At 36.9% G+C, this 115,343-nt stretch carries 120 protein-coding genes and 1 other annotated feature (1 of these 121 cut by a window edge); of the genes, 5 read left to right on the top strand and 115 right to left on the bottom strand.

The genetic code is table 11. The annotated features are described in order from the left end of the window. Positions 1-42 precede the first annotated feature (42 nt). The 30 genes from JOC73_RS01480 to JOC73_RS01335 form a co-directional block, all read right to left on the bottom strand. Positions 43-1,026, bottom strand: a complete 984-nt coding sequence (locus tag JOC73_RS01480; RefSeq protein ID WP_204400056.1) for a phosphotransferase enzyme family protein — start codon at positions 1,024-1,026, stop codon at positions 43-45. A 177-nt stretch (positions 1,027-1,203) separates the two neighbouring features. Continuing rightward, positions 1,204-1,449 carry a hypothetical protein gene (locus tag JOC73_RS01475; protein WP_204400055.1) on the bottom strand — a complete coding sequence of 82 codons (246 nt, stop codon included), beginning with the start codon at positions 1,447-1,449 and terminating at the stop codon, positions 1,204-1,206. Positions 1,450-1,526: 77 nt separating this feature from the next. Then, positions 1,527-2,342 (bottom strand): phosphotransferase family protein, encoded by an 816-nt coding sequence (locus tag JOC73_RS01470; RefSeq protein ID WP_204400054.1) that lies wholly within the window; start codon positions 2,340-2,342, stop codon positions 1,527-1,529. A gap of 47 nt (positions 2,343-2,389) precedes the next feature. After that, on the bottom strand, positions 2,390-3,289 hold the full coding sequence (locus tag JOC73_RS01465; RefSeq protein ID WP_204400053.1) for a phosphotransferase family protein: 900 nt from the start codon (positions 3,287-3,289) through the stop codon (positions 2,390-2,392). Positions 3,290-3,356: 67 nt separating this feature from the next. Further along, on the bottom strand, positions 3,357-3,923 hold the full coding sequence (locus JOC73_RS01460) for a class I SAM-dependent methyltransferase (RefSeq protein ID WP_204400052.1): 567 nt from the start codon (positions 3,921-3,923) through the stop codon (positions 3,357-3,359). Between the two features lie 63 nt (positions 3,924-3,986). Next, on the bottom strand, positions 3,987-4,499 hold the full coding sequence (locus JOC73_RS01455) for a GNAT family N-acetyltransferase (RefSeq protein WP_204400051.1): 513 nt from the start codon (positions 4,497-4,499) through the stop codon (positions 3,987-3,989). Position 4,500: 1 nt separating this feature from the next. Next, the gene (locus JOC73_RS01450; protein ID WP_204400050.1) at positions 4,501-4,905 is read right to left on the bottom strand and encodes an NAD-dependent epimerase/dehydratase family protein; all 405 of its coding nucleotides are present in this window, start codon (positions 4,903-4,905) and stop codon (positions 4,501-4,503) included. A gap of 14 nt (positions 4,906-4,919) precedes the next feature. Further along, entirely contained in the window at positions 4,920-5,444 is a 525-nt protein-coding gene (locus JOC73_RS01445; RefSeq protein ID WP_204400049.1) for an NAD-dependent epimerase/dehydratase family protein, read from the bottom strand. A gap of 108 nt (positions 5,445-5,552) precedes the next feature. Further along, entirely contained in the window at positions 5,553-6,590 is a 1,038-nt protein-coding gene (locus JOC73_RS01440; RefSeq protein WP_204400048.1) for a S66 family peptidase, read from the bottom strand. A gap of 221 nt (positions 6,591-6,811) precedes the next feature. Further along, positions 6,812-7,090 (bottom strand): hypothetical protein, encoded by a 279-nt coding sequence (locus JOC73_RS01435; protein WP_204400047.1) that lies wholly within the window; start codon positions 7,088-7,090, stop codon positions 6,812-6,814. A gap of 311 nt (positions 7,091-7,401) precedes the next feature. Next, entirely contained in the window at positions 7,402-8,796 is a 1,395-nt protein-coding gene (gene asnS / locus JOC73_RS01430; protein WP_204400046.1) for an asparagine--tRNA ligase, read from the bottom strand. A 51-nt stretch (positions 8,797-8,847) separates the two neighbouring features. After that, positions 8,848-9,114 (bottom strand) — a binding site (T-box leader). 202 nt (positions 9,115-9,316) lie between these two features. Further along, the gene (locus JOC73_RS01425; RefSeq protein WP_243427821.1) at positions 9,317-10,357 is read right to left on the bottom strand and encodes a DMT family transporter; all 1,041 of its coding nucleotides are present in this window, start codon (positions 10,355-10,357) and stop codon (positions 9,317-9,319) included. A 22-nt stretch (positions 10,358-10,379) separates the two neighbouring features. Further along, on the bottom strand, positions 10,380-11,180 hold the full coding sequence (gene proC, locus JOC73_RS01420) for a pyrroline-5-carboxylate reductase (protein ID WP_204400045.1): 801 nt from the start codon (positions 11,178-11,180) through the stop codon (positions 10,380-10,382). Positions 11,181-11,386: 206 nt separating this feature from the next. Continuing rightward, positions 11,387-12,715: an FAD-dependent oxidoreductase gene (locus tag JOC73_RS01415; RefSeq protein ID WP_204400044.1), complete on the bottom strand. Its 1,329-nt coding sequence runs from the start codon at positions 12,713-12,715 to the stop codon at positions 11,387-11,389. A gap of 269 nt (positions 12,716-12,984) precedes the next feature. Continuing rightward, positions 12,985-13,692 carry a flavodoxin family protein gene (locus JOC73_RS01410; protein WP_204400043.1) on the bottom strand — a complete coding sequence of 236 codons (708 nt, stop codon included), beginning with the start codon at positions 13,690-13,692 and terminating at the stop codon, positions 12,985-12,987. A 30-nt stretch (positions 13,693-13,722) separates the two neighbouring features. Next, complete coding sequence (locus JOC73_RS01405) at positions 13,723-14,178, bottom strand: hypothetical protein (protein ID WP_204400042.1); 456 nt, start codon at positions 14,176-14,178, stop codon at positions 13,723-13,725. A gap of 29 nt (positions 14,179-14,207) precedes the next feature. Next, positions 14,208-14,735 carry a GNAT family N-acetyltransferase gene (locus JOC73_RS01400; protein WP_204400041.1) on the bottom strand — a complete coding sequence of 176 codons (528 nt, stop codon included), beginning with the start codon at positions 14,733-14,735 and terminating at the stop codon, positions 14,208-14,210. Between the two features lie 362 nt (positions 14,736-15,097). Next, on the bottom strand, positions 15,098-16,495 hold the full coding sequence (locus tag JOC73_RS01395; RefSeq protein WP_204400040.1) for a sigma-54 interaction domain-containing protein: 1,398 nt from the start codon (positions 16,493-16,495) through the stop codon (positions 15,098-15,100). A 12-nt stretch (positions 16,496-16,507) separates the two neighbouring features. Then, positions 16,508-16,870 (bottom strand): DUF1667 domain-containing protein, encoded by a 363-nt coding sequence (locus JOC73_RS01390; protein WP_204400039.1) that lies wholly within the window; start codon positions 16,868-16,870, stop codon positions 16,508-16,510. A gap of 2 nt (positions 16,871-16,872) precedes the next feature. Further along, a complete protein-coding gene (locus tag JOC73_RS01385) occupies positions 16,873-18,138 on the bottom strand; it encodes an NAD(P)/FAD-dependent oxidoreductase (protein ID WP_330613049.1) in 1,266 nt (421 codons plus the stop codon). Positions 18,139-18,151: 13 nt separating this feature from the next. After that, complete coding sequence (locus JOC73_RS01380) at positions 18,152-19,636, bottom strand: NAD(P)/FAD-dependent oxidoreductase (protein ID WP_204400038.1); 1,485 nt, start codon at positions 19,634-19,636, stop codon at positions 18,152-18,154. Positions 19,637-19,796: 160 nt separating this feature from the next. After that, on the bottom strand, positions 19,797-21,296 hold the full coding sequence (gene glpK / locus JOC73_RS01375; RefSeq protein ID WP_204400037.1) for a glycerol kinase GlpK: 1,500 nt from the start codon (positions 21,294-21,296) through the stop codon (positions 19,797-19,799). A gap of 105 nt (positions 21,297-21,401) precedes the next feature. Continuing rightward, positions 21,402-21,737, bottom strand: a complete 336-nt coding sequence (locus JOC73_RS01370; protein ID WP_204400036.1) for a Lin0368 family putative glycerol transporter subunit — start codon at positions 21,735-21,737, stop codon at positions 21,402-21,404. A gap of 33 nt (positions 21,738-21,770) precedes the next feature. Next, the gene (locus JOC73_RS01365) at positions 21,771-22,145 is read right to left on the bottom strand and encodes a Lin0368 family putative glycerol transporter subunit (RefSeq protein WP_204400035.1); all 375 of its coding nucleotides are present in this window, start codon (positions 22,143-22,145) and stop codon (positions 21,771-21,773) included. A gap of 126 nt (positions 22,146-22,271) precedes the next feature. Beyond that, entirely contained in the window at positions 22,272-22,838 is a 567-nt protein-coding gene (locus JOC73_RS01360) for a glycerol-3-phosphate responsive antiterminator (protein ID WP_204400034.1), read from the bottom strand. 525 nt (positions 22,839-23,363) lie between these two features. Then, positions 23,364-23,717, bottom strand: coding sequence for a YbaN family protein (locus tag JOC73_RS15465; protein WP_204400033.1), 354 nt, complete (start codon positions 23,715-23,717; stop codon positions 23,364-23,366). Between the two features lie 15 nt (positions 23,718-23,732). Then, the gene (locus JOC73_RS01350) at positions 23,733-25,544 is read right to left on the bottom strand and encodes a PAS domain-containing protein (protein ID WP_204400032.1); all 1,812 of its coding nucleotides are present in this window, start codon (positions 25,542-25,544) and stop codon (positions 23,733-23,735) included. Positions 25,545-25,831: 287 nt separating this feature from the next. After that, the gene (locus tag JOC73_RS01345) at positions 25,832-26,716 is read right to left on the bottom strand and encodes a GNAT family N-acetyltransferase (protein ID WP_204400031.1); all 885 of its coding nucleotides are present in this window, start codon (positions 26,714-26,716) and stop codon (positions 25,832-25,834) included. A 167-nt stretch (positions 26,717-26,883) separates the two neighbouring features. Continuing rightward, a complete protein-coding gene (locus tag JOC73_RS01340; protein WP_330613053.1) occupies positions 26,884-27,090 on the bottom strand; it encodes a GNAT family N-acetyltransferase in 207 nt (68 codons plus the stop codon). 394 nt (positions 27,091-27,484) lie between these two features. Further along, positions 27,485-28,765 carry an alkaline phosphatase family protein gene (locus JOC73_RS01335; protein WP_204400029.1) on the bottom strand — a complete coding sequence of 427 codons (1,281 nt, stop codon included), beginning with the start codon at positions 28,763-28,765 and terminating at the stop codon, positions 27,485-27,487. Positions 28,766-29,217: 452 nt separating this feature from the next. Here JOC73_RS01335 and JOC73_RS01330 point away from each other — a divergent pair, with 452 nt between their 5' ends. The 4 genes from JOC73_RS01330 to JOC73_RS01315 all read left to right on the top strand — a co-directional run bounded on the left by JOC73_RS01330 (position 29,218) and on the right by JOC73_RS01315 (position 31,958). Then, entirely contained in the window at positions 29,218-30,348 is a 1,131-nt protein-coding gene (locus JOC73_RS01330) for a sodium ion-translocating decarboxylase subunit beta (RefSeq protein WP_330613046.1), read from the top strand. A gap of 18 nt (positions 30,349-30,366) precedes the next feature. Then, positions 30,367-30,516, top strand: coding sequence for an OadG-related small transporter subunit (locus JOC73_RS01325; protein WP_204400028.1), 150 nt, complete (start codon positions 30,367-30,369; stop codon positions 30,514-30,516). A 138-nt stretch (positions 30,517-30,654) separates the two neighbouring features. After that, the gene (locus tag JOC73_RS01320) at positions 30,655-31,785 is read left to right on the top strand and encodes a sodium ion-translocating decarboxylase subunit beta (protein ID WP_330613044.1); all 1,131 of its coding nucleotides are present in this window, start codon (positions 30,655-30,657) and stop codon (positions 31,783-31,785) included. 14 nt (positions 31,786-31,799) lie between these two features. Beyond that, entirely contained in the window at positions 31,800-31,958 is a 159-nt protein-coding gene (locus tag JOC73_RS01315) for a hypothetical protein (RefSeq protein ID WP_204400140.1), read from the top strand. 64 nt (positions 31,959-32,022) lie between these two features. Here the strand turns inward: JOC73_RS01315 and JOC73_RS01310 are convergent, their stop codons facing one another. After that, entirely contained in the window at positions 32,023-32,490 is a 468-nt protein-coding gene (locus JOC73_RS01310; RefSeq protein ID WP_204400027.1) for a staygreen family protein, read from the bottom strand. Between the two features lie 135 nt (positions 32,491-32,625). Here JOC73_RS01310 and JOC73_RS01305 point away from each other — a divergent pair, with 135 nt between their 5' ends. After that, the gene (locus JOC73_RS01305; protein WP_243427820.1) at positions 32,626-33,375 is read left to right on the top strand and encodes an FG-GAP repeat domain-containing protein; all 750 of its coding nucleotides are present in this window, start codon (positions 32,626-32,628) and stop codon (positions 33,373-33,375) included. A gap of 81 nt (positions 33,376-33,456) precedes the next feature. Here JOC73_RS01305 and JOC73_RS01300 read toward each other — a convergent pair whose 3' ends face one another. The 84 genes from JOC73_RS01300 to fliY form a co-directional block, all read right to left on the bottom strand. Next, positions 33,457-33,618, bottom strand: a complete 162-nt coding sequence (locus JOC73_RS01300) for a hypothetical protein (RefSeq protein WP_204400026.1) — start codon at positions 33,616-33,618, stop codon at positions 33,457-33,459. Between the two features lie 226 nt (positions 33,619-33,844). Continuing rightward, positions 33,845-33,997, bottom strand: coding sequence for a nucleoside-triphosphatase (locus JOC73_RS15485; protein ID WP_204400025.1), 153 nt, complete (start codon positions 33,995-33,997; stop codon positions 33,845-33,847). 56 nt (positions 33,998-34,053) lie between these two features. Next, complete coding sequence (locus JOC73_RS01290) at positions 34,054-34,746, bottom strand: 5'-methylthioadenosine/adenosylhomocysteine nucleosidase (protein WP_204400024.1); 693 nt, start codon at positions 34,744-34,746, stop codon at positions 34,054-34,056. A 38-nt stretch (positions 34,747-34,784) separates the two neighbouring features. Continuing rightward, positions 34,785-36,038 (bottom strand): S41 family peptidase, encoded by a 1,254-nt coding sequence (locus JOC73_RS01285; protein WP_204400023.1) that lies wholly within the window; start codon positions 36,036-36,038, stop codon positions 34,785-34,787. 316 nt (positions 36,039-36,354) lie between these two features. Then, the gene (locus JOC73_RS01280; protein WP_204400022.1) at positions 36,355-37,512 is read right to left on the bottom strand and encodes a DUF362 domain-containing protein; all 1,158 of its coding nucleotides are present in this window, start codon (positions 37,510-37,512) and stop codon (positions 36,355-36,357) included. 206 nt (positions 37,513-37,718) lie between these two features. Next, positions 37,719-37,913, bottom strand: coding sequence for a sulfur carrier protein ThiS (gene thiS, locus JOC73_RS01275; RefSeq protein WP_204400021.1), 195 nt, complete (start codon positions 37,911-37,913; stop codon positions 37,719-37,721). Positions 37,914-38,000: 87 nt separating this feature from the next. Next, the gene (locus JOC73_RS01270; RefSeq protein ID WP_204400020.1) at positions 38,001-39,152 is read right to left on the bottom strand and encodes an NAD(P)/FAD-dependent oxidoreductase; all 1,152 of its coding nucleotides are present in this window, start codon (positions 39,150-39,152) and stop codon (positions 38,001-38,003) included. After that, on the bottom strand, positions 39,145-39,441 hold the full coding sequence (locus JOC73_RS01265; protein ID WP_204400019.1) for a (2Fe-2S)-binding protein: 297 nt from the start codon (positions 39,439-39,441) through the stop codon (positions 39,145-39,147). The genes JOC73_RS01270 and JOC73_RS01265 overlap by 8 nt, the downstream gene beginning before the upstream one ends. A gap of 4 nt (positions 39,442-39,445) precedes the next feature. Continuing rightward, the gene (locus JOC73_RS01260) at positions 39,446-39,934 is read right to left on the bottom strand and encodes a 4Fe-4S binding protein (protein ID WP_204400018.1); all 489 of its coding nucleotides are present in this window, start codon (positions 39,932-39,934) and stop codon (positions 39,446-39,448) included. A 20-nt stretch (positions 39,935-39,954) separates the two neighbouring features. Then, on the bottom strand, positions 39,955-41,061 hold the full coding sequence (locus JOC73_RS01255) for an NAD(P)/FAD-dependent oxidoreductase (protein ID WP_204400017.1): 1,107 nt from the start codon (positions 41,059-41,061) through the stop codon (positions 39,955-39,957). Then, a complete protein-coding gene (locus tag JOC73_RS01250) occupies positions 41,058-41,363 on the bottom strand; it encodes a (2Fe-2S)-binding protein (protein WP_204400016.1) in 306 nt (101 codons plus the stop codon). The genes JOC73_RS01255 and JOC73_RS01250 overlap by 4 nt, the downstream gene beginning before the upstream one ends. Positions 41,364-41,544: 181 nt before the next feature. Then, positions 41,545-41,760 (bottom strand): hypothetical protein, encoded by a 216-nt coding sequence (locus JOC73_RS01245; RefSeq protein WP_204400015.1) that lies wholly within the window; start codon positions 41,758-41,760, stop codon positions 41,545-41,547. A gap of 454 nt (positions 41,761-42,214) precedes the next feature. Next, positions 42,215-43,648, bottom strand: a complete 1,434-nt coding sequence (gene purB / locus JOC73_RS01240; RefSeq protein ID WP_204400014.1) for an adenylosuccinate lyase — start codon at positions 43,646-43,648, stop codon at positions 42,215-42,217. Between the two features lie 141 nt (positions 43,649-43,789). Then, positions 43,790-44,983, bottom strand: a complete 1,194-nt coding sequence (locus JOC73_RS01235; RefSeq protein WP_207755025.1) for a pyridoxal phosphate-dependent aminotransferase — start codon at positions 44,981-44,983, stop codon at positions 43,790-43,792. 143 nt (positions 44,984-45,126) lie between these two features. Continuing rightward, the gene (locus JOC73_RS01230) at positions 45,127-45,954 is read right to left on the bottom strand and encodes a PHP domain-containing protein (protein WP_204400013.1); all 828 of its coding nucleotides are present in this window, start codon (positions 45,952-45,954) and stop codon (positions 45,127-45,129) included. A gap of 148 nt (positions 45,955-46,102) precedes the next feature. After that, complete coding sequence (gene spoVS, locus JOC73_RS01225) at positions 46,103-46,363, bottom strand: stage V sporulation protein S (protein WP_204400012.1); 261 nt, start codon at positions 46,361-46,363, stop codon at positions 46,103-46,105. A gap of 202 nt (positions 46,364-46,565) precedes the next feature. Continuing rightward, complete coding sequence (locus JOC73_RS01220) at positions 46,566-47,342, bottom strand: shikimate kinase (RefSeq protein ID WP_204400011.1); 777 nt, start codon at positions 47,340-47,342, stop codon at positions 46,566-46,568. 28 nt (positions 47,343-47,370) lie between these two features. After that, on the bottom strand, positions 47,371-48,216 hold the full coding sequence (aroE, locus tag JOC73_RS01215; protein WP_204400010.1) for a shikimate dehydrogenase: 846 nt from the start codon (positions 48,214-48,216) through the stop codon (positions 47,371-47,373). 90 nt (positions 48,217-48,306) lie between these two features. Continuing rightward, complete coding sequence (gene aroB, locus JOC73_RS01210) at positions 48,307-49,362, bottom strand: 3-dehydroquinate synthase (protein WP_204400009.1); 1,056 nt, start codon at positions 49,360-49,362, stop codon at positions 48,307-48,309. Further along, positions 49,344-50,510 carry a chorismate synthase gene (aroC, locus tag JOC73_RS01205; RefSeq protein WP_204400008.1) on the bottom strand — a complete coding sequence of 389 codons (1,167 nt, stop codon included), beginning with the start codon at positions 50,508-50,510 and terminating at the stop codon, positions 49,344-49,346. Before aroC ends, aroB begins: the two co-directional genes overlap by 19 nt. A gap of 70 nt (positions 50,511-50,580) precedes the next feature. Continuing rightward, on the bottom strand, positions 50,581-51,855 hold the full coding sequence (gene aroA / locus JOC73_RS01200) for a 3-phosphoshikimate 1-carboxyvinyltransferase (protein WP_279381017.1): 1,275 nt from the start codon (positions 51,853-51,855) through the stop codon (positions 50,581-50,583). A 202-nt stretch (positions 51,856-52,057) separates the two neighbouring features. After that, positions 52,058-53,599, bottom strand: coding sequence for a ribonuclease Y (rny, locus tag JOC73_RS01195; protein ID WP_204400131.1), 1,542 nt, complete (start codon positions 53,597-53,599; stop codon positions 52,058-52,060). A 487-nt stretch (positions 53,600-54,086) separates the two neighbouring features. Beyond that, positions 54,087-55,127 carry a recombinase RecA gene (recA, locus tag JOC73_RS01190; RefSeq protein WP_334297434.1) on the bottom strand — a complete coding sequence of 347 codons (1,041 nt, stop codon included), beginning with the start codon at positions 55,125-55,127 and terminating at the stop codon, positions 54,087-54,089. Positions 55,128-55,245: 118 nt separating this feature from the next. Further along, complete coding sequence (locus JOC73_RS01185; protein ID WP_204400007.1) at positions 55,246-56,493, bottom strand: competence/damage-inducible protein A; 1,248 nt, start codon at positions 56,491-56,493, stop codon at positions 55,246-55,248. Positions 56,494-56,522: 29 nt separating this feature from the next. Then, positions 56,523-57,059 carry a CDP-diacylglycerol--glycerol-3-phosphate 3-phosphatidyltransferase gene (gene pgsA / locus JOC73_RS01180; RefSeq protein WP_204400006.1) on the bottom strand — a complete coding sequence of 179 codons (537 nt, stop codon included), beginning with the start codon at positions 57,057-57,059 and terminating at the stop codon, positions 56,523-56,525. Then, positions 57,043-58,383, bottom strand: coding sequence for a 30S ribosomal protein S12 methylthiotransferase RimO (rimO, locus tag JOC73_RS01175; RefSeq protein ID WP_204400005.1), 1,341 nt, complete (start codon positions 58,381-58,383; stop codon positions 57,043-57,045). Before rimO ends, pgsA begins: the two co-directional genes overlap by 17 nt. Beyond that, positions 58,384-59,433: a tRNA 2-selenouridine(34) synthase MnmH gene (gene mnmH, locus JOC73_RS01170; RefSeq protein ID WP_204400004.1), complete on the bottom strand. Its 1,050-nt coding sequence runs from the start codon at positions 59,431-59,433 to the stop codon at positions 58,384-58,386. 56 nt (positions 59,434-59,489) lie between these two features. After that, on the bottom strand, positions 59,490-61,829 hold the full coding sequence (locus JOC73_RS01165) for an FtsK/SpoIIIE family DNA translocase (protein WP_204400129.1): 2,340 nt from the start codon (positions 61,827-61,829) through the stop codon (positions 59,490-59,492). Between the two features lie 183 nt (positions 61,830-62,012). Next, a complete protein-coding gene (locus JOC73_RS01160; protein WP_330613038.1) occupies positions 62,013-62,792 on the bottom strand; it encodes a ClpP family protease in 780 nt (259 codons plus the stop codon). A gap of 189 nt (positions 62,793-62,981) precedes the next feature. After that, positions 62,982-63,830 carry an undecaprenyl-diphosphate phosphatase gene (locus JOC73_RS01155; RefSeq protein ID WP_204400003.1) on the bottom strand — a complete coding sequence of 283 codons (849 nt, stop codon included), beginning with the start codon at positions 63,828-63,830 and terminating at the stop codon, positions 62,982-62,984. A 253-nt stretch (positions 63,831-64,083) separates the two neighbouring features. Further along, positions 64,084-65,283 carry a chromate efflux transporter gene (gene chrA / locus JOC73_RS01150; RefSeq protein WP_204400002.1) on the bottom strand — a complete coding sequence of 400 codons (1,200 nt, stop codon included), beginning with the start codon at positions 65,281-65,283 and terminating at the stop codon, positions 64,084-64,086. Between the two features lie 148 nt (positions 65,284-65,431). Beyond that, complete coding sequence (locus JOC73_RS01145; protein ID WP_204400001.1) at positions 65,432-65,695, bottom strand: YlmC/YmxH family sporulation protein; 264 nt, start codon at positions 65,693-65,695, stop codon at positions 65,432-65,434. A 198-nt stretch (positions 65,696-65,893) separates the two neighbouring features. Further along, the gene (locus JOC73_RS01140) at positions 65,894-67,156 is read right to left on the bottom strand and encodes a M16 family metallopeptidase (RefSeq protein ID WP_204400000.1); all 1,263 of its coding nucleotides are present in this window, start codon (positions 67,154-67,156) and stop codon (positions 65,894-65,896) included. Positions 67,157-67,257: 101 nt separating this feature from the next. After that, entirely contained in the window at positions 67,258-67,986 is a 729-nt protein-coding gene (locus JOC73_RS01135) for a polysaccharide deacetylase family protein (protein WP_204399999.1), read from the bottom strand. Positions 67,987-68,221: 235 nt separating this feature from the next. Then, the gene (locus tag JOC73_RS01130) at positions 68,222-68,803 is read right to left on the bottom strand and encodes a DJ-1/PfpI family protein (RefSeq protein ID WP_204399998.1); all 582 of its coding nucleotides are present in this window, start codon (positions 68,801-68,803) and stop codon (positions 68,222-68,224) included. A gap of 271 nt (positions 68,804-69,074) precedes the next feature. After that, the gene (locus JOC73_RS01125; protein WP_204399997.1) at positions 69,075-69,470 is read right to left on the bottom strand and encodes a GNAT family N-acetyltransferase; all 396 of its coding nucleotides are present in this window, start codon (positions 69,468-69,470) and stop codon (positions 69,075-69,077) included. A 10-nt stretch (positions 69,471-69,480) separates the two neighbouring features. Then, a complete protein-coding gene (locus JOC73_RS01120; RefSeq protein WP_204399996.1) occupies positions 69,481-70,893 on the bottom strand; it encodes an aminotransferase class I/II-fold pyridoxal phosphate-dependent enzyme in 1,413 nt (470 codons plus the stop codon). A 179-nt stretch (positions 70,894-71,072) separates the two neighbouring features. After that, complete coding sequence (locus tag JOC73_RS01115) at positions 71,073-71,657, bottom strand: hypothetical protein (protein ID WP_204399995.1); 585 nt, start codon at positions 71,655-71,657, stop codon at positions 71,073-71,075. A gap of 12 nt (positions 71,658-71,669) precedes the next feature. Next, positions 71,670-72,266 carry a hypothetical protein gene (locus JOC73_RS01110; protein WP_204399994.1) on the bottom strand — a complete coding sequence of 199 codons (597 nt, stop codon included), beginning with the start codon at positions 72,264-72,266 and terminating at the stop codon, positions 71,670-71,672. Positions 72,267-72,414: 148 nt separating this feature from the next. After that, a complete protein-coding gene (locus JOC73_RS01105; protein ID WP_204399993.1) occupies positions 72,415-74,529 on the bottom strand; it encodes a polyribonucleotide nucleotidyltransferase in 2,115 nt (704 codons plus the stop codon). A 186-nt stretch (positions 74,530-74,715) separates the two neighbouring features. Continuing rightward, a complete protein-coding gene (rpsO, locus tag JOC73_RS01100) occupies positions 74,716-74,970 on the bottom strand; it encodes a 30S ribosomal protein S15 (RefSeq protein ID WP_204399992.1) in 255 nt (84 codons plus the stop codon). 86 nt (positions 74,971-75,056) lie between these two features. After that, positions 75,057-75,998, bottom strand: coding sequence for a bifunctional riboflavin kinase/FAD synthetase (locus tag JOC73_RS01095; RefSeq protein WP_204399991.1), 942 nt, complete (start codon positions 75,996-75,998; stop codon positions 75,057-75,059). A 12-nt stretch (positions 75,999-76,010) separates the two neighbouring features. After that, positions 76,011-76,904: a tRNA pseudouridine(55) synthase TruB gene (truB, locus tag JOC73_RS01090; RefSeq protein ID WP_204399990.1), complete on the bottom strand. Its 894-nt coding sequence runs from the start codon at positions 76,902-76,904 to the stop codon at positions 76,011-76,013. A gap of 12 nt (positions 76,905-76,916) precedes the next feature. Next, a complete protein-coding gene (locus JOC73_RS01085; RefSeq protein ID WP_204399989.1) occupies positions 76,917-77,867 on the bottom strand; it encodes a DHH family phosphoesterase in 951 nt (316 codons plus the stop codon). After that, entirely contained in the window at positions 77,860-78,243 is a 384-nt protein-coding gene (gene rbfA, locus JOC73_RS01080) for a 30S ribosome-binding factor RbfA (RefSeq protein ID WP_334297431.1), read from the bottom strand. Before rbfA ends, JOC73_RS01085 begins: the two co-directional genes overlap by 8 nt. An 11-nt stretch (positions 78,244-78,254) precedes the next feature. Continuing rightward, positions 78,255-80,399: a translation initiation factor IF-2 gene (gene infB / locus JOC73_RS01075; RefSeq protein ID WP_204399987.1), complete on the bottom strand. Its 2,145-nt coding sequence runs from the start codon at positions 80,397-80,399 to the stop codon at positions 78,255-78,257. A gap of 14 nt (positions 80,400-80,413) precedes the next feature. Beyond that, complete coding sequence (locus tag JOC73_RS01070) at positions 80,414-80,734, bottom strand: L7Ae/L30e/S12e/Gadd45 family ribosomal protein (protein ID WP_204399986.1); 321 nt, start codon at positions 80,732-80,734, stop codon at positions 80,414-80,416. Next, a complete protein-coding gene (rnpM, locus tag JOC73_RS01065; protein ID WP_204399985.1) occupies positions 80,718-80,996 on the bottom strand; it encodes an RNase P modulator RnpM in 279 nt (92 codons plus the stop codon). The genes JOC73_RS01070 and rnpM overlap by 17 nt, the downstream gene beginning before the upstream one ends. A 12-nt stretch (positions 80,997-81,008) precedes the next feature. Next, positions 81,009-82,049 (bottom strand): transcription termination factor NusA, encoded by a 1,041-nt coding sequence (gene nusA, locus JOC73_RS01060; protein ID WP_204399984.1) that lies wholly within the window; start codon positions 82,047-82,049, stop codon positions 81,009-81,011. Positions 82,050-82,064: 15 nt separating this feature from the next. Beyond that, the gene (gene rimP / locus JOC73_RS01055; RefSeq protein ID WP_204399983.1) at positions 82,065-82,529 is read right to left on the bottom strand and encodes a ribosome maturation factor RimP; all 465 of its coding nucleotides are present in this window, start codon (positions 82,527-82,529) and stop codon (positions 82,065-82,067) included. 190 nt (positions 82,530-82,719) lie between these two features. After that, a complete protein-coding gene (locus JOC73_RS01050; RefSeq protein ID WP_204399982.1) occupies positions 82,720-87,012 on the bottom strand; it encodes a PolC-type DNA polymerase III in 4,293 nt (1,430 codons plus the stop codon). A 12-nt stretch (positions 87,013-87,024) separates the two neighbouring features. Continuing rightward, the gene (locus tag JOC73_RS01045; RefSeq protein WP_204399981.1) at positions 87,025-87,651 is read right to left on the bottom strand and encodes a glycosyltransferase family 2 protein; all 627 of its coding nucleotides are present in this window, start codon (positions 87,649-87,651) and stop codon (positions 87,025-87,027) included. Positions 87,652-87,666: 15 nt separating this feature from the next. Next, positions 87,667-88,728, bottom strand: coding sequence for a flavodoxin-dependent (E)-4-hydroxy-3-methylbut-2-enyl-diphosphate synthase (ispG, locus tag JOC73_RS01040; protein WP_204400127.1), 1,062 nt, complete (start codon positions 88,726-88,728; stop codon positions 87,667-87,669). A 225-nt stretch (positions 88,729-88,953) separates the two neighbouring features. Beyond that, positions 88,954-89,451 (bottom strand): dihydrofolate reductase, encoded by a 498-nt coding sequence (locus tag JOC73_RS01035; protein ID WP_204399980.1) that lies wholly within the window; start codon positions 89,449-89,451, stop codon positions 88,954-88,956. A gap of 320 nt (positions 89,452-89,771) precedes the next feature. Further along, positions 89,772-90,779: an RIP metalloprotease RseP gene (gene rseP, locus JOC73_RS01030; protein ID WP_204399979.1), complete on the bottom strand. Its 1,008-nt coding sequence runs from the start codon at positions 90,777-90,779 to the stop codon at positions 89,772-89,774. A 17-nt stretch (positions 90,780-90,796) separates the two neighbouring features. Beyond that, positions 90,797-91,942 carry a 1-deoxy-D-xylulose-5-phosphate reductoisomerase gene (locus tag JOC73_RS01025; RefSeq protein ID WP_204399978.1) on the bottom strand — a complete coding sequence of 382 codons (1,146 nt, stop codon included), beginning with the start codon at positions 91,940-91,942 and terminating at the stop codon, positions 90,797-90,799. A gap of 64 nt (positions 91,943-92,006) precedes the next feature. Further along, on the bottom strand, positions 92,007-92,795 hold the full coding sequence (locus tag JOC73_RS01020; protein WP_204399977.1) for a phosphatidate cytidylyltransferase: 789 nt from the start codon (positions 92,793-92,795) through the stop codon (positions 92,007-92,009). A 12-nt stretch (positions 92,796-92,807) separates the two neighbouring features. Further along, a complete protein-coding gene (locus JOC73_RS01015; RefSeq protein ID WP_243427818.1) occupies positions 92,808-93,596 on the bottom strand; it encodes an isoprenyl transferase in 789 nt (262 codons plus the stop codon). Positions 93,597-93,618: 22 nt separating this feature from the next. After that, the gene (locus tag JOC73_RS01010) at positions 93,619-93,807 is read right to left on the bottom strand and encodes a PASTA domain-containing protein (RefSeq protein ID WP_204399976.1); all 189 of its coding nucleotides are present in this window, start codon (positions 93,805-93,807) and stop codon (positions 93,619-93,621) included. A 2-nt stretch (positions 93,808-93,809) separates the two neighbouring features. Then, entirely contained in the window at positions 93,810-94,367 is a 558-nt protein-coding gene (frr, locus tag JOC73_RS01005; RefSeq protein WP_204399975.1) for a ribosome recycling factor, read from the bottom strand. 18 nt (positions 94,368-94,385) lie between these two features. Beyond that, complete coding sequence (gene pyrH / locus JOC73_RS01000) at positions 94,386-95,096, bottom strand: UMP kinase (protein ID WP_204400125.1); 711 nt, start codon at positions 95,094-95,096, stop codon at positions 94,386-94,388. A gap of 154 nt (positions 95,097-95,250) precedes the next feature. Continuing rightward, a complete protein-coding gene (gene tsf / locus JOC73_RS00995; RefSeq protein WP_204399974.1) occupies positions 95,251-95,901 on the bottom strand; it encodes a translation elongation factor Ts in 651 nt (216 codons plus the stop codon). 78 nt (positions 95,902-95,979) lie between these two features. Continuing rightward, on the bottom strand, positions 95,980-96,678 hold the full coding sequence (rpsB, locus tag JOC73_RS00990; RefSeq protein WP_204399973.1) for a 30S ribosomal protein S2: 699 nt from the start codon (positions 96,676-96,678) through the stop codon (positions 95,980-95,982). A 150-nt stretch (positions 96,679-96,828) separates the two neighbouring features. Further along, entirely contained in the window at positions 96,829-97,407 is a 579-nt protein-coding gene (locus JOC73_RS00985) for a hypothetical protein (protein WP_204399972.1), read from the bottom strand. 32 nt (positions 97,408-97,439) lie between these two features. Next, positions 97,440-97,898 (bottom strand): helix-turn-helix transcriptional regulator, encoded by a 459-nt coding sequence (locus tag JOC73_RS00980; protein WP_204399971.1) that lies wholly within the window; start codon positions 97,896-97,898, stop codon positions 97,440-97,442. An 11-nt stretch (positions 97,899-97,909) separates the two neighbouring features. After that, the gene (locus JOC73_RS00975) at positions 97,910-98,245 is read right to left on the bottom strand and encodes a hypothetical protein (RefSeq protein ID WP_204399970.1); all 336 of its coding nucleotides are present in this window, start codon (positions 98,243-98,245) and stop codon (positions 97,910-97,912) included. Between the two features lie 11 nt (positions 98,246-98,256). Beyond that, the gene (locus JOC73_RS00970) at positions 98,257-100,101 is read right to left on the bottom strand and encodes a FapA family protein (RefSeq protein ID WP_204399969.1); all 1,845 of its coding nucleotides are present in this window, start codon (positions 100,099-100,101) and stop codon (positions 98,257-98,259) included. A 41-nt stretch (positions 100,102-100,142) separates the two neighbouring features. Beyond that, positions 100,143-100,868, bottom strand: coding sequence for a FliA/WhiG family RNA polymerase sigma factor (locus tag JOC73_RS00965; RefSeq protein WP_204399968.1), 726 nt, complete (start codon positions 100,866-100,868; stop codon positions 100,143-100,145). Between the two features lie 31 nt (positions 100,869-100,899). Then, positions 100,900-101,388 (bottom strand): chemotaxis protein CheD, encoded by a 489-nt coding sequence (locus JOC73_RS00960; protein WP_204399967.1) that lies wholly within the window; start codon positions 101,386-101,388, stop codon positions 100,900-100,902. Further along, positions 101,388-102,005 carry a chemotaxis protein CheC gene (locus JOC73_RS00955; RefSeq protein WP_204399966.1) on the bottom strand — a complete coding sequence of 206 codons (618 nt, stop codon included), beginning with the start codon at positions 102,003-102,005 and terminating at the stop codon, positions 101,388-101,390. The genes JOC73_RS00960 and JOC73_RS00955 overlap by 1 nt, the downstream gene beginning before the upstream one ends. Before the next feature lie 19 nt (positions 102,006-102,024). Beyond that, entirely contained in the window at positions 102,025-102,474 is a 450-nt protein-coding gene (locus JOC73_RS00950) for a chemotaxis protein CheW (protein ID WP_207755024.1), read from the bottom strand. 12 nt (positions 102,475-102,486) lie between these two features. Next, positions 102,487-104,577 (bottom strand): chemotaxis protein CheA, encoded by a 2,091-nt coding sequence (locus JOC73_RS00945; protein WP_204399965.1) that lies wholly within the window; start codon positions 104,575-104,577, stop codon positions 102,487-102,489. 1 nt (position 104,578) lies between these two features. Then, entirely contained in the window at positions 104,579-105,661 is a 1,083-nt protein-coding gene (locus JOC73_RS00940) for a protein-glutamate methylesterase/protein-glutamine glutaminase (protein WP_204399964.1), read from the bottom strand. A 1-nt stretch (position 105,662) separates the two neighbouring features. Beyond that, positions 105,663-106,307, bottom strand: coding sequence for a flagellar brake protein (locus JOC73_RS00935; RefSeq protein WP_204399963.1), 645 nt, complete (start codon positions 106,305-106,307; stop codon positions 105,663-105,665). A gap of 10 nt (positions 106,308-106,317) precedes the next feature. Further along, the gene (locus tag JOC73_RS00930) at positions 106,318-107,220 is read right to left on the bottom strand and encodes a MinD/ParA family protein (protein ID WP_204399962.1); all 903 of its coding nucleotides are present in this window, start codon (positions 107,218-107,220) and stop codon (positions 106,318-106,320) included. Between the two features lie 4 nt (positions 107,221-107,224). Further along, positions 107,225-108,448, bottom strand: coding sequence for a flagellar biosynthesis protein FlhF (gene flhF / locus JOC73_RS00925; RefSeq protein ID WP_204399961.1), 1,224 nt, complete (start codon positions 108,446-108,448; stop codon positions 107,225-107,227). A gap of 1 nt (position 108,449) precedes the next feature. Further along, complete coding sequence (gene flhA / locus JOC73_RS00920; protein WP_204399960.1) at positions 108,450-110,474, bottom strand: flagellar biosynthesis protein FlhA; 2,025 nt, start codon at positions 110,472-110,474, stop codon at positions 108,450-108,452. A 12-nt stretch (positions 110,475-110,486) separates the two neighbouring features. Continuing rightward, entirely contained in the window at positions 110,487-111,572 is a 1,086-nt protein-coding gene (flhB, locus tag JOC73_RS00915) for a flagellar biosynthesis protein FlhB (protein ID WP_204399959.1), read from the bottom strand. 7 nt (positions 111,573-111,579) lie between these two features. Next, a complete protein-coding gene (gene fliR / locus JOC73_RS00910; protein WP_204399958.1) occupies positions 111,580-112,371 on the bottom strand; it encodes a flagellar biosynthetic protein FliR in 792 nt (263 codons plus the stop codon). A 12-nt stretch (positions 112,372-112,383) separates the two neighbouring features. After that, positions 112,384-112,653, bottom strand: coding sequence for a flagellar biosynthesis protein FliQ (fliQ, locus tag JOC73_RS00905; protein ID WP_204399957.1), 270 nt, complete (start codon positions 112,651-112,653; stop codon positions 112,384-112,386). A 10-nt stretch (positions 112,654-112,663) separates the two neighbouring features. Then, positions 112,664-113,458 (bottom strand): flagellar type III secretion system pore protein FliP, encoded by a 795-nt coding sequence (gene fliP, locus JOC73_RS00900; protein WP_204399956.1) that lies wholly within the window; start codon positions 113,456-113,458, stop codon positions 112,664-112,666. After that, the gene (locus JOC73_RS00895; protein ID WP_204399955.1) at positions 113,445-113,858 is read right to left on the bottom strand and encodes a flagellar biosynthetic protein FliO; all 414 of its coding nucleotides are present in this window, start codon (positions 113,856-113,858) and stop codon (positions 113,445-113,447) included. Before JOC73_RS00895 ends, fliP begins: the two co-directional genes overlap by 14 nt. A gap of 12 nt (positions 113,859-113,870) precedes the next feature. Next, positions 113,871-114,233, bottom strand: coding sequence for a response regulator (locus tag JOC73_RS00890; protein ID WP_204399954.1), 363 nt, complete (start codon positions 114,231-114,233; stop codon positions 113,871-113,873). Positions 114,234-114,393: 160 nt separating this feature from the next. Next, on the bottom strand, positions 114,394-115,343 hold the 3' portion of the coding sequence (gene fliY, locus JOC73_RS00885) for a flagellar motor switch phosphatase FliY (protein WP_204399953.1). 220 nt of this gene lie beyond the right edge of the window; only the last 950 of its 1,170 coding nucleotides appear in the window; its start codon lies off the right edge, out of view — the gene reads right to left on this strand; its stop codon occupies positions 114,394-114,396.

Here is a 115,343-nt window from a genome sequence, read left to right as displayed (position 1 = left end):
GCTGGCTTTTACAATAATTTAAAGGATAAGATTTTTAACGATTTACTTTATTAACGGCATACTGAACTGCTCACTTCTTCTTTCCAATACACCCTCTAATTTCCCTCTTAAGTTTACCATCCACTCTGGTTCATTCTCCCATTTCTCATTTATAGACCGTAAAACCCTTGTATAACCATATAAATTGCCAAATCTTTGAAATACATGGAGTTGGTCTAGAGTCTCTTCAGAAAGAGGTTTTACCGACTGATAGCCCTCTAAAAAGCTCTTTATGGCTTCCTCTACCTTGTCTGGTTCTAATTCATCTTTAATACTATTAATTGCCCGCTCTAGATCCATACCGTACCAATGATACATTGAATCGTCGAAATCAATTGGTGTGATTTCCTTTGTCTCTTTGTCAAAGAAAACATTATCTAGTTCAAAGTCATAGTGGATTAATCCATAATTGTCATTCGTTATAGGAAGATTCTTAAAATATGTTTCTAAAATCTGGACTTCCTCTAGCGGCTTTTCTTGGTTTGGAAACTCCGATAAAACATTTTTGATCCATTCTAAATGGTCTTCCCAGCTCCTACGTTTTCCTCCTGTAGGATTATAACCACTACTTAACAAGTGTAAATTTCCTAAGGCTTTCCCCCAAAGAGTTATCATTTTTTCGGTTAGCTCAACCCTACCTAAGCAGTCCCCCTTCACCCTATTAAATACACTGGCATAATATTGCCCCCAAGGGGTGTCAACGACTTCTATTAATCTACCTTGCTTAGAAGTCTTAGGTTGGATTGCAGAATAGCCTTGATTTTGTAGATATAAAAGAAATTCTAGCTCTGCTTCAATATTATCCTTATGTTTTTCATCGTTTGGGGCAAAACGAAGGAAGTACATTTCTTCTTTATTTTTAAAGGGATATATAGCATTGGAGGAAATATTCCAATACTGTAATGGTTCTAAATCATCATATTCCCAGTTGGATACAATCATCGTCGCTAAATCTATATTTGAAAATAAATGTTTAAGTTTTAACATCGACCGACCTCTCTTTTTAATTATTTTTATTTACACAATCTGTTTTACTAATAAGTCTCTATAGTAGCTTGTATTCAGCTATACATCTTGTTGAAAAAAATTCACACAAAAGAAGACCTTCAACTTTAGACTTAATCTGACTAAAATTCTGTGCCACTATTGGAAGGGTCTTTATATCTACTCTAGAATAAGGGTATCTATGCCTTCAATTTCCCCAATGGGTTGACCATCAATCTCCACCACCTGTAGGTCGCAGGTATTAAACCATTTAATGGTTCCTTGATTGTCGCATACGGCGGCGGCTTCAATTTGTCCCTCCCGCTCTGAGAAAAATCTGAAGTTGTCCGATTGAAAAGCCCCATACCCTGTGCCTAAAAGAATATATCTATGACCTGATTCTATATGTTTAACGATGGTTGCCATGTTAAATTCCTCCTTTGTGATGTGATTTCTAATTTTTTAACTCCTTGGGATATTGATTTTTAACCATATGACGTTCCTCACCTTTCCAATCTCAACCGCTTCAGTTCCTTGTCAATCATATTTAAAAGCCACTTTTTCTCATTAGGTACCTCTTCCGTCAGCCTAGCTGCAGCCACAGGCAGTATCCATTGTTGAAAATCCTCAGACGTTTTATGAGTCAATTGAAGGTACTCCTTTAAATAGATGGTGGAGAGTATATGTTTTATAAGTTTTGAAAATATGACAACAAATTTCCCAGTACCTTTTGGCATAAAGGGACTTCTGATCATGAGATAGGTTCTAGCTACATCGCTTAGGGGATTTCCAATATAGACATTAGTCCAATCTATTGTCCTCCAGTCCCCTTGGTTCTCTAAAATATTATCAGGGTGAAAGTCCCCATGACAGACCTTTACATCCTCTGGTAATCCCTTTAGATAATCCAGGATGATTTGTTGCTTTTTCCCCAGTATATGACTAGTTTCTTCTATGGCAGAAACCACCTTTTCCTTTAGGAGGGGTAGTTTGTCAGTTGATTGACTATGAATTTGACTATGTAATCTTGCCATTACTTTTGCATAATAAACCAGCCTAAAGGGATTTAGTTCAATAAGCCATAGCATTGACTTTCCGACAACCCTTTGAAATATAATGCCTCTACGACCATCAATTTCAACCATTCCGTAAACAGCAGGGGCGGCGATGCCAGCCTTCACAACTTCTGTACCTATTTTGGCCTCCGTCTGAATTGCATTTTCAGATACATCATCATAGAATAGTTTCAGTACCTTATCAACTCCGTATTCATAGACTTCCGCCGTCAAACCTTTACCTAGTAAAGAACCTTTTTTCATATTTATCTCCTTTTGAAGTAGTAAGCTTCATTCTCCATCTGATTTACCTATTCAACAAACCTATTCAACAAACTTAGTAGGTATTGGTCTAATCGTTCAATCAGCAATTGATTGGTCAAATCACTTTTATTTAACTCAGTCCAACCCCTATAGACTTCTGGAGGTCCAGGTAAGCACTCTATCAAAGAAAGGATCTCCCAGTAAGGGTGATAACTAAAATGATCCTTCGTTAATAGTAAATATTCATCTAAAAAAGCATCCGCCGTATCTACCCCATGTAATTGGGCAAGATTGAGTCTACAATGACCAACATCTACACCACGGGGACCTATGCAGGCATTCACCCAATCTACTACACCTGAAACCTCGTTATTTTTCCAAAGTACATTGGCGGGATGATAGTCCCTGTGGATAAAACCTATTTCTGTATGGGGTCTATCATTCTTAACGATTTGAATAGCCTTTAACCATTGGTCCGGGACACTAGACCATGATAAGTCCCCCGTTTCAAAAGAACGATTATACGTATAGTAGTTCCAAGGCATATTTACATCAACCGTATGAATGGTTGCAAGGGTTTGGGCTAATCCCCTAAGCCATTCTTTTCTATTATCTGGATCAAGAATCACTTCACCCTCCAGTACCGACATTAAAACGGTGGGATGCTCCGTTTCAAATCCCTTTTCATCAAAAGCAATAATCTTTGGTGAAGGAACTCCAGTCTTTGCAGCACACTCTAGACTCTTTGCTTCATGGAGGGCTAAGTCTGGGCAATTGCCAAGCCATTCTTTGTTGGTGAATTGCCTTAGTACCACCTCTTGATCATCAGAAGTTTTAATACGATATATTGGAGAAGAGATTCCTCCCTTCATTTGAGTCATCTCTTTAATATGAATGTCTTTACCCAATACCTTTTCCAGCCACTGATGTATTAGTTTTTTGTTCATGGTTATCCCCCCTCATCTGTTTAATCCGATCCCTATCATATTATTCAAAACCTCTTGATAAATACATTTATTTCCTCCTATAGAGGTATGTGATAATAAACCCTCTTTCATCATCAGATACAATCTCTTTTATCTGTTGAAAACTGTTCTTTAAGGATTCCAAATCAGAAGGTTGAATTAAATCTTCTTTTTTAATTCTGTCATCCACCCTATGTTTGTGTCCAAAGCCACAAATGAAAAGAACGCCATCCTTTGATATATGTTTAGCTAAATCTCCTAAAAGATTTGGACTAAATCGATAGTGATTTATAACTATATTATCAAATACACCTAAATCCTTTAGAAAATCAGCAGAATTCAAGTCCGCCTGCAATGTATTAACAGAGTAATTTGCCTGTTTTGCGAAATCCTTTAGTCTTGTCAAAGCTTCTTCACTAAAATCAACACCTGTTACTTTAAAGCCTTCTTGCAGCAAAAACAAATCATTTCTACCATCCCCGCAGGCTAAATCAAGAACAGATCCTTTTTTAAAATAGGTAATATTACCTACTAAAGAAGATTCTGGATTTAATAGAACATTTCCTCTTTTAATAAATTTCTTGTTCCAAAACTCCTTATTTCCCATGTATTCCATAGTGGCCCCCCATAGATATAATTTGCATAGATTTATAATTAGATTTAGAGTTAGCGTTGTCTTCTAGATCTTTTCTATTTCATTCTCCAAAATGGACATCATGATGATGGACTCGTATTTTCCATTGTAAAGGACACAGTCCCTTAAAATACCTTCATCCTTAAAGCCTTCACTTTTGTATAAGTTATGGGCTCTGTCGTTGCTACATCTAACATCTAGCCATAATCTATGGCCATCTAGTTCTTGAAAAGCTAACCTCTTCATTAATCTTAAGACCTCTCTCCCAAAGCCTTTGCCCGGTGTGGTGATAACTAGTCTTTTAAGCTCTATACTATGGTGGGGATTTTGTAATCCTGCTACAATCATATATCCAACCTTGTTGTTATTGGTTCTGTCTTCTATAATGAGGTGTAAAATATCCTTGTCTGTTAGTGACTTGCTATGCTTATCGATCCCCCATTGGTCTACATAGGCGGCATTTGCAGGGTCCCTTTCGGAGGTTACTACAAAATCCAAATCTTCTTCCTTCGTATTTCTGATTCTTATTTGACTGGTCTCTACAAAGATTTTTCTCATTCTACACACCCCTTAGTACTTCATCCATTTTATCCATTCTTACGTCTTGAACCAGTGGCTTAACTCCCCTATACCATTTGTATGTACGGGTTAATCCATCTTCTAAATCTATCTGGGGGACATGTAGTCCATCCCGCTCCAATTTCTTAATGTCTAGCATATAGGTGACATTTCTGAAGGGGAAGTACTGCCGTTCGTGAACTTGCGCATTTTGGCTATCAATTTGCACGACCTTTACCTCTTTTTTTACTACATCCATAGCAATATTCAACAACTGTTGCCATCCTACAATACGAGGATGGGTAACGTTACATGCCTGACCAATGGTCTTGTCAGTATGAACTACACTTTCAAAAATTCTTGCAAGGTCGTCAATATGAATGAACTGTGTTGTGACATTCCCCATAGGTATAGGGAAATCTAACCCCGCTGAAATACGGTCAAATAAATAGGCTTCCCTGTACAAGTTGTTTCCTTCTCCATATAGGTTGGACGCAACATGGTTACAGGGAAATTCTCCTTTTCATATAATTCAAATAGATAATCCTCTGCTTCTTTTTTATCTAAGCCATATTTTCCCCAGTTGATATTTTCACCTCTAGTAAAATCTTCTGATTCTACTTCGTTTGAAGGAATGTATACCCCACCAGTACTACATAGGACGTATCTCTTCAAGGACTCCCTATTCATGACCCCTGTCAGCTTTTCTACATCTTCCTTTGTGTAGGCAGAGATATCAAAAACATAATCATAAGTCTCGTTGGAGATATTTGCTCTTAAATCCTCCAACGATTTTCGATCTCCTTTTAAATGTTTTCTTACACCTTCATATTTAATCGGTTTATTACCCCTTGTAAATATATCTACTGTGTAGCCCTTTGATATTAAAAATTGAGCAATTGAACTACTGACAAATTCGGTTCCACCCATAACTAAAGTCTTCATAATATTCCCCCTTACAATTTCTAGTCTTAGATTGTAAACACTTTAATTAAAGCAACATTTAAAACAAAATGAAAATCTATAGTCATTCTATAAAAAATCAAATGATATTTAAACTACCCCGGATTCTACAATACTAAAGGTGGCATCACCACAATTGATTTCTGCCGCTGCTCCATAGGGTAATATCGCCAATGGTGCAGTATGGCCAAAGCTCACGTTATATAAAATAGGTAAGTCTACTAATTTTAATTCCTTGCTTACTACTTTATCTATTACTTGCTTGTATTCCTCATAATATTGGTTGTCATAGGGTTTAGCAAAAATAATCCCCTTCAGTCTCTGAAGAATTCCTTGGGAACCATAATTTCTTAGCCAATAGGTAACAAATTCTGGAGTTGGTAAATCTTCAGAAGTCTCTAGAAATAAGATTGCATTCTCCCATTCATCCAAAGTGGGCCAAATTTCAGTCCCTTTCATCATTTCCAATACCTCTATACATCCACCTAACAAATGCCCCCTAACAATCCCTTGTCCCTGTAAAATTTCATAACCAGTGTTTTCGTACACTTTTCGTTTGATGTTTTTATTTCTTTCTTCCCAAGGTATATACTCACTTGTCCAAAAGTGAGGCGCTGGTATATTTCCAATAGGAGAGTCATCAAACAAGACTTTTTGCACCCAAAGCTTTGTATAGTCAAACATCTCAACATTTTCAGCAAGCTCAGCCATTATAGAAGGGCCAGAAAAGCTAGAAAGCCCAGCCTTATAGCAAATAAAGTGGCTAATGGTCGTATCAGAATAACCAATAAATACTTTAGGATTTTTTCTAATAACATCAAAATCTATATAGGGCAAAATTCTAATGCTTTCGTCGCCCCCTATACAGGTGAATATTCCTTTTATGGAGGGGTCTTTAAAGGCATTCATTAGATCTTCTGCTCTTTTTTCTGGATGTTCATAGATGTATTGAGAGCCCTTTAAGGTATTCTCCATCTCCACTACCTCCAGTTGAAACTCTTCCTTTAGTCGCCTTTTACCAAGATTGTATCTCCAAATGAATTCTTCGTCGCCAGCACCACCCCAAGATAAACTGACAGTTGCTACCTTATCTCCTGGGTTGAGCTTTACAGGTTTGACTAGTCCCATTAAATATTCCTCCTTAGTACAGTTAAGTAGCTGGATGACTATTATATATATATACTATAATGTTACACTATACTACAGCCCTCCACCATCTCCATAATTTGATCAAGACCTCGAATCCATATTAACAGATAATTTAAAAAATAAGCTACCCTGTGTATATTCCACAAGATAGCTTTATTTCCTTCTATTTGGAATTGAATTAATACTCCATTGTTGGATATTTACTTACTAACCGCAACCATTATCTGCGAAATACCTGCAAAAATATTTAAAATCCCTCCAAGTAATCCTACATAAAACATAAATCTCCAATACTGCCTACTGATTTTACCTTCACTATATTGGTGTTTTGATGAGTAGACTAGACCGAACATTACAATCGCTAAAGATAAAGGACCTAATCCAGGAATCATTATTTTTTTGTATAAATAGGACAGAGATGAAATGATGGTAATTATGGCGGCCAGCAACGTGGCGCCCCTGATCATTTTATATTTCACTCCCATCAGCCTCCTTTTATTTTAGACATAGTCACCATAATATAATTATGACAACTAACTTTCCTTTTATATCATTTCTTTACAGAATACTACCTTGAGCTGCCTCGAGACTCGATTAACTAATTGTTATATGTATCTACTCAATGATTTATTCTACATCACAATCTATTTTCCCTGCATTGTTAATAATTATTAATAGATTCTCCATGTAAGTTTCTTCAGCTGAGATTTTATGTGCAATTTTTTGCTACTATAATGTTCATAAAAATACCCCAAAATTAGATTTTGATCTAACTTTGGGGTTCACATCATTAAAACTCAGCAGACTTAACTGTTCTTGGGAATGGAATTACGTCTCTAATGTTTGACATACCCGTCAGGTACATTACAGCCCTCTCAAATCCTAATCCGTATCCAGCATGTTTAACTCCACCATATTTTCTAAGCTCAAGGTACCACCATAAGCTTTCTTTTTCGATGCCTATGTCTTCCATTCTCTTTTCTAATATATCTAATCGCTCTTCCCTTTGGCTTCCACCGATGATCTCACCAACACCTGGTACAAGTAAATCCATTGCAGCAACTGTTTTTCCATCATCATTTAGACGCATATAGAAGGCCTTAATATCCTTTGGATAATCAGTAACAAATACAGGCTTTTTAAATACCTCTTCTGCTAAGTATCTTTCATGCTCTGTTTGAAGATCTGATCCCCACTCTACAGGGTATTCAAAGTTTTTATCTGCATTTTTCAAGATTTCTATTGCTTCAGTATAGGTTACACGTCCAAAATCAGAGCTCACGATGTTTTGAAGTCTTTCTAACAGACCCTTATCAATAAAGCTATTGAAGAAGTTCATTTCTTCTGGAGCATGTTCTAGTACATATCTAATAATATATTTCATCATATCTTCTGCTAAATCCATGTTGTCATTTAAATCAGCAAAAGCAATCTCTGGCTCCATCATCCAAAACTCTGCAGCATGTCTAGTAGTATTGGAGTTTTCAGCTCTAAAGGTAGGTCCAAAGTTATACACATTTCTAAAAGCAAGGGCATATGCTTCAGCCTCTAGCTGACCACTCACTGTAAGGTTTGTTTCTTTACCAAAGAAGTCTTTTGAAAAATCAAGTTTTCCATACTCATCCTTTGGAAGCTTTTCTAAATCCAAAGTTGTAACTCTAAACATCTCCCCCGCACCTTCAGCATCACTGGCAGTTACGATAGGTGTGTTGACATATACGAAGTTTCTCTCTTGGAAAAACTTGTGGATGGCGAATGATAATAGGGAGCGAACTCTAAATACTGCTGAAAAAGTATTACTTCTTGGCCTTAAATGGGCGATTGTTCTTAAGTACTCAAAACTATGCTTCTTCTTTTGAAGTGGATACTCTGACTCTGAGTCTGCTTCTAATTTTATACTGGTTGCTTGAATCTCAAAAGGTTGCTTAGAGTTTGGCGTTTCTACTAATTTACCAACAACTTCTATAGCAGAGCTGATTACAAGCTTAGATAATTCTTTAAAGTTTTCATGGGAATCGTCGAATACGATTTGTAGGTTTTTGAAAAAGCTTCCATCATTCATTTCAATAAACCCAAAGTTTTTAGATGCTCTTACAGTTCTTACCCATCCAGAAACTTTTACTTCTTTTCCTAAATACTGACTACTGTCTTCTTTGTACATTTGTCTGATTAATGTAGTTTCCATTTTAACTGCCTCCTTTATAATTTTATACAAAAATAAAGTCTTCCATCCCATAAAAGGGACGAAAGACTATCTCTCGCGGTACCACCCTGATTGTCAATAAAGACCACCTTAAACCAGTACTAACATACTGTCCAATGCTAACGGTTCGGTTCCGTCTAAGTCTACTCTCTAAAAATACTCTATTATGTAAGTTCGCATAATTAGATTTCGGTTAGAAACTCCGAGATGTTCTTCAATATAGCTCTCGTATCGATCTCCCACTATCACCGACTCGCTAAAACTACCTTCTATATCTACTCTTCTCATCACAGTTTTTAATTTATTATGGAATATTATATTATTTAATTTATTATTTGTCAATTATTTAATAATTATTCTAAAAAAAGTTATTAGAAAAAAAGTTTTTAAGTATTAATCATCGTATATAAACTATTTATATAGATGTATGAGATGATAAAAACAAACCCATCAAAGAATCAATTTTCAATGGGTCATACATAGTTAATACCCTTAAATTATTTCAATACTTGAATCTCACTTTTTGCCAATTGCTTTTCAAGTGCGTTATGCTAGTATTCTTGTCATAGTTTACAGCTATAATACCTATAGATACCAGCCCAAGAGCCCCCAGCATATATGGGGTTAATCTCTCGCCGGGTATAAAAATAACCGAAAGCAATGCCCCAGATACAGGAACCATGAATTTATACAGACTAATCTCCCCAGCTTTGTTATGTCTCAATAGGGCATACCAAAGAGAAAAGGCAGTTGCTGATAAAAAGGCTGAATATAGCAATAGACCTAAAGCTACAGGGGTAAACTTCAGCCCCTCTCCCCCTAGACCAGTTAAACCCCATACAATCAATAGGATAGATCCCATTAACATCTGCCATGCTGTCACCAAGAATGGATTAACATGTTTGGTAAGGCTCTTAGCGATAATCATTCCCGTAGCATTCATCAAGCTGGCAAGAATCACATACCCCTCTCCCTTAAATACAAAGGATGTATCTAGTCCCTCTTTGCCACCATTCATAAGGATGATTCCAGCAAAACCAGCGATTAAACCAATGGTCTTTTTGCTATTAATCTTGTCATTATCATAAATAAAATGGGCAAAAATTACGACGAAAAAAGAACCCATAGAGGTTAATACCGAGCCCTTGATCCCTGTTGTGTTTCCTAGTCCGTTATAGAAGAAGAAATATTGTAAGGTCGTCTGTAAAATTCCTAAGACAATCAATTCTTTATAGAGCTTTTTCTCTACCTTTAGATTCTTCCTTAAGCCAAATGCAACTAAACCGAATAATAGCATAGAAGCTAAAAAGAATCGAAATCCTGCCAACAGGATTTTAGCACTAATATCCTCTGGACCAATCCCCAGTTCTAAATAACTGACCTTTAATACAGGAAATGCGCTTCCCCACAATAGTGAACATAAGAGGGCTAAGCCAACAATACTCCATCGGTTGGTTAATATTTTATGACTATCAAATCCTTCATTTTTGTTACTTTGATCGCTCATTTTATATTTTTTGATCTTTGTGTTTTTATTTTCCATGATGCGCTCCCTCTATAAGGACTTATATTTTCCCAATCATTCTACCGCAGGCCTCCATAGCTTCGATTACTGTTCCCCGAAGTCCCTTCTTCTCTAGAGCTGCCACACCTTGAATAGTGACACCACCTGGGGAGGTTACTGAATCCTTTAGTATCCCTGGGTGCATTTGCATTTCCAGTAACATTTTGCCTGTTCCGATTAAGGCTTGAGCTGCGTATTGATATGCTTTGTCCCTTGGAACCCCTTGTAGGACTGCTCCGTCGGCTAAAGCTTCTGCAAATAGAGCAATGAAGGCTGGACTACAACCGCTTATTGTTGTAACCATATCAACCATTGCTTCATTTATTACATCTACTTTACCAATACTACTTAGTAGATCCACCACTTGATTCAACTCATCTTCAGACACTTCTTTACTTCCGGTAGCCATCGTTAGCCCCTCACCTACTGCAACTGCCACATTTGGCATTATTCTAACGATTTTCTTTGGAGTTGAAAAATAGTGATTAATGTCAGCTATTGAAACACCGGCTGCCATCGAAACTAATATATGATGCTCCTCAACGAAATCCTTTATTTCATTAAGTACCTCCTGATAATTATCTGGCTTGACACTTAAGAAAACAATATCACAGTTCTTAACTAGCTCAACATTGTTTTCCCATATATTAACTTGCTTTTCATCAGCGAAAGCCTCCGCCTTACTTAGTGTTCTATTACTGATATAGATGTTTTCATTCATCCCAACAAAGTTAGCCACCAATCCAGTAACGATTGTTTGAGCCATTTTACCCACACCAATAAATCCAATTTTCTTTTCCATGCTGTCACCTCTTATATGAAATTTTATTCTCCCCACTGTTTTATGGGATTTTCCGTTATCACACGGTTTCCATTATATCTTATTCCCCTTATATATTCAAATTAATGAGTTGCATTTTTATGATACTTAATGAAATAGAATTACTACAGACTAAAGCAGACTGCCATTTAACAGTCTGCTTTATACTTATCTTATTTTATGCTTGATTACTCTGCCTGTAGTCCTGCTTGATTCAATAGATTCCATGGCTTATTGTAATGGGGTTGGAAGAAGAAATCCACAAATGCCAATTCATCCATTGTCATGTTGTTTTGAATACATACAGACACCGTATTAATACACTGGGTTAAGTCAGTCCTGGAGATAATTTGAGCACCTAATATTTTACGTGTACCTCTTTCGTAAACTACTTTTAATTTCGCTTGGTCATAGGTAGGCATGAACTCTGGTCTGTAATTATCTGTCACAGTTACCGTTTGAATGTCTAATCCTAGTTCCTTTGCCGAATGCTCAGTTAATCCTGTAGATGCAATGTTTTCTTCATATATTTTAATACCAGACGTTCCTTGGGTGCCCATGTATTTTGTAGTTGGTTTAACAAGGTTTCTAGCCACAAGCGTTCCCATACGTACTGCATTTGTAGCCAATGGAATATATGAAGATTCACCAGTAGGGTTGTAGATCACCGCACAACTATCACCAGCAGCGAAAATATCTTCTTTACTTGTTCTCATGTATTCGTCAATGATGATGGCACCATTACCTAGCATTTCTAATTGTCCTTTGAATAGTTCTGTATTTGGCCTGAATCCAATGCAAAGGATTACAAGGTCAGCATCGTATTCTCCATTACCAGTGATGACTTTAGTTACTTTACCATCTTTTCCTTCAAAACGACTCACCGTTTCACCTAATGCCAGCTTCACACCACGATCGGCAAATGCCTTTTCTGCAATATCTGTGAATTCTTTATCTAAATATCTGTTCAGAATACGTTCTTGACTGTCAATAAGGGTCACTTGCTTATCATTCATTTCAAATGCTTCCACCAACTCTACACCGATATATCCAGCCCCAACAACAACAATATTTTTTGCTTCTTTAGCTTTTTCAATAATTGTATTTGAATGGACATAGTTCTTTGATAATAGAATATTGTCAAGCTTGATTCCATCAATAGGTGGTACAATCGGCCAAGAACCTGTTGTGATAATTAATTTATCAAAATTGTCTTCGAAAGTTTCATTTGTTTCTAAATTATTAACAGTTAACGTCTTAGCATCTACGTCTACTGACACAACATCATGACGCATTTTAGTTTTCACTCCTAATGATGTTAATTCTTCTGGTGAAGAATAGAATAATCCTTTAGGGTCTTGTATAACGCCACCGACATATAACGCGATCCCACATGATAAAAATGAGATATTATCATTTCGTTCATATACTGTAACTTCTGCATCTGGATAAAGCTTTACTGTATTTAAAATTGCAGCAGTACCTGCATGTGTACATCCAATAACGGCTATTTTCATTGTTAATTGCCCTCCTAAAAAATATGATTTAATCCTAATATGTAGTTACCCTGACTGTGTAGAATTAATCACAGAGTTGATATTTATTCTCATTTTTATTGTCTTCATTATTTTCCTATAACTCGCTCAATCATTTTGCCTCTTTAAATAATTTCCCCCGTCTCTTGCCTTATATACCTCTTTATAGGTTAATTTAATGGCAAAAAAACAGACTATAGATCGTATAGTCTGAGGGAATGATTTTTACAATAATAGCCAAGATATAGACGCTAGAATGGATTCGTCTTTCTCCATCCTTTTTCTTGCCAATATTTTTTGTCCAGGTTCCCTTCTGGGTATCCTTGAATCACACGTTTCATCATACCGAAGATCATACGGGTGAAAATATGGGGAAGAAGTTGATCTCTCCCTTTAACCCTTTTATAAAACCTCCGAGCATTCCTAATGATTCGTTTTTCAAACTTCAACTGCTTTTTCAGACTCATTTCTTCCCAATCCTTAGCAAATAGTGTAAATCCAGCTTTATAGATTCTTTTAACTCCCCAATAGCGGAGATTTCTTTCAATGGGATTCATGGCTTTTCCAGTACCTGCTCCTGCTGTCGTGGAAATAATCTGTGCCACCTTTGAAAACATTTCCTCCATTGGTCTATGGGGGATAAACATATGGGCTAAATGATCTAGCAATGCTTTCATCTGAGCAGATTCAGCCAATACATACACTGGTGTTGTTAATATTAGTCCATCAGCCTCTTTCATGGCTTCTTTGATAGGCTGAACAAAAGAAGCATGGGGGCACTGATCCTCACCTTTTTCAAAACAGACAAAACAACCGCAACAATAATGGGGCATATCCCTATGAAGGAAAAACTCTGTAAATTCTACCTCTCCAAGTCTTTTCATTTCTTCTTTAAAACATTCTGTGACTTTATATGTATTACCTTTTCGAGGGCTACCATGTAGTATACAGATTTTCATCTTTTAACACCTCCAAAGTTTTAGGAGTTTTTAAAAACCTAATACCGTCAATATAATCACCGCGGGGATTAATAGAACTCCCGCAACCCACCAGTATCCAAATTTAACTACTTCATCAGGGGTCATTTCCTTAGCACTCTTTGATTTAATTACCCCAGTTAATGTTAATAGAGATATTAAAACAACTGCACCTTGTATAAAAGCAGTGGTACGCAGTAAACTTCCCTCTTTTAGGTAAAGTACCCACAGTCTTGAAATACCTGAGATGCCAAGAGCAATCATTTGGGGGTTTTCATTTGTCACTGGTTTCACTTTTTTAAACCCATTAAATATAGTCATCAAAGCAAAGGCTAGTGTAATATCACCAATAATATTTAGCATTATTACTAAGTCAAAACCATTTCCTTCAGCAACAATCATGAAGTTCCATAAAACATTTAAAATAGCAAAGATTCCAAAACCTATATACCTTCTCTTGATACTCAAGGAACATCCCTCCCTCAGAAATAATTAATTTATTTTACTTCATTAAGTCTTTTTAACAACTCATCTAAATCCCACACAAATATGTCCACCAGTGCCTTCTGTCCTTTAAGAGATTGGAGCATTTGTTTTTTCACTGTACCACCAAGGTATCTATAAAACTTATTTGAAGGTACATCATACCAATTATAAACAATACATTCCATAAACCCATACCCAATAAATTCTTCTACCACAGTTTTCATTAGTTTAATACTGATTCCCTTCCCCCTGTAGGCTTCATTTACAAACAAATAGTTGATTTCTACACCTTTAGAACTATCCTCTTCCTCTGCAATACTAGCTCCTATGTATCCTACAAATTGATCTCCATGAAAGGCACCATACATTCGTCTAATATCATCAGTTTCGTCATTAATCCATATTAATATGTTTTCCAATGTCTCCTCTTTATTAAATACATCAGGAGGAACCACTCCAGCATAATCCTTATTCCAACACTGAATGTTTAATTCAACAGCCATTTCTATTTCTTTATTTGATAATTTTCTTATAATCATTACCCGCCACCCCTTCTAACTCAATAAGAATTTTGAATCGTTACTTAACAGTTATCCGATGGATTGTATTTATTGCTTATGATTAAATATCCATATAAATCCATTATACATTAATAAGAGTATAATGCCTATAGGATTGATGAATTAATTGATCTATTACAGAATCTATCAATAAAGGATCACCCATCAGATGAAGCAAGTGCATTGTTTAAAAATGAAGAAATGCTTATATCATTGATTTTAGTTTAAAAGAAAAACTTGTTGTATGGCTATTATGTATTCTTATTGACAAATTGCATTTCATGATTCAATCAATATTTAAAAAAACAGCAGCTCAAATGAGCTGCTTTAATAACAGTTAATCAATCTATAATATTGTATTTTCTAGCTTTAAAAGCTACTGTTTTATGAGTAATTCCTAAGGCTTTCGCTGCCTTATTGAAGCTTCCAAACTGATCTAATGCCTTTTGAATTATAGCCTTTTCATAATCTTCTAGCGTTGCCATTTGGCCATTACAATCTACATTAATTAATGAATGATCTGCCCGCTTCTCAAAGTGTGTTCCATAAATATGGGATATGAATGGAGGAATATCATTTAATGTGATTGTATCTCCTTCGACTAGTACCATTAATCTCTCCATTAGATTTTCTAGTTCTCTAATATTTCCTGGCCACTGATACTGATGAAAAGCATCAATCACCTCTTGGTCGATTGTTTTTGCAGGAATACCTGTTTTACCTTCAATTTTCTTCATAAAACCATCGCAAAGGCCTAAAATGTCCTCTTTTCTTTCTTTTAATGAAGGCAAATGTACGGGTACTACATTTAATCGATAGTATAAATCTTCTCGGAATCTCCCTTCCTTAATGAGCTCCTCTAGATTACGATGGGTTGCAGCAATTATACGAAGATTACACTGAATCGTCTCATTACCGCCGACTCGTTCAAATTCCCTTTCCTGTAGCACTCTCAATAACTTCACCTGCATTTCTAAAGGCATATCACCAATTTCATCTAGAAATATTGATCCTCCATTTGCCTGTTCAAATTTTCCGATCTTTCTCTTGACAGCCCCAGTAAAGGCCCCCTGTTCATGACCAAATAATTCTGACTCTAATAGTGTAGCTGGTATCGCTCCGCAATTTATCTTTATATAGGGCTTGTGGGCATGTTGACCAGCCTCATGTATTGCCTTTGCCACCAACTCCTTGCCAGTACCACTTTCTCCAATGATTAAAACCGTAGAAAGGGTTTTTGCTGCTCTAGATGCTATTTCTAGAGATTCCCTTAGTAATGTACTTTTCCCAGTAATACTTTCAAATGCTTCATCTATGGCTTGCTTTTGCTGTGTATTAGAATAAATCTCTATCGTATCAACCTCTCCTAGGGCTTCCTCTCTGTAAATTGAAATGATTCCATTATATTGATTATCAACCATTAATGGAGATGCTGAAGCACTGATTTTCTTGTGATAAATAGGAAGACTCAAAAAACCTTGTATTTTTTTGGTGTTTTTAATAGAAGACAGAACGATGTCATCATTGGGTACATGGAAAATGCTTTTACCGATTAAGGCAAAGTTACTGACACCAAACATTCTTTCATAGGAAGGATTAACATACTCAACTCTTCCTGTAGAATTTATGATCAATATTCCGTCCAATAAATTATGAAACAGATCTCTATATGAAAATCCTTCTATTTCTTGGGATACGCTTTTATTGTAGTTTAAGTGGGTAACATTTGCTCTCTTCATTATTTTCCCCCTTTACATACTTCTTGTAGCAATAATGTCTACCTCTAGCCCCAGTAGATTCTTAATAATGATATCACCAACTTTAATTGGTCCATCAACTTCTACCTCTTCAAGGCGTTTCATACACTCAAAAATTTTATCTTTAGGGATTGCATCACTGGTTCTAACAGGTAAACGATTCAAGTGGGCCTTCTTTACTTTCACTGTAGAAGTAACCATTCTTGTTGGATTGGTCATTTCTTTAATACCATATTTTTCTCCCCTTGGACATTTGTTCCCTGTTACAACATACTTAGTCACCCCATTGGTAATTGTCTCTATTTCCATTTTGCATCCCATGGGGCATGCAATACATATCATAGCTGTTTTACACATACTTATACCTCCTCTACTTGAAGGGCCACTGTTATCTCTTTGCCCGTAATGCCTTCTAAGTCTTTAGCTGATAAAGTAATTGATTCCATCTCACCTGGAGCTAAATGAGATTTCTTGATACTTTTGATCAATCTATCATTCTCTGCGATAATCAGTTTTGCACCGTGGTATACATTATCTACTCTAAGCATTAAATCAAGCTTACCTTCTACATTTTTTATTCTTATTTGCTGAGGTACAATATACCTCACACCTTTCCCGGCTATTGTTACAATTGGCTCTACTTTACTAACTAGTTGATTTCGTACATATTTTGCTGCATTTTTCCCAGCTCTTCTACTTTCCTCCGTCACCCAATCTACTAAATCATGGACATGAACGACATTTCCACAGGCAAATATTCCTTCGATAGATGTTTCCATAGATTCATTGACTACTGGGCCTCCAGTTATTGGGTCTAATTCAATACCCGCACTTTTTGAAAGCTCATTTTCTGGAATTAACCCAACAGATAACAGTAACGTGTCACACTTAAATCTTTCTTCTGTTCCAGGTATCGGTCTACGTTTTTCATCCACTTGGGCAATTTCAATTTCCTCTACCCGATCTTTACCTATAATATTGGTTACAGTATGACTCAATAATAGTGGGATTTCAAAATCATCAAGGCATTGGACAATATTTCTTGTTAATCCGCCTGAAAAAGGTAGCAACTCTACAACTGCATGAACCTTTGCACCTTCTAGAGTCATCCTTCTAGCCATAATTAGTCCTATGTCTCCAGACCCTAAAATAACTACATCCTTACCCACCATATAGCCTTCCATATTAGCAAATCTTTGAGCTGTACCCGCTGTAAAAATTCCCGACGCCCTTGTGCCTGGAATATTAATGGCTCCCCTCGTTCTCTCTCTACAACCCATGGCTAGTATAACTGCTTTAGCTTCAACCTTTAAAAAACCATCAAGGGTATTAATCATGCTTACTTGCCTATCCTCTGTAATATCTAATACCATCGTATCAAGTTTGTATTCAATCCCTTGCTTCTTCAGTTCATCTATAAAACGCTCTGCATATTCAGGTCCAGTTAGTTCTTCCTTAAACACATGAAGTCCAAAACCATTATGAATACACTGCTGTAAGATACCACCTAATTCTCTATCTCTTTCTATAACAAGAATATTGTTAACACCATTGTTTTTAGCCTCTATTGCAGCGGCTAATCCAGCTGGTCCTCCTCCTATAATAACCACTTCATAACTTATCACTTTTGTACCCCCTTTAATTGTCCAGCGAAACTGCAACCAGTTGACTAGAATGCTCTTGATTTTTATTTGATTTTGTTGGTCCAGTTAAAATGTAGGATTCCTTACTATCCTTTACGATAGAGGTAATATCAACATTCAATTCACGAGCTAAAATTTCCATTACCCTAGGTCCACAAAAGCCTCCCTGACATCGCCCTGCTCCTGCTCTAGCTCTTCTTTTTATCGCATCAAGGTTTGTTGCTCCTGCCTTACGGTTAATGATATCTACAATTTCTCCCTCGGTAACGCTTTCACATCGACAAATAACTCTTCCGTAACGAGGATCTCTTTGAATAAGTTCAGCCTTTTCTTCATCAGATAACACCATAAAATTGATATTTGGTCTTCTAGTTGGATTGAAGGATAGATTTAAATCAAATCCTCCAGCAATACCAAATAGCAACTTAGTAACCATTTCCCCAATGGCAGGTGCGGCAGATAATCCTGGGGAATCAATAGCGGCAACATTGATAAATCCCTTAGACTCCTTTGATTCTTCAATAAAAAAATCATTCGTCGCTACTTTTGCCCTTAATCCTGCGAAGGAAGTAATTACTGTATGGAATGGAAAATTAGGTACAACGCTGTTGGTCTTTTCTTTTAAAGATTGTAGCCCTTCTTTAGTAGTTTCTGTTGCTTCTGGGTCATCAATAAAATCAGAAGTCGGCCCGATCAGTAAATTCCCATGGACTGTTGGCAGTACCAATACCCCTTTGCCATGCTTTGTTGGTGTTTGAAAAATCACTCGCTTGACATAGTCACCAACACTTTTATCAAACAAATTATATTCTCCTCTATGGGGGAGTATTTTAAAACTCGGTGTATTCACCATGTTATTAATTTCATCAGCAAATAGTCCAGCACAATTTATGATGTACTTTGTTTTTAGCCTTTGATCACCAGCAGTTACTAAAAATCCTTCTTCATTTTTTTCAATTGCGGTTACAGATGTATTTAAAAGAATCTCAACACCATTTTCAGCTGCATTTTCAGCTAGGGCAATAGCCAACTCCCAAGGTCCAACTATCCCTGCCGATGGAGCATACAATGCCCCCATAATTTCGTCACTTAAATTTGGTTCCATTTCTTTAACTTGTTTCTTGTTTAGGATTTTCAAGTTAGGTACCCCATTATCTACTCCCTCCTGATATAGCTCATTTAGTGTAGACATATCTTCTTCATTAAAACCTACTACAAATGATCCAATTCTTCTAAATGGTACTCCTAGCTCATTGCATAAATCTTCATACATGGCATTCCCTGCCACATTTGTTTCAGCTTTTAACGTTCCCCTTTTTGCATCATAGCCAGCATGGACGATTGCACTATTTGCCTTTGTAGTACCATTGGCGATATCGTTTTCCTTATCTACAATAATTGTTTTAATTTGATATTTAGAAAGTTCCCTTGCTATGGCTGTTCCAATAATACCTGCACCTATAATAATTACATCATACATGTCATCCACTCCTCCGATATTTAATATTTCGAACACAAAAAAGCCACACAAAACTCACCCATCGTTAAACAGGTTCTTTTGTGTGGCTCTCAAAGTCTCAGCCAATATTATTTACTTAGTTCTATTATATCATTAATGCTAGAAATTGTAAATATATATTCTATTCTTCCTCTTCCCAATTCATTGACCGTTCAACAGCTCGCTTCCAGCCCTTATATAACTTAGCACGCTTATTTTCTTCCATTGTAGATGTAAAGCTTCTGTCCACACTCCATTTATTAGCAATTTCTGATTTATCTGACCAGAAACCTACTGCTAGACCTGCTAGGTAAGCTGCTCCTAAAGCTGTAGTTTCTGTGATCATTGGACGATCCACATCTACATTAAGAATGTCAGATTGGAACTGCATTAAGAAGTTATTTGCTACAGCACCACCGTCAACCTTCAATGCCTGTAGATTAATACCAGAATCATCTTGCATTGCCTCTAAAACATCTCTTGTTTGATAAGCGATAGATTCGAGAGTTGCTCTAACTAGATGCTCAGCCTTTGCCCCTCTAGTTAAACCAACAATCGTACCCCTTGCATACATATCCCAGTAAGGTGCTCCCATACCAACAAATGCAGGTACTACATAAACACCATTAGAATCTTGAACCTTAGTTGCAAGATATTCAGTTTCACCAGCATCACGAATGATCTTCAACTCATCTCTTAACCATTGAACAGATGCACCGGCTACGAAGATACTACCCTCCAATGCATACTCAACTTTTCCATCAACTCCCCAAGCTAATGTAGTTAGAAGACCGTTTTTGGATGGCACAAATTTGTCGCCAGTATTCATTAACATAAAACATCCTGTACCATAGGTATTTTTAGCCATTCCTGGCTCAAAGCATGCCTGACCAAATAATGCTGCTTGCTGGTCACCAGCAGCTCCTGAGATTGGGATATCAGCTCCACCAAAGGTTTCATGATCTGTATGTCCGTAAACATAGCTCGATGGCTTAACTTCTGGTAGCATTGAAGTAGGAATATCTAACTCTTTAAGAATTTTTTCATCCCATTTTAACTCTTTAATATTAAAGAGCATAGTTCTAGAAGCATTAGAATAATCAGTAACGTGTACCTTTCCTCTTGTTAGGTTCCAGATTAACCAAGTATCGATATTACCAAATAATAATTCACCCTTTTCTGCCTTTTCCCTTGCCCCTTCAACATTATCAAGTATCCACTTAACCTTTGTTCCAGAAAAATATGCATCTACTACTAATCCAGTATTGTTTCTAATATACTCCTCTAGACCTCTTCTTTTTAAATCATCACAAATATTAGCTGTTCTTCTACATTGCCAAACGATTGCATTGTATACTGGTTTACCAGTACTTTTTTCCCAAACTACAGTTGTCTCTCTTTGATTTGTGATACCAATCCCTGCAATTTCAGAGGGTTTGATACCTTTTTTCTCTAGAACTTCTCTTGCAACTCCACTCTGAGTTCCCCAAATCTCCATTGGATCATGCTCTACCCATCCAGCCTTTGGATAAATCTGCGTAAATTCCTTTTGTGAAGTTGCAACAACGTTACCATCATGATCGAAAATAATTGATCTTGAGCTTGTAGTTCCTTGGTCTAGGGCCATAATATATTTTTTCACAATGATTCCCCCTTATATTCTTATCAAAGTATTCATTACTATCAAAACTTTTTTAACAAAGTCAGCCTAGAATTTAAGGTTGACTCTGTTAATATGATTTATTAATTATGCCATAAAAGAAAGAATTAGTCCTCCGATACTTCCTCCGATTAAAGCATAAAATAAGTTTACTAAACCCTTTGATACATTATCTCCCGAAAGAGCAGAAGCTACAAATAGACCTGCACCAGCGGCAAATGCCATATCTACCCAAGCTGCACCTGATTGAAACATCAAGCCTACTCCATGGTTTAAAGTCCAAGCTGTACCTACAATAAAGCCAGCAGCCATATATCCTCCTGCGGCTCCCCACAAGTCACACATCTTACCCCATAATAACCTAATTAAAAACGGAAAAATAAATCCACCTGCTACTGTTGCAATTGCTAATTGTATTGTCATAATTTTTTCCTCCCCTCTAAATTTAAACTCCCCTTAAGCGGCTTCCTTTGCTACTTCCTTATCTCTTTCTGCCCAGTATTTCTCCACCTTAAATGCTGCAAAACCACCTAATGCTCCTCCCAAGATCACTAAGCCCAGTGTTGGTAGTGAGTCAATGCCAACTTGTATCCCGTTTTCAAAAACCCCCCTCATAAATCCAGCCATACCTATACCACAGGCCATGTCAACAAATGCTCCGTCATTATTGATTAGTCCAAGATAATGATTCATTAACCACATTGTTCCAATAATAATTAATCCTGCAAACCATCCCCCGATGATACCACCCTGCTCAACAAATGCTCCCCATACTGACATGACAAACATTCCAGCAATTGCTGTACCAATCATTGTACTTACATGTTTCATAAAATAATTACCTCCCCACATATTATTTTTTTGTTATTTATAATACAAGGCTGATTATGCCTTGATTATTACGTTTTGTAAACGTTTGCAAGTAACTCATTTTTTAACCAAGCGTTTAAAAAGAAACTACAGTTCCCAAACTCCTTCATTACTGGATGAAACTCCAATAGCGCCTGCTTTCAATATATCAATTACATCATCCTTGTCTATAATTAAACCACCAGCAATAACAGGAATACGTGTTTCCTCTATAATTCTTTTTACTACTTTAGGCATCACCCCAGGCAATATTTCTATTGCATCTGGTTTTGTTGACTGGATATTTTTGATTGCTGTATCAAGAGATAGTGAATCTAGGATGAAGACCCTTTGAATGGCAAAAATATGCATATCCTTCGCTAATTTGATCAAATTACTTTTTGTCGTAATGATACCATCTGGGCTAATTTGGTCATTAATATATTTTAATGCAATCGCATCTTTAGAAAACCCATCCATTAAATCTAGATGAATATAAATATCCATCCCATTTTCCTTTACTCTCTTAACAATCTCTTTTAGGTTAAGAATGTTTCCAGTTAGTAAAAAAATCATCTCACTGGGGGATTGAATAGCCGACTCAAACTTTGATAAATCATTTACAGCTGCAATAATGGGGTTATTTTGTATCCTAGAATAAAATTGATTTGCCAAATATATCTCCTCCCTACTATTTTTAGTATGCAACTATCGTGCCAATTTTCAGAATTATCCAGCTATTGAATTTTCCTTAGTGGACTACTTCAGGGGTTGTACATTTTTACCAAGCAAGCAGTGTTTTAGATAATTACTTTGGTAAATAGGTACAACCCAAGACAAATTATCCATTAATTCTTACCACATATGCATTAGGAAAAGAGCTTATCCATAATTAGAGTTTAGTTATATATATTAATGTACTTGTAGTTTAACTACTAATTTTTAAAAAATATCAGAAAATTAGAAATATTGCACCCTGTTATATACTTTACTCTATTATAAACCCTTTGCTATCTGACTACAATAGAACGAATTATCCCCCTGCACAAGAATATAGTCAATTGCTTTTTTGGTATGTAAAAAGGAATGATGATGGGAGCAATACTTATCCACAATCATTCCTTCTCTAAACAACTTTGTTTTTAGTAATATTTTCAACATATTTTTAAAAACTTTATAGTACTTCACAATTAATTTCATTTAGGGCCTTGTCCATATATATATGGATACAGTACAAGCAATGGCAAAAAGCATCAGCTTTAGAAAAGTTTTATCAATAACGAATAATGCTGTACATCCTATAGATACCCATAATAAAAAGATTGCTCTCTTTTTTACCTTTAGCGGAATCTTTTTACTGGAGAGATAGTCGTTTACATAGGGACTTAAGTACCTATTAGAGAGCACATAATCATAGAAACTTTTACTGCTCTTCATAAAGCATGAAAGGGATAGTAAAAGGAAGGGTGTGGTAGGGACAATTGGTAATAAGATTCCGATCACTCCCAAAATTAGACTAATCACCCCTATAATTATTAATAAAATTCTTTTCATGTTATCGACAACCTTTTACTTTTTAGTATCAATTTCCTTTACAATTTTACCAATAAGGTCTTGAACTTCAAATCCGCCTCGTTCACTAATCATCTCCAATGTTGCAACAAAAGACATTGTCTTAAAGATGATTGGATTCTTTAGTTTGCTAAATTTAGGTGATAATTCAAATAGAAAATCTTTAATAAAAGGATATTTCTTTACTACATCCCCAATAATCGTTTCTTTTGTAATGTTGTACTCGTTTTTCACTTCTATAATTTCTAATTTATCTTTACTATCTTTGTCTACTTTACTTTCATTTTTATCTTTCTTATCTTCTAACGCTTCCTCTTTTTTGTTACTCCAAGATAAAAGCCGTTGACTACCCTCTAGGCTCCTGATACGGGTAACGTCCTGCATCATTTCTAGTACACCTCTAAAGTTTCCACCCTCATCACGAACAGCATTGTAAATAATATAGATGAATTTCCCACCAATCTCCAACCAGAACTCAGCTTCATCCTGCTCTCCATTTCGAAATGCACGGATGATTTCCTCGACAGTACCAACACTTTCCCTTGGGTGGCAGTTTTGTACCTTTCGTCCTATTACACCAGCACTTCTTGGGAATACCCGATGCTTGGTATCACTATAAAATTTGACGATTTCATTTTCATCCACATATGATAAATCCACCTGTAGATGTTTGAAGATTAGATTGATCTGTTCTAGTGTTAGCTTTCCTTGACTAACATCTAATACTTCATCATTTGATGTTGAATTAAGAACTCCGTGTTTTTCAAGCACAAGCGCTAAATCCTTTAACAATTCTTTATCTGAAGAGTCTGTGGGTATTTTGTCAATATTATTTCCATAGGATTGTGGTTGTTCTATGAGACAATAACCGATTTCGTCGTCCCCTTTTCTCATTTCTACAAAATCCTCATCAGTTAGAAGATCCATAGAAGTAGGATAAAGGATCTCCTCCTCTTTTACCATCATATCCTCTACCATTTCAATGACTTCACCTTGAATACTTAAAAATTGCTGGTCTTCATCCGCCTCCATGTAACCCTTCGCTTGTTTGATAATATTTCTAATATTATTCTCCAGTGTCCACATCACCTTTGAAGGCTTATCAAATCCCTTAGCCTCTAAAGCAGGGTACAATTGATTTTGTTTCCTAGCAAAATGAATATTGATGTTTTCTAGTTTATCATAGAGTTCAGCCCATTGATTTTTAATAAGCTTCTTTTCTTTAAGAACTTTCATTTCACTAAGAACTTTTCTAATGGCAACTACTTCATCAAGATATGTTCTAATAGGATGTCCTTCTGGTAGCTCTAATTTGTTACTTACTAAAATTCCATCAAAAATTTCTAATATCTCTTCCATTCTTTCTGCTAATTCATCATCTGATATACCGTACTGTTGAAGATATTGTTCGCAGATGGCAAACTCCTGAGGGGTTACTTCATTAAAAGATTCCCTCATTTCTTTTTTAGCATTTTCTAAAGAAATTTTTCCCTTTAGATAATTAAGCTTAATCCACATAATTTTCTCGATTTTTTTATTATCTAAATTTAAGTACTCTCCCATCTTTATCTTACCCAATTCTTCCCTTGGAGTAAAGTAGACATGGTATTCTTCTTCGTTAGTTTTTTCTACATATCTGTCAAATCCCTTTGATTCCATCATTTTATACATTGGGAAAGGCTCGAAATCTTTGATAACGTGTATTCCTTCATTTGGTTTTAAACCCGCAACTGCCTTAGTAATGCAATCCCTAAAGGATTCATGCTCTTCTCTACCATCAATCGTAATGTAGGTTATTTCTTTTTTCATATTAAATCACCCTTTCTAATAAAATTAAATTTATATGATTAGTCTTAATTATGATATACCTGGTTTTTCTGATAATATATTTCCTAAACAGGAAATCAAACGAATGATAATGTTTCTCATATATAATTTATACCACTTATCAATGTCTTACTCTGTGATTGAGGTCACTTAATCGGCTAATTCCCAAAATTTTTTAAATCAAAAAAGTTGGTTAAGAACATTTTAAATTTCTTAACCAACTATAGCTTTGTGAATATATTTTATTTTTAGGTTGATTCAATAGTTAATTACTTAAATCTAGTGTAATAAATTAACTCATGCTTTTTATTAAATCCAATTTTTTCATAAAGGTTGATTGCCTTTTCTTCACGGCTATTTACGCAAAGAATGATTTCTTCGATACTTTCAAAAGAAAATAACCATTGCACCGCCATTGTTATGAGTTTAAAACCTATCCCTTTCCCCCTATTTTCTTCCTCTACAGCAAAAAATTCTATACTACCCTCGCCAAATTCTGGCATTGCTTCCACGTGAATATAGCCTATAAATTGACCTTCTTCAACATAGATAAATACTTTTTTATGAGGGCTAATTCTATCAACAATTTGTTGCCCATTATAGTATGTATTAGGAAATACCCTATCATGAAGTATTTTCATATCATTTTGATATTTTGGTGTCAACTCCTCTATAGAAGTTACCTGCTGTTTTATAACATCCTTTTTATGATATTTGAGGATATTTAATTCAGAATTTTTTTTAAATCCCTTTGAAATTGCAAAATCAATACATCTTATATTTTTCTTATTTAGGAACATACTGATGGTTTCAATCTCAGGTGGGATTCTTTCTAATATTTTAGTCCATAGATTTTCTACGATATCCCATTTTGATTCTAATGTAAAAGGTCCCCACATTTCTACGTTAGTATTTTCAATGTCAACATCGATACCTACTACTCCTACAATTACACCATTTTCTACAGCTATTACAAAACTATCTTCAAAAGCCAGATCAGTTAGGTCTTCTTTAATCGAATATGCTATTTCTTCAGTAACATCACCACAATAACCAATATGATTTTCTACTTGACTATTGAGTACCGCAATAAACTCACTTATTTTGTTAATTTCTTCAGATATTGGTTTACGATATACTATACTGATCTCCATTCCCTATCTCCCTCTTTCTTTTGCTGCATTTTTAGTTTTTCTATGTTCTCTTCGCCATCCATGCTTCAATTTCATCTGCTCTTTGTATAATTGTATCCCCCTAATACGATTCTATGTTATGGTTCAAACACTATTAATTTGTACTCTATCTGGCTATTAAATAGAGGTTAGGCTAATATTTTCCCTATATAATACTCATCTACAGATACTCCATCAATTAAGCAAGATTTCTCTTTTGTTCTCTCAATCTTAAAACCCATTTTCTTATAAAGATTTATTGCATTTTCATTGCTAGACAAAACAGTTAATCCAAGCCTACTAATCTCATGATCGATTGCCCATTGATTCAGTTCTTCAAGCAATCTTCTACCAATTCCCTGACCCGATAAATATCTAGTAAACCTATTACAACAGTCGCACTATGTCTATTAACGATTACATTTCCTTCTTAAACTCTATTATTGATCCATTATAGTAGACCAATTTAAAAAACCTTGAGAGTTCCCATTACTATTTAATAATATATAAATTTCCTTATCTATTGGCAAATCCCTTCATTTTTTTCCTTTTTATTTCAATAAAAATCTTCAACTTATATAACTTCTATTATCTTTTTTGACCTACTTTCCTAGGAAACATAAGCACCTAATCCTAATACGATTAAAGAAGAAACTGCAGTTGCTATACGTTTGTTTCGTTACAATTAAAAAGAACCTAGTTGTAATCAACCAGGTCAATAAGATTAAATCCAATTGAAAGATTAAGTATCTATTTTTTTTGAAAAACCCGTTCCAAAACTTCCCCATCACACTGATAAAAATCTAGCCCTAGTATCTTCGCCATCGTAGGCGCAATATCCACCATCTCCATTGGGCCAAGATGATATCCCTTCTTGATATCCCTTCCAGCCACAATAAAATTGCATTTGTAGTTTGGCTTTTCTGGTGAATATCCATGGGTGGCGTACTTGATTCCTGCTTCTAGAAAATTTTCCACTGTAGGCAGTTTAAGAGCATCATCAAAGGCATAGCCGACCTTGGCCTCAACAACGTACTTGATGTCCTTATGTCCACGTAAGGTCTCCAATACTGAGGAACCATAGATTTCATCTATACCATATTTCTCTGTCTCCATAGCATCATTTAAGATATCGATGGCGATCCGTTCCGCTTCTGTATCCCCATCTTTGATATGAAGATATGCATTTCCACCAGTACTCTGAAGGTATGCTCGCCATTCCATCCTTCCCTTTTCTTCATAGATTAGTCCTTTATCCTTTAGTAGATTATTTAGATGCACCATGCAATCTACGTTGAAATGTCCATGATCCCCCAAAACCATAATTACCGTTTCATCTTGAATCTTAGCCTTTTCAACAGCTTTGATGATATCCCCAACCCTTTTATCCAGCCGAGCTAGGGCAACCTTTACCTCTTTCCCATCTATTCTATGATGATGCTTAGCGTTGTCCAACTCAATAAGATGCACCATCAATAAATTGGGTTTTCTTCTTTTAATGGTGTCTGTCGTCAATAGGGTAATGTAATCATCCAATTGGTGTTGTTTAAATCCCGCTCTATATCTCCCAAGTCTGAGTTCAAGATCAAGGCAGTAAAGGAGATTTCCAGTCTTCAAAAGTTTGAGGACTTGATTTTCTTTTTTAATGGCTTTTACTTCTGGTAAATTATATTTAATGGTAGACTTACCCGTAACAGGCCACAGGAGTCCTGCTGTCGTCAGCTTATTTGCCTTTGCTAGGTCATATATCGTTGGGACTTGAACATCCTTTTGATACCAATACCAGTTCCGCTCCTTCTCTGGTACAAAGGGTTGAAAAGGATGATTGTGGATAATGCCATGTTTGTTAGGATAGACCCCCGTTACCATTGTTGTATGAACTGTATATGTGAGGGTTGGGAAAACACTCTTTAGCTCTCTACTAGAGCTGCCGTTGTTAATTAAGTAGGATAAGTTCGGTAACTTTTTTGCCTCTTCCCAATGATCCTCTGAAAAGGCATCTATAGAGATTACTATTAGATGCTTCGCCATTTTATCCTCCTCCTCTACTTTGTTGTTTCCATTTATTTATAACTCATTTGCTATATTCTATTATATAGCATTCTACATTTATTAATATACATATAAACATAAAGTCTTAAAATGGTAATAGACTACTTTAACGAGAAAGCTGTTGTATTGGATATTAAGTTATTAAGTAAGAATAGATATTTACTAAACAGGATTAGGTATTAATTTTTTTTATTGTTTTTTAGGTTTGTTGTTTCCAAATCATCTTGATTCATGAAAAATTTTCTGCTATACTGAGGTTGTAAATAGGGAGTAGCTACGGTCCACACCGTGTGAATATCGTCATCACGACTGATTCAGTCCGGTATTCACAGTAAATAGCGAGACTTTTACCAAAATATTGGTTTAAGGCTTGCTTTTTTTGTTCAAAAAAACAAGCCCGTGCCTACAAATTTAAAAGGAGTGGTTAAACAATGTATCTGGATTTTTTGACTCAAGGTATAATGGCCTTTACTTGGCAACAAGCGGTCATGTGGCTGATTGGTGCAACCCTTATTTACCTGGCTATTAAAAAAGATTACGAACCAGCTTTATTATTACCAATTGGTTTTGGTGCAATTATCGTTAATATTCCATTTTCCAATGCCATTACACAAGTTATTCCTGGCTATGGTGAGATTGAAGGAATTATAGACTATTTATTTAAAGTGGGTATTGCATCAGAGGTCTTCCCTCTATTGTTATTTATCGGGATTGGTGCTATGATTGACTTTGGACCCCTTTTATCTAATCCGAAAATGATTTTCTTCGGAGCTGCGGCTCAGTTTGGTATATTTGGAACCCTATTACTGGCAGTTATGTTGGGGTTTGGTATAAAGGATGCAGCCTCTATTGGGATCATAGGTGCAGCCGATGGTCCAACATCCATTTTCGTAGCAAATTACTTTAAAAGTCAATACTTAGGAGCCATCACGGTGGCGGCCTATTCCTATATGGCACTGGTTCCCATTATTCAACCCTTTGCCATTAAACTGGTAACTACAAAGGCTGAAAGACAAATCCGTATGCCTTATCATGCAAAGGAAGTATCTAAGACTGCTAAGATATTATTCCCTATAGGAGTGACTATAGTGGCAGGCTTTATAGCGCCAACCTCTATTTCTCTAATTGGTATGCTGATGTTTGGTAATCTTATGAGGGAAAGTGGCGTGTTGAATTCCCTATCTAAGACAGCTCAAAATGAGCTTGTTAACCTCATTACCATTCTACTGGGAATCACTATTGCATCTAAGATGAAGGCAGTTGATTTTGTAACACTTGAAACCTTTATCATCATCGCTCTTGGATTAGTTGCCTTTATCTTTGATACTGTTTTTGGAGTTCTATTTGTTAAGTTCTTAAACCTATTTACCTCCAACAAAATTAACCCTATGGTGGGGGCTGCAGGGATTTCTGCCTTCCCTATGTCGGCTAGGGTAATTCATAAAATGGCATTGCAGGAGGATAAACAAAACTTTATCTTGATGCATACTGTTGGTGCCAACGTTGCAGGACAAATTGCATCTGTTATTGCTGGTGGATTAATTATTTATCTTGTACGATAGGATAGGAGGTCTATAATTATGAATATGGAAGAAGTTTATATATCGTTGAAGGTTATGGGGGCTGGTATGACAGGAATTTTTGCAACCCTATCAATCCTATATGTATTTATCATTTTACTGGTTAAGACATTTCCGTTGAAGAAGTCTCAAAGCCCTACTGAAGAATAATATCATAACAAAGTTAAACCCAAAGGAGAATTTCCCCCTCTCTTTTGGGCTTTTTTATTTTAAACGCAATTTATTAAGATATCTAGTATAAAAATTTACCTTGATGTAAATACCAATATCAGAAGGAGAGGATAAGTTATGTATCTGGATTTCTTGACTACTGGTATTTTAGCATTTACATGGCAACAGGGAGTAATGTGGTTAATAGGCGCTATACTGATTTACTTAGCTATAAAAAAGGATTACGAACCTGCGCTACTACTACCCATTGGTTTTGGAGCAATTATCGTCAATATCCCCTTTTCCACTGCCATCACTCAAAACATCCCTGGATATGGTGAGATCGAGGGAATTATAGATGTATTATTTCGAATAGGAATCTCGTCTGAATTATTTCCCTTGTTGTTATTCATAGGAATCGGTGCTATGATTGATTTTGGTCCCCTGCTTTCAAATCCTAAAATGATTTTTTTTGGTGCTGCGGCGCAATTTGGCATATTTGGAACCCTTTTATTGGCAGTAATATTAGGGTTTAGCTTAAGGGATGCTGCCTCCATTGGAATTATAGGAGCTGCAGATGGACCTACCTCCATTTTCGTTGCGAATTTCTTTGAAAGTAAGTATTTAGGGACTATCACAGTTGCCGCCTACTCCTATATGGCTTTGGTTCCCATCATACAACCCTTTGCCATTAGATTGGTCACGACCACTGAAGAACGGAAAATACGTATGCCCTATCATGCAAAGGAAGTATCCAAGACGGCAAAGATTCTATTTCCTATTGGCGTAACAATGGTTGCAGGCTTCCTAGCCCCCACTTCCATATCTCTAATCGGTATGCTGATGTTTGGAAATCTCATAAGGGAAAGTGGAGTATTGAATTCACTATCTAAAACAGCCCAAAATGAGTTGGTAAATTTGATCACCATACTACTGGGGATTACTATTGCTGCAAAGATGCAGGCTGCAAGTTTTGTAACTACTGAGACTTTTATAATCATTGGGCTTGGTCTGGTGGCCTTTATCTTTGATACTGTTTTCGGGGTTTTCTTCGTCAAGTTTTTAAATCTGTTTACAAAAAACAAAATCAACCCGATGGTGGGGGCAGCGGGTATATCAGCTTTTCCTATGTCGGCGAGGGTAATACATAAAATGGCACTACAGGAAGACAAGCAAAATTTTATCTTGATGCACACAGTAGGAGCAAATGTTGCTGGACAAATTGCTTCTGTGATTGCAGGTGGTTTAATCATTTATCTTATCCCATAGATCGGAGGTTTTAGATGATGAATATGAATCATGTTTATATAGCTTTAAGGGTGATGGGGGCAGGTATGACAGGAATTTTTGTGACTCTATCTATTCTTTATGGATTCATTATTTTTCTGACTAAAATATACCCCATGAAGGCGAATAAGCAAGATGTTCCTAAGGAACGGTAATGATATATAGAATCTAAAAAAAGCCCAAAGAGTTTATCACTCATTTGGGCTTTTTAAAATTCTATTATAAAGATCCTTTGGGTTGAGGAGAAAGATAATCCGAAGGGGTTCCCCAATACTCATAACGATTGTAGGAGGGGTCCGATGAATCAAAATAAATATATATTGGAGCATTTAGTAGTTGGGGATACACAGTATAAAACTGACGATCACCATAGACAATTGCCTCCAGTGCTAAGGGAAGCTCTCGTCTAAAAATGTTATTCCGTATTGCGTTGATGCCTGGTCCATAGTTTCCTACGAAGACATATACGTAAAGGAAGTAAAATCCGTTATTGGGTCGCCACTCCGCCAACACTTCGTCCCTCATCTCATTAATTTTTTCATACGCATACTGAGGCCCAATGGTGAGGAATAATTCTGCAGTGATATCTGAATGAGTTAGGGTGTATCGCCTTGGCACGATTGGCTCTGTTGCAGTAACTGGGGGGCGGAATTCTACACTGAGTTTTTCTGGATTGAGTCTACTCATATTAAAGCACCTCTCTCTTAGCTCTATGTTCTTGAAGTTTGTTAATGTATTATATGTTTTTTATGTCATAGGTGGGCATCCTCTCCCTAACAAACATATAATAAACTAAAAAATATTAGCTTGGAGGTAAAAACTATGTACTATAACAACCCATATAATCCTATTTCTTTAAACCTTAACCCTTCTATGAATTCTATGATTATTTCCGTACAAAGAGGAGATGTCACTGGTGACGGAGTTCCAGATGTAGTTTATCTTACGGGTATAAAAACTCCTGATAGTCCTTTAGTACAGAACATTACCCTTGTGATCCAGGATGGCAGAACAGGCTATGTAAATTATATTCCTCTTAAAAGTAATATTGGATATAATCCAACTTTATTTCTGGGGGATTTTACTGGCGATGGAGTCAAAGATATCTTTATAAGTATTTTCTCAGGTGGCAGTGGTGGCATGATGTTTTATTACATTTATTCTTACGTGGGAAATGTGCCTAGGTTGCTATTTGACTACAATATTTTTAATAATGCTTATGATTATCAAGTAATCTACCAGAATTACTACAAAGTTGAAGTAGTCAATCTCACCAAAGGATTAAAATATCTGATTGATATTTCCTATAACAGAGACTCTGATTATCTTAATGAAATATATGATGAAAATGGAATACTTAAAGAACCAATAGATGGATTTGTTAGCCCTATAAGCGGACTTTATCCAATAGATTTTGATACTAATGGGGTATATGAATTACAGGCAAATCAGAGGATTTCTGGCAGGTATTCTGCCGACGTATTGGGGTATCTTCTAACCACATTAAAATGGGATGGTAGAAGGTTTGCTTTTAATAATCAGTATGTTGCTATTTTGGGGGCAGAGATTTAAATAAAGAAGACAGTCACCCTATGGAATTTGTATATTCGTTTAGGGTGGCTGTCATCTATAAAACTACACTTCAAAATAAAACTATTCTTTAACTAGCTTTAATTTTAATTCACTACACATTTCCTTTGCTTCTAGGTCAAAATGCTCCATTTCCAATTCTTCCTCTGGTGAGAATTCGCTCCAGTATGCTGGGACCTGATATGTGAATCCGCACAGTGGACATTTATAGTTTGTCATTTCCATGTCTCTTTCCTCCTGTTGTTTCTAAAGATCAGCAATCCTTATTAATGATTTAAAAAATCAAAATTAAATCCTTAAGTTGCTATTACATAATAGCGTAGATTAGTAAGTGTTTCAACCAAAGGATCATATCATTATGTTTCTGTAGTACCATTCTTTTGTCTAATCAATGTTTCTCCAACTATACTCCAGTTGTAGTTACCTTTTACCTGGATGACTTTTTCTTCATTCATTTGCTTAAAAATTCATTCATTTGCTTAAAACAATGAAGCCAGATATATTTTACATTATTATTTTTTAATTGATTGCTGATTCGCTGAGTAGTTGTCGATTTCCCTGCTCCACTCATGCCAGCTATAAATATTAAACGTGTATTTTTCATAAGGCACTTTCCTTTCGTTAGCATAATTAAATGCCAATATCTACACTCATCATTACTTAAGGTTTGTTGACTCTTTTAATGATCTCCTCTACTAGGATTATTGAATTGAGTGCTGCTACCTCCATATTCTTCTCAAATGAATCAGAACCATCTTCATTTGCAAGATCAGAAATTGAACGAATCACAAGAAATGGGATGCTGTTTGCATAGCATACATGGGCAAAACTGGCACTCTCCATATCTACACACAAGGGCTCGAACGCTTCAATCAATAAATCCCGCTCCTTTTCAGTAATAAATGCCTCACCAGTGATGATTCTTCCTATATGGCATCTATCCTTAAACTGGTCTGACTTAGATAAATCCTCAGCCCAGTGCATCAATGTTGTATCTGGTTTAAAATAAATATCCTCCATCCAAGGATGATACTCCGTCAAGATCCCTTTAGCAACATCGTGATAAGCTATCTCAGAACCTATAACGATATCCCCTATTTGTAGACTGTCACATAATGCCCCCGCCACCCCTGTTAATATCAGCTGTGTAACATCAAACTTATCTATCATAATCTGTGTAGCAATGGCAGCATTAACCTTACAAACCCCTGAAAAAGCAGCTACCACTTCGATATTCTCAAAGTTACCAACGTAAAAATTGATCATTGCATGGCTATGTAGTTGCTTATCATCAAGTTTATTGATAAAAGGCATTATTTCTCTCTCAGTAGGTCCAATGATCCCTAATCTCATGTTTTATCCCCCTTTTTTCGATCTAAATGGAAATCTATCTAATTTAGACTATCTAAAATCTTCAAAGCTTCTTCTAAGTCTACATCCCTTTCAATGTGTTCTGGAGTCCATGGAATATAGATATCAGGCTCAATACCATTGTATGTAAAACGATTTTCAACCACATTTCCCAACTTTGATGTGGGATACATCAGATGAAATACTTCATCAATTTTGATTGAAGTTAAATTACTATAGTCTAGAATGCCAGCAGTTGGTCTACCAATCACCGTGACCTTATTTGCCTGTTTTACATCATATATAAATTGATCTCCAGAACTACCACAATATATATCTGTTATAACAACAACATGTTTAGGATTTACTGACGTTTCATCAAATGATCGCATTACGGAGTCAAAGGAATCAATCTTTACAAATCCTTTTCCACGATTAGTTTTCATTATTCTGATATACTCTTGAATTCCCTCCTTAGCATCCAGGTTTTTACTGTACTCCTCTAGGAACGCAACACGTGTATCACAATTCCTTTCAGTCATTAAAAAATAAATATCATCAGATTTTCTTGTTTCTCCCTTTGAAAATATATATGGTAATAGTGGGTAATAAGCAGAATCTGAACCACCACCATTTTTTCTTACATCAATAATCCAATAAGGGGTCTGCTCCATTAGAGATTTATTTTGTGACACAAGTTTCAAAATAGCATCAGGGTTGGCGAAATCTTCAAAGCACATATGTAGTATTTTGTCATTAAACATTTTCATCTCATATTTTGGCTCTCTTCTTTTAAATGAATAGTTTTGTACATTATAATTTAGTCTTTCTCCGTTATTTAACTGAAAAGTAATTGTATTGGCATTGGAAATCACGCAAAACCATTTTTCTCTTTCTAGGATTTCACTTTTTAGTTTTCTTCTATTGTCATTAGCAAAGACCTCAATATCAATACCATCTACTTCAACAATTTGCCAGCCTTTTTTTACAATTGTTTGATCTAATGATACATCTACTACATAAAGTTTATTATCATACCGTCTAACGAGAAAACCGCAATTTTTCATAGCCCCTCCATTTGCAATCCAAATTAAGTGACCATCTTTAAAACCTGAAAGGTAATCATCTACTAAGTAGTAGAAATCTTCATCATTAAGTTGATTAGAATCCATAAGTTCAATTATTCGACTACGGAATAGTTCCGGCTTATCCCAACCAACTTTTTCATCCTTTCCAGCATAGTCATTATGCATAAGTTCTACAATTTCATTAAATATGTTAAAATAATCTCTCATATTGTTCCTCCTCAATATTTTTTTTAAATCTCTATCTAGCCTTGCCCCACTGGAACCCCCTGTTATATGATGGAGGCTATAAAAAAATTTTGATTACTCAAATAGTCATTTTGATTGATCCTTTCTTTAAAGGAATGAAATTCAAACCCTCAAATATTCAATATCACTCTTTATGAGAGAAATGGCTTAACTTTTCCTGTGTCGCTAATAGTTCGACATCGATTGCCTGAATCCTTTTAATATTCTTTAAAAACTTAGCAGTATATAAAAAAGCTGTAGACAGACATCATCCATCTACAGCTCAATATACTTTATCTTAAAACTTTGTCATCTGCCTCAACATCCACGGTCTATGAACCTCCACAGCCTTCTTAGGACACAGCTCTTGACAACAGAAACATCTGATGCAATCATCTAATCTCACAATTGGTCTATGATCCTTCATGGCGATGACCTTTGGAGGACAGGCTTCCTCACAATCTCGACAACCAATACAATCCTTATGGTTAAAGACAGGTCTAGGTCTAGTTAAATTATCAATAGCACTCTTTACAAAGGGAGGCATCCAATCCTTTACTAGCTTTATTGTCCTAGTTTCTGGGATCACAAAATCCTTTATCAAGAACTTGTTTATTTCTTCTCCTATAATCTCAATGTCCTCAACCTTTCCAGAGCAAATCCCCCTCTCCATACACCTCTTAATAGTGGGTACATCGCTAGGTTTTAGGTTGATGATGGAGGTTGCCACAACATCTAAATGATAGGGACTAGTTGAGGCGATGACTGCCCCCACCTCCCTTGGGTCCCCTGCCGACGGTCCATGTCCCTCCATCCCAACAATTCCATCCATAAAGGACAGAGTGGGTTTTCCACACAAACAAATATCCACAAGGGCATCTGAGAACTCTTCTATTTCAGGCATGGTTAAATGATACTCCGCCTTTATGAGACCTGGTACAATTCCGAACATATTCTTCACCGCTCCAGTAAATACAGCAAGCCCATGGGTTTTTAGTTTTGAAACAGAGATTACTTTATCCACCTCTTGAATCATCTCTGTTACAGTTAATGACTTTAGATATTTAGCATCTGGGTTTGATACGACAACGCCATTGGTATTGTAGTTCAGTATCGCCCCAGTCTCCTCAGCTATTTTGTTTATTCCACACACTCGATAAACCCCTTTGAGCATTCTTTCAGTAAAGGGCCCCCCAGGGCTATCTCCAATGATCACTGTAGCCCCGTACTGGATTAAGACCTCAGCCAATGCCTTTGTAAAGATAGGATGGGTGGTAGCCGCCTCTTCTGGTTTCTTCTTCATTAAAAGGTTGAGTTTTAAAAGAACTTTATCTCCTTTATCTATGTACTTTTCAATTCCTCCAAGATGTTCAAAACTCTGTAGGATAGATTCCTTAACAACATTATAATCATAGGTTCTACATTGTATTAAAGATACTTTTTCTTTTTTCGTCATAATATCTTGTCTACTCCCCTTCCCTTCAAAATGATAATTATATTTATATTTAAACTTTTCTATTTATTCTACACTAAACCCATTAGTCCTTCTGAATATGAATATCTTTTGTCTTTAACAACCTCATTACATGAATATTTGATTCATGTTTTTTTCTTAAATCATGCTCTCTTAGATTTGAGTATAGTACTCTGTGGCATACTGATTTATCCGCCAACAATCGGATGTACAATCTTCACATCGTCTTCTTTCTCCAATATGTGGGATGCATAGTCCCCACTTGAAATAACCATATCATTTACAGATAGAATGAGTCCAGTATGGGAATAATCTAACTTTTTTAGTAATTCCTGTACTGTTAATCCTTCTTCCCAAGCAAATATCTTACCATTAACCTTCATATAAAAACCTCCAATTTAGTCTATAGCATATAGTATTGACTATATCCATATTTTCATAATTGGAGGTCTTTCTATAGGATTGAATTTTTACACCACCGATGGTTCGAAGATTAACTTGCCTTGTTCAAAGCGATTAACATGAAGCATATCAATCGGCAAAGTAGTATCTTCCCCAAGAATAAGTTCAGCCATTAAAACCCCAGTAGCAGGAGCCAACATAAATCCATGACCACTGAAACCAGCTGCCACGTAGAAGCCCTCAACTTCATCCACTGCACCATAAATCGGCTGACGATCTGGCGACATATTATATAGTCCAGCCCATTGACGGAGGAAACGCAGATCCCTCAATGGAGGCAGTACTTTCGTAATTGTCTTTGCCATTTCCTCTAAAAAATGCCATCCAGATGTAACTCTTAAATCCCTTGGTTCACCTTCATCACTTCTACCCATAAGAAATGCACCATGGGGAGCCTGTTGACAGTAAAGATTTAAAGAGAAGGACATCACCATTGGACCTAAGATTGGTTCGATTTGCTCTGTTACAAGGATTTGATGTCTTTCTGAGAATAACGGAAGCTCAACCCCCACCATTTTAGCAATATTTTGAGCATAACCTCCAGCTGCATTTATTACGATATTTGTAGCGATATCTCCTCTAGTTGTCTTAACACCCTTAATCTTTCCATTTTCAGCGATAATTCCCGTCACCTTGGTAAAGGTGTAGATTTTTACTCCCAATCGTTTAGCTGCATCTGCATAGGCCTGGGTAGTATGGAAGGGATTTAAGTGTCCATCCTTTTCGCAGTAGGTTGCACTTACTAGTCCATCTGTATCTAAAAAGGGAACGATTTCCTTTGCCTCATCCAAAGTCAAAAGCTTTGAAGGAATTCCTAAACTGTTTTGTAGCTGTACATTTTTCTTAAATTGTTCATGCTCATTTTCAGTACTGGAAAGGATTAAGTAACCCCCTTGCTTAAATTCGATATTTCCATCATATTGTAACTCTTCCGTTGCGTTTTCAAAGAAATCACAGGAGAATTTTGCCATGAGACAGTTCATTTCAGTCCCCCATTGCTGACGGACTCCTGCTCCACAGCGGCCTGTTGCTCCACTGGTTAAGTATTCCCTTTCTATTACAACGATGTCTTTAACACCTTTCTTAGCTAAATTGTAGGCGATTGCAACTCCGGAAATTCCACCACCTATGATGACTACTTCGGCAGTTTGTTTAAACATGATTTACTTCGCCTCCCTCTTCTAATGTGTGGTCGGCTATAGCCCCCAACTTTATTGACTTGATTGGTGGTCTAAAGGTACCAGGACAGAGTTCTGAAATTGGTTTTCCAGTGGCAATAGATAGTTCTCTTAAAACTAATGGCAAACAGGTTCTTCCTTGACATGGTCCCATTCCCACTCTGCTGATTCGTTTCAACTCGTCAAAAGTATTATAACCCTTATTGATCAAATCCCTGATATCTTGAAGGGTCAGATCTGAGCATCTACAAATAAAAGTAATATTCTCCATCACCCTATTCCCCCAATCTTATATTTCTCACTATTTTGACGTATTCTTTATCAACTGCCAGTGAAATAATGGGAGTTTTATCCAGAGACTTTCCCCTAAGCACCTTAACCACCTTAACTTCACAGACTACTTTACCTTCTCTATCCAGCCCCTTTACGGTTTCTCCTATCTCTGGTAGCGGTAAGAACTCATAGGGTATTTTTATAAGGGCCTCCTCCTCCGAATAAGTCATATCCACCACCATTATGGATAAACCGGGGCAGTTACTGATACATAAGCCACATCCGTTACATAGGGATTGATCTACTGTCGGTAGATCGTTAATATCTTCAAATTCCTTAATTGCACCAGTCTTACAGGCTGTATAGCATGGATTACATGGTATATTTTGAAAACACTCCATTACCACCACTGGTCCTATTTTTAATCTTTCTTTAGATGGAAAAACTTTTTCTATATCTTCCACTGTTGGTATTCCAGTAACTTCTAACATTTTGCACCCCCCTTTGATCTTTAAGCATCTACCGAAGCCGCTGCCTCATGTTCAATCTGCAATTCAGCTATGCCCTTGCGAATTTTTTCTCCCATCTGACCATGACGCAACGAATCCAGCTGGTTCAGTAAATTTTCCTTTACTTCATTCATATTATATAGCTTATATCCTAAATATGATGCCGCTGACATTCCTGCTAAATATCCCTCCACCATCGCACTACTGGCCTCTTCAACTCCAGATACGTCTCCAGCCACAAATAGACCCTTTACAGAGGTCTGAAGGTTTTCGTCCCTTGTTGGTACGTATCCTCCTAAAGATTCAATGAACTTCATTTGACAACCTGCTTGCCATAAAAGCTCTGATAAAGGAGCTAGCCCTACAGCTATACACATAACATCTACTCCAAATTCTATTTCTGTACCTGGTATTCCATTCCATTGATCATCTAATTGCCACAAAGTAACTTTTTCAAGGACTTCTTTACCGTGGGCAGACTTAATTGTATGTCTAGTAAGGATAGGAACCCCCATTCGTCGAACCTTTGAAGCATGAACTAAATATCCTCCTATTTTGGGGCCTCCTTCAACTATTGCTGCAACTTCAACCCCTGCCTGCATCAATTGATAACTTACGATCAGTCCAATATTTCCTGCTCCCACCATCACTACTCGATTACCAGGTTTGATTCCATATTCATTCATTAATGTTTGAACTGCACCAGCTCCATAAATCCCAGGTAAGTCATTATTGGGAAAAGCTAGGGTTTTCTCGCTGGCTCCAGTAGCAACAATAGTGGCTTTGGGAAGTACTTTTATGTACTCACCCTTATGCTCTAAAGTAACAACACCATCTTCATAAATCCCCATGACAGTTGTACTCTGCATCAAAGTAATTTTTTCAAGGGATGCGATCTTGTCCAACAAAATATTTGATATATCAAATCCTCTTTTTGAAGCGTATTGCTTCTCAGAGCCAAAGAACATATGGGTTTGCTTAATTAACTGCCCACCTAAATGTTGACTTCTTTCTACTAATATAACACTACTTCCCATTTCAGCAGCCTGGATGGCAGCACACAGGCCTGCTGGACCACCGCCAACGACTAAGAGCTCAACTGTCCTCATTTTAGCTCCCCCTTTCCCGATTGTGTATTGACCACCATACCATCAATTAGAGGTTCTACACAAATCCTTACATTGGGTTCTCCATTGACTTCCATGATGCAAGAAGCACAATTTCCAATAGCACAATATAGACCTCTAGGTCGATGTAGATGAATACTGTGGCTTAATGACTTTACCCCAGCCGCATGTAATGCTGCTGCAATCGTTTCTCCCTCATAGCCCTTCATTTGTTTTCCATCAAAGGTAAAGGTTATTTTTTTTCCTCTTTTGAAATCTAAAATTGGATGTTGCTCGATTCTCAAGTAAAACACCTCCTGTTGATATTAAGGGATTTTCCCCTTTATCAGGAGAGAATCCTAGAGCTACATAGATCAAGTCAAGTACACAGATGAAATTATTACACTCTAAGTTATTCGTTAATGTTTTGATAAGCGACACTATTAAGTTTGTTTTAAGCATGTTTCTAAACAAAACAATAATAGATTATAATTTAATAAAAGAAGATCTTGTTTTACCTGTCTCAATATAGTTTCTAAGAATACTCCCACAGTCCATACAGATATCAGCGTAGGTTTGATGACTGGCAAAGTGATCGGTTTTTAGAGTAACCATGCTATTAAAGGGTACGCCATCTCTTATGTTAGTTGAGCTACAAAATATACAGCGTTCTAATACATTTAAGATTGTTGCAGAACTCATCTTCAACCCCTCCTTTTTTATTAAAGAATAAAGCCTTAACAATTAATCATTGGGTCGTCTTAGGATTATGACTTATTAAATATTTAATATTCTGAATATTAAATGTTGAATTCTTCATATTTCATATGCAAAAATATAATTTTCCCAAAATAAATAAAAATTTCCTATATTTATAATATACTATTCCCTCATTAAAGACAATATTCACCAGTAAAATTTCCTTGTTAAAAGTTTATAAAATTTACCAAATTATTCGACATATGAAGGTTAAACTTTTAATATTATTATTTTTATAATTTTCTGTATGTTTAATATATACAAATACTCTGCTAAATGATACACCTTGGATCTATGTAATTCATTTATTACTTTTCGTCTGATGATCCTTTACTTTACCATGTTGTTATCCAAAAAGAAAAAAAGTAGCCCGTAGGCTACTTGGGATTATTGAAATTTAAACCTTTAAATCAACTTCTATTCCGATCAAGTCTCTATTAGCATTTACTATAGGATATATATATTCTTTAAGAAAATCCACAACCTGTTCTGGCGCTCTACCAACAAAATTTCTTGCATCCATCAGCTCGTCTAATTGTTCTTTAGTTAAGTTAAAATCAGCATCCTCTTGAATCCTTTGAATCAAGTCATTTGACTTCCCTTCAATCTTAACTTGTTTTGCTGCCTCCATAGAATGAACTCTTATTTTTTCATGAAGTTCTTGACGATCTCCCCCCTGCTTTACTGCCTCCATTAGGATGTTCTCAGTAGCCATGAAGGGAAGTTCATTGCTGATATGTTGTTGAATCATCTTTTCGTATACCACTAGTCCGTTGCTCACATTGATGGCAATATCTAAAATTGCGTCTGTCGCCATAAAAGCTTCTGGGAGAACAATTCTTCTATTGGCAGAATCATCAAGGGTTCTTTCAAACCATTGGGTAGATACAGTCATTGCTGTATTTTGAGTGGAGGCCATAACATATCTTGCTAAGGAGGCGATTCTCTCACTTCTCATTGGATTTCGCTTATATGCCATTGCAGAAGACCCGATTTGATTTTTCTCAAATGGCTCTTCGATTTCCTTTAGGCTTTGGAGAATTCTTAAATCATTCGTCATCTTATGCAAGCTTTGAGCGATTCCGCTTAATATTGCTAAAACCTCGTTGTCAAGTTTTCTAGAGTAGGTTTGTCCAGTAACAGGGAAGGTCTTATTGAAACCCATTTTATTGGCTACTCGCCCTTCTAGTTCTTTAACTTTTTCATGGTTATTGTTGAATAAATTGTAGAAGCTTGCTTGTGTACCGGTCGTACCTTTAACACCCCTTAGCTTCATTCGGTCCAGTTGATACTCTAGGTTTTCAAAATCCATTAGTAGATCATGCAACCATAGAGTAGCCCGCTTTCCTACTGTTGTCAGCTGTGCAGGTTGAAAATGAGTAAATCCAAGTGTCGGTAAATCCTTGTATTCATCACAGAAATTAGCTAAAACATTGAATAGGTTGACCATTTTTACTTTGATAAGCTTTAGGGCATCCCTCATAACAATTACATCCGTATTATCTCCAACAAACGCACTGGTGGCTCCTAAATGGATAATCCCCTTTGCTTTAGGACATTGTTGTCCATAGGCGAAAACATGGGACATAACATCATGTCTTGTTTCCTTCTCTCTTTGAATGGCTACGTCATAATTGATATGATCTCGGTTTGCCTTCAGTTCCTCAATTTGCTCATCAGTAATATTCAGCCCCATCTCTTTTTGAGATTCCGCTAAAGCGATCCATAATTTTCTCCAAGTAATAAATTTGTTATCTGGTGAAAAAATGTAAGTCATTTCTTTACTAGAATATCTCTCTATTAATGGATTTTGATAGGTTGGTCTACTCATTTTTTCATACTCCTTTCATTATCTACTTTTAGGACTAATCTTCGCCTACTGGCATGTCATTCAAAAAAGAACGAAAGAAAATCAGCATTACCCGATTTCCTTAGGTTCTTTTTATTATCTCAAGAGAAGTAATACCATTATCTAAGCCTTTATAATTGCTTCAATACGGTTCAATCCTTCTTTGATGTTCTCGATTGAGTTAGCATAAGAAAGACGAACAAATCCTTCTATTCCAAAAGCAACTCCTGGAACTAAAGCGACATTTCCTTCCTCTAATATTAAAGAAGCAAAGTCCATTGATCCATTAATCTTTCTACCTTTGATTTCTTTACCCATTAATTGAGTAATGTTCATCATTACATAGAAAGCACCTTTTGGAGTAATACAGGAAATATTGTCTATACTATTGATTCTTTCTACCATGAATTTTCTTCTCTCATCAAATGCCTGTCTCATATCCTCAACAGGTGTCTGATCCCCTAATAACGCTTCAATACTGGCATATTGAGCAATTGTATTTGGATGAGAAGTAGCGTGGCTTTGGTAGTTACCCATGATTTTTGCGATTTGGGAGTTGGACGCTGTGTATCCAATTCTCCATCCTGTCATGGCATATGCCTTAGACATCCCATTAATAATGATGGTTAAGTCTTTAATCTTTTCATTTAAACTGGCAATACTAATATGTTCAGCCCCGTCATAGGCTAATTTTTCATAAATCTCATCTGCTATAATAATAATATTCTTTTCAACTGCCACCTCTGCAATCGCTTCTAACTCTTCTCTAGTATATAGAGAGCCTGTTGGATTTGATGGACTATTTAATAATAGAGCTTTTGTTTTCGGTGTAATAGCAGCTAAAAGATCTTCTTTACGGATTTTGAATTCTGTTGCTTCAGTAGATTCTACAAATACTGGCACCGCATCTGCCATTTTCACCAACTCTACATAGCTTACCCAATATGGAACAGGAACTATAACTTCGTCCCCTGGATTACAAATTGCTTGTAGAGAATTAAACAATGATTGCTTAGCTCCATTTGATACAACAATTTGATCTGGAGTGTACTCTACACCGTTATCTTCCTTAAGCTTTGTACAAATAGCTTCTCTAAATTTTGGTAGACCAGAAGCCGCTGTATATCTAGTGATCCCTTTATCCATAGCTTCGATAGCCGCCTTTTTAATATGATCAGGTGTATTGAAATCTGGCTCACCAACACCAAAACTGATTACATTAATGCCTTCCGCCTGCATTTGCTTAGCCTTTGAATCAATGGCTAATGTTACTGATGCAGCAATTTTTTGATTTTTTTCCGAGAGTTTAATATTCATTTTTTTCCCTCCATGGCATAGTCAATAGTTTTTTTCTAAGTAATATAATTCATTCATTCATATTTTAACAAATTTTTCTTTGTTTTTCTAGGACTCAAGCAAATTAAAATTATTATATTTTCTTTATATTATTCTCGATTATTTTATTTTTGTTCGTGTAACATCACTTCAATATAGTCGGTGGGGACTCTAACACACCCCAAGTCCCCATGATGGGTTTCCCTAGCTGGAGGGTGATGAAAATCTGAACCTCCTGTAATAAACAACCCGTTCTTCTCTGCTAAGCCCATATAATAGTCATATTTTGTATCACTATTATCAGGATGAAAGACTTCAATACCATCTATCCCAGCCTCGATGATTTGTTGTAATGTATGATTGTATCTAATTAGACCAGGATGGGCTACAACTGCATAGCCTCCAACTCGTTTAATTTCCTTTATTGCTTCTGCTGGAGTAATTTTATATCTGGGCACAAAGGCTGGTCCATCCTTATTCAAGTATTTTTCAAAGGCGAGTTTTACATTAGATACATAACCTTTTTCAATCATGACCTTTGCTATATGAGGCCTACCGATATTTCCATCCTCCGTCAGTTTCTTTACTTCTTCAAATGTCATCGTAAAACCTAGGGCATTTAACTTCTTAATAATTTTTATTGCCCTTTCCCTGCGTTCGTTCTTCAACAGATTTAGAAGGTTTAAAAAGTCTTTATCTTTATAATCTATCATGTACCCTAAAATATGAATTTCTTCTCCTTCATGATCGGTGCTCAATTCAATTCCAGGAATTACAAGAAAATCCTCTTTGGAATCTCCATAAGCAATAGCTTCTGCTATACCTGCTACCGTATCATGATCCGTTATAGCTATTCCCTGTAGCTCCTTTTCGATGGCATAGTCAATAATTTCTTTGGGAGACAGTACTCCATCGGAGGCTGTGGTATGGGTGTGCATATCAATATATCTCATACATAATCTCCTTTAAAGGTTAAATAGTATACTTTTTTATTATCCCCAAGCTCCTATGAATCTATAAGAAACTTCCAACTAATTACTTTACTGCCTTTTACAGAAAAAAGTCTGCTATCCTCTAGCAGACTTTGTATCAGTAACTTAATTATCTTGGTTCTACAATTAGCTTAATGGCAGTTCTTTCTTCACCATCAATGATAATATCCGTAAAAGCAGGGACACAGATCAAATCTAATCCACTTGGAGCTACGAAACCTCGTGCGATTGCCACTGCTTTAACTGCTTGATTTAGAGCACCTGCTCCAATAGCTTGGATTTCGGCTGCGCCACGTTCCCTAAGAACTCCAGCTAGTGCTCCTGCTACAGAATTTGGGTTTGATTTTGCTGATACTTTTAATACTTCCATTGTAATGTTGCCCCCTTTTCATGAACTAGCTTAATATATTTTGGATGCACTGTATATTATTCTATGAAAAATCCCAAATACCTTCAATTTTTCAAAAATTCTTTCTAAAATCTATTTTTTTCTAAAAAATACTTTTTTGTTTAAATTTAGCTTTTAGTATCATGCATGTATTGACAAATTAATCAGACTTTTATTCCATCAATTAGTGATTAAGAAGTCTTTTAATTACTTCATCTACAATATCTTGTGGTTTTTTACCATCAGTATCAAAAACATAGTCAGCGGATTTAATATATAGACTTCCCCGTGCATCTAATAAATCTTTAATCTTGACAACAAGGTCTTGAGCTTTTAAGAGGGGGCGAGTATCATCTTCTTTTAGTCGTTCAAGAACTGTCTCTACCTTCGCTTGTAGTAGCAGGAGCTTGCCATTCTTTTTTAGATTCGCAATATTTTCTTGATCCAACACCACTCCTCCCCCACAGGAGATGACGATATTTGCACGAGAACTTACTTCCTCTACGATGGCCTTCTCCACCTTTCGAAAAGCAGCTTCACCTTCTTTTTCAAAGTACTGGGAAATCTTCATGCCCAATCGTTCTTCGATCAATGTATCTAAATCTACAAACTCCATATCTAAACCCTTGGATAAAAGCTTCCCTATTGTAGTTTTTCCCGTCCCCATAAAACCTATTAAGACGATATTAAAGGGGAAGAGGGTTTTAGATTGGATTTTTTTGCTGATGGCAATGATTTGTCGAAATAAGGTTTCTGTTTCTTGTTTAAATTCAGGTTTGTTTAATTTCCCTAATATTCGTTTTATGACTTTTTCTTCCCTACTTCTATCATAAATAGGTAGTCCTGCTTTTCGTTTATATTCCAGAATCTCCATCACTGTTTCTAAACGACCTTCAAAGGCTTTTACCAGTTGTTGATCCCAATGGTCTATTTGGTTTCTTAGTTTGTCTAGTTCTGTCACTCCATAACCACCTCTTAATCATTCCCTATTATTTATTCTTTGTCATAACCGTCAGTACCTTTGATGCAAGAAGATCAGAAATTGAATTCCCCAACCAAATCTCCTCTGCCTTCACAGCCTGATAAAACAACATAGTAAGCCCATTTATCACCCGACAGTTATATTGTTTTGCCACCTTCAGTAGCTTCGTTGGGTTTGGGTTATAAATTAAATCATACACTATCTCTGCCTTTTTTATAATATCCTCTGTTATTGGCATTTGGTCTGCTGTGGCTGACATGCCTACAGGTGTGGTATTTACTATAATTTGGTATGCTCCAGCAATATTCCCCAGGCTTACTACTTTTGACTCTTTACCAGTAGCCTCCATCAGATTTCCCTTTAGGTTTTTGGCTTTTTCCAAGTTTCGATTGGCAATAGTGACATCACAGCCTTTGACCAATAATTCATAGGCAATCACTCTAGCAGCACCACCAGCCCCCAATACCATCACACTTTTATCCTCTAGGGGAATCTTTAAATCCTCTAGGCTCTTCACAAATCCATAGCCATCTGTGTTATATCCCTTGAGCTTTCCATCCTCTATCTTTACAGTATTAACAGCTCCGTAGATTTTAGCCCTTTCATCCAGCTCATCCAAGAGGGGAATGATGGCCTCCTTATGGGGGATGGTGACATTGAAGCCTTTAAAGTTATTTCTAAGCAGACCCATCGATTCCCTTAATTCATTTGATGGGATTCTTAAGGAAATATAGTTGCCGTCTATATCTAATTCTTTAAAAATACGATTATGTATTTCTGGTGATATGCTATGGGAAATAGGATCTCCAATGACTGCATAAAGCTTTGTCTTTCCTGTTATTAGCCGATCCATCTTAAAACCCCCTATTATTTTGTATTCTGATTATCTGAATATCTGAACATCCGAATATGTCTATTTCTAAGCTCCTAAATTCCAAACTCCCTAAATTTCCAATAGTCCCCTTACTTCCTCTTCAGAAAGCAAAACTTCTTTTACCTCTTGTGGATTGGTGGGAAATATAAAGGAGATCCTCTGATTTAGATTCTTTTTATCCCCCTTCATGGCATGTATTAGTTCATCTAGGCGTATATTGATTAATTCCTTCTGAAACCCTTGAAGAAAATCTCGAATTTGGCGGTAATATTCATCGTTAAGTAGCCCCAATTTTTTTGCCATTTTAGCTTCATAATACATCCCTATAAGGACCGCTTCCCCATGGGTATATTCCCCATACTGGGTGATGGCCTCGAGGGCATGTCCAAAGGTATGACCAAAGTTCAAGATCTTCCGAAGTCCCTTCTCCTTCTCATCCTTTGAAACGATTTCGGCTTTAATCTGACAGCACCGATAAATAATATACTTAAGGGTATCATGGTCTAGTGCCAAAAGTTGATTGTCGTTTTTTCTTACATAATTGAAAAAGTTATAATCGTAGATTATTCCATACTTTATGACCTCCCCTACTCCACTAAGGATTTCTTTTGGAGATAAGGTCTTTAAAGTTTCAGTATCAATAATCACTTTCTGGGGTTGATAAAAACTTCCCACAAGATTTTTCCCTTGGGGCATATTAACCCCTGTTTTACCCCCTACACTGCTGTCCACCTGAGCCAGTAGGGTGGTGGGAACTTGAAGAAAATCAATACCCCTCATGTAGATGGAGGCACAAAATCCTGCTATATCCCCCACTACACCCCCTCCTAAAGCGATAATCTTAGAATGCCTAGTGAATTGATGGTCCAACATAAAATTGATAATATGAGTAACCGTATCAATATTTTTACTTCCTTCTCCCGAAGGAAAGACATATTTGTGGATGCTAAAATCTTTTTTTAGTATCTGGTGGATTTTTACTCCATATAGTTCGTCCACTACATCATCGGTAATAATAAGCCACTGATCTGCCTCCCCCATAGCATCCTTCAAGTCACCAAGGAGTCCTTCTCCGATTTCAATCCAATAACTATTTTTGCCTAAATCTATATATAGTCTTTCCATCGCTTCATAATCTCCTCTAAAGAATCTCCACCGAACTTTCGCATGAATTCCTCTCCGATGACGGATATTGCCACCATTTCTCCAACAATAGAAGCAGCAGGAACAGCACAGGTATCACTTCTTTCCACCGTCGCCATTTCTACTTCCTTAGTATGGATATTCACAGTACGCAAAGGTTTATATAGGGTAGGTATCGGCTTCATTCCACAACGAAGGATAATAGTCTCTCCATTGGACATTCCTCCCTCAATGCCACCTGCAAAGTTGGTTTTTCTGTGATAACCCTGTCCTTCTTGGTGGTAAATCTCATCATGGACCTGGGAACCTGGTTTTGTAGTGTTGGTAAATCCTTCACCAATCTCCACCCCTTTGATTCCCTGTATACTCATCAAGGCATAGGATAATTTGGCATCTAGTTTTCGGTCCCACTGGACATAACTCCCCAGCCCAACTGGTACGCCAGTGATATGAACTTCAAAGACCCCGCCTAGGGAATCTCCATCTGCCTTTGCTTCATCAATAGCTTGAATCATGGCTGCTTCTGTTTCTTGGTCTATACACCTCACTGGGGACTCATCAGCTTTTTTAATTAATTTTACTAGGTCATCTGAATTTTGGGTATCGAAAAACATGTTAGAATTCTTATTTAGTTGCACATCCCCTATAGAGACAACATGACTATAGACTTCTATATTAAAACACTTCAAAAATTGCTTAACGATACTCCCCGCCGCAGTTCTAACGGCAGTTTCTCTGGCACTACTCCGCTCCAATACATTTCTAATATCATCAAAATTGTATTTCATCTGACCAGTCAAATCTGCATGTCCAGGTCTAGGTCTTGTCACCCGTCGTTCTTCTTTATTTTCTTGAAAGGGGTCCATATGCTCCCGCCAATTATCGTAGTCTCTGTTGTTAATGACAAAGGATATGGGGCTACCTAAAGTCTTCCCACCCCTAATTCCCGACATCACCTCTATTTGGTCCTTTTCAATCTTCATTCGTCCACCACGTCCATATCCCTGTTGACGTCTTCTAAGGTCTTGATTTATCAATTCTAGCTTTAGGGGGACATTTGATGGGAGTCCTTCTATAACTCCTACCAATCCTCTTCCGTGGGATTCTCCTGCTGTCAGTATCCGTAGCATCTTTTTGCCTCCTTTGTTGCTATTTTAATTTTCAATCCTTCTCACATTATTAATGAGCTTGATATGTTGCTTAAAATATTATTTTCCTAAGTGTCTCTTCAAAATTAGGAAAGGATACTGCTATACATTCACTATTTTCAATCTTAACAGGTCCCTCTGAAAATAATCCACAAATAGCCAATGCCATGGCAATACGGTGATCTCCATAACTATTGACGGTTCCACCTTTGATGATATTAGGACCATGAATCATCATACCATCGGAAAGTTCTTCTATTTTTATTCCTAGCTTTGTAAGTTCCTCCACTACAGTTAAGATCCGATTGGATTCCTTATGCTTCAATTCCTCTGCCCCTGTAATCAAGGTTGTACCCTCAGCCAAAGCCGCTGCCACAACGATTATTGGAATTTCATCAATTAACCTTGGGATGATTTCTCCACCTATGGTAGCTCCCTTGAGTTTTCCACCTTTTATAATAATATCGCCTATTTCCTCACCACCACTGGTGTTCAGGTTCTCCAATTTTATGTCAGCCCCCATCTCCTTCAATACATCTATGATTCCTGTTCTAGTAGGGTTTAGTCCAACATTTTTAATTCTTAGATGGGAATTTTCTTTTGCAGCTGCCGCCACCATAAAGAAGGCAGCAGAGGATATGTCCCCAGGGACTCGTACTGTCTGTCCATAAAGCTCTTGCTTTTCAACAGTTATTTTATTTCCTTCCCTTTTGATATTTCCCCCAAAGGCTTTAACCATTCTTTCGGTATGATCCCTAGAGGGGACAGGCTCTTCTATAGTTGTCGTTCCATCTGCATAGAGGCCTGCCAGAATGACAGCTGACTTTACTTGGGCACTGGCAACGGGAAGTCGATATTCTATACCCTTTAGATTTCCTCCCCGTATCACTAGAGGTGCCGATTTCCCATTACATCTTCCATCTATTTTTGCCCCCATTTCCTTAAGGGGTGATGCTATACGGGCCATAGGCCTACTTCTTAAGGAATCATCCCCCGTCATAATACTGAGGAAATCTTGCCCTGCCAAGATGCCTGACATCAACCTCATGGTGGTACCTGAGTTTCCTGCATTTAGTATATCTTTAGGCTCCTGTAAGCCATTAATCCCTTTTCCCTCCACGATGATTTCATCCCCATTGTCGGTTATTTGGACTCCTAATCCTCGAAAACATTCGATGGTACTAAGACAGTCCTCTCCCCTAAGAAAGCCAGTGATAACACTTTTCCCTTGGCTAATACTAGCCAACATAATGGATCTATGGGATATTGATTTATCTCCAGGCACAGTCATGTTCCCTTGTAGGCAATGTACTTTCCTTGTAATCAAAATATTTCACTCCTTTGTTTTAAACTGCTAATAACCAAATTATGAAGATAGTATGTTGTTTTATAAGCTATCTATTTTTCCTGTTAGTATTATTATTGGAATAAAAGCTATTTCTTATCGTTATTATTTCTATACTTACCATAAAACCCCTCTATTTATATGTTTTTTTACAAAAATAAAAAACTGCTTCCGCAGTTTTTCATTATTTAGCATATTCGATTGCTCTTGTTTCTCTAATTACATTTACTTTGATCTGACCTGGGTATTCCAAGTCAGCTTCTATTGTCTTTGTAATGTTTCTTGCTAATAGGATGATTTCATCATCTGTGTAAACCTCAGGTTTAACTAAGATTCGAATCTCTCTACCAGCTTGAATAGCAAAGGATTTTTCAACACCTTCAAAATTGTTGGCGATATCTTCTAATTTTTCTAGGCGTTTAATGTATGATTCTAATGTCTCTCTTCTTGCGCCTGGTCTAGCTGCTGATATTGCGTCAGCGGCAGTTACCAACACTGCTTCAATTGTCTGTGGTTCATAATCTCCATGATGGGTAGACATTGCATGGATTACTTCCTTAGACTCTTTGTACTTTCTAAGTAGCTCCATACCGATTTCCACATGGGTTCCCTCTACTTCATGGTCCACGGCTTTTCCTAGGTCATGTAGTAATCCTGCTCGCTTTGCAATCTTGACATCAACACCAAGCTCTGCTGCCATAATTCCAGCTAAATAGGATACTTCAATAGAGTGCTTCAATACATTTTGTCCATAACTTGTACGATATTTTAATCTTCCAAGTAGTTTTATGATTTCTGGATGCAAACCATGTACTCCAGCATCGAAGGTAGCTTGTTCTCCCTCTTCTTTGATAATGTTTTCAACTTCTTTTTTGGCCTTTTCAACCATTTCTTCGATTCTAGCAGGGTGAATTCTTCCATCTAAAATTAGCTTTTCTAAAGCTATTCTAGCAATTTCTCTTCGGATAGGATCAAATCCTGATAAAATTACTGCTTCAGGTGTATCGTCGATAATTAGGTCAATTCCTGTTAAGGTTTCTAAGGTTCTAATGTTTCTTCCTTCTCTACCTATAATTCTACCTTTCATTTCATCATTGGGCAGTGAAACCACTGTAACTGTTGTTTCAGCGACGTGATCAGCAGCACACTTTTGAATAGCGTAAGTAATAATCTCCCTAGCCCTTTTTTCAGCTTCATCTTTAGCTTTAGATTCAATATCTTTAATTAACATTGCGGTTTCATACTTGACTTCCTTCTCAATATCACTTAACAGAAGTTGTCTAGCTTCCTCTGATGTTAAACCAGATAATTCTTCTAGCTTCTGGACTTCTTGGTCATAAAGTTGTTGAATTTCTTGACGCTTGTCTTCAACATCTTTGATTTTTTTGTTTAACTTATCATCCTTTTGCTCTAAGCTATCAGCTTTCTTATCTAAAACTTCTTCTTTTTGAATTAATCTTCTTTCAATCTTCTGTAGCTCATTTCGCCTTTCTCTGCTCTCTCTTTCAAATTCATTACGAAGCTTGTGGACTTCCTCTTTTGCTTCTAATAAAACTTCTTTTTTTGTAGTTTCAACATCTTTTTCTGCATCATCTACGATTTTTTTCGCAAGTTCCTCAGCACCACCAATTTTCTTCTCCGCAATATTTTTACGAACTAAATAGCCGATAAGGCATCCTACTACAGCCGCAACTAAAATGAGTAATATACTAGTAATGTTATTGATACGTGGACACCTCCTTTATTAAGTTTTCAGTTCTTCAGTTAAAGCAATTACTATCAACATACAAAAGGTAGAAATGTATGTAACTATAGTAATAGTTAATGGTCAAATAAAATGACACACCTTGATTTGTATTAATTGTATATCTTTTTTTATTTCATGTCAAGTTGCATTAGATCCACCAGTTTACTACCTGAAACCTATTTTAATTTTTGACACATATTGATAGATTATACCCCTTCTGAAATTTGTTGCAATTAGTAGATTTTAGGAATTTATTTTTAAAACATTTGTATTTTTATGCATATATTTTTATAAAAATTCTTTATATGTATTTTAATCTTTAAGAAATAGGGGTTATTTTTGTTTATCCCTATAGCGATAAATAAAAATAACCTAAAGATTTTGGAACAACCTAAATACCCTATAGGATATCTCCCATAGGGTATTAGATCTATTTAAGGATTCTTAAGACTTTTAATTTTTATTATTATTCTGAATCCGCAGCTGTTTCCTCTTGAGCTACTATAATATTGCTTCCTTTAGCTGCTTCAAGTCCAAAATGCCCTCTGATTTGATTTTCCACCTCTAGATAGATATCTGGATTATCCTTTAGGAATTGCTTAGCATTTTCTCTACCTTGACCTAAACGATGATCTCCGTAGCTATACCAAGCTCCTGATTTCTTAACGATATCAAGATTCGCTGCGCAATCCAATACATCACCAGTTTTGGAAATTCCTTCTCCATACATAATATCAAACTCTGCTTGCTTGAAGGGTGGTGCTACTTTATTTTTAACGACTTTTACTCTTGTACGGTTCCCGATAATATCATTTCCTTGCTTAATCACATCAATCTTTCTAACATCAAGTCGAACAGATGCATAGAACTTAAGGGCCTTACCACCAGTGGTTACTTCAGGATTTCCAAACATAACCCCAACCTTTTCCCTCAACTGATTAATGAAAATAGCAGTTGTATTGGATTTATTAACGGCCCCTGCTAATTTTCTTAGGGCCTGAGACATTAATCTTGCTTGAAGACCTACGTGGGAATCACCCATTTCACCTTCGATTTCTGCCTTTGGTACTAATGCTGCCACCGAGTCAACTACAATTACATCAATTGCTCCACTACGAACTAATGCTTCGGCTATTTCTAATGCCTGTTCCCCTGTATCCGGTTGAGAAACAATTAGGTCTTCAATATTTACCCCTAGCTTTTTGGCATAAGAAGGGTCTAAGGCATGTTCTGCATCGATAAAGGCAGCAGTTCCGCCATTACGCTGAGCCTCAGCAATAATATGTAGTGTAACTGTTGTCTTACCAGAAGATTCGGGTCCATAGATTTCAACAATTCTTCCTCTAGGTACTCCGCCAATTCCTAATGCTATATCTAACTCAATTGAACCAGTTGAAATTGATTCTAAGTTTAACTTAGCATCTGCCCCCAGTTTCATAATTGAACCTTTTCCAAATTGCTTTTCTATTTGACCTAAGGCCATCTCCAACGCTTTCTTCTTCTCCATCATCTCTTCCCACCAGACTTTGTCTGGTTTCACCTACCTTTCATCGTCTCACGAACAAGTGTTCTATAAATATTATAACCTACATTTTCATGTAGGTCAAATAGTAATTTAAAATTTTTTATAGATTTCGGGCATCTGCTTTTAATGCCTTCCGAAGCAGATTCATTGCCGTTAGTACAGCAAGGTTTTGTACTCTTCCACGGTTACCTGTAAAATTAAATTGATGTACTTCATAATCTTCTAATACATTGACTCCGATATATACTAGTCCCACTGGCTTTTGCTCTGTCGCTCCTCCTGGCCCTGCAATTCCTGTAATTGATATACAGCAATCAGTTTCCAGTTTCTCCTTTAAGCCCTTAATCATGGCTAAGGCTGTCTCTTCACTGACTGCTCCATAGGTCTTGAGGGTTTCTTCTGGTACCCCTAAGACCTTTACTTTAGATTCATTGCTATAGGTTACAAAGCCCCCTTCAAAAACTGAGGAAATCCCCGGTAAAGCCGTTAGTTTTGATGCCAACTGACCTCCTGTGCAGGACTCTGCCACGCTTAGGGTCATTTGCTTCTCCAGTAGTTGTTTTTGAAGAATTTCTTCTAATGTGATCTTATCTTCACTAAAGATATATTGACCTACTTTTTCCTCAATCTCTTTTAATACAGGAGCTAATCGTTCCTGGCACTCTTCTTCTGTTGCCCCACTGGAGGTTACAACAAGGGAAACACTTCCATATCCTGCATAGGTGGCTAGTGTAGGATTATCCTGCTTCGTCATTAACTCCCCTAAAGTATCCTCTAGGGAGGATTCGCCAATCCCAACAAAGTTTAGCTGTCTTTTCACAAACACCAGTGGACTCATTTCTTGGATTATTGGCATCACTTGTTCTTGAAACATAGGTTTCATTTCTCTAGGGGGTCCTGGCAGAACAACAATCATCTTATCATTGACCGTGGTGATAAAACCTGAGGCTGTTCCATTGTTATTCTTAAGCACTTTAGAACCCTTTGGAAAATAAACCTGGCGATAGTTATTCTTAGTAAAATTTCGATTAAAACTTGACATTAGTTGGACCAAATGTTCTTTAGCCTCTTCATTAATCTCCAATGGCAATCCTGTTAGTTCCGCCACTGCTTCACGGGTAATGTCGTCAAGAGTAGGCCCTAGCCCTCCTGTCACCACAACGATATCGGAGGCTTTTAGGGCAATTTCCATCAATGGAACCATTTGTTTTAGGTTATCCTCCACAATCAGCTTATGATGGGTATAAATTCCGTATTGTCTCATTTCATCTGCAAGAAAATAAGAATTTGATTCCGTTGTCTTTCCGATTAAAAGCTCTGTCCCAACACATACAATCGAAGCCTTCATGCTTATTCTCCTTTATCAATAAAAATCAATTAGTGCTTTAAAATATGTTGATTGATTCTTACATAGTCTAATCCTGATAAGACAGTAAAAATAACAGCTAAATAAACCATAATTGTTGCAAATGGGAAATTGATATAGCTGAAGGGAAAATTATTTAATAATATCGCAATAATTGCGATAATCTGAGTAATTGTCTTTGCTTTACCCCACCAACTAGCGGCAATAACGATTCCCTCTGAAGCAGCGATGGCTCTTAAAATACTAATGGTATACTCCCTTGCAATAATAATAAATACAACCCAAGCCGACAACCGATCCATTTGTACTAAAGAAATCAGGGCAGCAGAAACCAATAATTTATCTGCCAAAGGATCCATAAACTTACCAAAGTTAGTGATTTGATTATTTTTTCTAGCAATATAGCCGTCTAGAGAATCAGTAATCGCAGCAAAGGTAAAAATCCCAGCGGCAATATACACACCATAGTCAATTTTATTTAATAAAAATATCATAAAAACAGGAACCAACATTATTCTTAGTATCGTTAATTTATTTGCTAAATTCATCGACTTTCTCCCCCATCAAATCATATTCTAAGGCACCAGTAATTCTAACCGTGATTAAATCCCCTTCTTTTAGGGTAGTATTTGATTGGACATATACCAACCCATCAATCTCTGGTGCATCCCCTTCTGTTCTTCCCATGTATTCTCGGTCTTGATCTAGGTCTTCTTCTATTAAGACCTTCACAACGCCACCAATTTTCTCTTGATTTTTTCCTAATGAGATTTGCTGTTGTAGCTCCATGATTTCATTACGCCTTTCAACTTTTATAGATTCCTCAATTTGATCTGCTAGTTTTGCTGCTGGAGTTCCTTCTTCTACAGAGTACTCAAATACCCCTAGTTTGTCAAATTTCATATCTTCCACAAACTTCTTTAATTCTTGAAAGTTTTCTTCTGTCTCTCCAGGAAATCCAACGATCAGAGATGTTCTCAATGAGATGTCTGGCATATTATTCCTTAACTTATTAATAAGTGTCTCCAACGCGTCCTTTGTTGTTCTTCTGTTCATTCGTTTTAGTACTTCATTACTACAGTGTTGAATTGGCATATCTAAATAATGACAGACTTTTTCTAAAGTAGCCATGGTCTGTATTAATTCATCGGAGATCATTTCTGGGTAAGCATATAGCAATCTAATCCATTCTAGTCCCTCTACTGCATTCAGTTCCTTTAATAGCTGAGGCAGCATGTACTGGTCATAAAGATCAATTCCGTATCTCGCAGTATCTTGGGCAATCAGAATAACTTCCTTTACACCTCTTGAAGCCAACTCTTTTGCTTCCTTTACAATACTCTCCATTTTTCTGCTTCTGTATTTTCCTCTAAGCTTTGGAATAATACAATAGGTACAGAAGTTATCGCATCCATCGGATATCTTTATATAACTAGTATAGGAAGGTGTTGTTTGGAATCTTGGAAGGTCTTCATTAAAAGCTTTATCTATGTTTCCAACTTGTACAACCCTATTTCCCTGTAGTGCTTCATGGATTACATCTAAAATAGCATCATATCCACCTGTTCCTACAACAGCATCTACTTCTGGTAATTCTTCTATAAGCTCTTTATGATATCTTTCTCCTAGACAACCAGAAACGATTAAGACCTTTAATCGGTCCTGCTTTAAAAGTCCGATCTCGATAATTTTATTGATAGATTCTTCCTTTGCAGACTCTATAAATCCACAGGTATTTACGATAATGGCATCTGCATTCTTTTTATTGCTAGTTAACTTGTAGCCATACTTATTCAAAATACCCAACATGATTTCTGCATCTATGAGATTTTTAGAACACCCTAGTGATTCTACGTATACTGTCAAATTCATTTAATTTGTCTTCCCTTCCATTTCTTGATAATATGAGTGTATTTTATCTACCGCCTCTTCAATTCTACCATAATTTATCTTTAAGTTATACTGATATTTTTCAACTGAATGTTGATAGAGGGGGTCGTAATATTCCAAAACCAATTCCTCCGCAATGAGATTATATTTTTTTTCTGCAATCCATTGATGATATTGCTGTACTTTCTTACTCCCGATTCTCTTCTTTAGATGACCAATCGACTTAATTAAAAGTTCATCGGGGTTTTCTATATTTTCAACATAGTCCACCACTAACCGCTTAACCCGTTCTTCTACAGAAGCTTCTAGAAGAATATGTTTTCCATTGGTCATTGCATCAAAGACCTCATTAGGAATTATGATTCGCCCTAATCGTTTACTTTCACTTTCTACAACAATATACCGCTCTTTAATATCTACTAGTTGTTTGAGGAGAGCACTTTCAAAGCTTTTTTGGGTTAGGCGGTGACTATCCTCTATTGTGGCACCAAACACTGAGCCTTTATTGCTGGCTAAATCCTCTAGATTCACTACAGCAACCCCTCTTTCCTCCAGCAACTTCAATACCTCTGTCTTACCTACTCCAGTAAATCCATGGAGAACAATAAATTGATGGTGCTTATGGATGTCTCTTAAATAATTTAAAAGATAATTTCTATATGCTTTAAATCCACCATCTAACTGGTATAGTTCTAGTCCTAATACTTTGAAAAAACTTACAAAGGTGGCGCTTCGCAAACCACCTTTAGCACAAAATATGATTAATTTACAATCCTTCCTGCTGAGTTCCAATAACTGTTTATAGATACTCGGCAGCTTCGGAGAGACAATCTCCAACCCCCGAACCTTTGCAACTTGGGGCCCCTGTTGTTTGTATAATGTTCCGATTTCAGCCCGTTCATCATTGTTTAGTAAAGGGATGTTGATGGCTCCTTCTATTGTACCTTCTTCATACTCAAGGGGAGACCTGACATCTATAATCATCTTAGTATCTAATTTCATGACTTCGGCTATATCCAATTTACCTAACATTTTTTCACCTTCGTTTATGTTCTATTTAAGCTTCACATGTATTTTGAGTTTGCATATTAATTTGCTTCATTATGCTCCTCAAGGTGTGCTTCAGTGATTAAGACCTGTCTAGGCTTACTGCCCTCATGACAACCGATAATCCCCTTAGCTTCCATTTCATCAATGAGGCGGGCAGCTCGATTGTATCCTATCCGTAGCCTTCTTTGTAGCATCGATATGGATGCCTGTTGGTTCTCTACCACCATTTCTACGGCTGTGTTGAACAAATCATCAGATCCATTCATATCTAAGCTTTCACCTTGGTCAATACGGTTGATGATTTCTGATTCATAGTTTGGTTTATCGATTTGATTTTTAATAAAGGTAACAACCCGTTCAACTTCCTTCTCCGATACAAATGCCCCCTGTACCCTCACTGGCTTGTTGGCTCCTATCGGATAGAATAACATATCTCCTTTACCTAAAAGCTTTTCTGCTCCCCCCATATCAATAATCGTTCGAGAGTCGGTTTGAGATGCCACTGAAAAGGCAATTCTCGAAGGGATATTTGCTTTAATCACCCCTGTGATGACATCAACTGAAGGTCTTTGGGTAGCTATAATTAAATGAAGCCCTGCAGCTCTTGCCATTTGTGCTAAGCGGCAGATGGCATCCTCCACATCATTTGCCGCCACCAACATTAAGTCCGCCAACTCGTCAATAATAATCACGACATAAGGTAGCTTTTCCTCTGGGAACTTTTGGTTGTAGCTACCAATATCCTTAACACCATTATCAGCAAACAGTTGATATCTTCTAGTCATTTCTTGCACTGCCCAATTCAACGCGCCTGTAGCTTTCTTAGGATCAGTAACAACAGGGATCAGAAGGTGGGGTATTCCGTTATAATGATTTAACTCCACCACTTTCGGGTCAATCATTAGTAGCTTAACCTCGTCGGGATTGGAACTATACAACACACTTAATATTAATGTATTAATACAAACACTCTTTCCAGAACCAGTAGCTCCCGCCACCAATAAGTGGGGCATCTTACTGATATCTGTTATGATTGGATTCCCTGAGATATCTTTTCCTAAAGCAAAAGGAATCTTTGCCTCGGAGGACTGATATTGGGAACTATCTATAACTTCTCTTAAGGTTACCATAGATACATCTTCATTTGGGATCTCAATACCAATAGCTGCCTTACCAGGTATCGGTGCTTCAATACGAATCGCTGGTGCTGCCATATTTAAAGCAATGTCATCACTTAGGTTTACGATTTTACTTACCTTTACCCCTACACTTGGTTGTAGCTCATATCGGGTAATCACAGGACCTTTACTGACCTGTATTACTTTAGCCTCTACTCCAAAGTTCTTTAAGGTATCCTCTAATACCTTAGCCTTTTTTAATATTTTTCTTTTATCCTCTTTATTTGGCAAACTGTCCACTTGGCTCAACAACTCTATGTCAGGTATTTGGTATACAAAGTCTGGGTCATTGCTAAAGCCTGTGATGGTAATATCCGATGAATCTCCCTGTTCATTTTGGTTCTTTAATGCCTTATTAGTTTTTTCCTTATTAATATCTCCCTTAATGGTTTCCTCCTTCAGAGGATTCCCCCCTTGGTCAACCCCTTCATTTGTAAAATCTGGGTTTACATCTTCCACTGAATCACTGTCGTTGGTGAAATCCAGAATCTTTATTTTTTCATCCTGTTCCACCATATTTTCAACTGTAGTCGCAACCGTCTCATCAAATAAATCCAGTTGTTCCATAATTTCTTTTTTGCTCTTTTTAGGCTTTTGCTGAACTTCTTTATCCACCAGTACTGACTTCTTGATGGATAAGAAAATTCTTCTAAATACTTTTTTAAAGTATAGAATCAGTGCCAATAGGGAAACATCTGTATAGATCATTGATGCTACAATTAATAAGCTAGTAATAATGATATAGGTACCTGTCTGACCAAACAATCCCACCAGTAAGAAGGCAATACTATTTCCAATTACCCCTCCCGTTTGTCCCTGTTTTCCTAAAATATAAGTCCATTTAATACTTTCAGCAAAACTTCTTCCCTCAAAATCACTAATATCAGGAATGGAGAAAAACAACAAAATACATAAGAATAAGATAGAAAAATAAATAAAACTACTTCGATTCTTCCAAAAAGACATATTGCTGAAAACTAAAACCCCACAGACAATAGCGATATAGGGCAATATATAGGCTGCATTTGAGAATAAGCCCATTAGTACTGCTTGAAACCATGCTCCAACTTTTCCTGCCCCAAGGGAATGCATTGACACTAGTAACAATAACCCTGTCGCAATTAAAAAAATGCCTTTAATCTCATGATTGAATTCCTCTGTTAGTGTAACTTCCTTTGATTCCTTCTTTCTCTTTGTCATTGAATTTTTTCTCAATTTTTTCACCCCAAGTCATGTCTTTTCGCTATGTAAATCATTTTGAAAATTAACTAAAGCGCAGTTTTTGCTGCGCTCTATTTTATCATTATTTACTAATATTATTGTACAACATATTTTGATAATCTACAAATGATTTAAATAGCCTAATTCCATGGTGGCAGGAGATTAATTTGTTAGTTGATCTTCCTCTGTCTTTTTAGAAAGCTTAATGAGGGATTTTAGCTTGCCCATCGCCTTGTCCAATCCACCAACCTCATTAATTAAACCACTCTCCACAGCTTCTTTACCAATTAATATTGTTCCAATATCATTGGCTAATTCATCAGTGGAACTCATTAAGTTTAAGAAGGTATCCTTTTTAATGGAGGAAGTTCTAACAACAAATTCTACTATCCTATCCTGCATCTTTTTGAAGTAATTGAAGGTTTGGGGTACCCCAATCACTAATCCATTCATTCTAATCGGATGGATCGTCATTGTGGCTGTTGGGGCAATAAAAGAATAGTCTCCTGCCGTTGCAAGGGGCACACCAATACTATGTCCCCCACCTAAAACAAGGGTTACTTTTGGTTTTGATAAACTCTGAATCAACTCTGATATTGCTAACCCTGCCTCTACATCTCCACCAACGGTATTTAAGATTACCAACAACCCTTCAATGTTTGGGTTGTCTTCCACCGCCACCAATTGTGGGATAATGTGTTCATATTTTGTAGATTTATTTTGGGGCGGTGCCACCATATGACCTTCAATATGTCCAATAATTGTTAGTATATGAATATTTTCTTCCTTCTTAGGTATATTGTTTGTTCCCAATGCTTGAATGTTTTGCAGACTTACATTCTGTTCTTTCATTTCTGGTTTGTCGGGTAATTCTTGTTTAAATTGTGCCATCATGGGGGTATATGATTTTTGATGCTGCTCTTCTCTATAATCTTTTCTCATGTTTTCACCTCTGTTAATTTGGTATATTTATATTCTTACCTATTCCTTATCTTATATTCTACAAGTGGGATAAAGATTATACAGAGGAGTTAAAGGAAGTAAAAACCTAACTTTTTAAATAAAAACTGCCCTACAATGTTTATTAACAACATCATAGGGCGGTTCCTTTATAGATTTTCAAACTTTACCTTAACCAAAGATCCCCATATAGCCTGCAACCAAAACAATCGTAGCAAAAATCATCCTGTAGATGGCAAATACCTTCATAGACTTCTTCTTTAAATATGCAATAAATTTATCAATAACCTTTAAAGCAACAATAAACGAAACAATAAAACCAACAGCTAAAGAAATCATTTCAGGTGATGTAAGACTTGATAAACTTCCTACTTTTAAGATTTTCAAGAAACTCATACCGATCATTACTGGGATAGCCAAAAAGAAAGAAAACTCTGTGGCTACTATAGTAGAAAGTCCTGCCACCCATCCTCCAATGATGGTTGAGGCTGACCTTGACATACCAGGGATAATCGCTAGACATTGAAATAGTCCAATAATGAATGCTTGTCTTACTGTAACCTCCAGCACTTGTGTCTGAGGCTTGTTGTTTCTATATCGATTCTCAGCATAGATCATCCATAGACCACCAAAGAATAATGCTAATGCCACAGTAATGGGTGAAAATAGGTATGTTTCAGCTAAATCATCCAATAAAATACCAAATACTCCCCCGGGAATACAGGCAATAGCCACTGTTGACCAAAACCCTAGACCCGACCCCTTTAGGCTGCCGTTTTTGGGGAAGAAATTTAATAAAGTATGGCTAATTTTTTTCCAATATAGGATTACCACTGCTAAGATCGCCCCCAGCTGGATTACGTATGTATACATCTCTACGTAGGCTGGATGAGTTCCTTTAAACCCTAGGATACTCTGAAATATAACTAAATGTCCCGTTGAGGATACTGGTAAAAACTCAGTTATCCCTTCTACAATTCCCAACACCAAAGATTTTAATATAAAAATTACTAACTCCATGTGAAGATGTCCTCCCTTTACTTTTCTTTTTCCCTCATTCACATTTAAAACTTCCTATTGACACTACTCTGATTTTAACTCTGCATATATGATTGTATATTAAAAATAAGAATTTACCAAGCTAAGTTTTTATCTTTTTCTTAGAAAGTTAATCTCACTTTCAATAAATAGACCTTATTTTACTTAAGTCGTAACGTCAACAGATTTATATGAATGAAACTAGTGACAAACCAAAGGTGTTGGTTTTAAAAGTTTAAAGGAGAAACCCTACAACTAGAACTACTAGTACGATCAATGGCGCTGGTATTCTTTTTGTTGTCAACAATAATACTGTAGCCAATGTGACAATAATGTTGTCTAATGCAAATCCACTTTTTTGCATAAGGACTACAGCAGCAACTGTGATCAATCCACCTGCAACTGCATTAATCCCCTTTAAAGAGACCTTGATTCCTCTAATCTTCTTTAGGCTTTCCCATATAGGATAGACGAAATAAATTAAAAGGAGCCCCGGCAAAAAAATACCTACACCTCCAGCAATAGCTCCTAGAGCTTGGGTCAATACAGTGTCTCCTCCAGCTGCCATTCCACCTGCATAGGCGCTAAAGCTAAACATAGGCCCTGGTAGCCCTTGAACAAGTCCATAACCTGTCAAAAACTCCTGATTTGTCATGTAATTGTTCGCCTCTACTAGCTCACTGTACATGACGGGGATCACCACCTGTCCTCCACCAAAGACCAGATATCCATATCGATAAAAGCTTTCAAATAGCTGAATGACTCGATTATCCCATATAGAAGCTAGCAACATACTGCCTAGAGTAATGATTGCAAACGCAATGAAATATTTCCAAGGGGGATTTAATTTTACACGGTTCCATAAACCTTTCTCTTTAGATGTAAGAATACTTACCATACCACCTACAGTCAATACAAATGGATAGATCCATGGATCTCTAATAAAGTAAGTAGTGATACCACCGAAAAATAGTAAAATTACAGTAATCTTATCAGTAATCACTTTTTTTCCAATGCGATATGCCGCCACTAGAATAAAACCCACTGCCATCGGTCCAACATAACGAAGTCCTGCTGTTGATATATTCCTACTACTTAAAAACTGATATAAAAATGAAAGCATAGACATTACTATAAGTACTGGTAATGCCCATACCAACATAGTTAGAAATGCTAATAAAGGTCCTCCTGTTTTATATCCTATGGAGACAATTGTTTGGGTACTGGTGGGACCAGGTAGAATACTACACAATGCAATTAGCTCAACAAGTTCTTCTTCCTTTAGATAGTCTTTCTTGACTACCATTTGGTCTGTAAAAACCCCATAATGGGCTTCTGGCCCACCATATGCACCTAGTGAGCATATAAGTACATCCTTTAAAAAAACTTTCCATTGCGTCCTATTTTCTTTATTTGAAGTATTTTCTCTTCTCATGCTGTGGTCATCCTTCCATTAGCTTTTCTACTTTAATAATATACCAATTTTTAAATAAAAAGATTCTTTAGATGTCTAGAGACTAAAATCATCGATTAGCTTTATAAAAAATAGAAAACCACTAGTCATCTAGTGGCTAAATTTTGTATTATACAGAATACTTTCTCTTATCATCGTCTTCTAACTCTATAATAATCATATCATTTCCAATCTTCTTTATTGCTTGCCACGGGATCTCCATTATCGCATTACTAGACATGAAACTAAAAACATTTTTTTGGTCGGGTATTAATAGGGCAACAATTTTCCCTGTTTTCTCGTCCAACAATAGATCAGAGTCGCCTATTATCCCCAATCGACTACCATCACATAGGTTGACAATTTCCTTTCCACTCATTGCACTGAATCTCACTGGTCATTCCTCCTATCCTTCGTTTTTCTATGTAATTTCTCTTTTTAATATATATTAAATTAAGGTGGAATTATGACGATTACTTTAATTATTTAATTTTTCACACTTCAAAATTGATTTAAGTAACAAAAAAGACTAAGCAGTAAGCCAGCTTAATCCTTTTAAATAATCATAAATACATTGTTAGCTCAAGATTTTTTATTTTCTAAGTAATGCCTTCTTTACTTGATTTTTTTGCTCTTGCTTACTAACCACAGTCACTGTCATAGAATCAGTTGCAAATATTTTTTTAATGATTCCATTAATTTCATCCATTTTGATTTCATCAATCATCTGAATAATTTCCTTTGGACTATAGGTCTTTGCAAGTAATAACTCTGATTTACCAATGGAGGTCATTCTACTGCTGGTGCTCTCCAAACCTAGAATATAACTTCCCTTTAGTTGCTCCTTAGCCTTATCTAATTCTGCATGGGTGATTCCCTTTCCTACAAGGGTATCGACCTCTTGCTTAATCAATAGACATACCTCCTCCAGTTGACTAGGATTCATACCTGCATATATGGTAAGGAGTCCACCATCCTTATAAATAGATGGGTAAGAATATACAGAGTAGGCTAATCCCCGTTCTTCTCGGATTTGCTGAAAAAGTCTAGAACTCATACTACCACCTAGAATGTTGTTGACTACTAATAGAGGGTATAATTCTCGATTTCCCATTTCAATCCCTTTAAATCCGATACATAGATGGGTTTGCTCTATATCTTTTACCTTTTCTACAATTTCAAAATGATAATTTGGTTCTTTACCCTCATAGGTATTTGTTTCAGTACTCTTCCAGCTGCCAAACTTTTCTTTAATTTCTTTTAACAGGGACTCTGGCTCAAAATTACCTGCTACAGAGATCACGGCATTTTTAGGAATATAATACTTTTCCATATGGGCCAGAAGACTTTCACGGGTGGTGGCTAAAAGAGTTTCTCTAGTCCCTAATATTGGATATCCTAAAGAGTGGTCCTTTAGGATTGATTGGGATAATAAATCATGGGCTACATCCTCTGGAGAGTCTTCATACATACTTAATTCTTCTAGGATTACACTTCTTTCCCTGTCTATATCCTTTTCATCAAACTTTGAGTTAAATATCATATCAGCTAATATGTCAATGGCTAATTTATAATGGGAATCCAATACTTTTAAGTAATAGCAGGTACATTCTTTTGCGGTAAAGGCATTGATCTGCCCTCCAACTCCATCTACAACATCAGCCAAATCCTTTGCAGATCTTGTGGCAGTCCCCTTAAATAGCATATGCTCTATAAAGTGTGAAGCACCATTATTTATGAGATTTTCATGCTTTGAGCCTGCTTCAATCCAAACACCAATAGATATGGACTTTACGTATGGAATATGTTCTGTCACGATTCTTAATCCGTTATCAAGAGTATACTTTTTGTACATTTTATCCTCCCAAATGTCTAATCTTTTCAAGACTATTTATGTTAGTTCTATCTAATTTTTTATACCTTATCCATTATAAAGGACTTTCAATACATATGCAACTATTCCTCCAGAATATCAGTTATTCTTCCAATCTCTAGCCCTTTTTCCCTGAGGGCATCAATTAAGTTTGGTAGCGCTTTAGCTGTTTCTGGCATTGGATGCATTAATACAATGCCCCCAGGGAATGGTTCTTTATCCATTACCCTTTTCATAATAATATCTTTTGTACTACCCTTTCTCCAGTCTATGGTATCTATAGACCATAAGATTGTCTTGTATCCCAGCTCCTCTGCTGCGTGTAGGGTATGTTGGTTATATGCACCCGATGGTGGAGCAAAATATTTAGGCTTTTCTTTAGTATGCTCCATTATGATATTTTCTGCTCTTTTTATTTCATCTAAATTTTTCTCGTGGTCTAAAGTGCTATAATTTAGATGCTGGTATCCGTGACTACCAATTTCATGTCCTTCATCAATGATACTTTGGAAAAGCTCCGGGAAAGTCTTTGCCCATCTTCCTGTAACGAAGAAGGTAATCTTAACATCTTTTTCCTTTAAAGTATCCAACATATCTGGTAATACTTCATTTCCCCAATCGACATTGCAGGCAAAGGCTATGTACTTGCTTTCTACACTTCCCTTATCAATTGGTTTTGCCACTGGATTGTTGTTCATCACCTCGGACGTGTTCAAAGGACGATTGAAAATAAAACCAGAAACAACTAATAAAACCGCCAATACGCCAACAATAAACAAGACGATGGTTTTTTTATTGGTAACTATGATCATATTATTCCCCCCTGTTTTAAATATAAGGTTTCATAATATAGTATTCCAAAAACCACCATATATGCGGAATTTGGAGAAGAAATCTTTTTTGATAGTGCAAGGACAAGAGATGCTTTGTATATGTAAAAGGACTATAGTTGTGGGTACTATAGTCCTTTAGAATTACTTTTTTCTTTATTGTGTATGTATAATCGTCTCTTTTTCAGATCTGCTATATTATTTAAAAATATCTCTCTTAACACTCCGTAAAATACTTTCTAAAATTCGCTCGATCCTCAGCATCTTCAAACATGAAGAAATAATCACATATTTCAATGGCAAAATCAATAAATGCAACTCCTTGAGCTGTAATTATATTTTGATCCCTCATAACTCTTTTATTTTCAAAGTTTTCTCTTGGGAATGGATCAATCTCATCCTTAAATTGCTCTCGATGTTGCTCGGTCCATTCTATTATGGAGGTCGTATAATTCCTGTCATTTAAAACCCCTGCTTTTGCTAAAAATCTGGGTCCTGCACAGACGGCTGCCAATAGTTTGTTTTCTTGGTTCAGATTTCTGATGAGTTCCATTAGTTCTTCACGTATTTCGCCATTCCATCCGCCAGTAATCAATATTCCCTCTGTTTCTTCATCAATTACAACATCCTTCACCATTATGTCAGGCAAATAGGTCATACCGGCCCTACTTTTAATTAATTTCTTTTCGTATGCAATCGTCATTATTTTTTTACCACCATTAATACCTAGAAGATGCGTTGCTAATGTAATTTCAAAATCTGCCATGTCGTCATAGATAAACACCAGTATTTTTCCCATTTTGTAATCCTCCTTGAAAACTGCTTCGTCACCACAGTTTCCATAATATTATTATGTAGTCTATATTCTAAACCCTCTATAATAACTGAGTCTCCAGCGTGATAATCTTTAATACATGTGTTCTTAGAAGGAACAAACCAATCCAATGTCACATAAATGTATTTTTATTTTATCATATTAACTAAACTTTCCAACATTTTTATAAGAAAAAAGCATAGATGCTAAATAAAAATCTATGCTTAACCTATTGGTAAGTTATATATTTTGCTTTCTAATCCCCCATCTTCATCCCTATGGCAAATACTTTAAATCCCATTTTCTCATAGAAGGGTACTAATCTCTCCTCACAAAAAAATTGAATGTGGAGGTTATTCTTTAAACATTCTGCAACTAGCCTATCACTGATTTCTTTTCCAATACCTCTATTTCGATAGGCTGGCAGTACCCCTAACCCACAGAGATATCCATTAATAACTCCGTCAGAAACCACTCTTCCTGTTCCGATTAGCTCATCCTCATGATAAACATAAATACTATACCAGCTTATCTTCATAGCCTTCTGTAATTCTTCAGCACTTAATTTTAGATAGTCATTCCATCCCAGTGCTTCATAGAGTTTGTATATCTCTTCTTGATTTAGTATTTCAGATGTATATTTAAGTTTCATTGTTTTCCTCCTATACTTGCCCTGCTTCATCCCATACGTTAATTGTTTGAGGAGCATTGTACTTCTTTAAAAGTTTAATCACTCTTTCGTCTATTCTTTCGCCTGCCCGTATAATAGGGACAGCAGGTGGGAAAGGACTGAAGTGATTTAAAGACACAAGTCCTAAACTATCCTCTAAAAACACCCTTGTTCCCTTGATGTTTCTTACTCCCTTTGGGGTAAATACCACCTCTGGTACATGCCATAGACTATCGATTAATGCATCGTGACTGACCACTGTCGCTACCCCTATCATGATCTCCTTTATAGACGAAAGAACTGCCCCAAAGACCTCCCGCGAATCTGCTATCGTAAAGGTCAATAGTATATTTTTAGGGTCTGATAGCTCACATTGAATCCCACATTTATTTAATATTGCCTCCACTTCATAACCACTGATATTAAGATGATTGAAATTAATAATAACTTTAGAAAGATCACTGGCCACTATACCATCATTTCCAACACAACTGTTGTTAAGAATCTTTATTCCATCTACAACCTTTAACTCGTCAACAAACCAAGTTATATTATCATACAACATTTGAAAAAGCTCATTTCCTTTTTCATGCACCATTGCCAGTGCAATCTCAAGGGAAGATAAAAGAACATAGGATGGACTGGAGGTCTGGAGAATCATTAGGTAATCCTTTAATCGATCCACATCTACCCTCTCGGAATTAATATGCAGGATTCCACTTTGGGTCATGGCAGGCAAGTTTTTATGGGTGCCATGCACAACAATGTCTGCACCAGCATCAATTCCACTAATAGGTAGCTCCTTATGAAATTTGAAATGAGAACCACAGGCTTCATCCACGATAATGACTTTATTATGTCGGTGGACTATCTCCGTTATTTTATCAATATCGCTACATAGACCATAAAAGTTCGGGTGGGATAACAATACCCCCTTTGCTTTAGGATGGTCTTGTAATGCTTTTTCTACTGTATCAGAATTAATTCCCATTGCTATGCCAGTACTTTTGTCTATCTCTGGTAAAAGATACACAGGCTTTGCACCTGTCAAAAACAAGGCATTATATACAGATCTATGGGCATTTCTTGGAACAATTATTTCATCCCCATCCTCTACTATGGACATAATGCTGGCAAGTATTCCTACACTGGCACCATTTACTAGAAAAATAGACTCCTTTGTTTTGTATAGCTCAGCAACGTTTTCCTGCGCCTGCTTTAGACTTCCTGTTGGATGAAATAAACTATCCACCCCTTCTACTTCCGTTAGGTCGATTTCTAAAAATTTCTCTTGAAATTCAGTATTATGAAAGATTTCCTTAGAACCTTTATGCCCTGGCATATGAAGTTTGTATTTGATATCATCACTGTATTTTTTTAGCGAATTATATAGAACTGTTTCCAACCACTCTTCCTCCTATTTCCTACCTTCATCATTATTAAAAGTATCCCGTAGATTCTTCTCTACTTGCAAATAAAGTCCTGTAAATCCAGCGAAAAATATAGATATTTGAATCCCTCTGCGCTAAGGTATCCCCAATTCAACCCTGAAGCTATTTATCTATGTCCTATACTGCTATTACATTAGTACGACCACCAATAATTGATATAACCATAAACAATTAAGATTGTAATAGTAATAAAAAATATAATATAAAAACCCTTCATATCGTTTTTCCTTTGGTCAATCTCAATTAAGGCTGGCATTAACTGTCGTCTTAATTCCATTATTTTCGTGAAATTTAATTTTGAAGTGATGGTTATTTCTGTTAGTTTATGCCGCTTAAATAATCTAACCTTAGTTCCATCTTCTAAAGTAAATACAACTTTACTTAGACCATCATAAGAAACTTTTTTCTTTAATAACTCATGATTTTTTAGTATATCACTAGCTGTTTGGAAATCCTTCAACACGCTAATCGACAATCCCTTCATTAAAAATATTAATAATAGCATCATTGCTGAAATCCCGATACTAACCAAGAATGTATCTAACTCCCTAAACCCCTGTTCCAGTAATATTCTAATAGGTACTGTCAACAATAAGATTGGGAATGCTAGATTTAACTCTTCGACTACGTATTTTCCACTGTTTACTCGATGATGAATGATAACAAACAAAACGCTGCTGATTCCTAATGATAAAATAAAGGCATTAAATTCTCCCATCCAATGTTCCTCCTATTTAATCTTACTTTTATCTGTGATTAACTTTGCAATCATGTCATGACTATAGATTAACTCCTCCAGACGATCTTTCTTGATTGAAGTTACGATATTCCCTTTGTCATTATCAATAGTAACGATAAAGCTATAGGAGTTCATCATTTGCTTTTTCACATCAATTTTTTTAATATCTGAGATTAATATGGCTTTGTTCATTATCACGAGCCAATCGTTATTATAATATAAATCCCCTAAAAGGGTAGCATTACTACCTAAAACAGCCAATAAGAATGCAGGTTCTAAATCCGTTGGATTACCCGTCACCCATTTAATTATCTGTAATACCAACATTGCAATAATACCAATATAAATAAGCCACTGAAGTACAGGATGATAAAAATTAATTTTCGTCATAGGGTGTTGCTTTATGATAAACCAAACCTTCAACCTTTCGAGGGCTATGCCAAAGAATATAGTCAGTAAAAAGGCACCCATTATGGATATGATTATATTTTCCTCTGTTTGAGTTATATTTAATGCTAATGCGCCTGTGAAAACAGCTCCCCAATAGCAATAAATAAAAGTTTTATAGTCTAAGATTTTTTTGATCATGTTTATCTAACCTCCAAAAAACCCACAAACTTTATGGGTCTTTTTAGCCCGTAAAATAGCTCTATTTTCCTATACTTATATCTCTATTCTACCATTAAAAGCAACATTTACCAACTGATAAAAAAAAAAAACATAAACCGAATCTGGTTTATGCTTTTTCTGGATTTGATTGTTCTGGTTTTTCTGGCTTTGGTAAAACAGCCTTTCTCGATAAGTTAATCTTACCTTGTGGGTCTATTTCCATCAGTTTAACCTCGATTGCATCACCAACTGATAGAACATCTTCTACTTTGTTGATACGTTCGTGGGCGATATTGGAAATATGAACAAGACCTTCTTTACCTGGTAGGATTTCAACAAAGGCACCAAAGTTCATGATCTTAACAACTTTACCTTGGTAAACTTCTCCGATCTCTGGTTCTCTTACGATGTTTTCAATAATTTCGATTGCTCTCTTGCCAGAATCTTGATCTGGAGCAGCAATGAAAATTGTACCGTCATTTTCAATATCTATTTTAACACCTGTGTCTTCAATAATCTTATTAATTACCTTACCACCAGTTCCGATTACGTCTCTAATTTTATCAGGATTAATCTTCATCTTTACGATTTTTGGTGCATATGGTGATAATTCTGGTCTTGGCTCAGTAATAGATTCCCTCATTTTTCCTAAAATATGAAGTCTACCTAATCTTGCCTGTTCTAATGCTGTTTCAAGAATTTGACGGCTAATTCCTGCAATCTTAATATCCATTTGAATAGCAGTAATACCATCATCTGTACCAGCTACTTTGAAGTCCATGTCTCCTAAGAAGTCTTCCATACCTTGAATATCCGATAGTACAGCTACTTTGTCATTTTCTTTCACTAGACCCATTGCAATACCAGCAACCATTTTCTTTAATGGTACTCCTGCGTCTAATAGAGACAATGTACTACCGCAAACACTTGCCATTGAACTTGAACCATTGGAACTTAATACCTCTGATACAAGACGAATAGCATATGGGAAATCTTCCTTAGATGGAATCATTGGCTCTAATGCTCTTTCTGCTAAAGCACCATGTCCAATTTCTCTTCTTCCTGGTCCCCTCAAGAATCTAGTTTCACCAGTACTATATGGAGGGAAGTTGTAGTGATGCATGTATCGCTTCTCTTCTTCTTCTCCTAGACCATCAAGGATTTGAACATCCCCTAAAGCACCTAAAGTCGTAATCGTCATCGCTTGAGTTTGACCTCTAGTAAATAACGCTGAACCATGGGTTCTAGGTAAGAATCCTACTTCAGTAGTGATCTTTCGGATTTCGTCTAATTTACGATCATCAGGTCTTACACCTTCATTGGTGATCATAGAACGAATTTCTGCTTTGATGATTTTGCTTAGAACTTCTTTTACATCTTTAATATTCTCTTCATACTTTTCAGCAAAATACGCTACTGTCTCTTCCTTTACCCTGTCCATGTTTTCAATTCTCTCGACCTTATCAACGGTTTTGATGGCATCAATCATTTTCTCAGTAGCAAAGGCTTTAACTTCAGCGATTAGCTCTTCTTCAATCTCTTTAATAGTAATTTCTGATTTTGGCTCACCAACCTCAGCAGCGATTCCTTCAATAAAAGCAACAATTTTCTTGATTTCTTCATGACCAAACATGATGGCATCTACCACCTGTTGCTCTGTCAATTCATTTGCTCCAGCTTCGATCATCATGATGGCATCTTTAGTTCCAGAAAGAACTAAGTTGAGATCATTATTTTCTCTTTGTTCGCTGGTTGGGTTGATAACGAATTCTCCATTTTGCATTCCTACTGCAACAGAACCTGTTGGTCCTTGGAAAGGAATGTGGGAGATGGATAATGCTACAGAAGACCCAATCATTGCAGTGATATCTGGTGGGCAGTTTTGATCTACAGAAAGAACTGTAGCGATTACCTGTACGTCATTATGATATCCTTTTGGGAATAGTGGTCTAATAGGTCTATCCATTAGACGAGAAGTTAAAACAGCCTTTTCGCTTGGTCTACCTTCCCTTTTAATAAATCCACCTGGGATTTTTCCAACTGCATAAGATTTTTCTTCGTAGTCACAACTTAATGGGAAGAAATCAATTCCTTCCCTTGGAGCTTTAGAAGCAGTAGCTGTAACAAGCACTACAGTTTCACCATATTTAATCATACAAGCTCCATGGGCTTGTTCGGCAACTTTGCCAATTTCCACCACTAGGGGTCTACCTGCTAACTCCATTTGGAATGTTTTTACCATAGAATAAATCCTCCTTTCAGGTTATTGATATATTTCTATGTAGTCTTTATTATTTCCTTTATTTAATCAATAAATTCCACATGAATCTAGTAAAAGTCAATGGATATTTGCTCCCATCCAACATTTACCATCATAATGATTAAATAATAGAGCGGGCAATACCCGCTCTTAGTGTTTGACTCTAAATTATCTTCTTAAACCTAATTTCTCAATGATCCCTCTGTATCTATTGATATCTTTGTTCTTAACGTAGTTAAGTAGGTTTCTTCTCTTACCAACCATTTTTAATAAACCTCTTCTTGAATGATAATCCTTCTTGTGAGTTTTTAAATGGTCGTTTAACTCATTGATTCTAGTTGTTAAGAGAGCGATTTGCACTTCTGGAGAACCAGTATCGTTTTCATGAGTTTTGTGAGTTTCGATAACGTCCTTCTTATTCATTAGTTTCACCTCCTCAAATGATATCCCCTTATTCTAAGTAACCGTCGGTGACTCAAATTACCGAGAATAGGTTCTTTTCAACTTAATTATTTTAACATATCTAAATAGGGTTGTAAATGCTTTTTTGAAATTTCAACGTCTTTTGTTATTTGTTGTACCAATGCTTCTATTCCATTAAATTTAACATTGCTCCTTAGTCGTGTAACAAACTGAATTTCCATATCCTCATCATAGAGCTCCCCATCATAATCTAGGATAAATGTCTCGATGGTGGTCTCTTTCCCATCAAAGGTTGGTGTTGTACCGATACAGGTTGCCCCCATGTGGGTTCTTCCAGCAAACTTGACTAAAGTGGCGTAGACACCTTCCCGTGGGATCAGCTGTTGAGGATCTACATATATATTTGCAGTAGGATAGCCTAGTTTTTTACCCCGCCCCTTACCATGGACTACTTGATTTTTTATGGCAAAAAATCTTCCTAAAAATTCACGGGCCTTTTCCATATCTCCTTCATCCACAAAGGTTCTTACACCTGTGCTACTGACCTTCTGCCGATCTACTGTGACGGGGTCAATAACATAAACCTCGAAGCCATATTTTTTGCCTAGCTCCTTTAGTATGGTTGCATCCCCCTTCGCCTTGGAGCCAAAGCGATAATCAAAGCCAACCACAGCTACTTTGCAGTTTAATCCATTTACTAAAATATTCTTAACGAAATCCTCAGGGCTTAAACCCATTATATCTTGGTTAAATTCTGCCAATACTAATGTCTCTAATTCTAATTCTTCCATTAGCTGAATCTTCATCATTTGATTCGTTATTTGGGGTGGCGTATCACCGCTAGATATTAAGGAGATGGTATGATTTTTAAAGGTATATACACATGACTCCAACTGATATTCATTGGATTTATTTACAAGTAAACGGATTAGCGCTTGATGCCCAATGTGTAATCCATCAAAATTCCCCAGAGCAATCCCTCTAGGAATTTTAGCGTCTAGTTGTTTTACTTCTTCTACTATTTTCATTTCAACGCCCCTTTAAACAAAAAGCCTTGTAAATTTAATATAAGACTGTTTACTTTCATCCCTCTTGATGGTGGCTAGACCAATAAAAGTTTCCTCCAAATATATTCTAACCAAAGTGCCTAAGGAAATGTTTTCCTGTGGTTCTTTCCAATCCTGACTATATACCCGATTGCCATTATAGGCAGCTTTTTCTGCTGTTGGACTCAATATTATCTTTGGGATATCTTCTAAAGGGTAATCTACGGGGTAAAGGACCTCTTTGATATTTTCATGATTCCTAAGTTCATCAATGGTGATTGCAGTAGATAACGAAAAATTTCCTGTTGCAGTCCTTAGTAGAAAGGACATCATGCCGCCACAGCCCAAGCGATCACCAATATCCTTGCAAAGAGTCCTAATATATGTCCCCTTTGAACAAGTAACATCAAAAAGAACTTTAGTACTCTCTATTTTAAGAATCCTAATGTCGTAAATATGTACCTTGCGGGGTTCCCTCTCGATCTCCACACCTTCCCTTGCCAATTCATAGAGTTTTTTGCCATCTCTTTTAAGGGCAGAGAACATGGGGGGAATCTGGTGGTACTCCCCTATAAATCCCATCATGGTATTAATGATTTCATCTGTTGAGACGTTTACATCCCTCTCCTGAAGTACTGTACCATATCGGTCCTGAGTATCTGTTTCGATTCCCAAGGTAAGCTCTCCCCGATACTTCTTCTTGCTGTCTAGGAGAAACTGGGATATTTTAGTCCCTTGACCTAAGCAGATGGGTAATACTCCAGCTGCATTTGGGTCTAAGGTTCCAGTATGCCCAACCTTTTTCATGTTCGCTTTTTTCCTTACCAAAGAAACAACATCATGGGAGGTCATTCCTGGTGGTTTTAAAATATTAATTATCCCATTCAAGTTATCACCATCTTATATCATCTTTTCCAGTTTCCTTATTAGTTCTTCCTTCACTATACTAATTTTTCCAGCAACAGTTGCCCCCGAAGCTTTTCGGTGACCACCGCCTCCGAATTCTTTAGCCAGTTGATTAACATCGTAATCCCGCTTTGCTCTAAAGCTTAGCTTTACTTCATTGCTATTAACTTCCTTTAGAATGGCTGCCACCTCTACACCTTCAATATCCCTGGCGTAGTTGACAATGCCTTCTACTTCATCATTACGTAGGCTATATTTCTTCAATACTTCTTCCCTAACCACGATTAGGGTTACTTTTCCCTCAAAATAAACCTCCATCTGATTTAGGATATACCCCAGAAATTTTGTACTATTCAAGGAATTATTTTGATAAAGCTGGAAAGTGATTTCCTCTAAATTTACCCCCAGCTCCAAAAGTTCTGCCGCCACCCTATGGGTATGGGCGCTGGTGCTGTCGTATCTAAAATTACCCGTATCGGTTACGATTCCTGTGTAGAGGCAGGTGGCAATCTGCTGATCCAATTCTATCTCCAATTCTTCTTTAATGATAGAATAAACAATCTCACAGGTGGAGGAGGCATCGGTCTTAACAAAGTTGATATCCCCATATTCATTATTACTGATATGATGGTCTACATTAACGACTGTTTTGCTTTTCTTCAGCAGGTCAATTTCTCCAATTCTACGATCATCACCACAATCTAAAACAAAGCATAAATCAAACCCTTCAACATCACAGGAAGGGTATTTTTTAAGAAGATGAACCTCCGGTAGAAAACTATATCTACCTGGAAGTTCATCGTTTAAGAAAATATTAACATTGCTGCATTTCTTCTTTAGGGCTAGACCTAAAGCCATAATAGAGCCTAAGCTATCGCCATCAGGATTTACATGGGCTATGATGGCGATGGAGGTCTCTGATTGAATAGCTGGAAGCCTACTCATTGTCTTCTTCCTCAATTTGATTCGGCTCAATCACCCTTGCAATGGTCTTGTGCATTTCTACGCCTCGTTCGATGGAGTTATCAAGCTTGAAAAGGATTTCTGGAGTGATTCTCGCTTTTATTCTTCGTCCTACTTCTCTTCTTACGTATCCACTGGAGCTTTTTAAAGCATCTATGGTATCTTTCTTCTCCTGTTCTGAACCCAAGACACTGATATAAACAGTTGCATAACTTAAGTCACGGGTACAATCAACCTCAATGATACTTGTCATGGGAGCAATACGGGGGTCCCGTAAATCATTACGAATAATGTCACTGATTTCTTTTCTTAGTTCTTCATTTAAACGACTAACTCTAGGATATGCCAATGACTTCACCCTTTCTATATTTAGTCTCGAGCAATTTCTTCCATTTTGAAGGCTTCAATTACGTCGCCTTCCTTAACATCATTAAAGTGATCTATTCCAATTCCACACTCATATCCGGTGGCAACCTCTTTAACATCATCTTTAAAACGTCTTAAGGAGCCTATGTTACCTTCGTGGATTACAATTCCATCTCTAACAAGCCTTAATTGAGCATTACGAACAATTTTACCCTCCGTTACGTAACAACCAGCAATTAGCCCAACGTTAGGTACTTTAATCGTGGCTCGAACTTGAGCTTTTCCTAATTCTACTTCTTTAAATTCTGGATCAAGCATGCCCTTCATGGCTGCTTCGATATCTTCTAAAGCCTTGTAGATGATTCTGTAGGTTCTTAAATCTACTTCTTCCTTTTGCGATAAAGCAGTGGCTCCAGAAGTTGGTCGTACGTTGAAACCGATGATGATGGCGTTTGAAGCAGATGCCAGCATAACGTCAGTCTCAGTAATGGCACCAACACCACCATGGATTGGTCGGATGATTACCTTATCAGTAGATAGTTTTGCTAAGGATTGCTTAACCGCCTCTACTGAACCTTGAACATCAGCCTTTACGATAATATTTAAGTCCTTAACTTCTCCAGCTTGCATTTGGCTATATAAAGCATCTAAAGATACCTTTTGAGAAGACTTAAGTTGTTCTTCTTTAATCTTGTTAACACGTTTCTCTGCAATCGTTCTAGCCATTTTATCATCAGCCACAGCGATTAACTGATCTCCTGCTGCTGGTACATCTGATAATCCAGTGATTTCTACAGCTGTTGAAGGAGTAGCTGATTTAACTCTCTTTCCGGTATCACTAATCATGGCCCGCACTCTACCATGGGAAGTACCGATTACAACAGAATCTCCAACCTTTAATGTACCATTTTGCACTAATACTGTCGCTACTGGACCTCTTCCTTTGTCCAATTGGGCTTCTACAACAGTACCAACAGCGTCACGGTTTGGATTCGCCTTTAATTCTTCCATTTCAGCAACTAAAAGAATCATTTCTAACAATTCTTCAATGTTAAGTCCTTGTAGAGCTGAAACTTCTACAGAGATTACCTCTCCACCCCATTCTTCAATTAATACACCGTGTTCAGATAATTCTTGCTTTACACGATCAGGGTTTGCTCCTGGCTTATCAATCTTATTTACTGCTACAATGATTGGTACCTCAGCTGCTTTTGCATGGTTGATGGCTTCAATTGTTTGTGGCATTACTCCGTCATCTGCGGCAACAACTAGAATTGCAATGTCAGTAACCTTTGCTCCTCTAGCCCTCATAGCTGTGAAGGCCTCATGACCTGGTGTATCTAAAAATACAATTTTCTTTCCATTTACTTGAACTTCAGAAGCTCCGATATGCTGAGTAATACCACCGGCTTCTCTTGTGGTTACCTTTGTGTTTCTGATGGCATCTAATAAAGATGTTTTACCGTGGTCAACGTGTCCCATTACAGTTACAACTGGTGGTCTAGGCTTTAAATCCTTTTCGTCGTCCTCTGGTATTACAATAAAGTCTGTTTCATCTTCTTCATCTTGAGAAACTGCTTTTTCAACAACTTCTACATCAAATTCTTTTGCTACTTTAGCGGCAGTTTCAAAATCAATCTCTTGATTCATGGCTGCCATAACACCAACTTGTATTAGCTTACCGATGATGTCGCTTACTCTTTTACCTAATAACTCTGCAAAATCCTTAACAACTATTTTTTGATCAATCTCTATGATTTTCATATCATTATTATTGGTTTCTTTTATTTCCATATTCTCTTCCAGTTTACTTTCCCTACCTTTATGATTATTTTTGTTTTTATTAGCATTACCTTTATGGTTTTTGCCGCCTTTGTTTTTATTATCCGATTGTGTATTTACAATTTTATTACTAGCTACCTTCTTAACTAATTCTTCCTCTTCATCTGTCCCGTGGATTACTTCCTTAGTAGGTTTTTTGCTATGATCATCCTCAGTAAATAACTCAATGATTAAATTAGCTTCTTCATCTTCTAAAGTACTCATATGGTTATTTACTTCTACAGATAGTTCCTTTAGCTTTTCAATCAATGCTTTACTAGTGATGTTCAATTCCTTTGCCAACTGATACACTCTCAATTTTGACAAGCTAATCACCCCCCCTAAATATTTGTGTTCTCATCACGATCTAAGTGCTCAATAAGTTTTTCTGCAAATCCTTTGTCCTTAATACCAATCACTGCCCTGGGGGCTTTACCAATAATCTGACCTAGATATTCTTTGCTTCCAAAGAATCTCAAGGGGATATTTCGATAGCTGGTTTTATCGGTAAATAGCTTCTTAGTATTATCTGAAGCATCCTTTGCCAATACAATTAAATAAACACTATTCTTTTTAATCTCTATTTTACAGCCATCTTCACCGGAAACCAATTTTCCTGATTTCATGGCAAAGCCAAGCAAATTTTTAATTTTTTCCTTCACTCACATCAATCTCCTGAATTAATTTTTCATAGATTGCATCATCTACATTGCATTTGTAGGCTCTATTAAAGGCCTTTGTTTTCTTAGCTTTTTGAAAGCATTCTTTGTCAGAACATATGTAGGAACCTCTACCGGCAGCTTTACCAGTAAGATCAACATTGATTTCCCCTTCGTTACTCCGCACCACCCGAAGAAGATCTTTTTTGGGTTTCATTTCATTACATCCTAAGCATTTTCTAAGAGGTATTTTTTTTTGCTTCAAATCCAATCACCCCTATTCTGATTTGGCTTGACTTTCACTCTTTATATCAATTTTCCACCCTGTCAACTTGGCAGCTAACCTAGCATTTTGTCCTTCTTTACCAATGGCTAGAGATAATTGATAGTCTGGAACAATTACTTTGGCAGTTTTTTCCTGAAGGTTAACCTCTGTTGAAACTACCTTTGCTGGACTGAGGGCGCTGGTGATGAACTCAACAGGATCTTTGCTGTATTTAATAATATCAATCTTTTCTCCCTTTAATTCATCAACGATTGATTGAACTCTTGCACCTTTTGGACCAACACATGCTCCTACTGGATCAACATTTTCATCCTGTGACTCTACTGCGATTTTCGTTCTAGAACCAGCCTCACGGGAAATACTCTTGATTTCCACAACCCCATCATGTATTTCTGGTACTTCAAGTTCAAATAATCGTTTAATTAATCCTGGATGGGTTCTTGAAACTGTAATTTGAGGACCCTTAGTCGTCTTCTTCACTTCTACTATGTAAGTCTTAATACGGGCTCCATGAACATACTCTTCATTTGGCATCTGCTCGTTTGGACCCAGGGCTGCTTCGATTTTACCAAGATTGATGTAGACAATTCCCTTAGATACTCTTTCTACTGTACCTGTGATAATATCTGACTCTCGATTGATAAATTCATCAAACACGAGTCCTCTTTCAGCCTCTCTGATTCTTTGAACAACCACTTGCTTTGCTGTTTGAGCAGCTATTCTTCCAAAGTTTCTTGGAGTAACTTCCCGCTCATAGATATCGTCGATCCCATAGTTTGGATCAATTTCCTTTGCTTCCTGTAATTGAATTTCTAAAATATCATCCTCTACTTCTTCTACAACCCTCTTCTGGGAATAAACATGTACCTCTCCTGAATCTCGGTCGATTTCAACCCTTACATTTTGTGCAGTTCCAAAGTTTCTTTTATAACTGGAAATCAAGGCCGCCTCTAAGGCGTCTATTAAGACTTCCTTCGAGATTCCCTTATCTTTTTGGATCTGCTCCAATGCTTCTATAAACTCCGTATTCATCCGTCAAAACCCTCCCTAAAATTTAATTGCCAATCTTGTCATTGCAGCCTTATCTCTAGGTATTTCTATTACCCCAGCACCCTTTACATTCAGCTGAATTTTATCATCTACTAGGCCTACAAGCTCTCCTTCTATGACTTTTTGTCCCATTAAGGGTTCGTACAGTTTAACCTCTACTGCTTCCCCTTTAAATTTATCGAAATCAGAATCCTTTTTAAGAGGTCTATCCAATCCTGGAGAAGATACCTCAAGGAAATAATTTTCTTCAATAGGATCTAATTCATCCAGCTTATCACTCAAGGCCATGCTAACATTTTGGCAATCATCAAGGGTGATTCCACCTGTCTTATCAATAAATACCCTTAAATATCGATGGGGACCTTCTTTCTTATACTCCACGTCCACTAACTCAAAATCTTCTTTTTCAACAATAGGTAGTACCAATTCTTCAATTAGCTTCTCAACTCTATTTTGCCCCATTGTGAACCCTCCCTATATTTAGTTTTAGTTTTCCCTTTTATATATGTATTTTCAGCCATTTGTGCATTATTTATGCGGGATTAAAAGGACAACCTCATAACATAATAGTAAAGAGTGGGAAGAACCCACTCTTTAGTATAAATGCTATGTTATTAAAACTAGTATAACACAATACTCTAGAACTAGCAAGTTAAAATAAGCTAAGTTGATTAGTTGCTGGTAAATCACTGATACAACCATGGTTCACCAAAGTCTCAATGACAGTCTTGGTTACTTTAGTTCGATTTCTTAAGTCCTCTAGTGAAATGAACTCACCATCTTTTCTAGCTTCTACAATATTTTTTGCGGCATTTTGTCCTACCCCCTGTAGGGATTTTAGAGGAGGTAATAACTTGCAATCTACGATTTGGAAGCGATCCGAATCTGACCTATATATATCAACTGGCATAACTTCAATGTTTCTTAAATACATCTCCAATACAACCTCCAGTACCGTCAGAAGATTCTTTTCCTTGGCGGTCATGTCGTTGCCCATTTCCTCCAGCTCTTTAATTTTTCTTTTAACTGCATCTTTGCCCTTCACCACTAAATCGGCATCAAAATCCTCTGCTTTAGTGGTGAAGTAGGTGGCGTAGAAGGCTTTTGGATGATGTACTTTAAAGTACGCAATTCTAAAGGACATCATAACATAGGCAGCAGCATGGGCCTTTGGGAACATGTATTTAATTTTTAGACATGAATCGATGTACCATTGAGGTACATTATTCTTTTTCATTTCTTCTATATGCTCATCTGTCAGTCCCTTACCTTTACGAACATTCTCCATGATCTTAAAGGACATTTTAGCAGGTAAGCCTTTTAATATCAAATAGTTCATAATGTCATCCCGTGTAGAGATTACATCCTTTAATTCTGCTACACCATTCCTAACTAATTCTTGGGCATTGTTTAACCATACATCTGTACCATGGGAAAGACCACTGATCCGTACCAACTCTGCAAATGTACTAGGCTTTGTATCCAACAACATCTGCCGTACGAATTTTGTACCGAACTCTGGGATTCCTAGCGTCCCTACATCACAATTTAACTCCTTAGGATCAACCCCTATTGCCTTGGTGCTGGTGAAGATACTAATTGTCTCTGGGTCATCTAAAGGAATTAGTGTTGCATTTTCCCCTGTGAGGTCCTCCAGCATCTTGATGATGGTGGGAACGTCGTGTCCAAGTATATCCAGCTTCAGCAAACGACCACTGATGGAATGATAGTCGAAGTGGGTGGTGATTACCCCCGAACTACCATCGTTGGCAGGATATTGAATAGGACAAAATTCATAAATATGTTTGTTGGCAGGCACAATCATAACTCCCCCTGGATGCTGTCCAGAGGTTCTTTTCACCCCCGAGCAACCAATGGTCAGACGATTGATTTCTGCCGATGGGACATGTTGACCTTTTGCCTCCAAGTATTTCCTTACAAAACCATAGGCTGTCTTTTCTGCAATCGTACCGATAGTCCCAGCCCGATAAACCTTACCTTCACCAAAGAGTTCCTCCGTATATTTATGGGATTCACTTTGGTATTCTCCAGCAAAGTTTAAGTCGATATCGGGTTCTTTGTCCCCCTCAAATCCAAGGAAAACTTCAAAGGGTATATCGTGACCGTCTTTAATGAGCTGATGATCACATTTCGGACACTTTTTGTCTGGAAGGTCTGCCCCAGACCCATAGGACCCATCTGTAATAAATTCAGAGTGTTTACATTCAGGACATACATAATGGGGAGGCAGTGGATTTACCTCAGTAATATCGCTCATGGTGGCGGCAAAGGAGGAACCAACTGAACCCCTCGAACCAACTAAATAGCCATCCTCCATGGATTTTGTTACTAGCTTTTGGGCGATAATATACATTACCGCATATCCATTGCTAATGATAGAATTAAGCTCCTTATCCAGACGTTTTTTTACAATATCAGGTATTGGAGAACCATAGATTCTCTCGGCCTTTGCATTACACATGTTTCTTAACTCCACCTCAGAGCCTTCAATCTCCGGTGGGAAGGTGCCATTTGGAATTGGAATCAACTCTTCTATTTGATCATTTAGCTCATTTGGTCTATGAATTACCACCTCTTCAGCTTTTTCCTTCCCTAGATAGCTGAACTCCTTAACCATTTCAGTTGTCGTCTTGAGGTATAGGGGGGCCTGATTGTCGGCATCACTAAAGCCCTGCCCTGCCATCAAAATTCGTCTAAAGACTTCATCCCTTTCTTCAAGGAAATGTACGTCTCCTGTTGCAACTACTGGTTTGTTGTGCTTTTCCCCCAACTCAACAATACGTTTGTTAATGTTTCGTATATCCTCAACGCTGTTTAATATTCCTTTATCCACCAAGAATTGGTTGTTAGCCGCTGGTTGGATTTCTAAGAAATCATAGTAATGAACAATGGATTCAATTTCGTCCTCTGGCTTATTGTTTAACAGTGCTTGATAAAGCTCCCCTGCCTCGCAGGCAGTTCCAACGATTAACCCCTCCCTAAGACTACTTAAAAGACTCTTTGGTAGACGGGGCTTTTTATAAAAATAGTTAATATGGGATTGGGAAACAATATCATATAGATTTCTCAGTCCCTCATAGTTCTTCACTAGGATTAGAACATGATAGGTATCTAGTTTTTTAAAATCTAGCTTTTTTGTCAGTTGTTGATTAATTTCATCAAAGGTGAAAATTTCTTTTTCCTGCAACATTTTAATGAAGTGCATCCAAATTTCAGCCGTTGCAGTGGCATCATCCACCGCCCTATGGTGGGAAAGTAGAGTGACATTGAGTTCCTTTGCAATTACATTCAACTTATGCTTTTTTAGTTGAGGTAAAAGGATTCTTGCTAGTTTTAATGTATCCACCACCGAGTTGGTGATTGTAATCCCCATTTGTCTTGCATTTTCCCTTATAAAACCAACGTCAAAGGAGGCATTATGGGCCACTAATGGGTTATTCCCGACGAAATTTAAAAACTTTGGCAATACGTCTTCTATTAAAGGGGCATCCTTCACCATATCATCGGTGATGCCTGTTAGGTCAACAATTTTTTGTGGAATAGGCATCTCTGGATTGATTAAAGATGAGAACTGATCAATCACCTCACCATTCTTAACCTTCACCGCCCCGATTTCTGTAATCTTATCCCGTTTATTGGATAGACCTGTGGTTTCAATGTCGAAGACAATAAACTCCTCTTCTAATGAGTAGTTTTCATTCCCCTCCACCAGCTTTGCTTCATCATTGACTAAATAGCCCTCCATTCCATAGATAATTTTAATGCCATGCTTCTTCCCAGCATCCATAGCCTCTGGAAAAGCCTGTACGATACCATGGTCGGTGATGGCAATTGCCTTGTGCCCCCACTCTGCCGCCCTTTTGACTAGGCTGGTGGTGCTGCTGACTCCATCCATTGATGACATCTGAGTATGAAGATGAAGCTCTACTCTTTTCGATTCGTAGGTGTCCAAAATTGGTTCTTTGCTGGTCAACATGAGGGCGGATGCCATGATCACGTATTCTCTAGCAAATTTGTCGTATACCACGTCCCCTTGTACTCTAAACCATTGACCCTTTTTAATTTCCTCTTCAAAGTCCACAGTATTGTTTTTTCTTTCAAAAATCTTTACCATCATGGAACTGGTGTAGTCGGTGAATTGAATTGTGTAGAGTTTTTTACCACTGTTTAGTTCCCTTGTTTCTACTGCAATGGTCTCACCTTCACATATAATTTTAATCATTTCCCCTACAATTTCCTTCAAAGGCGTGATTTCTCCACTAAAGGGCTTTCCAAGAAGGGCCGGAGAGTTGCCATTTACCTCTTTTTTAGCAGCTGATTTAGCTTCGTTAACTTCAGCGATTTGAATATTTCTCATGATTTCATCAATATATTGTGTACTTTTCTTTTCCTTTACCTCTTCATAATCGGCAAGGTCAAAGCTTCCCTCCTGTCCACCTTCAATATTACAAACAATCTTCACACCAAAGTGGGTCAGGAAATAATCCTCTAAAACTTGCTTGAGATTCCTTTCCACTGCCTTTTCCCAAAGCATAGGTTCAGGGATATGGATTATAAACTTTTCCTCCTCTACCTTCCATGTAATCCGATCTAGTATTGCTCTAGTGGCAGGTACTAACCGTTGTATAAAGTAAAGTATATTGTGTCGATTCTTTTCTATTATATCGGGGATCGATTCTATTTTAAAATGATAGATAAAATCTATAGAAAGCTCACTTACCTGTAGAAGTCCCTTGAGCTTTTCAGAAATATTATCTAATTCTTTCCATATCGTAACTTGATCTGAAGCAAGCTTAAGTTCCAGCTTCCTTTTTTCTTTAAAAAACCTTACTCGTTTTAGTTGATAGGATTTAAAACTGCCATAACCCTTGATCCCTAGATTGCCAAGGAAATCACTAAAACAAATATCTAGATTAGACTGCATATAATCCCACCTTTAATTTAGCCAATGTTTAATAATATCACCATACATCTTCATCCGCCAAAGTGCCCCCTTATAAATCCCAATTTTTTCTTCTTTGGTGACATGACTGGCATTTTTAAGGGTGATCTTCTTTGTTAGAATATTTCTTTCCTTAATCATTTTTGATAAGGCCATTTCTATACTGTAGCCCGCTGTATCCAAATTGAGGATTTCTTGAATCAACTCCCCCTTGAAGGCCCTTTGACCCGATAGGTTTGGCGCTACTCTTTGGGCCATATCTGTAATAAACCTACCCCCCTCGAAAATTCCAATGGTCATCTGTATACTTGAATCCATAACAGGGACAAGCAGGTCATCTATGTGCTGACAGGTTAGCCCGATTAAGTCTGCATCCAGCATCAGTACAACATCCTCACGACAATGGGATAAGCCCTCCTTCACGGCCTCTGCTTTCCCTCTATTTTGAGGTAGGCAAATTAACTCAACAGGGTAACGCCTCACCACATGGGGGGTGTTATCCGTTGAACCATCATCTATTACAATTATACGACTTATTTTTGATAACTCCAATAGGGGCTTAATGACATTTTCGATTCGTTCTTCTTCATTAAAGGCTGGAATGATAGCAGAAATCTTCATTGAAAACCTCCTCAACTACATTTTTTCAATTTCTTCCAGTAGCACCTGCATGATTTCCCCCTCAGGTATCTTCTTGATTATTTCTCCCTTTTTAAATAGTAATGCACCCTCTATACCCCCGGCAATTCCAATGTCTGCCTCTCTTGCTTCCCCTGGCCCATTGACTGCACAACCCATAATGGCCAGTTTGATAGGCTTCTTCAGCTTTCCCACTTTTTCTTCCACTTCATTGGCCAATCGGATCAAATTAATCTGACAGCGGCCACAGGTGGGACAAGATATAATGGTGATTTCATTCTGGATGATCCCAAGGGATTTCAGTATTTGTCGACCTACTTTAATCTCCTCTACAGGGTCCCCTGTTAAGGATACTCTAATGGTGTCACCGATCCCCTTTAATAAAAGAGCACCTATACCAATAGATGACTTAATGGTTCCTGCCCACACTGTACCCGCTTCCGTGATCCCTAGATGAAGGGGATAATCACAGATTTGTGAAATCTTTTCATAAGCTTCTACTGTTAAATGTACATCACTTGCCTTTAGGGAGATAACAATATCGGTAAAGTTCAACTCTTCAAGTATCTTCACATGCTCCATGGCACTTTCCACCATTGCATCGGCGGTAGGATGTCCATATTTATCTAGTAAATGCTTTTCTAAAGAACCTGCATTAACGCCTATTCGTATTGGAATTTGGCATTCCTTGGCGGCCTTTACGACCTCCTGCACCCGCTTTTTGTCTCCTATGTTGCCAGGATTAATCCTCAAGGCATCTATCCCCTGCTTGATGCACTCAAGGGCAATACGATAATCAAAATGGATATCCGCCACAATAGGTATATTGGTCTTGGCTTTGATTTCTCCAATGTAGTAGGCAGAGCGCAATGTTGGAACCGCCACCCGAACGATATCACAGCCTGCCTCCTCCAATCGTAGGATTTGATCCACTGTTTCCTCAACGTTTTGGGGGTCTGTAGTAGTCATGGATTGCACCGTTACAGGATGCTCTCCACCTACAAATATATTTCCAACCCGAATTTCTTTTGTTTTTTTCCTCATACTTTCACGCTCCATGAGTAATATTTTCATTATGTAATTTAAATTATACATTTATCTCCTGTGTTTTCAACAGGCTTACAGTGTCAGGATTACCGACGTTAAGTTTATTAATAAAATTAATAAAGTTCAGCCTGTTCAAAAGCCTTTAGATTCAAGGAACAAGAAAACGAAGCGAACGTGGCGTATAGAAATACGCGAGGGTGCTTTGTTCCTCGTAGTGACGCAGAAGATAATGGGTTTTCAACAGGCTTGTCTTTTTCCCTTTTGGTATATACAGAACACATGGGGATGTTCGTGATGAATATTCTCTCTTTCCGCTTTTGTATCTGTAATTTGCCACTCTTCACCGATGGAAGGGAAAAAGGTATCTGCCTCAAAGGATTTAAAGATGTGGGTTATATACAATCGATCCGCATAGGGCATTGCTTGTTGGTAGATGGAGGCCCCTCCACATATGAAAATCTCCTCCTGTTGTGCTTGTGCCCACTCTATAAGTTCATCAAAGCTATGGCTTACAGTGGCACCTTCTAACGCTATCTCTTTTCTTGTAATAACAATATTTTTTCTATTGGGTAATGGTCTAATTGGTAGGGACATATATGTGTTGTATCCCATAACGACAACAGCGCCATCTGTAATACCTTTAAAGTATTGTAAATCTGGTTTGATATGGGCCAATAACTTATTATCCTTTCCTATTCCCATATTCTTGTCAACAGCAACGATAAGACTAATCATTTTTTCCCCTCCTTAAATTGCTAACTCAAATTTTAATTGATATTCCTTATATATATTTCATCTACCTTAAGCAAGTTACTCCTTCAAATATAGATATCTAATTTACATAATTATATTACGTAGCCTATTATTTTCTCCAATACCTTTCTTAGCCTAATATAGGTATTTTTGCCTAACATCCTTTATTTAATATGAAAATTGTAAAAAAAAGAAAGCAAAGTAGATCAAATGATTATGATCTACTCCATCTCCTTGCTTATATGTTTAATATTACTACTTTCTAATGTTGCTTGACAAGCTAGTCATGTTTTCGAAATAGACTAATTAAAAAGTTTTACAATATCTTTATAGGTCACGAATACCATCAGACTAATCAATATTGCGAATCCCACCATATGAATCATACCCTCTTTGTCAGGGTCAACAGGCTTTCCTCTAAATAGCTCCACTAAAAGGAATAACAGTCGACTTCCATCAAGGGCTGGGATTGGCAAGAGGTTCATTAAACCAAGATTAATACTGATGAGGGCTGCTAAAAATACTAGATTTAACCAACCCGCTTGGCTGGCCTCCCCCACTAAACTGATGATTCCTACAGGACCAGCAACTTCCTCTGAGGATGCTTTTCCAGATACTAATCTCCCTAAGAAGGAAAAAATTTCAGTTACAACCATATTGAAGTTCTTAAAGCTACTTCTAACCGCTCCTGACAAAGATTTTTCATATTCTGGAACGATCCCGATCATGACTTTACCTGTTTCTTCCTCCAGCATCGGGTCTATGGATTTGGTAATGGTCTCACCGTTCCTCAATACTTGTATGTCTATCGCATTACCTTCTGACGCTGCAATAGCCGTCTCCAAATCTCCCCAGTTATTAATTTCTTTACCATCTATTGATACAACTTTATCTCCTTCTTGAAGTTGCATCACTTGCGCTGGGGAACCTTCAAGGGTCTCTGCAATAATTGTTGTTGGGTTTCCACCAACATTATAAAACAATAGAGTAAATAACAGCAGACCCAAAATAAAATTCATAATCGGTCCTGCAACTATAACCCCTAATCTAGCTGGAACAGATTTTTTACTAAAGCTTCTAGCATCTTCTGAGGCTTCGTCTTCACCCTCCATCCGAACATACCCTCCTATAGGCAATATCCTTATGGAGTATTGGGTTTCTCCCTTGATAAAACCAAGGAGCTTTGGCCCCATCCCAATTGCGAATTCATGGACTTTAATTCCCACCATCTTGGCAATGGCAAAATGTCCTAGTTCATGAAAAAATACTAAAGCACCAAATACAATAATCGCTGATAAAGCTGTTTGCATAATCAACACCTACCTATCTAAAATTGACTAGTGACCCATTTTCTTACCCACTGGTCTACTTCTAAAATCTCGTCGATACTTTGATATGTAAAGGCCTTGTGATTTGTCATTGCTTTTTCTATGTACTTTGGAATGTCATAAAAACCAATTTTGTCCTGTAGATAGTATTCTACTAATATCTCATTTGCTCCATTCACAACACATGGCATTGTCCCCCCAATTTTAAGGGCTTCATATGCTAACGACAGACAGGGAAACTTATCGTTGTCTACATCATAAAAAGTTAATTGACCGATTTCCTTTAAATCTAGCTTTGGCAAATTCCCCTCAAATCTTCTTGGAAAAGTAAATGCATACTGAATAGGTAGCTTCATATCTGGAAGACCCAGTTGGGCAATCACCGATGCATCCTCCAACTCAATCATTGAGTGTATAATACTCTGGGGATGTACCACTACATCTATTTTATCCACATCTACGTCAAATAACCATTTTGCTTCGATTACTTCTAGTCCTTTATTCATAAGAGTAGCTGAGTCAATAGAAATTTTTCTCCCCATACTCCAGTTAGGATGCTTTAAAGCATCTCTAGATTTAACCTTCACTAGTTCTTCTTTTCTTCTTTCTCTAAAGGGCCCCCCTGAAGCAGTTAGGATTATTTTTGAAAGAGAATTCTCCTCTTCTCCTTGCAGGCATTGGAAAATAGCTGAATGTTCACTATCTACAGGAATCATCTTGATGCCATGTTTCTTGACTTCCTTCATAATGTATTCCCCCGCCACAACCAAAGTCTCTTTATTGGCTAATGCCACCTGTTTGTTACTTTTAATAGCCTCGAGGGTAGGTAGGACCCCAACACTTCCCACAACGGAATTGAGGATCATTTCAGCCCCCTCAAGGGTGGCAACTTCTATCAAGCCCTCCATACCTGCTACTATTTTTATTCTCCCTTGAACTCGACTTCTTAACTCTAGGGCTTTTTCTTCATCATATACTGCTACGACTTTAGGCTGGAACTGATGAATTTGAGTCTCTAAATCATCAATGCTTCTCATTGCAGCAAGACCCAATATTTTAAACTTCTCTGGGTGCTGGGCAACTACTTCCAATGCCTGCTTCCCAATAGAGCCTGTTGAACCTAAAATACAAATATTTTTTTCCATGCTTTCACCCCTTAGTTGTCAAATCTTCAATAAAATAAGCATGCTTTACGTCATGCTTATTTTATTACCCATTATTGATCATAAATATCAAGAAATAATAAACCACTGGTGCTGTAAATAGAATACTATCAAACCGATCTAAAACACCACCATGACCAGGCATTAAGTTGCCGTAATCTTTGACTTCTACGTATCGCTTGATGATTGAGGCCGTCAAGTCACCAAATACCGATAGTATACTACCTATTAATCCAATTAACAAAACAACTAATAGGTGGTCTGCTAAAAATAAGTAACCAAATATCCCACTGATTACAATTGAGCCCACTAGCCCACCGATAGCACCCTCAATCGTCTTCTTGGGGCTGATAACTGGGCAAAGTTTTCTTTTGCCAAAGAAAACACCCGTAAAATAGGCACATGTATCGGTTGCCCAAGCGGTAATAAATATTAGCCAAATAGCAATACTATTATCCTGTTTGCTAGTTAAAAGTACATGACCTAATAAAATAGTCACATAAATGATTCCAAAAGCAGTTATACTGGCATCTGTAATATTATACTTAGGTTTTAGTAAAAGTATGATGCTTAAAATAAAGGTTGTGACAACTATCAAAAACAATATGTAGTTTGCTTCAAAGTTAAAATTAAACAAACTGATTATTCCAATAGAGGCTAAGTAGCCTACCCATGAAATGGGATTGATTCCCTTGTTTCTCACGGCTCTATAAAACTCACTTAAGCCAATTACTGAAATCACCAAGACCGATAGAAACAGGGCCATACCCCCATAATGTATGATGGCTAAGAGTATTGGTACTCCCAGCACCCCACTTATTACACGCTTTAACATGAAAGCCCCCCTTTATACCTTACCAAATCTTCTGTCACGATTTTGATAATCAATGATTGCCTGAATTAAATCCTCACCTTTAAAATCTGGCCAATATTTTTCCGGGAAAGTAAACTCCGTATAAGATAGTTGCCAAATCATAAAGTTGCTTAGTCGAAATTCGCCACTGGTTCTAATGAGGAGTTCTGGATCAGGAATTGTGGCGGTATCCAAGTAGTTACTTATTAAGCTTTCATCTATATGATTTACAGTTAATTTTCCATTTGATATGTCTTGATGGATTTTTTTAAAGGCTCGAAGGAGCTCGTCCCTACCTCCATAGTTTAATGCAATATTAACCACCAAACCGGTATTATCTTTAGTGATGTCCATTACCCTCTCAACTTCTTTATCAAGATTCCCTGGTAGGCGAGAAAGGTCACCCATGGTATGGATTTTAACATTGTTTTCATGGAGTTCCATAGCTTCTTTCTTTAAAAATTCCACCAACAGTTGCATAATGGCAGTTACCTCTGATTCTGGACGACTCCAGTTTTCTGTAGAAAAAGCATACAGTGATAAGTATTTAACACCAATTGAGGCGGCTGTCTCGATCACACCCCTTAGAGCCTCTCCCCCTGCTCGATGACCTAGAGCTCTTGGAAGCTGCCTTTTCTGGGCCCATCTTCCATTCCCATCCATAATAATGGCAATATGTTGGGGAATCTTCTCTGGATTTAATGAAGTCTTGAATTCTTTGTCGATTTTTTCTTTACCAGTGAAAAATTTTTTAATGTCCATACTGTCGTCCACCTCAATCATTTTAAACCCCCTAGAAGGGGGCCTAAAAAAATGATATTATCAATTCGATTTTATTATTGTTGATGCTGGTTTGCCTAATAACCCTCGCATCCTCCGTCTGTTCCTTTACTTTTCCATAGGACTCTATTATTGTAATCTCTAAGTTATGATCTTCTAGTACCTTGATGGCGGCGTTAATTGGGTAACCAACCAAATCTGGAATAGTTTCCAAGACTATACCTCCAGTAATTCTTTTTCTTTTTTAGCAACTAAATCATCTATTTGCTTAATGTAGTTATCTGTAAGCTTTTGGATTTCGTCTTGTGCTTTCTTTAATTCATCCTCTGTTAACTCACCATCTTTTTGCATCTTCTTAAGAGAGTCATTTCCATCTCTTCTCTCATTTCTAATAGCAACTTTTGCTTCTTCTGCTGTCTTCTTAACTAATTTAGCAAGTTCTTTTCTTCTTTCCTCCGTTAATTGGGGGATGTTAAGACGAATTACTTTACCATCATTAGACGGATTAAGACCTAAATCTGAAATCAAGATAGCCTTTTCAATACTTTGCATAGCAGATCGATCAAAGGGCTGGATTAATAATAATCTTGGCTCTGGAGAAGTAATAGATGCCAACTGCTTAACTGGAGTTACTGTACCATAGTAATCTACACTTAATTTATCCAACATTGATGGATGGGCCTTACCTGCTCTAATTGAACCTAAATCCTCTTTAAGAACACTTAAAGTTTTTTGCATTTTTGTTTCTGTTTCCTTGTGAACATCAAAATACATACAATCTCCTCCTTTTTATTAACTATTAATATATGTACCTATTTTTTCTCCTAAGACAACTCTCTTAATATTTCCTGGTTCATCTAATCCAAAAACTTGGATTGGTATTTTATTGTCCATACACAAAGAAGTCGCAGTAGAATCCATTACCTTTAACCCGAGTTTTAGGACATCTATGTAGGACAAAGTATCAAACTTTTTAGCTGTAGGATCAATATTCGGATCTGCGTCATAAACTGCATCCACTTTTTTGGCCAATAGTATAACTTCTGCTTCGATTTCAGCGGCTCTAAGTGCTGCTGTAGTATCGGTTGAAAAGTATGGGTTTCCTGTTCCAGCAGCAAAGATGACTACTCTGCTCTTCTCCAAATGACGAACTGCCCTCCTTCTAATATAAGGTTCTGCAATTTGTCTCATCTCTATGGCAGTTTGAACTCTAGTTAATATATTTATATTTTCTAAAGCGTCTTGAAATGCCAATGCATTTATAACAGTTGCCATCATTCCCATATAATCGGCAGTAGTACGGTCCATACCTTCACCGCTTCTACCCCGCCAGAAATTTCCTCCCCCAACAACAATAGCAACTTCTACGCCCATTTCCGTAAGCTCTTTTACTTCATTTGCTATTCTATTGATGGTTTCTGTATCCAAACCAAATCCTTGAGGTCCCGCCAATGATTCTCCGCTAATTTTTAATAAAACTCTTTTATATAGAGGTTTTATCATGTTCAAATCCTCCATTCTATTAATTTCTACAGACATTTTAATAATCCTTTTTTTTACTATTATAACCATTAAAAGAAATACATAATAATTTTTTACTATGTATTCTTGTTTTTTCATTATTATAAAGGAGAACACATCGTGTTCTCCTAATGTTTTATTGCTGACCTAACTGCTTTGCTACCTCTTCAGCAAAGTTCTCTTCTTTTTTCTCTAGACCTTCTCCAACTTCAAATCTAGCAAATCTTCTGATGCTTAATCTTTCACCGATCTTAGCAGTTTTCTCAGTTAATAACTCTCCGATTGTAATATCAGGGTTCTTAACGAAGCTTTGCTCTAATAAACAAACTTCTTTGTAGTATTTTTCAATTCTGCCTTCTACCATTTTGTCAACAATCTTTTCTGGCTTACCTTCGTTTAAGGCTTGCTTTCTTAAGATTTCTTTTTCTTTTTCGATCAAGTCTTGAGAAACTTCTTCTTTGCTAACGAAAAGAGGGTTAGCTGCAGCAATTTGCATAGCAACGTCTTTTACGAAATCTCTGAACTCTTGGTTCTTAGCTACGAAATCTGTTTCCGTATTAACTTCAACTAAAACGCCAATTCTTCCACCATGTATGTAAGACTCTACGATACCTTCCGCTGCAATTCTACCAGCTTTTTTAGCCACAGCTGCTAATCCTTTTTCTCTTAAGATTTCAACAGCCTTCTCCATATTACCCGCTGCATCAGTCAAGGCCTTTTTACAATCCATCATTCCAGCACCAGTTTTTTCTCTTAATTCTTTTACCATTCCTGCAGATATACTCATTTGTTTTGCCTCCTCATGAAATATTATTAAAGGTAAGGGAGCAAGGGAAAATCCCTTAAACCCTTACCTTCTTAGAATCTATTCTTCAGTTTGCACACCTTGCTTACCTTCGATAATAGCATTCGCCATTGTTGCAGTAAGTAATTTTACAGCTCGAATTGCATCGTCATTACCAGGGATTACGTAATCAGCTTCTTCTGGATCACAGTTAGTATCTACAATAGCGATTACTGGTATACCTAATTTATGGGCTTCTTTGATGGCAATTCTTTCTTTTCTTGGATCTACTACAAAGATAGCCTCTGGAAGATCAGTCATATCCTTAATACCGCCTAAGAATTTCTCAAGCTTTTCCATTTCATTTCTTAATTGGATAACTTCCTTCTTAGGTAATACAGAAAAAGTTCCATTTTCTTCCATTCTCTCTAACTGATGTAAACGGTCGATTCTGTTCTTAATAGTATTGTAGTTTGTTAACATACCACCTAACCATCTTTGGTTTACATAGTACATACCACATCTTTTAGCTTCTTCTTCGATAGCCTCTTGAGCTTGCTTCTTTGTACCTACGAAAAGAATAGTCTTTCCTTCAGCCGCAATTTCCTTCATTACTTGGTATGCTTCCTCTACCTTCTTAACTGTTTTTTGTAAGTCAATGATGTAGATTCCGTTTCTCTCTGTGAAGATGTATTCTGCCATTTTAGGGTTCCATCTTCTTGTTTGATGTCCAAAGTGAACACCAGCTTCTAATAATTGTTTCATTGAAATTACTGACATTTTATTACCTCCTTAGTTTCTCCGCCACCTTATTCATACTTGTCCAGAACCAATACTTATTGGCACTTCCAGATAAGTCCTAAGGTGTGTGTTTTTCTCACCTTAAGTATTTTAACATACTGTTGGGGATGAAGCAACAAAAACTTTAAATTAATTTGATAACGTTTTTTCTGGTATCTGTATTAGGATTTCTAATATCTCCTCAACAGTAATACTTCTGGGAATCTCCCTCAAACCTGCTTTAAATATTTTTGTATAGCCTTTCTCATGGGCTAAATCAGTAAAGGCTTGTGTATCGGAGATTAAACCCTCCTGCCATAGCAAGTTAGCAATGTTATAGGTATTCATACCGGAAGAAATCACAATGCGAACCATTTCGGCTTGTGTATCTTTACGATTTCCTCTATTATTCTCTACCATTTTTTTAGCTTGCATACCATTATCTTTATTTTCTTTTATATCTTTTTGATTTTCAACTTCACTTTCTGTTGTCTCTTCTTCCTTTATGAAATCATCCTTGTTGCCCTCTACACTACTTTGACCAGCTTCTAGATTTTTCTTCAAATCACCAATGGTTTTTTCTATTCCTGTCTCATCTACAATAGCAAGCCCGCCGGCAGCAATTGCCAAGGGTTCGTTTCCATCATCCACAAGAAAATTAAAGGAAGCTGTCATAATCATTCCAATCCCAATTCCAATAATTAAACTTTGGACACAGAACTTCTTCAATGAATTCACCTCATTTAATGTCATTTAAATACTTATTTTATTAGTTTAATTACCATTTCTACTTCTCTTACACTTTTATTGAGTCTTCTAGCAATCTCTTCAAGAGATTTTCCTTCCCGATGTAACTTAAGAATATCATTGTTTTTTTGCACGAACATATTATAATTCAAAGATTGGTCGAAGTTTTCCCAATTATTCAAATTAGGTGATGTGGAGACTGCAATTTCTTGATGGTTATGTATTTCCAACAGCTCTCCTATTCTCTCAATTTCTATTTTCATCTGAGCTACTTCCATCTTTAATCCTTCAATACCCTCCATGATAGCTAGATGATTTAAGGTTTCTTGAGGATTATTGACCTTTCCTCCCCTAAGTCCCATTAGCACCTCTGGATTAAAATCTTCTTCTTTGTTTCCAGCTTTTAGTAAAATAATCAGGGCTGAAACAATGATAAAGCCACCAATTATAATAATGATTATATTAGAATCCATATTGCACCTCTTTAGATCATGATGTCTATTTTTAAGCCCTTAAAATCAGAATTTCTGGGGGCAACGTTTTCTTCTGACTCACCAATGGAGTTTTTTTTTGCTGGACTATGCTGCTTTTTACCTCCAGCTGATTGATTGTGATTATTGCTTTCCTGGTCTTGAATCGTCTTACCCTTAGACTCCTCTGAGGAGTTAATCCGTTGACGATTACGATGGTCCTCCACCTGTTGTTGGTGGTGGGCAATTTGTTGAAAATCCCTCGCCCTATTAAAATCAGTTTGCTTAATTTTTGATTCATTTACAGTATTAGCATAAGTAACATGAAAGTCAATTGGTTTAATAGACATCTTGCCACCTCCTACTGTTCATACGGTCCGATGGTAATCTCTCCTTCTTTTTTATATAGAGTAGCTCCCACTAACTCATCATAAAAGAACTTAACAGCATTGGAAATAACCACCTTAACCCCTGGATAAATCTTGTGGGATACATGTACTTTGCCTTTAGAAAGATTCTGTATTTTCTGATCTAATAATTGAAGTTCATGTAATTGTACCTGATATTTTTCCTGTAAGAACTCATAAGTTTTTAAAGATTTAATTAGCATTTCTTCTTTATTTTTTGGCAATTGACCAGCCAAAGCTTGTCTTTTCAATAGGTCTATCGTCTTTTTTAAATTTTGGCAATTCCCTTGTATTCCCAGCACCTCTCCCTTAAGCAATTCAAACTTATTCCTTTCCTCAGGATCTACCCCTACCTCTAGTTTTGTCAAAGTTCCCATATGGGAACCTGCAATTTTTGCTCGTATTTCCACTCCTGCTCTGACGTCTCCCCCCACAAGTAGAGATTTTTTACCTGCCAAAAGTATTTTTCCCTTCACGGAAACCTCACTATGAAGAATAAAATCTGCAGTCAAATCTCCTTGAACCTTAATAGTGGCGTTTTCAATATATTTTGCAGCCATATTTCCATGGCATTCTAAGTAGGCGGAATTATTACCTTGGATTCCCCTATTCAATACAATAGAGCCCTTGGAGATGAGGGTGGCTCCCTCTACAACGCCATTTACTTCAATATTGCCTTCAGCAATTATGCTAAATCCAGCCTTTACATTACCATGGACTATGACTGTACCATTAAAGTTGATGTTTCCCGTTGAATTATCAACGTTTCCTGGTATTTCATATGCTTCGGTTACGATTATCTTGCCGTCTTCAAACCGTACTTGTCCATCCATCGCAGCAAAAAGCTTCAATCCATCTTCGCTTTCAGTCGTGTTTTTACCTTTCTTAAACCTCTGCTCTCTTCCTTTTTTAGCAGGTATTTCGATTCCTGAAACGTTTATACCTGGTGTTCCTTCGGTGGGTGGTACTACCTCAACTAATAGCGTACCCGTCGTAACACTTTTAATTAAGCCCAGCTGTTTAAAATCTACAGAACCATCCTCCAATACAACCGGCTTGTGATCCTTCTCTTTGTCAAAGTGATAAATAAGTTCTCCATCTACACCATCGACAGGCTGCTTGCCTCTTGCTATTGTTACGTAGCTATCGGTCCATTTTAACTTCACCAATCTCTTTAATTGCTCTTCATCTATTCCATAGACAATATTATTGTTCGTCAAGGCTTCTCGAAGGGATTCGAGGGTAAAAGATTTCCCCCCTAATGGTTTGCTAATAACAATACTAGCTTCCATTTTATCCTTGGAGAATTGAACCCTTAATGTACTATCAACTAGCACTTCTTTTTGGGCTGGTGCCACCTTATGCTGGCTACTAGGATCTGTAGAGGCCATTGTAATGCCTACAAGGTCATGATCCTTTACCTGCTTACACTTTAAGAAATCAATAATATCTTGCTCTAATCCTTGATTAGCCCCACCTGGGTCTAATACCTGTAAATAGACCCCATCATCCCTATAGTTCAATTTAAAATTCTGCATCTCTTCTTCAAAAGGGGATCCATCTATTTCTAATGTAATGTCCTCCTCATCAGCCTGTAATTCTAGACTAACATTTTTTTCGTTTCCCTTTGGTGATACAATTATTTTTACATAACCCTTCTTAAACATAAAACTTTTTTTCTCTTCTACGATTTCTATGTCAACTTTGTCCATCACAAGGTTAAGCTCTGTTAAAGCCTTCTCTAAAGTATCTTTGTAGTTTTCTCCCTCAAAAATATGAACTCCCTGCTCCTTTAGCATATTAACTCCCCCTTAAACCAAAATGAACACCCTTCAAATCCTTAATCCGAAAACTTTGACTTTAACCTTGATATTGCTTTTGTATGCAATTGAGATACCCGTGATTCTGATACCCCTAAAACGTTACCAATTTCTTTATATGTCAGTTCTTCGTAATAGTATAAAGTAATTACCTGTTTTTCTCTATTGGGTAGATAATCAATGCTCTCTTTGAGGATTTCATAGGCCTCCTGATTGCACACAATACTCTCTGGAAGAAGCTCTTCTTCCCCATACAAGTGACCGATGTTTACATCTGTTAACTTTTCCTCCAATGAAAGGATATGCAGGTTATTAACTTGATTTAACAGGGATTGGAAGTCATTTATAGAGAGCCCCATCTCCTTAGCAACTTCCTCATCAGAGGCTCTACGCCCCAACGAATTATCCAACTTGTGGTATGCTAGGTCTAATGTTTTAGATTTTTGCCTGATGGACCTTGGTACCCAGTCTAAATTCCTAAGTTGATCTATTATTGCTCCTCTTATACGGATTTGGGCATAGGTTTCAAATTTTACACTCTTGTCCAATTCAAATTTATCGATGGCATCAATTAAACCAAAAATACCATAACTGACAAGATCGTCATATTCCACATTAGATCCATAGGTAGTATATAGTCTTCCTGCAACCACCTTAACTACTTCAATGTAGTTTTCAATTAGAGCTGCCTTAGCTTCAACATCTTTATTTGCTTTGTAATTTTGCCATAGGGTTAAATATTCCATAAAGACCTCCTGGCTCTCATAAGTAGTATCATTAGATTGTCTTAACTCCATATCCAATTGTCTTTACTAGTAGGTCACCTGTTTCAGTATAAAACTCTATTGTTCTACCATAGTTACCACCAGTATCCTCCGCTAATATAGGAATCTTGAGATTTTCCAAAATTTCCTTAGTTGAAAGAGTATTACGATAACCTATCTTCATTAAATCACTGCTACCGTTTCCAAAGGAGAACATCTGGGACCCCCCAGCGATTTTTGCTGTTAATCTAGCTTGACTGGCTCCTAGTTTTATCATTTCATTAATCATTATTTCAATAGCTGTATCAGCAAATTTAGCCTTATTAGAATTGTTTTTAATCTGGTTACTATCAGGTAACATTATATGGGCCAGTCCAGCTATTTTTTTAAATCGATCATAAACGGCTATCCCAACACAGGAGCCTAATCCTAAGGTTGTTAACACGTCAGGTTCCTTCACTACCTTTAAGTCTGCCATTCCTACCTTTACAATAGTTTGCATTAGCTATACACTCCCAAACTTCTTAGTAACTTTTCAAAGGATCCACTATCTGGAATCAAGAAGAAATTACCCTTTACTTCGTAATCTCCCTCAGTTAGTATTGTTTCAATTAGTAGTACATTGTCAAAGGTTTGTGAAAATTGAATTGCAGGAACACTTAGGATTGCTCCTGCCATGTCAATACAGAGGGATGGTACAGATAGCTTCAAATTTAACCCTGTTAAAGCAGATAGGGAGGAAATGTATGACCCAGATAGAATATTGCCTATTTCCTGAAGAGCGGAACGGTCCATATCATCAAGATCTCCCGTATAATCCTCACGGCCCATAAGCATGCTGGTTAAGACTTTTGAAGATGAGATATCTAACAGGAACATGATATTACCATCTATATCTCCTTCAACTTGAAAATAAATTCCTGCAACCACCATTTCTTCCCCTCCTAAGACAGAGGCTACATCTTCAAAGGAAAGTAATCTTACATTCGGTACATCCATATCAATCCGCTTCTGAATCATTTTAGCTAGTGCTGATGCTGCATTTCCAGATCCGATGTTTCCAACTTCCTTCAAAACATCCAGGTACATGTTATTCATTTCTTCTAATGTTAAGCTCATGGGCTCACCACCTTCTAAATTAGTTTTCTATTTCTGCAACGCCTAACATCTTGTAGACATCAACAATGATAATCATACGTTCATTAACTTTTCCTATACCATTAATATAGTCATCATCGAAGGTGTTCACTAGACTAGTAGTATGATCAATCATATCATTTTCGATGGTTAATACTTCAGAAGAACCATCTACTAATATTCCCACCACCATCTCTTCTAGGGATAGAATAATGATTCTAGTTTCATCGCCAATCTCTTTACCTCCTAATGAAAATCGCTTACGTAGGTCTATAACTGGAACAACCTCTCCCCTTAAATTGAGTACTCCTATAATATAATAAGGGGCGTTTGGGACTCTAGTAATTTCGGAAACCCGTTCAATGGTCTCAACAAAGTTTATTGGGAGACCATAATCCTCATTTTCCAATCTAAATATTACAAACTGATTGTTTTCTATTGCTTTACTCATGATCTTCCCTCCTTAGAAAAATGAATTTGTATCTACAATCAAGGCAACTGATCCATTACCTAATATTGTAGCTCCAGCAATTGCTTTTATATTAGCTAGGTATTTACCAAGGGATTTGATTACAATTTCCTGTTGACCAACTAAATGATCCACTACAACCCCTACTGTTTTATCTCCCTTTTTAACAATAACAACTACATATTCTTCATGATCTTCCGAAGCAGAAGTAACATTTAAAATATTGGATAGTTTTAATATTGGTAATGTCGCGTTACGGTATAAAACAACCTCATGGTTTTGCACTTTTCTAATTGTGTTAGCTTGAATAGTAGTAATCTCCTTAATTGAGTTAAGGGGAATCGCATATTTTTCACTACCCACCGTTACTAACAATGCCTGAATAATAGCAAGTGTCAGAGGCAATCTAATTGTAAATTTACTTCCTTGTCCTTGCTTGGTATCTACTTCAACAACACCCCCAAGGGTTTCAATCTTTGTCTTTACTACATCTAAACCCACACCTCTACCTGAAATATCAGAAATTTTATCAGCTGTACTAAAACCAGGATGGAACAGTAGTTGGATAATATCTTTATCCTCCATGAGATGACTTTGTTGAGGTGTAATGACTCCTCTCTCAAGAGCCTTAGCCTTAACCTTATCGATATTAATTCCCTTACCGTCATCCTCCACTTCAATAACTACGCTGTTTCCATCTGGATAAGCAACTAATCTTACTGTACCACTCTTATTTTTATTGCCCTTCTCTCTTGTAGCTGGATCTTCAATTCCGTGGTCGATGGAATTTCTAATCAAGTGAATCAATGGATCTCCGATTTCATCAATGACTGTACGGTCAACTTCAGTATCTTCACCGCTCATAAATAGAGAAATTTCTTTTCCTAACTCCTTTGATAGATCCCTTACCATACGGGGGAATCGATTAAAGACCCTTTCAATCGGAACCATTCTAACCTTCATAACTGCATCATGTAGGCTAGTGGTAATTCTCTCAAGATATTCAATGGCATCGTGCATATTTTGTCCTTCTTTTCTACCGGTGTCATCAATATCCTCAAGTCTTGTTTTAATAATGATTAGCTCACTGACAAGATTCATTAAATTATCTAATCGGTCAATATCTACCCTAACGGTCTTACCTGTTTTGTTTCTCTTATTCCTACTTTCGTCACTTCTCTCATTTCTGAGCAAGGGATTTTGTGCTCCCATTTCTTCATGAACTATGGAAGTTTCTTCATGATCCATATTTAACTTAATATTAATATCAATGTCAGTATCAGAATCTTCTTTGATTACAGTATAATTTTCCTGTAATCTAATAATGTCAAATGAATGGATTTCCGAAATTGACTCTAATTCCTTTTCAAGGATTGAAGCATCCACCTTACTAATTAAAATCAATTGAAAATCCAAATCAAATTTTTCGTCCTCAAGGTCCTCTATGCTGGGGTTTGAGTAAATTACGTCGGAAAGTTTTTCTAAAGTATTTATAATGATATATGCCCGCGCTGATTTCAACATGCATTTGCTATCCAATGTAATCTTTAAATAATAGGGGTTTAGTTCCTTGCTAATGGCAGTTAAAATAATGTCATGAACATATTCACTGATCTCAATATCTGCCATAACAACTTCTTGTACTACTTCTTCATCTACTTCTTTCTCCAGGGCACTTGCCACTTCTTTAGTAACTATTCCGCCGCTATCCTTTAGGGAAGCCAGTACCTGAATTAACTCAGCGGAAGTATCTGGCCCTTCACTTCCTTCAGTTTCAATTAAATTAATATAGTTCTCTAATTCATCAAAACAGTTGAATAAAATGTCGATAATATTTTCGTGAACTGCCATTTTACCACCACGAATTGCATCTAAAACATTCTCCATTTCATGGGTCAAATGAGCAATATTTTGAAAGCCCATTGTACTGGACATCCCCTTTAAGGTATGGGCAATTCTAAATATTTCATTGAGCATATCCATATCCCCTGGGGAGTTTTCCATTTGAAGCAGTATTTGATTCATACTTTGCAGATGTTCTTTTGATTCTTCAATAAATATGTCCATATATTGATTCATATCCATTCTACAGCACCTCCAACCTATTTAATATTGAATTAATAATTTTTTCCAATGGTAATATTTCATCTACTACCCCTAGTTTTACTGCACTCTTTGGCATGCCATAAACAACGCAGCTTGCCTCATCCTGGGCAATTACATATGAATTTGATTTCTCTTTCAACTGCTTTAGCCCTTTTGCACCATCGGCCCCCATTCCTGTCATGATAACTCCAATCATACTTCTACCTTTTATATTCATAATTGACTGATACATGGCATCAACAGAAGGTCTATGACCTGACACTGGCGGTCCTTCATTGAGATGAATGTACAATTCTTGATTTTTATTCTGCATTACTTCTAAGTGTCTGTCTCCTGGGGCAATATATACAGTTGCTGGTAAAATTTTTTCACCATCTGTAGCCTCCTTTACTGGGATTTGAGAGATCGCATTCAATCTATCTGCTAAAGATTTTGTAAATCCTGGAGGCATGTGTTGAACAACTAAGAAAGATGCAGATACTTGAGGGGGAATTAATGGTATAATTGATTGTAGTGCCCTAGGACCCCCGGTTGAAGTGCCAATTGCGACGATTGGCTGTCTTTTTGTATCAAATTTACGAGTTCTCGGTTCTCTATTTACAATATTTACAACTGGTGTCTTCATCAGTTCAGTTTTCTTTTCTTTACAATTTGCATTGGCAGCAACCTTAATCTTTTCCACCAAATCGTTTTTAATTGCGTCGGCATTAATCATAAACACGCTGGAGGGCTTCTGGATGAAATCAACTGCTCCAGCCTCCAAAGCCATAATAGTAGCATCTGCCCCCTCTGAGGTTAAACTACTAAGCATTACCACTGGCAAAGGATTAGTAGCCATAATATGCTTCAAAGCATTTAACCCATTCATGATTGGCATTTCAACATCCATAGTCACGATATCTGGCTTAAGAAGTTGGACTTTTTCGATAGCTTCCTGTCCATTTCTGGCAATACCAACGATAGATATCTCAGGGTCACTGCTAAGCATGTCTGATAAAATCTTCCTCATAAAGGCAGAGTCATCAACAATTAATACTTTTATTGGTTTATGATCTAGTCTCATTTTATATCAGTCCTTTTTTTCTAAGTAAGCGTTGTCTTTCAAATATGAAGGACACAATTTTACTTCTGGTATTTTCTGATATATCCTTGAAGCTGATTCCTATGACATGTTCATTGATATCAGGTTCCCGATAACTTCTCACTACTCTACCAGAAACTTTAATAATTTCGTTATCTCTTAAATGAATTGTACAATCAACTTTAGTCCCCACCGATAGAGGCGTTTTAGAGTAAACTTTCATACCCCCACCACTTATGTCCTTCATCATACAATCTATTTCTTCATCTTGATCCCTAGGCTTTAGTACTACCTTCCTAACAAGCTCTAGACGATAATAAAATCTTCTTTGAATTTTATCAGCCTCTCCTGTTGGTACGATTTCATAAATAATCAGACTTTTATTAATTCTTTTCTTCACCACTGCATTAAATCTAAAAATCCCCTTGTCTCCCCGATAAAATATCACCTTGATTTGATGACCTAAAGTTAGGGGGTAGGGTATCCCTTGCTTAATTGGGTTAATAATTAGTAAACTATCATCTCTAATGTCGATAACTTGGCTAACTATTTGTTCATCTGCGCTGGCAAATTGCCTTGATTCTATCTCTATCCGTTCTCCTATCTTTAGCTCTGATAGTATATGCATTATCTCACTCCTATCTAAATAAACTTAATACCCTATTGAAAAAACCACCTGTGGAAATACCCAAATCCTTTTCAACTTTGTCACTGGTAAGTTTGCAAGCAATCAGTTCCATATTCTTGCTAACGGGACTAGCGGGAAACTGTATGATAAAAGGCTGTTGGAGTTTTACTGACCTACTTACATGAATATCCTCCAACAAGTATCCTAACTTTTCAATATTGATATTAAGAAATTTATTACTGGCATTTTGAATTTTTTCGAAGGTAATCTTTCCTTCGTTGATGCTTTCAACGCGATTAATCAACAACTTTAACTTCTTTCCTGGATCCTTCATTCCAATTGTTTTAATCATTGCGTAGGCGTCGGTTATTGCAGTAGGCTCTGGTGTGCAAACCACAATGACTTCATGGGCTGCTAATACAAAGGAAAGAACAGATTTAGATAATCCTGCTCCTGTATCAATCAGTATGACATCCGCATAACTATTGATAGAGTCAAACTTACTAATCAAATGTTGAATCTTGTCTTGTGGCATATCAATTAAATCAAGTAGTCCTGAACCACCGGAAATGATTTTAATCCCATTGGGCCCTGTAACCATGATATCCTCCATACCCTTATCCCCTTTTATTACATCCAAAAGGCTAAACTTAGGTAAAATCCCCATGACAACGTCTACATTAGCCAACCCTAGATCAGCATCTATGATTATCACCCGCTTATTTTGCTTGCTGAGGGCAATGGCTAAGTTAAGGGTAAAGTTTGTTTTTCCAACTCCCCCTTTACCACTGGTAACACATATAATTCGTGCAGTGTCAGTAGTCACGGTTTCTTTAGTTTTCTCGACGATTGCAGTATTAAAGTTTTTTCTTTGTTTTATGATTTCTCTTAATCTAGCTGCTTGATCTTGCATTGGATTAAGCCTCCTTCATTAAAAGGCTTACAACTTTATCGGCGTTCATTACTTCAATGTCATCAGGAACGCTTTGACCTGTAGTAAGATATGATATTGGTTTTTGGGTCCGTAATGCAGTGTTGATGATGGTTCCATAAGTAGTCGCCTCATCAATTTTAGTTAGTATAATTTTATAGTGATTAATAAACTGATATGTATCCAGGATTTCTCGAATATCGTTGTTTTTAGCGGTACAACTAACTACAAGAAAAATTTCCTTCTCATCAACTTGATCCAAAAGAGCTTGTAACTCCATTATCTGTTGCTTATTTTTATGACTTCTACCTGCTGTGTCCACCATGACAATATCCTTATGATTAAGTTTATCTATTGCTCTGTGAATTTCATTCGCCCCATAGATTACCTCTATTGGTATATTTAAAATTTCACTATAAACCTTTAATTGCTCCACAGCAGCAATTCTATAGGTATCTGCACTGATAAAGCCCACCTTCTTTCCCTCATTAAGGGCATATTGGGCAGCTAGTTTTGCGATGGTGGTGGTTTTACCTACACCAGTTGGACCTACAAAGAATAATACCTTTGACTTTAGCTCATCGCAAGAGTCAGTGACACATCTATTAATTACCTTTTTGAACTGATCTTCAATTTCCCCTTTGGTGGTTTCGGGATTTAGGTGATTATCCAACTCCTCAATAATCTTATCTAAGATTTCCTCTTCAATTTCCTGTTCTTTTAGTAAATTGTATAATCTTTCAACCTCTTTATTTTGACACTCTTTGATACTATTCGGCAAGTTCTTTGCGTTAACCTTCTTTACAACAGTAGAAAGCATACTTTTTATTTCGGCAATCTCTCTAATAAGTCCTGGATCATTATTTCTTGAAGCTGGTTTCACTTGAGATTCCATAGCCAATGGCTTAAATTCCTGTTGTTTTCTTTCTTGTGCCTTTTCCATTATTGCCTTTAGGGCATCCTCTGATGCTGATGCTGTTGTTGCCTTAACAGCAGGATTTGCCACGGACTTAATAACCGGTTGTAGAGTTTTGGTTCTTGTATCTTCAAGGGCTGCAACAATTTCTATAACGGGCTTTTTAAAATATCCGAATAATCCCTTTTGCTTAACCCTTCGCTGATGAAGGATAACGGCGTCGGGCCCCAACTCTGCCCGTACCTTCATCATAGCCTCATGATTATTTGCCCCAAAAACTTTTTTTACTTTCATATTAGATATTCACCATCCCTATTGATTCAATCTCAACTGTTGGTTCAACTTCATTATAGGATAGAACGATTAAATCTGAGGTCAATTGCTCAGTAAGTCGCTTAAAATATAGTCTAACTATTGGTGCGGTGATCACAATTGGTTGTTCGCCTAAAGAAGTTAGTTTCTGCACTTGATATGAAAGGTTGTTTAAGATTCTCTGAACAATATCTGGATCTATTGAAATAAAATTGCCTCTTTCAGTTTGCTGTATAGAATCAATAATTCTTTGCTCAAGTCCTTGATCTAGTGTGATTACTTTTGTTGGCTGACCCATAATGAACTGCTTTGTGATGACCCTTGACAATGCTTGACGAACATACTCTGTCAACATATCAGTGTCCCGCGTCGCATTGGAGTAATCGGCTAAGGTTTCTAAAATAGTCACCATGTTTCTGATGGAGACTCCTTCCTTTAGAAGATTCTTCAAAACCTTTTGAATATCGCCTAACCCCAACTGATTTGGCATAAGCTCCTCCACCAAGGCTGAGTGATTTTCTTTAACATTATCAATAAGCTTTTTAACCTCTTGTCTACCCAATAGTTCGTGGGAATGCCTCTTGATAATTTCTGTAAGATGGGTAGATATAATAGAAGGTGGATCAACAACAGTATAACCAAAGATTTCTGCCTTTTCCCTCTCCTGCTCATTAATCCATTTTGCTGGCAAACCGAAGGCGGGCTCTATTGTGTCGATTCCCTCCAGCTCTCCATCAGCCATGCCTGGGTTCATAGCTAAATAGTGGTCAAATACAATTTCTCCAGCACTGATCTCAATTCCTTTTATTTTTATGATATATTGATTAGGCTCCAACTGAATATTATCCCTCAAACGAATCATTGGTACGATAATTCCCAGTTCTAAAGCACATTGTCTACGAATCATCACTAAACGATCAAATAAATCGCCTCCTTGGCCTGCATCCGCCAGTGGAATGATTCCGTAGCCAAACTCTAGCTCTATTGGGTCTACATTTAGCAATGGTAGAACATTTTCTGGTTTTCGCTTTTCCTCCGCTGTTTCTTCAACAACATCTGGCACTTCCATCTCTTGTGATTTTTTCAACTCTTTCCTTAATTGAAATCCAAGGTATAGGAAACCCAAAGACAAGGTCATAAATGGGAAGAATGGTAGTCCTGCAACACCTAACACGAATAATACACCCGATACAATAAACATAACCTTTGGTTGGTTAAACATCTGTTTGATTAGGTCATTTCCAAGATTCCCTTCAGAAGCTGCTCTAGTCACCACAATACCCGTTGCTGTTGAAATTAACAGAGCTGGTATTTGACTTACTAAACCATCTCCCACCGTCAACAGTGTGTATTTCGAAATAGAAGCTCCAAGCTCTAATCCGCCAGCCCATCCAATGATAAACCCTGCAATGATATTTATTATGGTAATAATAATTCCTGCGATGGCATCTCCCTTAACAAACTTACTGGCTCCATCCATAGCTCCATAAAAATCGGCTTCCCGCTGAGTCTTCTTCCTTCTCTCCCGTGCTTCTCGGTCATCGATTAATCCTGCATTTAAATCTGCATCAATTGCCATTTGCTTACCTGGCATTGCATCCAAGGTAAATCTCGCTGCCACCTCTGCAACCCTCTCGGAACCCTTTGTAATTACCATAAACTGAATAATGATAATAATTAAGAAGACGATGAATCCTACAATGGCGTTTCCCTGCATTACAAACTGCCCAAAGGTATCAATCAAGCTACCAGCAGTCCCCTTAGATAAAATGTATCTAGTGGTGGTGATATTCAAGGATAATCGAAAGAGGGTGGAAATCAACAGTATCGAAGGAAAAATCGAAAACTGTAGCGCTTCTTCAGTGTACATGGCAATAATCAAGATCAGTAATGCCAATGATATATTAAAACTCAGTAATACATCCAATGCTCCTAAAGGGATGGGGATGATAATAATGATGACTATAGAAATGATTGCTAAAACAACTAAAATATCTCCAAATTTCATTAATTGACCCCCTTAGTTTTTATTATTAATTCGATAAACATAAGCCAAGACCTCTGCCACTGCTTGATAAAGATCTGGTGGTATAGCATATCCGATCTCGACAGTAGCAAAAAGTGTTCTTGCCAGCGGTTTGTTTTCCACAATCGGCACTTGATGTTCTCCACCAATTTTTTTTATTTGCTGGGCCATCAAATCCTGACCCTTTGCCAATACCCGTGGTGCATCTAAGGATTTAGGATCGTACTGTATTGCAATGGCAAAGTGAGTCGGATTTGTAATAATCACATCAGCCTTCGGTACATCCTGCATCATTCTTCTCATGGATATTTGTCTTTGTTTTTCCTTTATCTTGGATTTAATCTGAGGATTCCCCTCAGTTTGCTTATACTCTTCTTTTATTTCTTGCTTTGACATTTTTAAATTTTTATAGTAATCGTATCGTTGATAAAAATAATCCAAAAGTGCAATAAATACCAAAATCAAACCTGCTCTATACCCGATCCCTAGGGCTAATGTTTTTAATGTGCTAATAATGGACAACACATCCATTCCTGTGGTCTTAAAAATACTTTCCAGTTGCCCTTTCCCATAGTTTATTACCACATAACCAACAAAAATAATTTTAATTAAGGATTTACCAAGTTCCACTAGGGACTTCATTGAAAAAAGTCTTTTAAAACCTTCAAGGGGATTGATTCGACTGAATTTTACCGACAGTGTCTTAGTGGTAAACAGGAATCCCACCTGCATATAACTGGAAACTAATCCAATTAAAAAGCAAATACCCGCTATTGGTATTACCGTCAAAAATAGATAATATACTGATGTAACCATCAGCTGATAGATATTTCTTTGGGTGAATAGGTGTTCAAGTGTTAAATAGTCTTCGTATATATATTTTGTGAGCTGATGGATATTTTCACCTATATAGGATGAAAACAAACCAATTCCAGCAAAGGCACCAAGCATCATAAAAGCAGAGACTACTTCCTTACTTTGAAGTACTTGTCCCTTTTCTCTAGATTCTCTAATTTTCTTTGGGGTTGGTTTTTCAGTTTTTTCTTCTGAAAACAACTGTAAATCAATTATAAGTTCCATTATGTCATCATCCCTTTGATAGGATTTTCAGTATATCGAAAACCGACTCAAACATTCTGTTAAATAAAATCTCTGAAAATGGGATTACAAATGGTAACGTAATCAAAATCATCACCATCCCAACTACAATCTTCAGAGGCATACCGACAACAAAAACATTCATTTGGGGCATTGTTCTTGCTAAAACCCCTAGTAGTATATCGACTAAAATAACTGTAATCAAAACTGGTGCACTAAATTTAACAGCTAAAATAAATATTTCTGAAAAAATCATAGTCATTTGGACAACTACATTATCTCCAATGGTAAAGGTGAACCCCACTGGTAAGAGCCTATAACTACCCACTAAAGCTCTAATCAGCAAATGATGGCCATTCATAACAATAAAGAGCAGAGAGATGATATTATTATAAAAATTCCCCATAATGGGGACCTGAGTATTGGTCTGGGGATCAAAAACATTTACCATACTAAAACCCATCTGAACATCAATAATCGTACCTGCTACATAGATGACAGTAAAATAGGTGAAGGATATAAATCCTATAAGAAGTCCAATCAAAAACTCCATCATAGAGTAATATCCTAACTGCAGAAATCCATTGATTTCTAACATGTAGCCCTCCCCTAAAGTAGGTAGAAGTATGAAGGATATAGTGGCGGAAAGTCCAACTTTTAATAGCATAGGAAAGTTATTACGGGCAAAGACTGGTGCTGCAACAAATATCCCAGTCACTCTTATCAAAATTAGAATAAAAAGGTTGAAATTAGCCAATATTGTGTTTGTCAATTGTTCCATAGTAATCACTCTTTACTGTATAAAACTACTTAGATTTGAAAACAAGTTAGTCGTAAACTCTATCACTGTAGATAACAACCATGGGCCAAATATTACTATAGAAGCAAAGATGGCTACGATTTTAGGTATAAAGGCTAATGTAGCCTCCTGAATCTGGGTTGTAGCTTGGAAAATACTCACTGCTAGACCGGCTAAAAGCCCTATTCCCAGCATCGGTGCTGATAAGATTAATATAGTATACAATGTTTGTTGTCCTAGTTCTATTACCACTGCCTCATTCATATGTTCACCTCTACTTAAATCCTGTTATAATTGAACGTATTATCACATTCCAGCCATCCACCATTACAAATAATAATAATTTGAAGGGTAAAGAAATCATGGCTGGGGGTAACATCATCATCCCCATGGACATTAAAGTACTGGCCACCACCATATCAATAACGATAAATGGTAGAAAGAGGACGAAACCCAATTGAAATGCTGTCTTTAACTCACTAATAATGAAGGCTGGGATCAAGGTTGACGTTGCAATATCGTCAAGGTTTTCAGGCGCTTCACTATTTGAAACTTCAATGAATAACGCTAAATCCTTTTCTCTTGTTTGTCTGAACATAAACTCCCTCAAAGGTTCCATTGCAGCTTCAAGTGCTTCTACATCAGAGATTTCTTCAGCTAAATAGGGTTGAACAGCATTTTGATTAATATCTGATGCAATAGGAGCCATAACGAAAAAAGTTAAAAATAATGCCAGGCCTATTAAAACCTGAGTTGGAGGCGTCTGTTGTGTGGCAATGGCATTTCGAATAAAGGATAAAACGATAATAATTCTTGTGAAAGCAGTCATCATAATCAAAATAGACGGCGCTATGGATAAAATCGTCAATAAGAATAGAATTTGTATTGACGTTGCCACCTGCTGTGGATTTTCTGCTTCTTCAATATTCAATCCTATCCTTGGAATGGGTAATGATGTTTGTCCATAGACTTCAAAAGAACCTAGAAAACAAAAAATCATCATTACGACTAAGATTATACCAACTTTGTTAAAGGTTTTTCTTTGTTTTTCTGTTTTAGCTTTTATCATCTGTGTTACCACCATTACCTTTTCTATGACTAGTATTTAACTGAGAATCCTTAAATTTCTTTAGGATATATCCCATTGGGGTAGGCATTGATGCTCCTGTTCCTTCCTCTACAGAAGGAACAAACTGAGGACTCTTATACCATTCTTGAATATCTATGGCATCTAATACTGTTACCTGTTTACCTTGGTTCAACAATAAATATACTTTGTTCTTAATTTGAATAATGGTTACTGTTGCTTGAATGCCAATTGAAGTTCTTTCGAGAACCTTTACCGTGGATGTCTTCAGCAGTAAGCCATTTGATTTTTTGGTGACTAAGATGGTTGTCAAGTAGGCAAGAATACAAACTACGCCTACTGCTACCAACATCATCATTCCACCATATATTTGCTCTATCATACTTCCACCAGCTTAACCAATTACTTTCTTTACTGCCTCGATAACACGATCAGCCTGGAAAGGCTTCACAATAAAATCCTTTGCTCCTGCTTGAATTGCCTCGATTACCATTGCTTGTTGTCCCATGGCAGAACACATAATTACTTTGGCATTTGGATCAATCTTCTTAATCTCCTTCACAGCTTGGATCCCATCAACTTCTGGCATTGTAATATCCATAATTGTAAGGGCTGGCTGTAGCTCTTTAAACCTTTCAATAGCTTTAGCTCCATTTTCAGCTTCTCCAATCACCTCAAAACCATTTTTTGAAAGTACATCTTTAATCATCATTCTCATGAAAGCTGCATCATCAACGATTAAAATTCCTTTAGACATCAGAAACTCCTCCTTAAAATATATGTGTTTTTCTGCTTGTTTACTTCTGAATGCGCATTGTACAATTTACGATAAAAGTCGTCTATATTGTATTATATAATTTATACTTATATGAATTCAATCGATTTTCATATCCTATTTTAAAATCTTTTAATTTTTTTTATAATTTCCCAAACCTTTTAGCTGAATTAACAATATCTGTAATACGAATACCGTAATTTTCATCTATTACGACAACCTCACCCTTAGCAACATATTGTCCATTAACCAAAATGTCCAATGGTTCACCTACTAGTTTGTCTAACTCGACAATAGTACCTGGCCCAAATTCTAGTATTTCACTAATTCTTTTAACTGTTCTACCTAACTCAACTGTAATATTTAACGGTACGTCTTGGATTAAATCAATATTTACAGGTACCCCTTTATTGCTAGGCTCATCAAATGATTGAAATTGCAATGGTTGTACATTTACTGGGTTAACCACCTGCGATTGAGGTTGTGGCTGCATTTGTGGTTGTACCTGCGGCTGTACAAGGGGTTGAGGAGCTGGTTGCTGTGGTATTTCAACACGAGCTTCTTGGTGCTGCACTGATGCTGGTTGTGGGATTTCTACAGGGGTTGACTTAATCACTTCCTGTTGAGGCATACCATAAGCATTCATTAACTTATCCACCATCTCTTGAGCAAAATCCAGTGGAATCAGCTGCATGATCTCGCTATCAATTAAACTTCCTATCTCCATTCTGAAAGAAATTTTAATGAATTTCATTGTTAGTTCTGGAAATACATCTGTAAAGTCCTTTGAATTAAAGTCAAGTCTAAATACCCTTGGTGGACAGATATCAATTTTCTTAGAGAACATCTCCGAAAGTGACGTTGAAGAAGAACCCACCATTTGATTCATAGCTTCACTTATTGCACTTAAGTGTAGCTCTGATAAAGGCTCTGAACTAATTTGTCCACTTCCGCCCATCATTAAGTCAGTGATAATCTTTACATCATCTTCCTTTAAGATCAAAACGTTTAATCCCTTTATTCCTTCCTTATACTTAACATCAACTGCTACAAAGGGAAGTGGGTGTTGATCGGATAATTCATTTATATCTA

This window comes from Alkaliphilus hydrothermalis (genome assembly GCF_016908555.1).
In the GTDB taxonomy this organism is placed as follows: Bacteria; Bacillota; Clostridia; order Peptostreptococcales; family Natronincolaceae; genus Alkaliphilus; species Alkaliphilus hydrothermalis.
This window is presented reverse-complemented; position numbering and strand designations above follow the sequence as displayed.

Coding starts and splice junctions, on each gene's coding strand:
- JOC73_RS01050 (WP_204399982.1), bottom strand. CDS start 87,012: ATGCAGTCTAATCTAGATATTTGTTTTAGTGATTTCCTTGGCAATCTA.
- fliQ (WP_204399957.1), bottom strand. CDS start 112,653: ATGAATGAGGCAGTGGTAATAGAACTAGGACAACAAACATTGTATACT.
- JOC73_RS15465 (WP_204400033.1), bottom strand. CDS start 23,717: ATGAAAAGAATTTTATTAATAATTATAGGGGTGATTAGTCTAATTTTG.
- fliR (WP_204399958.1), bottom strand. CDS start 112,371: ATGGAACAATTGACAAACACAATATTGGCTAATTTCAACCTTTTTATT.
- JOC73_RS01325 (WP_204400028.1), top strand. CDS start 30,367: ATGAATATGGAAGAAGTTTATATATCGTTGAAGGTTATGGGGGCTGGT.
- recA (WP_334297434.1), bottom strand. CDS start 55,127: ATGGAGAAGAAGAAAGCGTTGGAGATGGCCTTAGGTCAAATAGAAAAG.
- JOC73_RS01350 (WP_204400032.1), bottom strand. CDS start 25,544: ATGAAAAAAGAAATAACCTACATTACGATTGATGGTAGAGAAGAGCAT.
- thiS (WP_204400021.1), bottom strand. CDS start 37,913: ATGAAGGTTAATGGTAAGATATTTGCTTGGGAAGAAGGATTAACAGTA.
- JOC73_RS01470 (WP_204400054.1), bottom strand. CDS start 2,342: ATGAAAAAAGGTTCTTTACTAGGTAAAGGTTTGACGGCGGAAGTCTAT.
- JOC73_RS01135 (WP_204399999.1), bottom strand. CDS start 67,986: ATGATCATAGTTACCAATAAAAAAACCATCGTCTTGTTTATTGTTGGC.
- JOC73_RS01285 (WP_204400023.1), bottom strand. CDS start 36,038: ATGAGAGATTATTTTAACATATTTAATGAAATTGTAGAACTTATGCAT.
- JOC73_RS01315 (WP_204400140.1), top strand. CDS start 31,800: ATGATGAATATGAATCATGTTTATATAGCTTTAAGGGTGATGGGGGCA.
- JOC73_RS01125 (WP_204399997.1), bottom strand. CDS start 69,470: ATGAAACTTAAATATACATCTGAAATACTAAATCAAGAAGAGATATAC.
- JOC73_RS15485 (WP_204400025.1), bottom strand. CDS start 33,997: ATGAAAAATACACGTTTAATATTTATAGCTGGCATGAGTGGAGCAGGG.
- fliP (WP_204399956.1), bottom strand. CDS start 113,458: ATGATAAAAGCTAAAACAGAAAAACAAAGAAAAACCTTTAACAAAGTT.
- chrA (WP_204400002.1), bottom strand. CDS start 65,283: ATGAGAAGAGAAAATACTTCAAATAAAGAAAATAGGACGCAATGGAAA.
- JOC73_RS00895 (WP_204399955.1), bottom strand. CDS start 113,858: ATGATAGAGCAAATATATGGTGGAATGATGATGTTGGTAGCAGTAGGC.
- JOC73_RS01440 (WP_204400048.1), bottom strand. CDS start 6,590: ATGGGACTAGTCAAACCTGTAAAGCTCAACCCAGGAGATAAGGTAGCA.
- JOC73_RS01230 (WP_204400013.1), bottom strand. CDS start 45,954: ATGAGATATATTGATATGCACACCCATACCACAGCCTCCGATGGAGTA.
- JOC73_RS01185 (WP_204400007.1), bottom strand. CDS start 56,493: ATGAAGGCTTCGATTGTATGTGTTGGGACAGAGCTTTTAATCGGAAAG.
- rimO (WP_204400005.1), bottom strand. CDS start 58,383: ATGAATTTGACAGTATACGTAGAATCACTAGGGTGTTCTAAAAATCTC.
- ispG (WP_204400127.1), bottom strand. CDS start 88,728: ATGGAGCGTGAAAGTATGAGGAAAAAAACAAAAGAAATTCGGGTTGGA.
- JOC73_RS01330 (WP_330613046.1), top strand. CDS start 29,218: ATGTATCTGGATTTTTTGACTCAAGGTATAATGGCCTTTACTTGGCAA.
- JOC73_RS01270 (WP_204400020.1), bottom strand. CDS start 39,152: ATGTTTAAACAAACTGCCGAAGTAGTCATCATAGGTGGTGGAATTTCC.
- JOC73_RS00975 (WP_204399970.1), bottom strand. CDS start 98,245: ATGTCTATTAAACCAATTGACTTTCATGTTACTTATGCTAATACTGTA.
- JOC73_RS01025 (WP_204399978.1), bottom strand. CDS start 91,942: ATGGAAAAAAATATTTGTATTTTAGGTTCAACAGGCTCTATTGGGAAG.
- JOC73_RS00890 (WP_204399954.1), bottom strand. CDS start 114,233: ATGTCTAAAGGAATTTTAATCGTTGATGATGCAGCTTTCATGAGAATG.
- JOC73_RS01395 (WP_204400040.1), bottom strand. CDS start 16,495: ATGAAGAGAGCAAATGTTACCCACTTAAACTACAATAAAAGCGTATCC.
- JOC73_RS01085 (WP_204399989.1), bottom strand. CDS start 77,867: ATGAGTAGGCTTCCAGCTATTCAATCAGAGACCTCCATCGCCATCATA.
- JOC73_RS01370 (WP_204400036.1), bottom strand. CDS start 21,737: ATGACAATACAATTAGCAATTGCAACAGTAGCAGGTGGATTTATTTTT.
- spoVS (WP_204400012.1), bottom strand. CDS start 46,363: ATGGAAGTATTAAAAGTATCAGCAAAATCAAACCCAAATTCTGTAGCA.
- JOC73_RS01475 (WP_204400055.1), bottom strand. CDS start 1,449: ATGGCAACCATCGTTAAACATATAGAATCAGGTCATAGATATATTCTT.
- JOC73_RS01425 (WP_243427821.1), bottom strand. CDS start 10,357: ATGGAAAATAAAAACACAAAGATCAAAAAATATAAAATGAGCGATCAA.
- JOC73_RS01245 (WP_204400015.1), bottom strand. CDS start 41,760: ATGAGTTCTGCAACAATCTTAAATGTATTAGAACGCTGTATATTTTGT.
- flhA (WP_204399960.1), bottom strand. CDS start 110,474: ATGAAATTTGGAGATATTTTAGTTGTTTTAGCAATCATTTCTATAGTC.
- JOC73_RS01335 (WP_204400029.1), bottom strand. CDS start 28,765: ATGGCGAAGCATCTAATAGTAATCTCTATAGATGCCTTTTCAGAGGAT.
- JOC73_RS01035 (WP_204399980.1), bottom strand. CDS start 89,451: ATGATTAGTCTTATCGTTGCTGTTGACAAGAATATGGGAATAGGAAAG.
- JOC73_RS01310 (WP_204400027.1), bottom strand. CDS start 32,490: ATGAGTAGACTCAATCCAGAAAAACTCAGTGTAGAATTCCGCCCCCCA.
- JOC73_RS00940 (WP_204399964.1), bottom strand. CDS start 105,661: ATGAGACTAGATCATAAACCAATAAAAGTATTAATTGTTGATGACTCT.
- rimP (WP_204399983.1), bottom strand. CDS start 82,529: ATGGGGCAAAATAGAGTTGAGAAGCTAATTGAAGAATTGGTACTACCT.
- JOC73_RS01280 (WP_204400022.1), bottom strand. CDS start 37,512: ATGACGAAAAAAGAAAAAGTATCTTTAATACAATGTAGAACCTATGAT.
- JOC73_RS01140 (WP_204400000.1), bottom strand. CDS start 67,156: ATGTACAAAAAGTATACTCTTGATAACGGATTAAGAATCGTGACAGAA.
- JOC73_RS00960 (WP_204399967.1), bottom strand. CDS start 101,388: ATGCAAACTATTGTAAAGGTAGGAATGGCAGACTTAAAGGTAGTGAAG.
- JOC73_RS01020 (WP_204399977.1), bottom strand. CDS start 92,795: ATGTTAAAGCGTGTAATAAGTGGGGTGCTGGGAGTACCAATACTCTTA.
- tsf (WP_204399974.1), bottom strand. CDS start 95,901: ATGAGTATATCTGCAGGAATGGTAAAAGAATTAAGAGAAAAAACTGGT.
- JOC73_RS01460 (WP_204400052.1), bottom strand. CDS start 3,923: ATGGAATACATGGGAAATAAGGAGTTTTGGAACAAGAAATTTATTAAA.
- frr (WP_204399975.1), bottom strand. CDS start 94,367: ATGTATTTTGATGTTCACAAGGAAACAGAAACAAAAATGCAAAAAACT.
- JOC73_RS01400 (WP_204400041.1), bottom strand. CDS start 14,735: ATGATTATAAGAAAATTATCAAATAAAGAAATAGAAATGGCTGTTGAA.
- JOC73_RS01235 (WP_207755025.1), bottom strand. CDS start 44,983: ATGAATATTAAACTCTCGGAAAAAAATCAAAAAATTGCTGCATCAGTA.
- JOC73_RS01015 (WP_243427818.1), bottom strand. CDS start 93,596: ATGATTGAGGTGGACGACAGTATGGACATTAAAAAATTTTTCACTGGT.
- JOC73_RS01365 (WP_204400035.1), bottom strand. CDS start 22,145: ATGAAACATGTAAGTACAATGATTGGTACAGCAATTGCTGGAATGTTT.
- JOC73_RS00950 (WP_207755024.1), bottom strand. CDS start 102,474: ATGAGTAAAGCAATAGAAAACAATCAGTTTGTAATATTTAGATTGGAA.
- JOC73_RS00955 (WP_204399966.1), bottom strand. CDS start 102,005: ATGAGCTTAACATTAGAAGAAATGAATAACATGTACCTGGATGTTTTG.
- JOC73_RS01445 (WP_204400049.1), bottom strand. CDS start 5,444: ATGAAGACTTTAGTTATGGGTGGAACCGAATTTGTCAGTAGTTCAATT.
- JOC73_RS01265 (WP_204400019.1), bottom strand. CDS start 39,441: ATGGAGAATATTACTTTTATTTGTAGATGCTCAGATCTGACCCTTCAA.
- JOC73_RS01450 (WP_204400050.1), bottom strand. CDS start 4,905: ATGGGGAATGTCACAACACAGTTCATTCATATTGACGACCTTGCAAGA.
- JOC73_RS00965 (WP_204399968.1), bottom strand. CDS start 100,868: ATGGAATATTTAACCCTATGGCAAAATTACAAAGCAAATAAAGATGTT.
- JOC73_RS01130 (WP_204399998.1), bottom strand. CDS start 68,803: ATGGGAAAAATACTGGTGTTTATCTATGACGACATGGCAGATTTTGAA.
- asnS (WP_204400046.1), bottom strand. CDS start 8,796: ATGGAAACTACATTAATCAGACAAATGTACAAAGAAGACAGTAGTCAG.
- JOC73_RS01165 (WP_204400129.1), bottom strand. CDS start 61,829: ATGACAAAGAGAAAGAAGGAATCAAAGGAAGTTACACTAACAGAGGAA.
- aroC (WP_204400008.1), bottom strand. CDS start 50,510: ATGCTACGGATACTGACAGCAGGAGAATCCCACGGAAGAGGATTGGTA.
- JOC73_RS00935 (WP_204399963.1), bottom strand. CDS start 106,307: ATGCATATACTATCAGAGCTAAAGATAGGAGAACGGATAGAGATAGAA.
- nusA (WP_204399984.1), bottom strand. CDS start 82,049: ATGAATACGGAGTTTATAGAAGCATTGGAGCAGATCCAAAAAGATAAG.
- JOC73_RS01455 (WP_204400051.1), bottom strand. CDS start 4,499: ATGAGAAAAATCTTTGTAGAGACCAGTCAAATAAGAATCAGAAATACG.
- purB (WP_204400014.1), bottom strand. CDS start 43,648: ATGAGTAGACCAACCTATCAAAATCCATTAATAGAGAGATATTCTAGT.
- JOC73_RS01115 (WP_204399995.1), bottom strand. CDS start 71,657: ATGGGAGAATTTAATGCCTTTATTTTATCATTAGGAATCAGCAGCGTT.
- JOC73_RS01465 (WP_204400053.1), bottom strand. CDS start 3,289: ATGAACAAAAAACTAATACATCAGTGGCTGGAAAAGGTATTGGGTAAA.
- JOC73_RS01345 (WP_204400031.1), bottom strand. CDS start 26,716: ATGGAGATCAGTATAGTATATCGTAAACCAATATCTGAAGAAATTAAC.
- JOC73_RS01300 (WP_204400026.1), bottom strand. CDS start 33,618: ATGGAAATGACAAACTATAAATGTCCACTGTGCGGATTCACATATCAG.
- JOC73_RS01105 (WP_204399993.1), bottom strand. CDS start 74,529: ATGGTAAAAACATTCCAAATGGAGTTAGCAGGTAGACCCCTAGTGGTG.
- JOC73_RS01290 (WP_204400024.1), bottom strand. CDS start 34,746: ATGAGATTAGGGATCATTGGACCTACTGAGAGAGAAATAATGCCTTTT.
- JOC73_RS01380 (WP_204400038.1), bottom strand. CDS start 19,636: ATGTATGATGTAATTATTATAGGTGCAGGTATTATTGGAACAGCCATA.
- rseP (WP_204399979.1), bottom strand. CDS start 90,779: ATGCAAACAGCTTTATCAGCGATTATTGTATTTGGTGCTTTAGTATTT.
- JOC73_RS01415 (WP_204400044.1), bottom strand. CDS start 12,715: ATGAAAATAGCCGTTATTGGATGTACACATGCAGGTACTGCTGCAATT.
- JOC73_RS01045 (WP_204399981.1), bottom strand. CDS start 87,651: ATGAAGATTTCTGCTATCATTCCAGCCTTTAATGAAGAAGAACGAATC.
- JOC73_RS00945 (WP_204399965.1), bottom strand. CDS start 104,577: ATGGATATGAATCAATATATGGACATATTTATTGAAGAATCAAAAGAA.
- mnmH (WP_204400004.1), bottom strand. CDS start 59,433: ATGTTAGGTAAATTGGATATAGCCGAAGTCATGAAATTAGATACTAAG.
- JOC73_RS00980 (WP_204399971.1), bottom strand. CDS start 97,898: ATGGATTCTAATATAATCATTATTATAATTGGTGGCTTTATCATTGTT.
- flhB (WP_204399959.1), bottom strand. CDS start 111,572: ATGGAACTTATAATTGATTTACAGTTGTTTTCAGAAGAAAAAACTGAA.
- JOC73_RS01255 (WP_204400017.1), bottom strand. CDS start 41,061: ATGAGGACAGTTGAGCTCTTAGTCGTTGGCGGTGGTCCAGCAGGCCTG.
- rpsB (WP_204399973.1), bottom strand. CDS start 96,678: ATGTCAGTAATTTCAATGAAACAATTATTAGAAGCTGGTGTTCACTTT.
- JOC73_RS01110 (WP_204399994.1), bottom strand. CDS start 72,266: ATGATCAAAAAAATCTTAGACTATAAAACTTTTATTTATTGCTATTGG.
- JOC73_RS01160 (WP_330613038.1), bottom strand. CDS start 62,792: ATGAGAAAAGATTATAGAGAAGAGCAGCATCAAAAATCATATACCCCC.
- aroB (WP_204400009.1), bottom strand. CDS start 49,362: ATGGAAAGACTATATATAGATTTAGGCAAAAATAGTTATTGGATTGAA.
- JOC73_RS01480 (WP_204400056.1), bottom strand. CDS start 1,026: ATGTTAAAACTTAAACATTTATTTTCAAATATAGATTTAGCGACGATG.
- JOC73_RS00930 (WP_204399962.1), bottom strand. CDS start 107,220: ATGCAAGATCAAGCAGCTAGATTAAGAGAAATCATAAAACAAAGAAAA.
- rpsO (WP_204399992.1), bottom strand. CDS start 74,970: ATGAATAAGAAGGACGTTATCGAAACTCACAAAACTCATGAAAACGAT.
- aroE (WP_204400010.1), bottom strand. CDS start 48,216: ATGGATCGGCTAATAACAGGAAAGACAAAGCTTTATGCAGTCATTGGA.
- pgsA (WP_204400006.1), bottom strand. CDS start 57,059: ATGAATTTAGCAAATAAATTAACGATACTAAGAATAATGTTGGTTCCT.
- JOC73_RS01410 (WP_204400043.1), bottom strand. CDS start 13,692: ATGAAAATCTGTATACTACATGGTAGCCCTCGAAAAGGTAATACATAT.
- pyrH (WP_204400125.1), bottom strand. CDS start 95,096: ATGATAAAACCTCTATATAAAAGAGTTTTATTAAAAATTAGCGGAGAA.
- flhF (WP_204399961.1), bottom strand. CDS start 108,448: ATGAAAGTAAAAAAAGTTTTTGGGGCAAATAATCATGAGGCTATGATG.
- JOC73_RS00970 (WP_204399969.1), bottom strand. CDS start 100,101: ATGCTAAAGGAGCAGGGAGTTCATATTTTTGAGGGAGAAAACTACAAA.
- JOC73_RS01305 (WP_243427820.1), top strand. CDS start 32,626: ATGTACTATAACAACCCATATAATCCTATTTCTTTAAACCTTAACCCT.
- JOC73_RS01390 (WP_204400039.1), bottom strand. CDS start 16,870: ATGTGTAAAACAGCTATGATATGTATTGCATGCCCCATGGGATGCAAA.
- JOC73_RS01320 (WP_330613044.1), top strand. CDS start 30,655: ATGTATCTGGATTTCTTGACTACTGGTATTTTAGCATTTACATGGCAA.
- JOC73_RS01155 (WP_204400003.1), bottom strand. CDS start 63,830: ATGGAGTTAGTAATTTTTATATTAAAATCTTTGGTGTTGGGAATTGTA.
- proC (WP_204400045.1), bottom strand. CDS start 11,180: ATGGAAAAGAAAATTGGATTTATTGGTGTGGGTAAAATGGCTCAAACA.
- JOC73_RS01260 (WP_204400018.1), bottom strand. CDS start 39,934: ATGTTAGAAGTTACTGGAATACCAACAGTGGAAGATATAGAAAAAGTT.
- JOC73_RS01095 (WP_204399991.1), bottom strand. CDS start 75,998: ATGAAAATAGTAGAAGAAGTAAAACAACTAGACGCTAAAATTCCTAGA.